The organism is Prevotella sp. 20925_1_30, assembly GCF_041433025.1.
Classification (GTDB): Bacteria; Bacteroidota; Bacteroidia; order Bacteroidales; family Bacteroidaceae; genus Prevotella; species Prevotella vespertina.
Genome location: NZ_JAPWAR010000011.1, coordinates 1 through 91,680, shown reverse-complemented (window position 1 = coordinate 91,680; position 91,680 = coordinate 1). Strand labels below are relative to the sequence as shown.

General features: G+C 42.2%; 67 protein-coding genes and 1 pseudogene. 43 read left to right on the top strand and 25 right to left on the bottom strand.

Annotated elements, in window-relative coordinates; genetic code table 11:
* Positions 1-787 precede the first annotated feature (787 nt).
* From O3603_RS06710 to O3603_RS06675, 8 genes are all read left to right on the top strand, one after another.
* On the top strand, positions 788-2,335 hold the full coding sequence (locus tag O3603_RS06710; protein ID WP_004382276.1) for a glycine--tRNA ligase: 1,548 nt from the start codon (positions 788-790) through the stop codon (positions 2,333-2,335).
* A gap of 91 nt (positions 2,336-2,426) precedes the next feature.
* The gene (locus O3603_RS06705; protein WP_371521681.1) at positions 2,427-3,098 is read left to right on the top strand and encodes an FKBP-type peptidyl-prolyl cis-trans isomerase; all 672 of its coding nucleotides are present in this window, start codon (positions 2,427-2,429) and stop codon (positions 3,096-3,098) included.
* 30 nt (positions 3,099-3,128) lie between these two features.
* Positions 3,129-3,956 (top strand): alpha-1,2-fucosyltransferase, encoded by an 828-nt coding sequence (locus tag O3603_RS06700; RefSeq protein ID WP_371521679.1) that lies wholly within the window; start codon positions 3,129-3,131, stop codon positions 3,954-3,956.
* 127 nt (positions 3,957-4,083) lie between these two features.
* Positions 4,084-5,532, top strand: coding sequence for an MATE family efflux transporter (locus O3603_RS06695; RefSeq protein ID WP_371521677.1), 1,449 nt, complete (start codon positions 4,084-4,086; stop codon positions 5,530-5,532).
* Positions 5,533-5,852: 320 nt separating this feature from the next.
* Positions 5,853-7,775: a 1-deoxy-D-xylulose-5-phosphate synthase gene (dxs, locus tag O3603_RS06690; RefSeq protein WP_287317518.1), complete on the top strand. Its 1,923-nt coding sequence runs from the start codon at positions 5,853-5,855 to the stop codon at positions 7,773-7,775.
* A gap of 69 nt (positions 7,776-7,844) precedes the next feature.
* Positions 7,845-9,185 carry a Trk system potassium transporter TrkA gene (gene trkA / locus O3603_RS06685; protein ID WP_371521675.1) on the top strand — a complete coding sequence of 447 codons (1,341 nt, stop codon included), beginning with the start codon at positions 7,845-7,847 and terminating at the stop codon, positions 9,183-9,185.
* A gap of 2 nt (positions 9,186-9,187) precedes the next feature.
* The gene (locus O3603_RS06680) at positions 9,188-10,645 is read left to right on the top strand and encodes a TrkH family potassium uptake protein (protein ID WP_009435156.1); all 1,458 of its coding nucleotides are present in this window, start codon (positions 9,188-9,190) and stop codon (positions 10,643-10,645) included.
* Between the two features lie 326 nt (positions 10,646-10,971).
* A complete protein-coding gene (locus tag O3603_RS06675) occupies positions 10,972-11,589 on the top strand; it encodes a DUF4840 domain-containing protein (RefSeq protein ID WP_155716444.1) in 618 nt (205 codons plus the stop codon).
* A gap of 67 nt (positions 11,590-11,656) precedes the next feature.
* Here O3603_RS06675 and O3603_RS06670 read toward each other — a convergent pair whose 3' ends face one another.
* Positions 11,657-12,679 (bottom strand): DUF4435 domain-containing protein, encoded by a 1,023-nt coding sequence (locus O3603_RS06670; protein WP_371521672.1) that lies wholly within the window; start codon positions 12,677-12,679, stop codon positions 11,657-11,659.
* Between the two features lie 20 nt (positions 12,680-12,699).
* Positions 12,700-13,518: an AAA family ATPase gene (locus tag O3603_RS06665; RefSeq protein WP_314573053.1), complete on the bottom strand. Its 819-nt coding sequence runs from the start codon at positions 13,516-13,518 to the stop codon at positions 12,700-12,702.
* A 244-nt stretch (positions 13,519-13,762) separates the two neighbouring features.
* On the opposite strand from O3603_RS06665, the gene cysK reads away from it, so the two are divergent.
* Positions 13,763-14,710: a cysteine synthase A gene (gene cysK / locus O3603_RS06660; RefSeq protein ID WP_371521670.1), complete on the top strand. Its 948-nt coding sequence runs from the start codon at positions 13,763-13,765 to the stop codon at positions 14,708-14,710.
* Positions 14,711-15,106: 396 nt separating this feature from the next.
* Here the strand turns inward: cysK and O3603_RS06655 are convergent, their stop codons facing one another.
* The 4 genes from O3603_RS06655 to O3603_RS06640 form a co-directional block, all read right to left on the bottom strand.
* Entirely contained in the window at positions 15,107-15,553 is a 447-nt protein-coding gene (locus O3603_RS06655; RefSeq protein ID WP_371521668.1) for a DNA-binding domain-containing protein, read from the bottom strand.
* Between the two features lie 509 nt (positions 15,554-16,062).
* On the bottom strand, positions 16,063-16,266 hold the full coding sequence (locus O3603_RS06650) for a hypothetical protein (RefSeq protein ID WP_371521666.1): 204 nt from the start codon (positions 16,264-16,266) through the stop codon (positions 16,063-16,065).
* Positions 16,267-16,285: 19 nt separating this feature from the next.
* Entirely contained in the window at positions 16,286-17,665 is a 1,380-nt protein-coding gene (locus O3603_RS06645) for a hypothetical protein (protein ID WP_371521664.1), read from the bottom strand.
* Between the two features lie 190 nt (positions 17,666-17,855).
* Complete coding sequence (locus O3603_RS06640; RefSeq protein ID WP_371521683.1) at positions 17,856-18,071, bottom strand: hypothetical protein; 216 nt, start codon at positions 18,069-18,071, stop codon at positions 17,856-17,858.
* Positions 18,072-18,469: 398 nt separating this feature from the next.
* Between O3603_RS06640 and O3603_RS06635 the strand changes: the two genes are divergently transcribed.
* The 9 genes from O3603_RS06635 to O3603_RS06595 all read left to right on the top strand — a co-directional run bounded on the left by O3603_RS06635 (position 18,470) and on the right by O3603_RS06595 (position 29,684).
* On the top strand, positions 18,470-19,552 hold the full coding sequence (locus O3603_RS06635; protein ID WP_371521662.1) for an OmpA family protein: 1,083 nt from the start codon (positions 18,470-18,472) through the stop codon (positions 19,550-19,552).
* A 226-nt stretch (positions 19,553-19,778) separates the two neighbouring features.
* The gene (locus O3603_RS06630) at positions 19,779-20,588 is read left to right on the top strand and encodes a phospholipase (RefSeq protein ID WP_371521660.1); all 810 of its coding nucleotides are present in this window, start codon (positions 19,779-19,781) and stop codon (positions 20,586-20,588) included.
* Positions 20,589-20,624: 36 nt separating this feature from the next.
* Positions 20,625-22,154, top strand: coding sequence for a dehydrogenase (locus O3603_RS06625; protein WP_371521658.1), 1,530 nt, complete (start codon positions 20,625-20,627; stop codon positions 22,152-22,154).
* Positions 22,155-22,206: 52 nt separating this feature from the next.
* Positions 22,207-23,019 (top strand): SGNH/GDSL hydrolase family protein, encoded by an 813-nt coding sequence (locus tag O3603_RS06620; RefSeq protein ID WP_371521656.1) that lies wholly within the window; start codon positions 22,207-22,209, stop codon positions 23,017-23,019.
* Between the two features lie 151 nt (positions 23,020-23,170).
* Positions 23,171-24,490, top strand: coding sequence for an MBOAT family protein (locus tag O3603_RS06615; RefSeq protein WP_371521654.1), 1,320 nt, complete (start codon positions 23,171-23,173; stop codon positions 24,488-24,490).
* 12 nt (positions 24,491-24,502) lie between these two features.
* Positions 24,503-25,519 carry a DHHW family protein gene (locus O3603_RS06610; protein ID WP_371521652.1) on the top strand — a complete coding sequence of 339 codons (1,017 nt, stop codon included), beginning with the start codon at positions 24,503-24,505 and terminating at the stop codon, positions 25,517-25,519.
* Positions 25,520-25,521: 2 nt separating this feature from the next.
* Positions 25,522-26,841, top strand: coding sequence for a DHHW family protein (locus O3603_RS06605; protein ID WP_371521650.1), 1,320 nt, complete (start codon positions 25,522-25,524; stop codon positions 26,839-26,841).
* Positions 26,842-27,315: 474 nt separating this feature from the next.
* Entirely contained in the window at positions 27,316-29,223 is a 1,908-nt protein-coding gene (dnaK, locus tag O3603_RS06600) for a molecular chaperone DnaK (protein WP_008824021.1), read from the top strand.
* A 74-nt stretch (positions 29,224-29,297) separates the two neighbouring features.
* Positions 29,298-29,684 carry a hypothetical protein gene (locus O3603_RS06595; protein ID WP_371521648.1) on the top strand — a complete coding sequence of 129 codons (387 nt, stop codon included), beginning with the start codon at positions 29,298-29,300 and terminating at the stop codon, positions 29,682-29,684.
* 693 nt (positions 29,685-30,377) lie between these two features.
* Here O3603_RS06595 and O3603_RS06590 read toward each other — a convergent pair.
* The 5 genes from O3603_RS06590 to O3603_RS06570 all read right to left on the bottom strand — a co-directional run bounded on the left by O3603_RS06590 (position 30,378) and on the right by O3603_RS06570 (position 34,893).
* Positions 30,378-30,725, bottom strand: coding sequence for a hypothetical protein (locus tag O3603_RS06590; RefSeq protein WP_371521646.1), 348 nt, complete (start codon positions 30,723-30,725; stop codon positions 30,378-30,380).
* A 944-nt stretch (positions 30,726-31,669) separates the two neighbouring features.
* Positions 31,670-32,587: a hypothetical protein gene (locus tag O3603_RS06585; protein ID WP_371521644.1), complete on the bottom strand. Its 918-nt coding sequence runs from the start codon at positions 32,585-32,587 to the stop codon at positions 31,670-31,672.
* A 7-nt stretch (positions 32,588-32,594) separates the two neighbouring features.
* A complete protein-coding gene (locus O3603_RS06580; protein ID WP_371521642.1) occupies positions 32,595-33,488 on the bottom strand; it encodes a DUF6175 family protein in 894 nt (297 codons plus the stop codon).
* Positions 33,489-33,490: 2 nt separating this feature from the next.
* The gene (locus O3603_RS06575; protein ID WP_371521640.1) at positions 33,491-34,309 is read right to left on the bottom strand and encodes a CsgG/HfaB family protein; all 819 of its coding nucleotides are present in this window, start codon (positions 34,307-34,309) and stop codon (positions 33,491-33,493) included.
* Entirely contained in the window at positions 34,309-34,893 is a 585-nt protein-coding gene (locus tag O3603_RS06570; RefSeq protein ID WP_371521638.1) for a hypothetical protein, read from the bottom strand. The genes O3603_RS06575 and O3603_RS06570 overlap by 1 nt, the downstream gene beginning before the upstream one ends.
* Positions 34,894-35,626: 733 nt before the next feature.
* Here O3603_RS06570 and O3603_RS06565 point away from each other — a divergent pair.
* From O3603_RS06565 to O3603_RS06545, 5 genes and pseudogenes are all read left to right on the top strand, one after another.
* Positions 35,627-38,500, top strand: a pseudogene (locus tag O3603_RS06565) (DEAD/DEAH box helicase family protein).
* Positions 38,501-38,714: 214 nt separating this feature from the next.
* Positions 38,715-39,545: a type II CAAX prenyl endopeptidase Rce1 family protein gene (locus tag O3603_RS06560; RefSeq protein WP_371521636.1), complete on the top strand. Its 831-nt coding sequence runs from the start codon at positions 38,715-38,717 to the stop codon at positions 39,543-39,545.
* A gap of 315 nt (positions 39,546-39,860) precedes the next feature.
* A complete protein-coding gene (locus O3603_RS06555) occupies positions 39,861-40,337 on the top strand; it encodes a phosphohydrolase (RefSeq protein ID WP_371521634.1) in 477 nt (158 codons plus the stop codon).
* 39 nt (positions 40,338-40,376) lie between these two features.
* The gene (locus O3603_RS06550; RefSeq protein ID WP_371521632.1) at positions 40,377-41,933 is read left to right on the top strand and encodes a restriction endonuclease subunit R; all 1,557 of its coding nucleotides are present in this window, start codon (positions 40,377-40,379) and stop codon (positions 41,931-41,933) included.
* A gap of 510 nt (positions 41,934-42,443) precedes the next feature.
* The gene (locus O3603_RS06545; RefSeq protein WP_371521630.1) at positions 42,444-43,331 is read left to right on the top strand and encodes a hypothetical protein; all 888 of its coding nucleotides are present in this window, start codon (positions 42,444-42,446) and stop codon (positions 43,329-43,331) included.
* A 183-nt stretch (positions 43,332-43,514) separates the two neighbouring features.
* On the opposite strand, the gene sprA is transcribed toward O3603_RS06545, so the two are convergent.
* Both sprA and ruvA read right to left on the bottom strand, forming a co-directional pair.
* Positions 43,515-51,071 carry a cell surface protein SprA gene (gene sprA, locus O3603_RS06540; protein ID WP_371521628.1) on the bottom strand — a complete coding sequence of 2,519 codons (7,557 nt, stop codon included), beginning with the start codon at positions 51,069-51,071 and terminating at the stop codon, positions 43,515-43,517.
* 131 nt (positions 51,072-51,202) lie between these two features.
* The gene (gene ruvA / locus O3603_RS06535; protein ID WP_219485371.1) at positions 51,203-51,820 is read right to left on the bottom strand and encodes a Holliday junction branch migration protein RuvA; all 618 of its coding nucleotides are present in this window, start codon (positions 51,818-51,820) and stop codon (positions 51,203-51,205) included.
* A gap of 198 nt (positions 51,821-52,018) precedes the next feature.
* Between ruvA and O3603_RS06530 the strand changes: the two genes are divergently transcribed.
* The 11 genes from O3603_RS06530 (at position 52,019) to O3603_RS06480 (ending at position 63,340) form a co-directional block, all read left to right on the top strand.
* Entirely contained in the window at positions 52,019-52,237 is a 219-nt protein-coding gene (locus O3603_RS06530; RefSeq protein ID WP_371521624.1) for a hypothetical protein, read from the top strand.
* Between the two features lie 277 nt (positions 52,238-52,514).
* Entirely contained in the window at positions 52,515-52,721 is a 207-nt protein-coding gene (locus O3603_RS06525; protein ID WP_371521622.1) for a hypothetical protein, read from the top strand.
* A 32-nt stretch (positions 52,722-52,753) separates the two neighbouring features.
* Positions 52,754-55,492, top strand: coding sequence for a hypothetical protein (locus tag O3603_RS06520; RefSeq protein ID WP_371521620.1), 2,739 nt, complete (start codon positions 52,754-52,756; stop codon positions 55,490-55,492).
* Between the two features lie 160 nt (positions 55,493-55,652).
* Positions 55,653-56,150, top strand: coding sequence for a hypothetical protein (locus O3603_RS06515; protein WP_371521618.1), 498 nt, complete (start codon positions 55,653-55,655; stop codon positions 56,148-56,150).
* Between the two features lie 30 nt (positions 56,151-56,180).
* Complete coding sequence (locus tag O3603_RS06510) at positions 56,181-56,564, top strand: four helix bundle protein (RefSeq protein WP_371521616.1); 384 nt, start codon at positions 56,181-56,183, stop codon at positions 56,562-56,564.
* 63 nt (positions 56,565-56,627) lie between these two features.
* Positions 56,628-57,236, top strand: coding sequence for a hypothetical protein (locus O3603_RS06505; RefSeq protein WP_234422953.1), 609 nt, complete (start codon positions 56,628-56,630; stop codon positions 57,234-57,236).
* Positions 57,233-58,411 (top strand): reverse transcriptase domain-containing protein, encoded by a 1,179-nt coding sequence (locus tag O3603_RS06500; protein WP_371521614.1) that lies wholly within the window; start codon positions 57,233-57,235, stop codon positions 58,409-58,411. Before O3603_RS06505 ends, O3603_RS06500 begins: the two co-directional genes overlap by 4 nt.
* 927 nt (positions 58,412-59,338) lie before the next feature.
* Complete coding sequence (locus O3603_RS06495) at positions 59,339-60,238, top strand: diaminopimelate dehydrogenase (protein ID WP_009435703.1); 900 nt, start codon at positions 59,339-59,341, stop codon at positions 60,236-60,238.
* A gap of 151 nt (positions 60,239-60,389) precedes the next feature.
* Positions 60,390-60,797 (top strand): PH domain-containing protein, encoded by a 408-nt coding sequence (locus O3603_RS06490; RefSeq protein ID WP_273539920.1) that lies wholly within the window; start codon positions 60,390-60,392, stop codon positions 60,795-60,797.
* Positions 60,794-62,110, top strand: coding sequence for a D-alanyl-D-alanine carboxypeptidase/D-alanyl-D-alanine-endopeptidase (gene dacB, locus O3603_RS06485; RefSeq protein ID WP_371521612.1), 1,317 nt, complete (start codon positions 60,794-60,796; stop codon positions 62,108-62,110). Before O3603_RS06490 ends, dacB begins: the two co-directional genes overlap by 4 nt.
* A 24-nt stretch (positions 62,111-62,134) precedes the next feature.
* Complete coding sequence (locus O3603_RS06480; protein ID WP_371521610.1) at positions 62,135-63,340, top strand: mechanosensitive ion channel family protein; 1,206 nt, start codon at positions 62,135-62,137, stop codon at positions 63,338-63,340.
* Between the two features lie 126 nt (positions 63,341-63,466).
* On the opposite strand, the gene O3603_RS06475 is transcribed toward O3603_RS06480, so the two are convergent.
* On the bottom strand, positions 63,467-64,873 hold the full coding sequence (locus tag O3603_RS06475; protein WP_371521608.1) for a hypothetical protein: 1,407 nt from the start codon (positions 64,871-64,873) through the stop codon (positions 63,467-63,469).
* Positions 64,874-65,280: 407 nt separating this feature from the next.
* Here O3603_RS06475 and O3603_RS06470 point away from each other — a divergent pair, with 407 nt between their 5' ends.
* Positions 65,281-68,067: a hypothetical protein gene (locus O3603_RS06470; RefSeq protein ID WP_371521606.1), complete on the top strand. Its 2,787-nt coding sequence runs from the start codon at positions 65,281-65,283 to the stop codon at positions 68,065-68,067.
* A 152-nt stretch (positions 68,068-68,219) separates the two neighbouring features.
* Here the strand turns inward: O3603_RS06470 and O3603_RS06465 are convergent, their stop codons facing one another.
* The 9 genes from O3603_RS06465 to O3603_RS06425 form a co-directional block, all read right to left on the bottom strand.
* A complete protein-coding gene (locus O3603_RS06465; RefSeq protein WP_371521604.1) occupies positions 68,220-68,597 on the bottom strand; it encodes a hypothetical protein in 378 nt (125 codons plus the stop codon).
* Between the two features lie 439 nt (positions 68,598-69,036).
* Complete coding sequence (locus O3603_RS06460; protein ID WP_371521602.1) at positions 69,037-70,341, bottom strand: phosphatase PAP2 family protein; 1,305 nt, start codon at positions 70,339-70,341, stop codon at positions 69,037-69,039.
* Between the two features lie 134 nt (positions 70,342-70,475).
* Positions 70,476-72,206: an acyl-CoA dehydrogenase family protein gene (locus O3603_RS06455; protein WP_371521600.1), complete on the bottom strand. Its 1,731-nt coding sequence runs from the start codon at positions 72,204-72,206 to the stop codon at positions 70,476-70,478.
* An 84-nt stretch (positions 72,207-72,290) separates the two neighbouring features.
* Positions 72,291-72,680: an endonuclease domain-containing protein gene (locus O3603_RS06450; protein WP_371521598.1), complete on the bottom strand. Its 390-nt coding sequence runs from the start codon at positions 72,678-72,680 to the stop codon at positions 72,291-72,293.
* A 93-nt stretch (positions 72,681-72,773) separates the two neighbouring features.
* On the bottom strand, positions 72,774-73,796 hold the full coding sequence (locus O3603_RS06445) for an electron transfer flavoprotein subunit alpha/FixB family protein (RefSeq protein ID WP_018910562.1): 1,023 nt from the start codon (positions 73,794-73,796) through the stop codon (positions 72,774-72,776).
* Positions 73,797-73,987: 191 nt separating this feature from the next.
* On the bottom strand, positions 73,988-74,857 hold the full coding sequence (locus tag O3603_RS06440) for an electron transfer flavoprotein beta subunit/FixA family protein (RefSeq protein WP_371521596.1): 870 nt from the start codon (positions 74,855-74,857) through the stop codon (positions 73,988-73,990).
* 470 nt (positions 74,858-75,327) lie between these two features.
* Positions 75,328-75,789, bottom strand: coding sequence for an HU family DNA-binding protein (locus O3603_RS06435; RefSeq protein ID WP_371521595.1), 462 nt, complete (start codon positions 75,787-75,789; stop codon positions 75,328-75,330).
* A 258-nt stretch (positions 75,790-76,047) separates the two neighbouring features.
* Positions 76,048-77,625, bottom strand: a complete 1,578-nt coding sequence (locus O3603_RS06430; protein WP_371521593.1) for a hypothetical protein — start codon at positions 77,623-77,625, stop codon at positions 76,048-76,050.
* A 33-nt stretch (positions 77,626-77,658) separates the two neighbouring features.
* Positions 77,659-77,871, bottom strand: a complete 213-nt coding sequence (locus tag O3603_RS06425) for a hypothetical protein (RefSeq protein WP_009433829.1) — start codon at positions 77,869-77,871, stop codon at positions 77,659-77,661.
* Between the two features lie 592 nt (positions 77,872-78,463).
* On the opposite strand from O3603_RS06425, the gene O3603_RS06420 reads away from it, so the two are divergent.
* Together O3603_RS06420 and O3603_RS06415 are read left to right on the top strand one after the other, a co-directional pair.
* Positions 78,464-79,966, top strand: coding sequence for an ATP-dependent RecD-like DNA helicase (locus tag O3603_RS06420; RefSeq protein ID WP_371521591.1), 1,503 nt, complete (start codon positions 78,464-78,466; stop codon positions 79,964-79,966).
* 106 nt (positions 79,967-80,072) lie between these two features.
* Positions 80,073-81,833: a 1-deoxy-D-xylulose-5-phosphate synthase gene (locus O3603_RS06415; RefSeq protein ID WP_371521589.1), complete on the top strand. Its 1,761-nt coding sequence runs from the start codon at positions 80,073-80,075 to the stop codon at positions 81,831-81,833.
* A gap of 404 nt (positions 81,834-82,237) precedes the next feature.
* Here the strand turns inward: O3603_RS06415 and lpxB are convergent, their stop codons facing one another.
* Both lpxB and surE read right to left on the bottom strand, forming a co-directional pair.
* The gene (lpxB, locus tag O3603_RS06410) at positions 82,238-83,416 is read right to left on the bottom strand and encodes a lipid-A-disaccharide synthase (protein ID WP_371521588.1); all 1,179 of its coding nucleotides are present in this window, start codon (positions 83,414-83,416) and stop codon (positions 82,238-82,240) included.
* 11 nt (positions 83,417-83,427) lie between these two features.
* Positions 83,428-84,201, bottom strand: a complete 774-nt coding sequence (surE, locus tag O3603_RS06405; protein WP_371521586.1) for a 5'/3'-nucleotidase SurE — start codon at positions 84,199-84,201, stop codon at positions 83,428-83,430.
* A gap of 114 nt (positions 84,202-84,315) precedes the next feature.
* Between surE and O3603_RS06400 the strand changes: the two genes are divergently transcribed.
* The 6 genes from O3603_RS06400 to O3603_RS06375 form a co-directional block, all read left to right on the top strand.
* Positions 84,316-85,083 carry an AAA family ATPase gene (locus O3603_RS06400; protein ID WP_311453777.1) on the top strand — a complete coding sequence of 256 codons (768 nt, stop codon included), beginning with the start codon at positions 84,316-84,318 and terminating at the stop codon, positions 85,081-85,083.
* A 3-nt stretch (positions 85,084-85,086) separates the two neighbouring features.
* Positions 85,087-85,992 (top strand): ParB/RepB/Spo0J family partition protein, encoded by a 906-nt coding sequence (locus O3603_RS06395; RefSeq protein ID WP_371521583.1) that lies wholly within the window; start codon positions 85,087-85,089, stop codon positions 85,990-85,992.
* A 41-nt stretch (positions 85,993-86,033) separates the two neighbouring features.
* On the top strand, positions 86,034-86,813 hold the full coding sequence (locus O3603_RS06390) for a DUF5683 domain-containing protein (RefSeq protein ID WP_273539890.1): 780 nt from the start codon (positions 86,034-86,036) through the stop codon (positions 86,811-86,813).
* Between the two features lie 40 nt (positions 86,814-86,853).
* Positions 86,854-88,020 (top strand): lytic transglycosylase domain-containing protein, encoded by a 1,167-nt coding sequence (locus tag O3603_RS06385; protein ID WP_155716480.1) that lies wholly within the window; start codon positions 86,854-86,856, stop codon positions 88,018-88,020.
* 40 nt (positions 88,021-88,060) lie between these two features.
* Complete coding sequence (locus O3603_RS06380) at positions 88,061-90,361, top strand: bifunctional (p)ppGpp synthetase/guanosine-3',5'-bis(diphosphate) 3'-pyrophosphohydrolase (RefSeq protein WP_371521581.1); 2,301 nt, start codon at positions 88,061-88,063, stop codon at positions 90,359-90,361.
* Between the two features lie 567 nt (positions 90,362-90,928).
* A partial coding sequence (locus O3603_RS06375; RefSeq protein WP_371521579.1) for a TonB-dependent receptor plug domain-containing protein occupies positions 90,929-91,680 on the top strand: 752 nt, incomplete at its 3' end.

Sequence of the window (91,680 nt, the reverse complement as noted above, 5' to 3'; positions counted from 1 at the left end):
ATTATATAAGGCGTTGTTCGTTGTGGCTTGAATATTTAATGCTTGAATCATTATTGGGTTTATTTCTTTCGGCTGCAAAAGTAATAAAAGATATTAAAACAGCAAAGGAAACCAAAGAAAAAAAGACAGATTCGACTTAATTTCTCTAGAAAGAGACAGAGTAAGGCTTTAAAGACAGAGGAATAGATTGGTTTAGTAATAGATAAATGATTCTAAGACACAATGATTCTAAGACACAATGACAGAAAGACATATTTTTTTAATGACATATCATCCGTCGTTGACGGATTTGGTTTCCCTTCCACATATAATATGTTACTATTAATATGTTACTATCGTCTTATGTTCCCCTGTTTTCTGTCTTAATATGTCATTAAAAGAATATGTCTTTCTGTCATTGTGTCTACAAAATATATTATCGTTTCTTTGCCTTAAAGAATATGTCATTAAAAGAATATGTCTCTTTGTCATTGTGTCTACAAAACATATTATCGTTTTCTTTGCCTTTAAAAATATGTCATTAAAGAATATGTCTCTCTGTCATTGTGTCTACAAAACATATTATCGTTTCTTTGCCTTTAAAAATATGTCATTAAAGAATATGTCTCTCTGTCATTGTGTCTATAAAATATATTATCGCTCCTTTGTCTTCAAGAATATGTCTCTTTGTCTGTGCAATGTAATCTGTACTCTTGTCTTGATTTATAAAGTTTCACGCTATTAATGAACTTATTCGACTAAAAAGATGTAACTTTGCGACAAATTTATAAGGAATAAAAAGATAATTATGGCACAAGAGGACGTTTTTAAGAAGATAGTAAGTCACTGTAAAGAGTATGGTTTTGTATTCCCCAGTAGTGATATCTATGATGGTTTAGCAGCCGTATATGACTATGGTCAGAATGGTGTTGAGCTTAAGAACAATATAAAACAGTACTGGTGGCAATCAATGGTATTGCTTCACAGCAATATTGTAGGTATTGATGCTTCTATCTTTATGCACCCAACTGTATGGAAAGCAAGTGGTCACGTTGATGCCTTCAACGACCCTTTGATTGATAACCGAGACTCTAAGAAGCGTTATCGTGCAGATAACCTTATTGAGGATCAGATAGCTAAATACGAAGAGAAGATAGATAAGGAAGTAGCAAAGGCAGCGAAGAAGTTCGGTGCAGACTTTGATGAAGTTAAGTTCCGCGAAACCAATCCTCGCGTCTTAGAACATCAAAAGAAACGTGACGAATTGCACGCTCGTTACACCGAAGCAATGCAAGGTCCTGATCTCGAAGCATTGAAACAAATCATCCTTGATGAGGGTATTGTTGATCCAATCAGCGGTACAAAGAACTGGACAGATGTGCGTCAGTTCAACCTTATGTTCTCAACAGAAATGGGCGCATCTGCCGATGCAACCAATAAAATCTACCTACGTCCAGAGACTGCACAGGGTATCTTTGTAAACTTCCTCAACGTTCAGAAGACGGGTCGTATGAAGCTTCCTTTCGGTATCTGTCAGATAGGTAAGGCCTTTCGTAATGAGATAGTAGCACGTCAATTCGTGTTCCGTATGCGTGAATTTGAGCAGATGGAGATGCAGTTCTTCTGCCAACCTGGAACAGAGATGAAGTGGTTTGAGTATTGGAAGAAGCACCGTTTGGCATGGCATGAGGCTTTAGGTATGGGCGACGATAACTATCGTTTCCATGATCACGAGAAGTTAGCTCACTATGCCAATGCGGCTACTGACATTGAATTCCGTATGCCATTCGGCTTCAAGGAGGTTGAAGGTATCCACTCACGTACCAACTTTGACCTTTCACAACACGAGAAGTTCTCGGGAAGACAGATAAAGTATTTCGATCCAGAGCGCAATGAGAACTATGTTCCTTACGATGTTGAGACATCTATCGGAGTAGATCGTATGTTCTTATCAGTGATGTGTCACAGTTATACAGAGGAACCATTGGAGAATGGATCAAGCCGTATTGTATTGAAACTCCCCGAGCCTTTAGCACCTGTTAAGTGTGCTGTTCTCCCATTGGTAAACAAAGATGGACTTCCAGAGAAGGCTCAAGAGATTGTTAACCAACTGAAGTTCCACTTCAATACGCACATGGAGGCGAAGGACTCAATAGGTAAGCGTTATCGTCGCCAAGACGCTATTGGTACTCCATTCTGCGTGACTGTCGATGGTGATACATTGAATGATAACACCGTTACTCTGCGTTATCGCGACTCAATGAAGCAGGAACGTGTGCCAGTTGAGAAGCTCCGTGAGATAATAGAAGATCGTGTTTCAATCACTTCTCTATTGAAGAAGATTGATATTGATTAATAAGAGATAGGTTAGTAGAACTTACTTGTTTAACATCTTATCAATGGATGTTTCAGTAAGTGCTACTAACCTTTTTTGATATAAAAAGGCTATGACTAAAACGATAAAAACATTCTTTCGCCATGTTGTAAGTATGCTTTGCTTAGGCGGATTACTGCTTACTTCAATGAGTATTGTGTCTTGTTCCGAGGATAAAGACGATGTTGAAGAGTTTGCCAATTGGAAGACTACGAACGAGAACTATTGGAATAAGCTCTATACAACTACAGAACAGAAGATAAAGGGAGGTGATACTTCTTGGAAGATTATCAAGAATTACACCTTAGCCGGGCAGCATGCTGTTGGTAATGCACAGCTGAGCTATAAGCCAGAGAATCATATCATTGTACATGTATTAGAGTCTGGCTCGGAGACAAAAAGTCCTCTTCTTACCGATTATGCATCGGTTCACTATATGGGACGTTTGATATCATCAACAACCTATACAGCTGGTTTGATCTTCGACAAATCATGGTCGTCTAACACCTTCAATGCGCTTACCTCTCGTCCAACACACTTTGAAGTAAGAGGTGTCGTAGACGGTTTCGCCACAGCCTTACAGCAGATGCATAGAGGCGACCATTGGGTTATTTACATCCCTTATCAGTTGGGGTATGGTGCCGTAAAGGCAGGTGGTGGTACGATTCCAGCCTATTCTACGCTTATATTCGATGTGCGATTAGTAGACTTCGCACATGTTGAGAAGAATCTAAAAGATCGTTAGAGTGCTCTTTCTAAAGAATATAGTGAAAGGATGAAGATTGTTAACTTCCAAGGAGGATTAGGCAATCAGATGTTTATCTACGTATTTAGTCAATATCTATCTCACCTATATCCTCAGAGTGTTTATGGCTCGTATTGGTCACATTCTTTATGCTTTCATTCTGACTTCCAGTTGGATAAGATATTCGATCTTCAGCTCCCTCCTCATACTTTTCTAACTGATACTCTTAGCAAGTTAGCCTACTTGTGTGAGCGTTTCTGTATCGTATCAAAAGAGGAAACATCAAAGAGTGTGTTTTATAATGGTTATTGGTTGGATAAAAAGTATTGGCAGGGAGTTGACTTACCAAAGATGTTCAACTTCCGAGATCCCGCCCTTTCCACAGAGTCCAGTGCTATTTTATCTATGATAGAGAGCAGTAATGCTGTTGCTGTTCACATCCGCCGTGGTGATTATCAGTCGAAAGAACATATTGACAAGTTTGGTATTTTCTGTCCGTTAGACTATTATCGTATAGCAATAGAACGTATATTTAAGCAAGAAGCTAATCCTCGTTTCTTTATCTTTTCAGATGATATTGCATGGGTGAAAGCTAACATGTGTATCCCTAATGCAGTTTATGTAGATTGTCACCATGGCAATGATAGTTGGAAGGATATGTTCCTTATGTCGAAATGTCGGCATAATATAATAGCAAATAGTACCTTTTCTTTTTGGGCAGCAATGCTAAATACAAATCCTAACAAGGTCGTTGTTTACCCACAACGTTGGTACTACTGGTCTACACCAGATATCTTTCCTGAGACGTGGTTACCAATAACAGAAATGGAATTAAAGCGGGCTTCTGATACAGAATAGCGATTGCTTCTTTGTAGATGGTGCTCTCTCTTATTTGTATAATGCAATAGAAGAAGAGGAAAATAAAGTAGATAGAGACTATTTCCTTACCAATATGCAGTACTCTTAATATATAGGTTCGTTAGTTGTGCGTATCTCCTTTAGTAAAAACATAGCCGATGCCCTTCTTTCAAAGATTCGAGAAGGAGAAGAGATGACGATGAGTGAGAAGTTTAATCTTATCATTCAGTTAAGTATTCCGTCGATTCTTGCACAGATAACAACCGTTTTGATGTTCTATATTGACGCTGGAATGGTTGGCTCATTGGGTGCAGAACCAGCAGCGGCAATAGGTCTTGTAGAACCCGCAACATGGCTTTTCTTCTCTTTAATAGGTGCTGTTACAATGGGATTCTCTGTACAGGCAGCTCACTTCATAGGTGCTAAAGACTTCTCAAAAGCACGCTCTGTAATGCGTCACGGATATACCTTTGGACTCTGTTTTGCATTATGTTTTCTGCTTGTTACAGTGCTTATTGCACCTTATCTCCCTATATGGTTAAGGGGCGGAAAGGATATTCAGCACGATGCGTCTACTTACTTTCTTATCTTCTCTTTCATCATTCCTTTCCACCTTCTGGAGGTAATGTCAGCCTCCATGCTAAAGGTTTCTGGCGATATGCGACGCCCCAGTTTAATGGCGATACTGATGTGTGTCTTGGATGTAATCTTCAATTACTTCTTCATCTTCCCAACGCATGACATCACCCTACTTGGGCTACAAGTAACAGTGCCAGGATGGGGTGTTGGCGTTGCAGGAGCAGCCTTCGGAAGTCTATTAGCATTTATTGCTGTTGCATTACCATTGGCTTATTACGCCATATTCCGTAGTCCAATCCTTGCGTGGAAGTTGGATGTTGAACGCTTTGTGTGGCGTTGGCAATACATTTGGAATGCGATGAAGATAGGTAGTCCTATGGCTTTGCAATATCTCTTGATGAATGGTGCTCAACTCGTATCAACGATGATTGTCGCTCCATTGGGCAATGTTTCGATAGCTGCCCATTCGTTTGCAATCACAGCCGAAAGTCTTTGTTATATGCCAGGCTATGGTATTAGTGAGGCTGCAACCACTCTCGTTGGACAGAGCGTAGGGGCAGGCAGGCGTGATCTGCATCGTAGTTTCGCATGGATGACCATATTCTTAGGAATGCTAGTGATGGCATTCATGGGTGTAATCATGTATATTTTCGCTCCCGAAATGATAAGTTTATTATCGCCAGTCGCCGATATACAAGCTCTGGGAACATCCGTTCTTCGGATTGAAGCATTCGCCGAACCCTTCTTTGCAGCAGCCATCGTCGCCTATAGCGTGTGCGTAGGAGCAGGCGATACATTGAAACCTTCTTTCATAAACTTGGGTTGTATGTGGCTCGTCCGATTGACTCTTGCCTATGCGTTAGCCAGTGAATACGGATTGAAAGGCGTATGGTTTGCTATGGCTGTTGAGCTTTCTTTCCGTGGAATCCTGTTCTTGCTCTATCTATTTATGCACCTTCGTGGAAAAGCGAAAATGGTTAGTACATTAAGTCGTTAGTACGTTATCATGGTTTATCCAATATTCTTTTCAAAATGAAGAGACGCCCTCTTTGAATCAAGGAGACGCCCTCTTTGAATGGAAGAAAGGCTTTCCTTATATCAAGGAAACGCCCTCTTCAAATGAAGATGGTGTTTCGCTATCAGCTTCTCATAGAATGAAAAGAGGGGGAAATAGTGTTTTTATCAACTTAAACATGGGGCTAATGGCGCGTAAATTTATCCTCTTATAGTTTCATCCAACCACTAGTTTACATCTAATTTATTTGGCTTTTTAGGCTATTTAGCGTATCTTTGCAACGCTATTCACATTATTATATAATGTTAAACGATAATAGATTCGACCTTTTAAAGACGATACAGTCACCCGCAGATTTACGTAAACTTAGCTTAGAGCAGTTGCCTAAGTTATGTCAACAACTGCGTGAAGACATCATAGAAGAAGTAGCTGTTAACCCTGGACACTTGGCTTCGAGCCTTGGTGCAACAGAGATAACTGTGGCTTGTCACTATGTCTTTAATACTCCAGAAGACCGCATTGTTTGGGACGTTGGGCATCAGGCTTATGGGCATAAGATACTGACTGGTAGGCGTGAAAACTTCTGCAATAATCGTAAACTAGGTGGGTTAATGCCTTTCCCATCGCCTTATGAGAGTGAATATGATACATTCACTTGTGGGCACGCATCCAACTCTATATCTGCAGCTTTGGGTATGGCGGTAGCCTCGAAACTGACTAAGCAGCATCGACATGTTGTAGCCATTATAGGCGACGGAGCGATGAGTGGCGGTCTAGCCTACGAGGGTTTGAATAATGTTTCGAGCCAACCTAATGACCTATTGATTATCCTCAACGATAACGACATGTCGATTGATAGGGCTGTAGGAGGTATGGAGCAATACCTATTAAACCTAGATACCAACGAGACTTATAACCGTCTTCGCTTTAAAGCATCGCAGTGGTTACATGCCAAAGGACTATTGAATGAGGATCGGAGAAAAGGCTTACTTCGATTGAACAATGCCCTTAAATCGGCTCTTGCACATCAACAGAATATATTCGAAGGGATGAATATTCGGTACTTCGGACCATTTGATGGTAATGATGTAGGAGAGCTTGTTCGCATCCTAAGACAACTGAAGGATATGAAGGGACCTAAGCTCCTTCACTTACATACGAAGAAGGGTAAAGGATACGAACCAGCCGAGAAGAGTGCCGTAGTATGGCATGCTCCGGGTAAGTTCGACCCAAAGACTGGCAAGCGAATCATACATGAGTCGCATAACGAACCACCCAAGTTTCAAGACGTATTCGGTAATACTCTCTTAGAGTTAGCACGCAAGAATCCACGCATTGTAGGCGTTACGCCAGCCATGCCAACAGGTTGTTCGATGAATATCATGATGAAGGATATGCCCGAAAGAACATTCGATGTAGGTATTGCCGAGGCGCATGCTGTAACCTTCTCTGCTGGTATGGCGAAGGATGGGTTACAACCTTTTTGCAATATTTATAGTGCTTTCTCTCAACGAGCTTACGATAGTATTATCCACGATATGGCAATCCTCAATCTGCCAGTTGTGCTCTGTTTGGATAGAGCCGGACTAGTGGGTGAGGATGGTGCGACGCATCATGGAGCCTTTGATATGGCTTTCTTGCGCCCTATCCCCAACCTAACTATTTCCTCACCAATGGATGAACACGAGTTAAGAAGGCTGATGTACACAGCCCAACTACCAGGTAAAGGCTCTTTTGTGATACGTTATCCACGAGGAAAAGGTGTGCTTACGGACTGGGAATGTCCGTTGACTGAAATTAAAGTAGGTACGGGTAGGCGTCTGCACGATGGTTGGGATGTAGCCGTGTTGAGCATTGGTCCGATTGGAAATGACGTAGAGAAGGCTATAAACATCATCGAGTCAGCCAACTCACCATCGACTCAAGAGCATTGTCCTAGTATTGCGCATTATGATATGAGATTCTTGAAACCATTGGATGAGACCATTCTTCAAGAGGTTGCCGAACGCTTTTCTCGCATTATAACTATCGAAGATGGGGTGCGTGACGGAGGCTTAGGTACTGCCGTAACAGAGTGGATGAGCGATCATGGATATACACCTCATATAACCCGAATGGGTATGCCCGACCACTTTGTAGAGCAGGGAACAGTTGAACAGTTGCGTGCTCTTTGCGGTATAGATATTGATGGAATAAAGAAACAACTGACTTCCGTTGAGGCATAGTGAACCCTTATCTATATAAGAGAAGGTGGTTAAAAGACTTACAAAGACAGACAAGTTAAAGCATAAAACATGAAGATTATCATATCAGGAGCATATACTATTGGCTCTTATCTAGCTAGACTCCTCTCACGTAACAAGCAAGACATTGTGCTCATGGATGAGTGCTCGGAGAACCTAGAGAAGATTAGTAACGAGGCTGATCTACTAACGATGGAAGGCTCAACAACCAGTATCAAGAATCTTAAAGAGGCTGGGGCTGAAGATGCCGACTTGTTTATTGCGGTTACACCAGACGAGTCGAAGAATATTGCGGCATGCGTTCTTGCACATCAATTAGGGGCTAAGAAGACCGTTGCTCGTGTAGATAATCCGGAGTATGTAGAGCCTTCTAATCAAGAACTCTTCCATCAGATGGGAGTGAGCAGCATAATTTATCCAGAGCTTCTAGCCGCTAAAGACATCATCAATGGATTGAAGATGTCATGGGTACGTCAGCGTTGGGATGTGCATGATGGAGCGTTGGTCATGTTAGGTATTAAGCTGCGGGAGAGTTGTGAAATACTTGATCGTCCATTGAAAGAGATCAGTGGTCCGGATGATCCTTACCATGTAGTTGCTATCAAGCACAACGATGAGACGATTATACCAGGTGGTAATGATACCTTACAACTATATGACCTTGCTTACTTCATGACCACTAAGCAATATATACCATACGTGCGCAAGATAGTGGGAAAGGAGCATTATGTTGACGTGCAAAACGTTATCTTCATGGGAGGAGGTAAGACGGCTGCACGTGCAGTGAGGATGTTGCCAGAGTATATGCACGCCAAGATCATAGAGCAAGACCCAATGCGTTGCGAAGAGTTAAACAATATCTTGGATGAAGACACGCTCGTTATCAATGGTGACGGACGTGATATTGGATTACTGCAAGAGGAGGGTATCCGTAACACACAAGCCTTTGTTTCATTGACATCGAACGCTGAAACGAATATTCTTGCTTGTCTAACTGCAAAGCGAATGGGCGTTCGCAAGACTGTAGCTGCCGTCGAGAACTTTGATTATGTGGGTACTGCTGAAAGCCTAGACATTGGTACTATTATTAATAAAAAGGCTGTTGCAGCCAGTCATATATACCAGATGATGTTGGATGCAAACGTTGAGAACATCAAATTCCTTATGTCTGTTAATGCTGATGTGGCTGAGTTTGTACCCAGCCCAGACGCTAAGATCACACGAAAAGTAGTCCGCGAACTCAACTTACCACGTGGAGTTACCATCGGCGGATTGGTTAGGAATGGAGAAGGAATGCTCGTTTCGGGTAACACGCAGATTGAGGCTGGTGACTCAGTAGTGGTCTTCTGTTACAATGTAGATATGAAGAAGGTAGAGAAACTATTTATGTGATTATGTTGAATCTGAAACTTATATCCAAGATTCTGGGCTCTCTCTTGTGGATAGAGGGAGTGTTGTTGCTGTGTTGCCTCTTTGTTTCTATATGGTATCAGGGCGATGATATACTACCATTTGTGTGGAGTATCTTAATCACAGTAGGCTCTGGATTCATCTTCCGAATCCTTGGGCGCAATGCAGATAACCTATTAGGACGTCGCGATGCTTACTTTGTTGTGACCATATCATGGATACTTTTCACCCTCTATGGCACGCTTCCTTCCATGATCAGTGGCTATATTCCTAGTTTTACTGACGCTTTCTTTGAGGCTATATCAGGCTTCACAACCACTGGAGCAACTATCCTCGACTTCCCCGAGAAACTACCGAAAGGCTTACTCTTCTGGCGTTCGTTGACACAATGGATAGGTGGTTTAGGTATCGTGTTCTTTACTGTTGCCATCCTTCCTTCTCTAGTGGGTGGGTCGGTAAAGGTGTTTGCTGCAGAGGCAACAGGACCTATTAAGAGTAAGTTACATCCGCGTATCAGCACCAGTGCTAAGTGGATTTGGATGGTCTATTTAGTGTTAACTGTCGCCTGCATCCTTAGTTATAAGGTTTGTGGAATGGGCTGGTTTGATGCCTTCAACTATTCTATGACGAGTACAGCAACAGGTGGTTTCGCTACGGAGAGTGGCTCAATTATGACCTTCCACTCGCCTGCGGAGGAATATGTCAGTGCATTGTTTTGTTTCCTTTCAGGCGTAAACTTCACCTTATTATATGCATCAGTTATAGGGATGGATATTAAGAAACTCTTTAAGAACAGTGAGTTCCGTTTCTATACTATCATGGTTCTTTCCTTTGCAATCTTCATCACTTTCGAACTCGTTTGGCGTAATCACTACGACATAGAACACGCTTTCCGCAGTGCCATCTTCCAAGTTGTTTCGTTCATCACAACGACTGGTCTCTTTAGTGATGACGCTGGTAAGTGGCCTCATGTGACGTGGGTTGTACTTGCAGCGTGTATGTTCTTCGGTGGATGTTCAGGTTCGACGAGTGGCGGACTGAAGAGTATTCGAGGTGTGATGTTGCTTAAAGTAGTTCGAAATGAGTTCCGTCAGATCCTCCATCCGAATGCTGTTCTACCCATGAAGATCGATGGTGTCAATATCTCGCAATCGAAACGTGTAACCTTACTAGGCTTTGTTGGGCTCTATCTCATCCTAACTCTTTTCTGTGCATTCACGATGATTGCCCTAGGAATTGACAATACTAACGCTATCACCATCACGTTAAGTTGTCTTGGAAATGTCGGTCCGACGCTAGGTATGGAGATTGGTCCTACGATGTCATGGGCGCAACTTCCCGACTTTGCAAAGTGGATTTGTTCGTTCTTAATGCTTGTTGGTCGACTGGAGTTATTCACTGTTCTCGTTCTCTTCACACCTGCTTTTTGGAAGAAGAATTAGTGCTTTTATCCTCCTCTTAGCCTCTTTTAAGAGGAGAACCTCCTAACGGGAACTAATCAGGAAACGCCCTTTTCCATTTCAAGAAGGCGTTTCTTCGATACGAAGAAAGCCTCTCTTTGATATGAAGAGAGGCTCTCTTTGTTTTTAGAACTTACGTGTGTCTATTGCCTCTGATGTTTATTTCGTGTACAGTTGAGGCTTTTTGTAGGAAAAGGAAATCATCTTTTGCATTTAATTTAACAGTATTTTGTGCTGTAATCGATAATGAATGTGTAAATTTGTCAGCGGTATTTTTGATATGAAAAAACTAATTAAAACGTAATACAATGAAGAAGAATAAACTATTACTGTTACTATTTGTGCTCCTTACGGCAGTGTCTTTAACATCTTGTCTTGGCGATGGTGAAGATAGTGTGAGACGCCAACTTCCAACACAGGCGGAGATAGATGCAGCCTTTAATGTTATGAAAGGTAACTATCAAGGAAAGCTCATTTGCTATGCTTTTGATGAACAATATGGTGGTTGGAAGAAGGATGATTCAATCGCTTCTAACTGGGAGATAACATCAGATACAACCCTACTTATAAAGCATTTCCCTACTAAGTTCCTTGCTAAGAGTGTTACGAATGTGAGCTTAAAGCAGGCTATTGAGGCCTTACCTGCACAAGACTTAAACTTTAAGATAAGTATTCGACAGGCACGACCATCAGCTACGGGATTTTACATTGTACCACTCCTTGCTGATTTAGGAAACCTTACTTATGATGGTGCAAGCCATCAGATAGGGGTGAGATTTATATGGAATGAGTCGACAATAGGTAAGTTTGATCCTTCGACAAAGCGCATGGGTATTCGCTTGATAGAGAATGGTATCTATGTTGATAAAGTACTGAAAGATGATGTTTATCGTGCTGGTAACATTTATATCTTACATACAAACTGATACGGAGAAGTATCTTTTAGGTATTAGATAAGTGTAAGGCGGTTGTGTCAAGGATGATACAACCGTCTTAATTGTTGGTTATTTCTTCTTGTGTTGATTGCTTTTCTAAGAACAATCTAACATCTTCTTGCAGTTTTCTGAAAGGTTCTGCGTTTCTGTAACCTACGTTCCTTCTCAACATGGAAACGATAGCTTCAACGCTATGACTGTAACTCGATAACTCATTCCTACGCTGCGTATCATGCACCGCATTGCGATTTATCTCCTCTTCTCGCTCTCTGATGAGTTGGTCGCAGACACGTTTAAGGATGGGAACAACAACATTGTCGAAGAGATGATGCCCTTGTATATATAAATAGGTGGTAGTAGGTGTAACGCCAAGTGTGCTTAGCTCTCTCTTTAGTTGTAGGTAATCCTCCTTTGCATAAGGGTACTCCTTTTGTAATTGGCGTATCTTCCTTTGTACCTTATAATGCAGTCTTTGTAAGGATTCAGCAGCATTATAGATAGAAAAGTGCCCTATTTCGATAACTCTATTGAAGTCGGTTATAGTGAATTGGCGGTACTTTTGGTGTCTATAAGTCCATATATTCCAAACAAAGAGAGGATAGATTATCTCGCTATATTGGCTTAGGAAGGATTCAAAGTCAAATATGGCGTGGTCGTTAAGGGCTACAGCTACGCTCACATCATGCAGACTTTGGGCGTAACACTGTAGGTTTTCGATGGCATAAGCATAGGTATGAAAGACGTAAGGGTTAGTGATGACTTGTGTAGAAGTAGCTGTTTTACCTTGTAAAAGATAGTCATAATCCGCATCAACACAGGCTATCATGTTCTCTCCCATTTGATTTGCAATAAGGTTCATAAGCACCGACTTCTTCCCTTTCGTTAGGTTCAAGCGTGACGGAAGCATAACTTCAAAGAAGCGATCATTGCTTTCGAAGCCACTTAACACCGTCCTCCAAAAGAAGATATCATCGTATGCCTCGACGTATGCAATAATCTTTCTGCGTGCATGCTTACCATTAAGTTGATTGGCAGCATTGATGTATGCCGATGATAGATTGTCGCAGAGTCGTCTGCTCATAGTGCCTCCTTCCCTTGCTATTATTTGTCAGTAATATCCGAAACTTCCGTTACTCGGTCTATCCAACCATTCATTATCACAGCCGGACTATGCGTACTTAGGATGATTTGAACATTGGGATTCAGTTCGAGAATGAGGTCAATTAGTCGTTTCTGCCAGTCTACGTGCAGGCTAACTTCAGGTTCGTCCATAAAGAGAACGTATGGTTTATTATCTTCAACGAGCACTGTCAAGAGGATAACCAATATCTGTTTCTCTCCGCTTGAGAGCTGATAAGGATAGAGCGTTTCGCCTATCTGTGAGAAACGAATCTCATTCTCCGTGCGAATGATAGTCTTTCCTGTTTCGGTGAAGAGGTCGTCTATCATATCTTGGAATCGCTTTTTGGGTAGGGAGATGCGCTGTGCCTCTTCCGCAGCATGAAGTTTTCCACTCTGTAGAGTAGCAATGATTCGGTTGCCAATGTTCACTTGGTAATCCAGATACTTGCGTTGCAACTGAAAGAGCTGCCAGTCTAATTCGGTGGAAAGATTGCCATCCATCTTACTAACACTATCCGAATTTAACAGCGGGCGATCGAACGAACGGATAATATCATAGCGTATCCATTTGGCATCGGAAGGGTTCACTTTCAACCGAACGCCCTTCAGTAGATGACTGGGGAACTCTCCGCCTTGTGAAAAAGAGCGTACCACCTTATTTATAATGGTACTCTTTCCTACGCCATTGATACCACTTAAGATATTAACTTGCCGATCTAATGTCCATCGAATGTGCTTCTTTCCACTCCAAAGGGAGTCGATTTCAATCTCTTCTATGTAATTGGCATATTTCTGCATAAGGCTTTCTTGTAGTATTATAACACTATCGCAAATATAGTGCTTTTTATCTGTTTGACGATAGAAAAGGCTCTTTTTAACGTAAATACCATAATTGTGGTATGCGAAATAACACAAAGTGAGTATTTTAAAGACCAATGTTTCTCCGTACCTTTGCACCTGTGAAAAAGAAACAAAACACTTAGAACTTGCGATGATAAGTGTTTTGATTGGTAGATGAAACAAATAATTAAAGGTAACGGATATGACAAAGATTGCAAAGAAACTCACTGAATTGATTGGGAATACACCCTTGTTGGAATTAAATAAGTTCTCTTCTTTGAAAGGACTTGAGCAGCCAATTATAGCAAAGATAGAATCGTTTAACCCTGGTGGAAGCGTCAAAGATCGTGTTGCACTGGCGATGATTGAGGATGCAGAAGATAAAGGACTTCTGAAGCCAGGAGCCACTATCATCGAGCCAACGAGTGGTAACACGGGAGTTGGTTTGGCGTTAGTAGCAGCAGTGAAGGGCTATAAACTCATCCTTACTATGCCAGAAACAATGAGCATAGAACGCCGTAACCTTGTGAAGGCTTATGGTGCTACTGTGAAGTTGACGAGCGGTAAAGAGGGTATGAAAGGGGCTATCAAAGCAGCAGAGGAATTGCGCGATTCGATTCCAGGAAGTATTATTCTTCAGCAGTTCGAGAACCAAGCTAATCCGCAGAAACACTATGCGACAACTGGTAAAGAGATATGGCGTGATACGGACGGAGCGGTCGATATCTTCGTTGCCGGTGTAGGAACTGGTGGTACAATAAGCGGTGTTGGCAAGTATTTGAAGGAGCAGAATCCGAATGTAAAGGTTGTTGCTGTGGAGCCAACAACATCCCCCGTACTAAGCGGCGGACAAAGTGGTCCGCACAAGATACAGGGCATTGGCGCTGGTTTTATACCTTCTACATACAACAGCAAGTACGTTGATGAAATCTTCCAAGTCGATAATGACGAAGCGATACTCACGGGTCGTCAGTTGGCACAGAGCGAAGGCTTATTGGTTGGTATATCATCAGGTGCAGCAGTCTTTGCGGCAAGTGAGCTTGCAAAACGCCCCGAGAATAAGGGTAAGAGAATCGTTACTTTGCTTCCAGATACGGGCGAGCGTTATCTCTCAACGGTATTATATGCTTTTGAGGAATATCCCTTGTAAGAAAGAGACAGCACAACATAAGAACACTTAGTGAGTAAAATCTTTATTTAAAAACAAGTCATCATTCAATTCTGATAAAGCTTTATCAAGCAAATAGGGACAGACACTCTTGTCTGTCCCTATTTTATTTCTACATCTTTATCCTTGCCAAAACAGCTTTTGCTGCGTTACATCTCTTCCCAATATTACCATCTTCATTACTTCCAGTTGATGGGTGATAGTTGGTTTGGAGATGGGATCGGAGGGGATACGTGACCACGGGATCGAGAGAACCAAATTAATACACTAGTTTTGAAAGACATTAATTTCACAATTAATATAATCGAGTTGTCTTATTACAGAACGATTGATACCCTGAATCAATCTAATAAATGCCCCCGTGGCACATATCCTTACTCACCCTACCTGTGGCCCAGTGTGCTCTTCACTCCCCTCTCCCTTTGGAGAGGGGTCGGGGCTTTCTTTCTTCTTCTTCGGCGTCTCGTATGAGTTATCGCGCAAGGCAGCTTTCAACTCCACACCTGGCGTAAACGTTACTCGAGGCTTGATGGTTTCAGTCTTAAAGGATTTCTCGTCCGCTGCACCAGTACTTGATAATGTCAAACGCATCGTACCAAACTCGCCCAACTGCACGCTAAAGCCATCGCGCAGGTAACTAGGTAATTGGTCTATGAAGTTGAAAAGCACGTTCTCAATATCACCACGTGTCAACGACGAACGCCCAGCAATATCCTTCGCTATATCGTGCATCGTTTTCTTACCAACATTCACTGGATTTGCGTAAAACTTACCGGCATCATCCTTTGCGCCTGGCTTACTTCTTTTTACTAGTTTAATTTTCATGACTTATTTTATTTTTAGTTATTATTAATGTGCTGCACCTTGCAGCATTCTTGTTTGTCATTATTTTAAAACCGATGGAAATAAACACTCTTCAGCCCGAACCTTCAGTCCAAACAGCCTCCAATTTCGAAGGCATTACGATTGCGTTCTATTTCCATCAGCTTTGCGATAATTTTCCAACCTGTTCCCCATAAATTTCTAACACGTTAGAAATTTTCTTCTAACACGTTCCCCGAGAATCGTAAACACGTTAGAAATTTACGGGGAACAGCATATAAATTTTCTTCCAATATCATACGAGCTTCTTTCTAACTTTTAAGTCAGAACTGTTAACATCAACGAAATGTACTTTCGTGGGGCACGGGTGTTGGACTCGTGCCCCACGAATCTGACACCCGTAGTCTACAAGTCCGACACCCGTGCTTTACGAATTCGATACCATAAATAAGAGGCATAAAAATAGTTCGCAAACAATTTTCTGCGTTTCTTATCAGTCGTTTAAATGCGTCTTAATTCCCCTTTGATTCCTCCGAATCAGATTCCGAAAAATCAGAAGCAGATTCATCTTCTTCCTCAAAGAAATAATTAGCCTTTGCTTGTCCGCCACCGCCGGGACCAGGAGTAGATCCAATAGGGATGGATAGACAAATAAAGTTCTCAACATTCATTTGCACAGCGGTGCATTGTGGGGCATTATAGGTTTTCTTTTTCATTGTTTGTAACTCCATTTGATTAAATCTTATAAAATTTCTTTCCGTTCACGATGTAAATCTGACCGCTTTCGAGCGTATTATAATCGTTACCCATCAACTTGCCGTCAACAGAATAGAAAGGATATTTTCCGCTCTTGATGTCCTCATTTGTTTTGTTTTCGAGCGATTTAATACCCGTTGTGTTGTTGTCTTCTTCGTCAAGCACCATTAAGAAACTCTTTGCTGGCACGGCACCTGTCGGACTACTGATAAAGCAACGGAAAGGAGCAATATAGTCGTTCGTTACGCCGTTTTGCACTGCCCACCATTTGTTACCGTTCAAGTAATAAGCTTTCTTAGCATACGCCTTGTCGTTCTTTATGCGCAAAGTCGTACCATAGAACTTCCAATCGCTATCGGCACTCGCCATAACGGCTGTGCTCTCAATATCAGGCGTTGCAGGAACCGTCACATTGTGCATTGTTGGCAATGTATGACTCGCACCATCGGTTATCTGCACCAAGTAAGGCTTATAGGCTTCCAATCGCGTGCCGGCTGGAACAGGAGAAAAGCAGAAAGCCTTGTCGCCGTTTTCATCAAATCCTTTTCTTATCAATGTGTAGGCGCGCATGCCATTGGGGAGATCGGTTGGATAAGGTAAATAAAGGGTGCTGACAGCTTTACCAGCAACGTTATCAAACGTGCGCTTGTAGTCAGCCTTTGTCGCCGTAAAGCTATAGGGTGATTCGAAGTCTTCGCCATCGGCTACAGTCAGCTGATCACAAACGCCACCATGAATCCAGTTATCGTTTTCATTAATGGTTTCGCGGTGGTTCACAAAAGAACTTAAAGCTTTAACAGGATTAATTGATGCAGCATTAAGGAAGAACAGCTCATTGTCTGCAGCCTGGTAAAAACCATAACTATCGGCACCTGTTATTGTTGCAGCAGTAAAGTCACAATAGAGAGGAGTTCGATAATCGTACCATTCAGCACCGTAGACATAGGCAAAACGACCGAGACTAGTCATCTGACTTCCTGTTTCTAGTACGATTCTTCGTGGAGTTATATGGTGGAGAGAACCTGTTTCTATAACAGTAGCCGGAATAATAAGTTTCTCTGCGTAAAGAAGAAAACACTCAGACAATTCTGTTACCGTATAAGTATTGGTTCCATCACTAACTGTTGATGGGATGTGAAGAACATCTCCATTATAGTTCTTAGTATAACCACCTACAATCGAAAACATAGGAGAAGCTGCTGCATCAACACCAGAAATGCCTGCTGTAGTTCCAGACAACACATTACATTCCCATACAGTGCCCTCGCTATCAGTATAGGTGAAGGATGACTGTGCAAATAGTTTTCCTGGTAGCAATCCTAAGAGAAGCAATAAAAGCGAATAAATCTTTGTTTTCATTTTGTTTGTTTTGAATTAAACTTGTTATTTTGTTTGTTATTTCTTGAATAATAGTCGTTCTTATTTTGCTCTTTTTTCCTCTCAATGATAGACATGAAAAAACAAACAAAGGAAACTCCTAGAAGTCCTTTGTTTACAGGGTTTGCGGCACGCTTCGCGCGCGCGTACGCGAGAAGAAAAAATGTGTAATTTACGTCTGCTCTACTAGAGAGAGAGAGAGAGAGAGAGAGAGAGAGAGAGAGAGAGAGAGAGAGAGTATACAAATATTTGGAACTACCAAATTATTTGCTGTCTTTTTCTCGCTTTTAGATGTTAAAGAATCCAACGCAATGGCACGTGCATTTACACCTTTATTATATAAGGCGCAAACGTTAGCTTGATTGAAATTCGTTGTTTGTAACATCATCATTAATTGGGTTAATTCTCACTCAACGGGCGCAAAGGTAAGAAGAAACTTTGGAATGACGAAAGAATAAGCGAATAAATATTAAAATAAGTGGTTTAGAAGACGGAAGCCATATATTATAAGGTATAAACTCAAGGTCTAAAACTAAAGAGTGCTGGAATTGGTAGAGAATAATCTCAAAAAATTTCGATATTGAATGATAAATTTAAAAGTAAGAATCTTTGTTAGACGTAATTATATATAATGTGACACAACCTAAAAATGTAATTAACTGCCTATATTTTAGGGAAAAACAATAATTTTTCAGAAAAAGATATGGTCTATTCAAAAAAAGTACTACCTTTGCACCCTAGAATTAAAGGTCGCTAAAAGCAATACATTTTAATATTAAGCATTTTATGAAAAAGTTTTTGATTGCACTTTCAATGCTCGCAATGGGCATTAGTAGTACGCAGGCTCAAGTAGCTTATGAGAAGGCTAAGGCATTTGATAACGTCTATCTCGGTGTTGAAGGCGGTGTAATGGGCCCAATGAGTTTCGAGCACTTTGCTCCTCTTAACGCTGCAGCAGGTTTGAAGTTAGGTAAGCAATTTAGCCCAGTTTATGGTGCTAACCTCGAAGGTCTTACTTTCTTCGGTGATAACCGTTGGCAGACAGGTTCTTTAGGTTTTGCTAATAGCCACACAATCGTTCGTGGTGTGAACCTCGGTTTGAATGGTACTATCAATTTCACAAACTTGTTCTGTGAGTACAATCCAGATCGTCGTTTCGAGGTTGGTGCAGAAGCAGGTGTAGGTTACTGGATTACTTTCGGTGACAAGAAACTTATTGGTGTTGCCAATGGTGGTGATGATACAGAGTTGACAGCAAAGACTGGTCTTACATTCGCTTACAACCTTGGTGAGAAGAGAGCTTGGCAGCTTTATGTAGAGCCAGCTGTTCTCTGGAACCTTACACATGGTCCTGGTGATGCTATCCAGTTCGGTCGTCAGGCTGCTCAGCTTGGTCTTTTCGTTGGTTTGAACTATAAGTTCAAGACTTCTAATGGTACTCACAACTTCAAGGTTTGGAATGTTGGTGAGTTGAACGATGAAATTAACTCTCTCCGTGACCAGTTGAATGCTAAGCCTAAGGAGGTTATTAAGGAGGTTGTTAAGGAAGTTGTTAAGGAGGTTCCAACTCAGGCTAATCAGACCCTTTGCATTGACAACTTGGTATTTGTAACATTCGCTCAAGGTAAGTACGATCTCACAAATGAGGCAAAGAATGCACTTGATGCTGTTAAGTCTGGTCGTCACGTACAGATCATTGGTACAGCTTCTCCAGAGGGTCCAAAGGATCTTAACGATCGTCTCTCTCAGAATCGTGCAAACGTTGTAGCTAAGTATCTCCAGGGTCGTGGCGTTGTTGTTGACGAGGCTAAGGGTCAAGGCGTACAGGGCGTAACATCTAACCGTTTGGCTGTTGTTTACGTTAAGTAATCAAGCTAATAGATTAGCTCTTTTGTAGCTAACGTTAGATAATAATATTAGGTAGGGATAAACCATATAGAGGTTTATCCCTACTTTTTTTCTATTAGTTTCCTTTTAAAAGTCATTTATAAGTTAATTTTTCTTTGTAATTTTGCTGGCAATAGACTAAATAGAGGTATTGCTGGTACTTACTAATTAATTTAAGCGTTTGTATAAGATTATAGAATGATATAGGATGAAGTACATTTTTTCTATAATAATACTATTTTTTACATTGCATATATCGGCTCAGATTCGACCAGAAGGTCAGTTTGAAACGAAATACAATGCTGTTTCTGACGGGTATAACTTTTGGATATATACGCCTGATGAATACAAGGAGAATAAACATCCTTTACCGCTTATCATCTTTCTACATGGGGCTAGTCTTTGTGGGAATGACTTAAATAAGGTAAGACGTTATGGAGTCTTGGATGCGATTGACAAGGGTAAGATTATTCCCATGTTCGTGGTAGCTCCTCAGAATCCAGGTGGTCCATGGAGTCCGAGAAAACTAAATAATATATTGGAGTGGATGAAGTCTCACTATTCCATAGATGCAAGTCGTGTGTATGTTCTTGGTATGAGTCTTGGTGGTTATGGCACAATGGATTTCGTCGGAACCTATCCCGATAAGATAGCAGCTGGTATGGCTTTGTGTGGTGGAACGACGTTAAAGAATATGAGTGGACTTGGTGAAGTGCCTCTTTGGATTATGCATGGAACGGCAGATAGAGCCATCTCTATAAACGAATCAAAGCGTGTGGTCAATTATTTACAAGCTAATCATCTTGACCAGTTATTGCGTTATGATTGGTTACAAGGTGGTAGTCACGGAGTTTTAGCACGCATTTTTTATCTTCAAAAAACCTATGATTGGCTAATAACCCACTCTCTGAATGACAAACCAAAGACTATAGATAAAGATTTCAATATTACCTGGGACGATATAAAAGCAACCTATCAAAATCTTAAGAATCTACCTCAAATGTACGATAATGATTAATCTATACCACTTAACATGACTCTAAAATAATATAAAATGAAAACCTATAATTATTGGCAGATGATATCTTCTATATCATTGTTGCTATTGATATCCTCTTGTAAAGAGGCTAAACCGATAAAGTCTGATAAATCTCTTTCAGACCCAATGGCTGTGGGAACACTCATAGAAAAGCATTATTTAGCAGATACCATGTATGTATCTGCTAAAATGTTGAGGTGGTCTATAGATGAAGAAAATAGCACTCCTAGTCCTTTGAAAGGTAAGATTTCTGATTACGAAAGCGCAGATATTCTCACATTCCGTAAGAATCCAATGCGCAATGCGGACTTTGGTGGCATGGTGAAGGGAACTCCTGATACTGTAGAAATAGCTTGGAAATTTGATACTTACTATAACCGAGAACACACACATTTTGGTGTCTGGGGTGGTGGAAGTGGCTGGACAGGACAGCCATTGTATCTTAGTAAGAGTAATGAAATCATCCTTTCCTCTCTTTGCAGTCGCACTTATTTCATAGACTTTACTACTGGTAAGGCATCAAGACCATCTGTAGATGTACATAACGCGATTAAAGGAACATCTTCTATTGACCCTTTCTTCAAGAACTTATACATAGGTCAGGGCATTCCTAACCATCTACCTATTGGACGATTAGTTATTGATTTGAATAAGACAAGAGTATCGCAATTTATTGATCATGACCCACGTGCTCTACGCCATTGGTATGCATCAGATGCATCACCAGTCGAGGTTGGTGGCTATCTTTTCTGGCCTGGTGAAGATGGTAGTTTATACAAGTATAGCCGTAAGCAAGGGCACTTGAAACTTGTCAGCGCATTGCGTTACACAATTAACGGGGCTGCTCCTGGTATTGAAAATAGCCTATGTGTATATCGTAACTATGGTTGGTTTGGTGATAATCATGGTAGTATTATCTGCGTAAACCTTAACACCATGAAGCCAGTTTGGTATTATGATAACCATGATGACATTGATGGTACAATCGTCTGTGAGGTTGATAACAATACACCTTATATATATTGTGGTTGTGAAGTAGACAAACAAGGAATGAGTGGAACTTGTTACTTTGTTAAGCTTAATGGCTTAACTGGTGAAAAGATATGGGAACAGAAGATTCCTTGTAATCGAATAAAAATAGGGGAGAAAGTACTTGATGGTGGAATGTATTGTACCCCTTTGCTTGGTAAAGGAGATGCGAATGGGTTAATATTTGCCAATATCTGCCGTAATGGAGCCGATGGGAAGGGTAAGTCATCAGGTCAGTTAGTAGCCTTTAATACCACCGATGGAAAGATTGTTTATACAACTCGTTTGAATCAATTTGCATGGTCATCGCCTATTGGATATATGAATGAAAAGGGCGAACAGTTTATCTTTACTGGTGATTCTGGTGGTACAGTCTATCTTATAAGGGCAAAGAATGGCGAACTACTCTATAAGCATCATGTAGCAAGCAACTTTGAGTCTTCACCTATAGCAATAGGTAATACTGCCGTCGTTGGGTCTCGTCAGAATGGAATCTATAAGTTTATTATCAGATAGGATATTTACTTTTTAAGGTAATCAAGCCATATTATATAAAGCTATTTATTGAATGAAGAAAGTTCTAATAAGTCTTTTGTTAGCATTTGCCAACTTATGTTTGGTTTATGCTCTAAACTCATCCTATAAAGCAAGTAATACACAAGGGCGCGTGAAGAGTGTTGTCTTTTTGGGTGATTCCAATTTATGGAGTGGGGGCGACGATTGTACTAATTCTCGTAGTTGGAGCTATTGGTTTAAGAACATTCTGCAGCCTGAGACTTGTCGTAGTTATGCCCGAAGCGGTGCTACATGGTCGAATACTGAACGTACAAAGGCAGATGTTAATAATTATAGTGAGGTACTCTCAGATGAGAATGTGATATGGAATCAAGTTTTGCGACTTATCAATGATGTTGAAAGCAAGAAGTTTGCACCACCCCAATACATCTTTATTATGGCTGGTACAAATGATGCCTGGTTTCATCAGCAACGTCCTTCTCTCTTAAAAGAAAGTGTGCAGGATGTTTTTTCAAAACCACTTATTGAAACGAAACCAATGCTATCATTGGCTGCAGCTGTGCGTTATAATTGCGAACTCCTACATACTCGATTACCCCAGAGTAAGGTCTTTCTTGTCACTCCCATGTTAACAATTCGTGCCTCAAAGGATATGGTGAGTAACATTTCTAATGTCATTGCAGATTGTGGAAAACGATTGAATGCACCAGTCATTCGCCTTGATACACCCTCACTCATCAATCCTCTACAAGAAAGAAAACAAAAGCAAAACACCATCGATGGTACTCACACCAATGTGCGTGGTGCTGAGAAAATAGGAAGGTATATAGTTTCTCAATTTAAGTTCATACTCATAAAGAAGTAAAAATCATCTCGTAATATTTATTAAAATCATATTTATGGTCTTTTCGGATTTATTCTTTTTATTTGTATTCTTACCTCTTTTCATGCTTTGTTATATGCTTTCCAATGTATGTGACAAGCAATTACGACCAAATTCTACCAACAAAACAGCTGTGAGAAATGCAACTCTTGTCGTTTTCTCATTGATATTCTATGCTTGGGGAGAGCCCATGTATGTATTCTTGATGATAATCAGTGTCTTTATAAACTACCTCACGGGAATAGGCATTGAACGTCAGGAAAAACATCGCAAGTTTGCGCTTACCATAGGATTAATATGTAATCTTCTAATCCTTGGAACCTTCAAGTATGCTGGTTTCTTTGCTGAGGTCTTATGTTCTGTTGGTCTGTCAGTTCCTATTCCAAAAATCTCTTTGCCTATTGGAATTAGCTTTTACACCTTCCAAAGCATATCTTATCTAATCGACGTCTACCGCCGGCAAGCTTCTAGTCAACGTCGTTTTGTAGATCTTCTACTCTATGTTTCCATGTTCCCACAGCTTATCGCTGGTCCAATTGTGCGTTATGACCTTGTGGCAAAGGAAATAAATGACCGCCATATCACCCGTCATGATGTTGTAGAAGGTAGTTATCGTTTCTTTATCGGATTAGGTAAAAAGGTCATCCTAGCCAATCAGTTCTCTGAAATAGCCAATCAGTTCCTTCAAGGCGAACTATCTGGTTTAACCATGCAAGGCGCTTGGGTGGGTATAATAGCCTTCACTTTGCAAATCTTCTTTGACTTTAGTGGATATAGCGATATGGCTATTGGCTTAGGACGTTGTCTTGGTTTCCACTTTGCAGAGAACTTTGATCATCCCTATTGTAGCCGTTCTATTACCGAATTCTGGCGTAAGTGGCACATGTCACTAGGTAGTTTTTTCCGTGATTATGTCTATATTCCACTTGGAGGTAATCGCCGTCATCAAGCCTTAAATATCTTTGTTGTATGGTTTCTGACGGGTATGTGGCATGGAGCTAGTTGGAACTTTATCATCTGGGGTGTGTATTTTGGCATTATAGTTACGCTAGAGAAATACACCTTATTAAAGGTGATTCGATATATTCCTCGTGTCGTTTTGCATTTATATAGTTTGTTGTTAATTATAATAGGGTGGGGCATCTTCTATTTTACAGACTTCACTCACATGCAGAGATTCTTCCTTTCTCTCTTTGGACAAAGGGCGGTTACTTCTGATTTCTCAGCCCAAACAGCCTTATTCAATAACTTCTGGTTGTGGATAGCAGGTCTTGTTTTCTGTCTACCAGTATATGATTTTCTTTCTAAACGATTTGCTTCTATAGGTTCAACCACGACCCAACATAATTTAGCAACAGCCACGCGATTGGTGATAGCATTATGTCTACTCTTCCTAAGTGTAGCTCTCTTGGTTGGTGCAACCAATAACGCATTTATTTATACACGCTTTTAATTGATTGAAAATATGAAGAGATATATTCTTTTAGTCGTTAGTTTGGTCACGCTCTCATGCTCTTTTCTGCATGCACAACAGGTTCTTAAAGGGCGCAATGGTAATATTGTTGTAAAGAAAGACTCCCTACTTCGTGCCATGACAGCCTTTACTAGTCCAGCAACTGGGGGTAGTTGGTACTCAGAGGCAGTCAACGCTTATCAAGAAGCATTGGGAGATAATGTACAAGTTTATAGCATGATAGTACCCACTTCTACGGCTTATTATTGGCCAGAAAGCTATCAAGAAGTAGCCAATTTGCCACAACGTCCAGTCATTCAAAATATGTATGACAAGATGAATAATAGGATTAAAAAGATTGATTTATGGGACTTGTTAGAACGTCATAAGGCTGAGAACATCTATGCAAGAACGGATCATCATTGGTTGCCATTGGGGGCTTATTATGCAGCAGAACTCTTTGCGCAGGTAGCCAAAGTTCCTTTCCGCCCACTATCTGCCTATGACAAGCATGTTATTCATCGTTTTGTTGGGAGTATGGCACGCTTCTCTGGGATTGCTCAGTTGCGTCAATCGCCTGAAGACTTTGTCTTCTATACTCCAACCGATTGTTCTTATACAACCACATACGTCGAACATATATTACAAAACAAGCAGGTTGTTGGTGTAAAACCAGCTTATGAAGGAAAGTTCTTCTTTGATTATGGCGATGGAAACGGCAATGCTTATTGCACTTTCATGGGGGGAGATATTCGTACAACACATGTTGCCACGGGAGTAAAGAATGGACGACGACTACTTGTTATAAAGGATAGCTTTGGTAATGCAATCCCTGGTTACCTCTTCTATTCATTTGAAGATCTATACGTTGTAGACTTTCGTTATTTCCAAGAAAACATTTTAGAGTATATTCGTGAACACAAGATAACGGACTTACTCATCGTGAATAATATTCAACATGCTTATACACGAACCACTGCGCATTCGTTAGTTGAGATGTTAGAATGCCCAACAACACATAAAGACTGATTATGAAACAAGACAATATCTATATCGTTGTAATATCTATCGCATTCTTTGTTCTGACCTATATCTTCAATTTTCTACCACGTAGCACATACTCTGCTCTGGAAAAGCGTGACCTTAAACAGTTTCCTGCTTACTCCTTGGAGGATGTGAAATCGGGTGACTTTACAAAGAATATTAATTCCTGGTTTAGCGATAGTGAGCCTTTTCGTGACTTCTTCATGCAGGTGAGTATGAAACAGAAGGATCTTCTTGGAATTACAAAGATGGGTGAAGAGAAGGTGAAGTTTCATGCTTCTGTTGCCACAGGGAAGGCTACGAATAATCCAATGGATGAGAGTGGAGATAATGGAAGAGAGATAGAAGGGTACAAGAATACGTCTACTGCCAATGAAAATGCTAAGATCGCTAACCTCGGAATCGTCATCGTTGGCAGTGGTAAAGAGGTGCGTGCACTAATGGCGTATGGTGGTGCAGAAGGAGGAGTGGCTTATGCTGAGGCTGCTAATACTTATAAGAAAGCCTTTGGATCGAAAGTGAATGTGTATAGTATGGTCATTCCAACTGCTATAGAGTTCTATTGTCCGGAACAAGCAAAGAGTTGTACACATAGTCAGAGTGCCACTATCACGAACATTTATCACCATTTAGCAAAGGATGTGCAGGCTGTTAACGTATATACTCCTATCGGGAAACATGCAAAAGAGCCAATCTATTTGCGTACAGATCACCATTGGGCACCACTTGGAGCATACTATGCTGCACAGGAGTTTGCACGTGTGGCAAAGGTGCCGTTCCGCACACTTAGCAGCTATGAAAAGCGTGTTGTGCATGGTTATGTGGGGAGTATGTATGGTTATGCACATGATATTTCGTTAAAGAATGCACCGGAAGATTTCGTCTTTTATGTGCCTAAGGATGTGAAGTATACCACCCTTTATCAAGAGTATAAACTCGATAAGGACTATAATATTCAGGGTGAAGGTCGGAGTTTCGAAGGGCAATTCTTCGTCCATTATAGGGATGGTAGCAGTGGGGCTTATTGCACGTTTATGGGTGGAGATGCGAAGATTACGACCATTACAACGTCCACGCATAATGGAAGGAGATTGTTAATTCTGAAGGATAGTTTCGGTAATGCACTCCCTGGTTATCTGTTTTATAGCTTCGAACAGATATTTGTTGTGGATAGTCGTTACTTCGCAAAAAATATGAAACAATATGTTCGTGAGAACAAGGTGACAGATATTCTTTTTGCTTATAATATCTTTAATGCTTACTCAACAAAGGTTGCGAATAAATTAGAAAGTCTACTTGTTCAATAAAGCTAATGATTATTCCCATCATGAATTGAGATATGCTCAGCATGATGGGATTCTTGTTTTTATAGGCATCCGTACTCTTTGTTAATAATAGTTTTGGGTTGGTTAGGATAAAGAAGAGGCTTCTCTGTATTTGAAGAGAGCCTCTCTTTACATAGAGGAAGGCTTTTTCTTGTATTGAAGAAAGCCTTCCGTTGAATCCACCTATTATTTACTTCAATTGGATGTCATGTTTTGTTAACTTGTCAACTAGTCTACTAGTGACTTAAATGAATCTAATTTTAAAATTACATCCAATGCTTTTCTCTTTTTCTGCCAATATGTCAGTTGTATGCCATTGGCACATCCTTTGTCTAATAGTAGGCGTATGACGCTGTGATGCTAGCTAATCTAGCCCAGCGAGATAGCTTCGGCTGTCTTGAAGAACAGCGTGTAATAGCATTTAAATAGTAAATAATAATAAAAGAATATACAATTATGGGAAAGATTATTGGAATTGACTTAGGAACAACAAACTCTTGTGTTGCTGTATTTGAAGGTAACGAGCCAGTGGTAATCGCTAACAGCGAAGGTAAGCGTACAACACCTTCTGTTGTAGGCTTTGTTGAGGGTGGCGAACGTAAGGTAGGTGACCCTGCTAAGCGTCAGGCTATCACAAACCCAGAGAAGACCATCTACTCTATTAAGCGTTTCATGGGTGAGACCTACGACCAGTGTAAGAAAGAGGCTGAGCGTGTTCCATTCAAGGTTGTTAATGAGGGTGGTTATCCACGTGTACAGATTGACGACCGTAAATATACTCCACAGGAGATTTCTGCAATGATTCTGCAGAAGATGAAGAAGACTGCTGAGGACTACCTCGGCCAAGAAGTAACTGATGCAGTTATCACTGTACCTGCTTACTTCTCTGACTCACAGCGTCAGGCTACCAAAGAAGCTGGTCAGATTGCAGGTCTTAATGTACAGCGTATCGTGAATGAGCCTACTGCCGCAGCACTTGCTTACGGTGTTGATAAGGCTAATAAGGATATGAAGATTGCCGTATTCGACCTTGGTGGTGGTACGTTCGATATCTCTATCCTTGAGTTCGGTGGCGGTGTATTCGAGGTACTCTCTACAAATGGTGATACTCACCTTGGTGGTGATGACTTCGACCAAGTAATCATCGATTGGTTGGTTAATGGCTTTAAGGCTGAAGAAGGTGTTGACCTCACAAAGGATCCAATGGCAATGCAACGTCTGAAGGAGGCTGCTGAGAAGGCTAAGATAGAGTTGTCAAGCTCTTCTTCTACTGAGATTAACTTGCCTTACATCACTGCAGAAGGTGGCGTTCCAAAGCACTTGGTAAAGACTTTGACTCGCTCACAGTTCGAGCAGTTGGCACATAGCCTTATCCAAGCTTGTCTCGTTCCATGCCAGAATGCTATCCGCGACGCTAAGTTGCAGACATCAGATATCGATGAGGTTATCCTCGTAGGTGGTTCAAGCCGTATTCCTGCAGTGCAGACATTGGTTAAGAACTATTTCGGTAAGGAACCTTCAAAGGGTGTAAACCCAGACGAGGTGGTTGCTGTTGGTGCAGCTATCCAGGGTGCTATCCTAAATAAGGAGAGCGGTGTAGGCGACATCGTATTGCTCGACGTTACTCCATTGACCCTCGGTATTGAGACAATGGGTGGTGTGATGACAAAGCTTATCGATGCTAACTCTACCATCCCTTGCAAGAAGAGCGAGGTGTTCTCAACTGCAGCTGACAACCAGACAGAGGTTACTATCCACGTTCTTCAAGGTGAGCGTCCAATGGCAGCACAGAACAAGTCTATCGGTCAGTTCAACTTGACAGGTATTGCTCCAGCTCGCCGTGGTGTTCCACAGATTGAGGTAACATTCGACATCGACGCTAACGGTATCCTTAACGTATCTGCTAAGGACAAGGCAACTGGTAAGGAGCAGAGCATCCGCATCGAGGCTTCAAGTGGTTTGAGCGAGGATGAAATTAACCGTATGAAGGCTGAAGCTGAACAGAATGCAGCAGCCGATAAGGCAGAGCGTGAGAAGATTGACAAGCTGAACCAGGCTGACTCAATGATCTTCACCACCGAGAACTTCTTGAAGGACAACGGTGATAAGATTCCAGCCGACCAGAAGTCAGGTATCGAGTCTGCTCTCCAGCAGCTCCGTGACGCTCACAAGTCAGCTGACGTTGCAGCAATCGACACAGCTATCAACAACCTCAACACCGTTATGCAGGCAGCATCACAGCAAATGTACAGCCAAGCAGGCGGTCAGCAGGCAGGTCCTCAGCCAGGCGCAGACGCTGGTCAGCAGGAGCAGCCAAAGCAGGATGACACCATCCAAGATGCAGACTTTGAGGAAGTAAAATAAAGAACATAACAAGTATATTACAATAAAAGAGGGGATTCTTATATTCTCCTCTTTTGTTTTATTCAATCTAAACAATGAAAAAAGAGAATATCTTAAAGCAAATTGTATTGCAAGAATATGGGGAAAAGAAGCACCCAAAACTAACTAAGAATCAGTTCTTACTTTCATCTGAACTGTATTTTGAAGTAGAAAGAATCTACAAAGAATTAGGGGGAACACAGGAAGAACCTCCATTAAAGTTTGGGGCATGGGATATTTCAACTCCTAAATTTATCATGGAATTAGATGAAGAGAATCATTTCAATAGATATAGATTACAGACTTTAAATTCTAGTATTTATCAGATGATAAATGGTTTCCGTTTAGATGAATATATGCGTTTCTGTACACTCTATACGAGTCTAGTTGCCGTAAGCATGGAGGATTTTGGAAAAATAATTCATCAGAGAAGTTGTTTGTAAAAAGTGATGATAATGGATACTTAGATGGGGCTGGAAGTTCACGATGGAGGCAGCGTGCTTTTTATGATTTCCTAAGAGATGTAACTGGTCTTATAAAAGGAATACCTGTTATTCGTTTATCCATTTATCAAACATTTAAGGGCAAGAATGTCCAAGATATTATAGAGTCTAAGGATAAAGTTATGATTTTAGATTTGGTAAAGACTACGGTTGAGGAATGGTCGTAGGATTTCACCTGCTACATTAATATAAGAAATTTATATTCTATGACTCTTGAACAATACAACCAATTACCCTACGACTACGCACACTGTGCTGGCACTCATTGTGAGAAGGCCTGCCAGTGCTTACGCCACACCACTAGTGAAGGTGTATATCAATAAGCATAAAACTGAATGCTCCATCGAGGGGCATCCAGTTTTGCAACACAAACCACAAGCTCTGCGTATCCAATAAAGACCAAGTGACTAGCTTTCCAGCATGGATTCTCAACTTGTGTCTAGCTTTCCTGTAGACTTACAAAAAGGCTGTCTATTTATTCAGCTAATATAACAAAAAAGTGTCTAGCCAAATCCAGAAAAGTCATTCAGAACCTTCGTTAAGCGGATAACTGCAGTTTTTACAATATGTCATAATTCTATTATTTTGAAATTAGAGGTTGCTACCCGTTAATTTGAATCCGATATCTTTATATTAATAGCATCTTGAGCAAGAACGATAGCCCTCGCTTCGTGCGGAACTTAAAGATATGCGGGAGTAGTTTCCACGCCATAATGCCGGACATGATGGTGTGGAATGGTAACAAGAACCTGTGGGGGTGATATACACGGTTTGGCCTATACTGGCTGAGCGAGTTGATCGATTCTTACGAGTTCTATTCTTACGTGTCTTCGAACGTTTGTGAGTTTTTCTTCCACTATGCTTCTTTCGTTTCTGTATGCTAGTATATTCGGCATTGGTTGTAGAAGTTGTTTCATACGTGAAGCTGCTGGTTCCAATTAGAGTTACCGCAATGAGAAGGATAGAAAGTAAATGTCTCATAACTTTGTTTATGATTGTTATTAATAAAGATTGCACCCGCAAAGGTACAATTTCCCTTTTAGTTTTCCATCGTATGAGTAATACTTTTTGAAATCGAATCTTGTATAGAACGTCTTATCCAACCCCTGCCGAATGCGTATTGCGTCTCTGCTGAATGCGCATCTAACTGCTGGCGAATACGTATTCCCTTGCCGACAGATGCGGTGAGCGTTGCTGACAGATGCGTATCTAGCGGCGGCGCAATACGTATCTACGGGCAGTTAGATACGCATCCGCCAGCGCGTAGATACGGTGAGCGCAGCGACGGAATACGCATTCGCCGGCGAGCCTCCACAGGGCAACACCTCATGCTATAAGACAAGCAAAAAATTGTTCGCGAACAAAATCAAAATTGTTCGCGAACTCTTTGCGAATTGTTCGCGAACAATTTTATGTCTGTCTTAGCAGAAACGATAGACCGACTGATAAAATGGTTTTTACGCGCACAAGAAGTACGATTGTATTGCATGGAATGTACCTTTGCTAAAGGGCATTTGAGCCGGGATATAGTTCGCCAAAAACCTAGATGCGGTTTGCGGGGAATTTATATGCTGTTTGCCATAAATTTCTAACCTGTTCCCCGTAAATTTCTAACCTGTTTGCCATAAATTTCCAACCTGTTTGCGATAAATTTATATGCGGTTAGAAATTTACGGGGAACAGGTTAGAAATAAATTTATATCAAATAAAAATTTTCTGCTAACTGTATAGGCTTGAAACTTTGACCTTTCACCTTAGAATATTAACCTTTGAACTTTAAATTAATCTTTGAACTTTAAAAGTAAGTAATATCCCCGCATTTGACGAAATGTACTTTCGTGCTCGACAATATATACTTTCGTGCCCCACGAAATGTACTCCCGTGCCCCACGATATATACTTTCGTCAAAAGCGAGATATGACGATTAGAAGATCAGAATTAAGTTAGTGTGTTGTTTGTAATACGCAACCGCAATATTTCTAGCTGCTTTTATTCTTTGTTTCTCTAAGTCTGCTTCCCTTTTTGCCTGATTCTCTATTAATGTAATAATTTGTTTCGCTTCTGTATTTCGCGATTGCTTAATACGCTGACATAAAGCCTTTGCCTCTGTAGCACAGGGACTTGTTGTATCTATTTGTTTGAGCATTTCAGCGCACGCTTCGTAATTGCCATTAGAATATTCAGTTTGTGCTTGTAGTAAAAGGTTGCCACACTCATTTCTTTGGTATTGTTTGTAGATGTTGCTGATAGCAGCATTTACACTATTGTAATTGGCTAATGTAGATGGACAAGAGAAGAGCAGAGATAATGCTTCTCCGTACTGGTGAAGCTGGGCATAGGTTTGTGCCCTATCAAGTACTGCTCGCAGATTCCTTGAATAGTAACTTAATATCTGCCTCTTTGCCGTATGTAGGAATAATCTTACATTCTCGTCGTCCAGCTTTATTTGTGAGAACGCACTTTTAACGAGATCATCAGCAGAGTAACCCTGCCCTTGTAGGCAGAATGTTCGACTGGCAAACACTGTTCCTGTAATCAGATTCTGACAGATAAGGTTTATTTGTACCTCTGAGGTATGAATATTCCTCATTCCTCCTTCGGCCTCTTGGTAGTTTGTGAAACTAAGCTCGGGCTTAATAGCGATGGAACTAACTTCTGATGTCTCAATACCTTCTGCTGTAAATGCAGGAAGTATTCTACTGCGAAGTATCCTTGCCGTATTCACGCTTATTTCATCTTGATTTGTTGGTATGACAAAACCAATCTCAATTCCTTGCGCGTGAGCACTGCTAATAACGGCAATAAATAGTGCTGTGATGACATATAATTTACGGATACTCATGGAGTTTTTATTTTATAGTGATTACAATCATGTTGTTGCTAATGGATCTTTCAATCTTAATATTCCTTGAGCGGAAGTATTGTAGGAGTTTTAATCCGAATTTATTAGAGTTATAAGTCCTGCCTTCAGCGTCAGTTAGTGGGATACGTATGTCATCAAAAATCATTTGTTTGTCACTTGTACCCTGTATGTGATAGTTCTCCTTATAACTGTTTTCTGCAATGAACATTTCGATATCGTCAGATAATGGAAGTCCATCATTCCCAACTTCTGTAGACATGGACAGCGTTGAGGCTTGGTCGAATCCGATTGTGAGACTGATTGATTGTCCGTTCTCTGTCATATCCATAAGTTTGCTCTGCATAGCGTTAAGAAAACCATTGATACCCGTCTCGGTTGCCCTTGAAGCCAGTTTGCCGTAATCATCAGTGTAGAATTTTCCACTTTCGCACACGGTATTTGCTAGTGAGTTTCCTGTTGATACATCGTATCCCGATATGATAATCTTCACGGAGTTACCCGTTGGCGAGTCGAGAATATTGATTTCGGCCTCAACGTATATATCAGCTCCAGATTGTTGTATGATAAGCGACTTTGCGTCTTGTTGTTGATTACTTCCTAATGTGTTAGCTTTAGATAGAGCCTTAACGCGTCCGAAGAAATCAACGGTTGTATATCCTCGCTGGTCAAATGCCTCTTTTATCTTCGTTAGAGCAATGCGTTTGTTGACATCACTTTCCAGCACCATGAGTATATCTTCCCCTTGATGTGTGTAGGGAATTACCATTATTTTTGGTTTTGCGGTTGCGATGTTCTCTACTTTTGATGTCAATTCTTGCGCATACGTATATGGAAGACAAAGAGACAAGATAGTCAGTAAGAGTATAAGTCTTTTTTCCATAGCTACTTCTTTATGATTAAACTACATTGAATAACCGCACCTTGCTGTGCAGAATTGATTGCTGATATTATTTTGGATGTAGCGTCACATTCGGAGAAAGAGGCTCCAGATTGTTTCTTTACAGTTATCGTTCCTATATCAGACGGGTATGGTTTGCCGTCAAGTAGTTCTATTATTTGGACCATGAATTTATCCCCAACTTTCACGCCAGTCTCTTTACCAGCATTAATGACAAGCGTCTTCTTGTCTAGAACCTTAACAATCTTTGCTGTGAGGGGGAAGTTGATTCGAAAATACTCATAAATGCCATCTTTAATTGATTGCATTGCAGCAGTGACAGCACTTTCTGGAGAAAGCATTTCTTTGCTAGCCTTTCCTTGGAAGCCCTGTGCTTCATTGCTGATGCCAGTAGAAACGTCTACAACTTTTAGCTGAAAAGCAACACTTGCCTTGTAGCCTCTTATACTTCCATCGCCATTAAGAATACGATAAACAGGTATCTTGACGATATGCCCTGTTACTAGCATGCTAGCACCAAGCGATGCGTCCTGTCGTGCCAGATTCTTGCTATCCAAAAAAGCCTCACTTTTCTGTAGCTCAAGTTCTTCTTCTACTTTATCACGACTGGTTCTGTCAACAACAATAAATCGATGAGTATTGGTTAGCATTTCCACGACCTTTTCGGTTACTAACCTCGTATAAGGACTTTCTTCGTCGCAAGTGAACTCCGCTACGCCAACGACAGGTCTGCTTTCTGCCTGTGCATGACAACTTGTGCCATACACGAGCAGAAACAGGACTGAGAGAATAAAACACCTCATTATAGATTCTTACCAGACTTTAGCGTTTCTATGATTTTCTGAACAGCTTTTACTTGCTCTGCACTTTCTTCTAAAAGAATAGGGGTTGCTGCATTGCCAAATTCCATAACGATACCAGCTCCTTTAGCAATCTTTGCAAGCTTAGCAATCTTCATTGGGTTTTTGTTGTTCTTTGCATTTTCTGCTATTTGCTTCATCTGCTCACCTGCAGCTTTTGCATTATCTACAGCATTTTTAATAGATGCAGCTTCACCTGTAACTGTTGTCAGTAGCTCTGTCCAATCTTCCAATTTTGGCTTTACGATAGTAACGTCTGTTACTCCATCCTTTGTCTGCCCAATCTGGCGATAATAAAGACCCTCTAGCTTCACACTGTTTGCAATTGCCAATACCGCTGCATCGCGAACGGAATTACCAAAACCATCAATGATTCCGTCTCCACAATTTGTGTCAGAATACTTGTCTAGTAAGGTTTGTAAGTTCTTGGCGCGTTCTTCGCTTTTCTGGATTTGTTCTTTTGTCTCTTGTGCAAATGTAGTCATAGCACACAAAGTCATCACAATGAAAAATAAAATTCGCTTCATATATGTAAGTTTTTATTAGCCTTACCACTCCCAAGTATAGGCAGGTTGTTTAAAGGACACGAGAATATGGAAGTGAAATATTCTTATGCCTCTCTCCTGCAGCAAGGTCCGAAATTTAGGTGAATTAAAAAAAGACGTGGGAGTCTTCACTTACCTATCCCAGTCCTCAGGCCTTCGCATTGCCTAACCCAAAGGATAGGCAACGCAAGAAGCCCACGTCAATGCGATATTATAATCAATGCCATAAACGGACATAGAAATAATACAACTAACGTGAACGTTTCCGTTGCCGTATCTCTTTTGGGTTTTGGTCAAATTTGCGAAGTTTGAGGACCAAAAGATAACGTCTGTAAACGTCCTTTTCGAGCTGTGGACTATTTACTATACATAGTATAAAGTCTTATGCTCAATTCCAATATGTCTGAACAAGTTGATAATTGCTTGTCGTTGCAAAAGTACTAATTCTATTTAAAAGTGCCAAATATCCAGTTAATAAGTTTTATAGGCATTATCTCTTGTCTTACATAATATTATCTGTTTGTATGGCTTCGAGATAAAGTAGTGTGAATGGTTTTCCAATATATTACCGTCTTTTTATGCCTCATACCAGGAAGTTTATTATATTTGCAGTGGCATATATCATCATTTACATTTGTTTCTTTTAGGAAATTCATAATATAGTTTGATGATGGAATAAGGCTAGTAAGATCTATGTCTAATTTTGAATAAGTCTATGGAGAATAACGAACGTTATCAGCAACTTCTTCAGCATTGCGAGGAATTGCAGAAAGAGAACGATAGGCTGAAAGTTTTGCTGCAAAGGCATGGGATAAAGTATGAAATTGTGGCAAGTAAAAGCCTTGAGGCATCCCCTAATCCTTTGACGTCCCAGCTTTCACTTGATGAAAAGGTACAACTATTTCGTAGTCTGTTCAGAGGACGGGAGGACGTTTATGCAAGGCGATGGCAAAGCAAAACTACTGGCAAAGGAGGTTATCAGCCTGTTTGCATTAATGAGTGGAGCCAGGGGGGCTGTGATAAGAAGCGATATAAATGTGCAGACTGTCCTAATCGGAATTTTGAAGCGTTGAATGATAGGGCTGTTTACTGGCATTTGGAAGGCAAGAGAGAGGACTGTACCGATGTGATCGGGTTATATGCTATTATGCCAGACAATAATTGTGCTTTCTTGTGTGCGGACTTCGATGACAAGAACTGTGAGCACGGTTATAAGGAAGATGTCACGGCTTTTGTCGGCATTTGTAGGGATTGGGATATTCCATACGTCATTGAGCGTTCGCGTTCGGGTAATGGTGCGCATGTATGGATCTTCTTTGAAGATGTTATATCTGCTTATAAAGCACGACGACTGGGAAGCTCAATTCTAACAGAAGCAATGAATCAAAACGGGCGAATGTCATTCAAATCATACGACAGATTCTTTCCCAATCAAGACTCTCTTCCAGAAGGCGGACTAGGTAATCTTGTGGCTCTTCCACTACAAGGACAAGCTCGAAGAAGGTCGAATACCGTTTTCGTTGATGATAACTTCCTTGCTTATCGAAACCAGTGGGCTTTTCTTTCCCAAGTAAAGAAGATGACGACAGAGGAGATTGATAAGCTCTTGATAGAACATACACAGGAAGAATTGGGCTTGCTTTCTACATCAGATGAGCGAAAACCATGGATACCACCAGCTGTGCAAACAATTAGCAGTAAGGACATTTATACAAAAGTAGATATTACCAGATCGGATAAACTCTATATCCCTATTAAAGCTGTTTCGGCGAAAGTATTGAATCATCTGAAACGTATAGCAGCTTTTAAGAATCCAGAGTTTTATCGTAAACAAGCAATGCGCTTGTCCACCTATTCCATCCCGCGTATTATTTCTTGTTTTGAATTTACCGATAATTATCTGCTGATGCCTCGTGGTTGCGAGGATGCTATTATTTCTTTCTTTAAAGCTAATTATGTAGATTATACGCTAACTGATAAAACCAATCATGGGCAGATGATTTCTGTTACGTTTCAAGGTAAATTGCACACAGAACAACAGCAGGCAGTTGATAGTTTATCACAATATAATAATGGTGTCCTCTATGCTACAACAGCTTTCGGAAAGACTGTTACAGCTGCGGCACTTATTGCAGATAAGAAAGTAAACACACTGATTCTTGTCCATTCAAGGGCTTTGCTCACTCAATGGAAAGAACGTCTATCAGAGTTTCTTGAAATAGATTATCAAGAACCTGAAAAGCCTAAGAGGAGGGGACGACGCAAGGTGTTTTCGCCTGTTGGGTGTTTAGATTCTACAGGTAATACGCTGCACGGGATTATAGATATAGCCTTAATTCAATCGTGTGTAGATGGAGACGATGTGAAACCATTTGTGCGCAATTATGGAATGGTGATTGTTGACGAATGCCATCATGTTTCGTCTGTTACCTTTGAACGTGTTTTAAAAGGCGTAACTGCACACTATGTATATGGATTGACAGCAACACCGATTAGAAAAGACGGACACCAACCCATTATCTTTATGCAATGTGGACCAATCCGCTTTTCGGCAGATGCTGCAAGTCAAAGGGCACAATAAGGTTTTCATCGCTACCTTATTCCTCGGTTTACATCATTCCGCCCCCTTACAGACGAGACGCAGAACATTAGTTCTTTATATCAGTCATTGGTGGAAGACGAAGTACGCAATAAGCTGATAGTGGATGATGTGTGTAAAGCTGTAGATGCTGGGCGTATTCCTATGATACTTACCAGTAGGAAAGCGCATGTAGAAGTGCTCTCGCAAAAGTTGCGCGACAAAGTGAAGAATGTAATTCAGCTTACAGGAACAGGCACTGCCAAGGAGAAAGAATCTGCACTTCAGCAATTAAGAGCAATGCCTGCAGAGGAACCGCTGGTGATAGTAGCCACGGGGAAATATGTTGGTGAGGGTTTTGATTATCCTCGGTTAGACACATTATTCCTTGCATTGCCCATCTCGTGGCGTGGACTTTTGGCGCAATATGCTGGTCGACTTCATAGAGAATACGCGGGAAAGAGAGATGTACGCATCTATGACTACATCGATCTTCACCACCCAGTTTGCGACAGTATGTATAAACGACGCCTGAAGGGTTATGCCTCTATTGGCTACACGGTTGTCAATCTTTCTTCGCCAACATTGTTTGATTCTTTACCCGACCTTGACCTATCAAGCAGCGAAGGACAAATCTTCAATGGTAGAACCTTCTTCTCCTCCTTTTGTAAAGACCTGCTCAAAGCCCAACACTCTATTATTATCTCCTCTCCTAAATTGTATCGTGTTCAGCAGAATAAACTTACCCATCTCTTTAAAGACCTGCTTGCAAATGGAATCAATATTATAGTCTTATCCAAACCATCAGATGAGCAAACTAACTTCCTAAAATCTCTTGGTATCACAATAAAAACAAATAAAATTCTCTCCCATTGCTGTGCCATCATTGACAAAACCATCGTTTGGTACGGCAGCGTCCATTTTCTCGGCTTCTCAACAGAAGAAGACAACATTATAAAACTAACAGACACCTCATTAGCTACCGAGTTGGTTGGAGTGCTAATGCAATAAAATTAACTGTTTCTTACCCTAAAATATATTTAATTCTATCCCCTTATCTTTCATCACTCAACCCACGTCTACTTATTATATAATTTTTTGTATTACCTTTGCACTCATTATCTCGTATTATAAGTCATTGCAGGTGAAATAAAAGGATTGTAGCAATTACAGCGATCTCAGACAGATTGTCAGGATTATTACATATATATAAAAATAAAACAGCATGAAAGAAAACATCGTCATCAAGTATCGCCATACGGTACTTTTCTATCTCTTGGCAACCCTAATCCCATGGATATTCTGGTTTGCTGCCAGTTATGTAAGTCATCATGTAGTTTATTCGGAAAGTACATGGACAGCCCCATTGTTGGGATTGGCAGGACTTTTCTTCCCAATGTTTCTGACCATTATTTTGGTTATTCAGCGTCAGGAACTGCGGAAAGACTTTCTTGGGAGATTCCTAAACTTGTCTTCTGATAAGTGGCAATATTATCTCACAGCCTGCCTACTGATGCCAGCAAGTATCTTGTGTGCTATGGCAGTATCTCTGTTGTTCGGTTACAGTCCATCGCAATTCATTATTACAGGTCATTACACCTTTACTTCGGGTGTCTTCCCTGTATGGTTCCTCCTTATACTTGCACCTATGCTTGAGGAACTTGCATGGCATGGTTATGGAACAGACTGTCTCCGTTCTCGAATGAGTCTCTTCAAAACATCTATGCTGTTTGCAGCTTATTGGGCAGTTTGGCATTTTCCCCTTGCAGGTATTAAGGGTTATTATCACGCTAATGTGGTGAGTGAGGGCTGGCTTTATAGTCTGAACTTCATCGTGAGTATCTTTCCTTTTGTTATCTTGATGAACTGGCTCTATTATAAAACCAACCGAAATATCCTCGTAGCTATTATCTTTCACATTACGGCAGGTTATTTCAATGAAATATTTGCGACTCACCCCGATAGCAAGTGTATACAGACGGTATTACTGCTTATCGTGTCTGTTATCATTGTGGTTAAAGAACGTCGACTGTTCTTTAACCGAGCGTTGGAGTAGAGTGTACTCACCATTTAATTGTTTGTTCCAAGAAAAATACGATTATTTAGGTATTAACTGCACTGGCTGGCAATCACCACGAAAGAACCAGCCAGTGTCTGTATTATACAACCAATATAATGCTTGATATGAACTTAATTAACGTGAATTCGTCGACCTCACGTTAAATTATAGATGATGTTAAAGGCTTATAGATAAAGATGAAATCTTAAAGAAATGCTCAATAAGATTGGTATGTTCACAAAAAGATGTACCTTTGTATTGTGAATAGTAGATAGTAAAGAGATTCTATTACATATAACTTAAAGTCTAGCTATGTTAGTCAACAAGGAGAAAGATATCGTACAATGTGCTGCCGAGTTAGCTTGTGAGTTACACAAAGGGCAGGTGGACAAGGCTGGGGTTGATTACTTCAGTGGTCACCTTACATCTGTTGCCAAAATGGGGAGCACTTGGCAAGAGCAGGTTGTTGGTTATCTACACGATGCAAGTGAAGATACACCCTATTCCGTTGAGGAAGTGCTTAACTTGTTAGATGATAAATTAGGAACTCCCTTGTCAGATCCCGATAGGCTTGAACTTGCCGATGCTTTACATTTACTCAATCATCATCTTGCACCTAACAGAGAAACATATATTCATCGTATAAAAGAGAATGCCCTTGCAACTGCCGTAAAGATGCACGACCTTACTCACAATATGGACCTTTCTCGAATTCCTAATCCTGCAAAGATGGATTATGAACGTATTGAACGATACAAGAAAGAGTATGATTATCTAAGCAAAGCTTAATAAGATAAACCTTAAACTTTAAGAAAGAATTAAAAGATTATGAACAAGACCCTATGGAACTATTATAAGCAATCAGCCGATGGACAGAAAGCGATAGAAATGTTTGACCCTAATCCCGATGATGTATATAAGAATATAGAAGCTATCGCAACATTTGCAAATGGATTGGATAGTGATTTTAATCCTCAGCAATTTGTGGAGTTAGTGTATATACATGAGATTAATTTCGTTGAACGGAATCTCATAGAGGAAGAGACTTTTACTCGGGAAAGTTTTGAGCATTTCATTGACTCATACGACCTAATGGACTTTGAAGTTAAGGATGATGAAATCGTATGGTTAGGGAACAAATACATCATATCGGCAAATAAGTTTCGACTAAAAGCAGCAGCGGTAGATGCCTTATCTATGTATTTGTATTATTATGATTATTACTTTAAGCCTATCCTTCTTTCACATCGATTTGATATTATACAAAAGAGTTGTGATGCGCTTGGCATAGACTTACCACCAATACCTCGTTCTAAAGACTACAAGCAGTACCTTATGTATTACTATGATATATGCGGTATACTTAATGAATTCCAAAAAGACAATGAGCTAACAGATGCTGAACTCTGTGCATGCCTATATGATTACGGAGCAAGGGTACTCTTAGATACAGAGGAATTAACAACTGGAAAATTACCACAACCCACAAATGTATGGTTAACAGGAGCATCTGGTAATATTGATTTTAAGTTTCTTGATTCATTAGAAGAGTCGCAGCCGTCTACTACTTCTATTTGGGCTTGTAACGAAAGAACTCGTAGAGGAGACTTAGTTATTGTATATTGCACATCCCCACGAAGTTATATACATTCAATTTGGCGTGCAGATTCGATCGGTATATTCAATCCTTTTGATTATTACCATTGCAGAACTATTGTACGTAATGGTATTAAACTTCCAAAAATTACTTTTTCAGACTTAAAAGGAGATTCTTATTTCTCTCAGTTACCAATCGTACGAAAGAATTTGCAAGGTATAAATGGTATAAGATTTTCTGCAAAAGACTACACAGAATTATTGCGATTAGTAAAGGAAAAAGGAGTAGAGAATACAGATTATCCGCAACTCTATGCAGTGACTTTTATTGACTTTGGAGATATTATACATGAGAAGGACGTAGAAGAAAACATTCTCATCCCTATATTGAAACGAATTGGTTACAATAATTCTGATTGGACGAGACAGCTACAATTAAAGGCTGGAATAAAGGAAAAGGCTATTCCGGACTTTGTATTTTTCCCACGTGGGACTACTCATTTTGAAAGTTCACCCTTAGTAATTGAAGTTAAGTTGGACATGTCTTCAATGATAGAAGAACAAAAAGCCTTCCGCCAAGCCTTGTCGTATGCCCATATGTTACGCTCTAAACTAATGGGGATTTGTGATAAAGAACGACTTATTATATATGTATTAGACAATTCTGGACAATGTAATATAGATAAACCGATCTTCGATAACTATTGGCAGTCAATCTATTCTGATGAACTTATAGGGTCTACATTAAATCAGCTAATTGGGGCGGAAGTTATTAAAGGCTATATTTAAAAGAATTTACATCGAGCAATAAACTCGGGATTATAAAGTTTAAAAAAGATCATAACACATACTGTATAAGCCCCTAATTTATTTTTTAATTCATTTGCTGTCATATTTAATACTTCATGTAGATAGTTGGATATTAGATGTTAGCAAGTAAAAAGGTCGTGATAGGAGTGACTGGAAAGTGAAATGTACTCGTTCAGACTCTGTTATATAGCGAGGGATAAGAGATTGACTTTGAGAAGATAGAACTCTCTTTTGGGAATGTTTAAGTAGCATGATGAACGTGGGAAAGGATGGTCGTGAGGTTGGAAGGAAGGGACTTAGTAATTTTTAACAAGTAATGAGGGGTAAATTGAAAAAAGTATATTTACTTTTGTTGCTGTTAATATATAATTGTCTTTTAAATGGTTATAATTGTCTTTTGAATGGTTATATTGGTACAGAAAAGCTGGCAATTATGGGATTTGAAAGGGTGAGTTTGTTAGGGAATAAATAATTTTAAATACAAAAGAAATGAGACATTCAAAGTTTTTAGTAGTGAGTTTATTGGCGTTGATGACGTTGAGTTTCACGGCATGCAGTAGTTCTGATGATGATGGAGGAAAGGGTAAGATAGAACGACCGAAGTATTTGTCTGATGCTGCAAGATACAAGATTACAACGCAGGGATCTACTTGGAAGAGTCTTGAACTAACTGAAGATGGACGCTACTTTATCGTGTATGATGGTAGTGTTTCTGGATCTTCTTCACAAGATAATGATGATGTTATCGTCTCTGGAAGTTATGAGAAGAAAGGTAATCGATATGTATTGAATACTGTTGGCGAGCTGACTATCACTGCTAACAACAACTCATACGAATTGCTGTTGACCAATAAAGGGAAGTCTCTCAAGTTCTCTGCCCAGAAGTCTGGAACGTTACCTTCTAATAAGGTCAACGATGAGTTGTGTCGTACATGGGTGTTCTCTAAGTGTTATATCGTTGTGAAGTATGATGGAAAGAAGGTCTATAATGCTTCATCTACCTCTGCCAATGAGCTTTACGATGGATTTAGATCAGCAATAAACACACCTGAGTATAAGGACAAGTTAAAGCTTTCTCAAGACAAGGAGGATGATATTGATGGCTTAAGGCTATTGAGAACGGTTACGTTTACGCATGCAGGTTCATATTATGTAACCACTACGGACGGTCGTGAAGACCTAATGAATTACTGGAAATGGATTAACGCTAACGAGTTGATCATAGGCTTTTCAGAAAATGAGGATCAGACCTCTGTACATGATCAAGCTGCTCTCAAGTTTTATAATGGACAGTTGATCATGGTAGATAGCCAATCTAAAGGTCGTGAAGAAGTTACTATTACAATGGAATTTCAACCTGTTCATACAGATCGTTAACAGATTCCAATTATAAAGAAAAGTCCGAATCCCGTGCAAGGATTCGGACTTTTTCGTATCTGTTAAAGCCATTTTAAAGTGCAACTGATAATTTACAGGATTATTACAAGTGCTTTGGAGAACCATTACAAGTACCTTGGAGAAGTATTACAGAAGCCTTGGAGAGATGCTGTAAACCTCTTTCTACCTCGTTAAACTTAGTCTTAAACTAACTCCAAAGTCGTGAGTTGTGGTCGGATAACTACCCGATGATAACAGAGGAGAGTTTATTTGCATATCGTAATAGATGCTGGCTGTGACAAAGCGACTTAGTGTGTAATCACCAAGGAAGGAGAATTTAAAGGCGGTATTACCACTAGAAGCGGTAGAGGTGAGCGATGCGATGTCACGTGTAAGTGCAGCTTGACGACGATAGCTCATATCTAATCTGAGGTTAAGATCTTGGTTAAATCCGTTGTTCCTGTTCGATGAATTATTATCGTTTTGTTGCGTGTTTGCGGTCGATTTCTTCTTCTTCTTTGCCACACGATGTGTTCCATTGCCAAAGAGATTGAAGTCGTTAATGCGATAGCCAATACCAATTACCCAATCTTTCGATGTAGCCTCATTGAGCTGAACACTCGTCATTGAGAGTGCTAACACACGTGTTTGACGATATTCCATGCGTGCTGTTAGATTGTTCTGAAGCGTCACATCCACACCCAGTAAAGGCGAGAATGCCTCGTTGATACTAACTTGTGAGATGTTATACATCGAACTTGGGATAGGGTTCCCAGTGGTTGCATCGGTGATGAAACCTAATCCATTCATGTATTCCTGCCATGTGCTGTAACTCTGATAAGAGCCGATTGCGAAGATACTTCTATATGCGTGATTGATGTTCACACTCTTGAATAGATCTTGGAAGAGTGGTAATCTCGATAGTCCACTGTACCTAATACTCCAGTTCGGGAGCAGACTTCGTAGGGTAGGGAATAGCTTTAAACCATTGCCTCCCATACTTGTGTAGGCATTGAGGAAGGCTGGAATCATCACATCTGCACTATATTTATTGACCGCTCCAACCGTTGGACTGAAGTGCCCTCCACCCATTGATGCTGGATAAGTAGCGCCATTGTATTGTGCTTCCACACGATTACGATAGCTGTTGAGCGAATTGACAAAGCGATCGAAAGTGGCACTATGATAACCATTGTTAGCGTTCCCCATGCTTTCAAAAGCAGTGCCCAAAGAGAGCGTAGTCATGGTGAATGAGCCTGTTTGAGTGGTTGGAACGCCAGCATACATATACTGAATGCTCCTTGAAGTGGTTGTCATTCTACTAGCCGTGAGATCGATTCTGAAGTCTCTGAAAGGTTCCAGTGTGGCACGTAATTGTACGTCTTCTACCTGGTTTGTTATCGCTGGTGTAGCAATACTATCATTGATGAGTAACCAGTTATTGTCACGTGCTTTACCAATGTAATCATCGTCTATGAGACCAAAAGCAAAGTCCAACCCAGGAGTCAATGCACCGGTACCACGGCGTTGTCCAAAGGCATCTCCAATGGTTGGCATGAAGCCTGGTAAGGTCATAGAATACTGGTTGCGATACGATATTCCGACGTTGCGCACCATCATTAAAGCACGTGCAACACATTGTGCAGTCTTATACCATTTCTTGTTATCGAGTGGCTCTTTTGGTGTGATCGTGAGCTTTGCCCGTATAGCAGAGTCCGTCCGATTGAAGATTTTTACTTGGTTATCTCCCACCTTCTTCCACTTCATCTTTAAGGCTTTTCCATGCTCATCTTTAGCCGAGAAGATCAATCGTTTCGTATTCTTACCATGCGATACAACGATAGAAGTATCGGCTTTGAGGGTTATTTCCTGCTCAAAACTCTTCTTGTTCTTAGGTAGTGCTTTCTTCTTTTCATCGTCCTTCTCTTTCGCTTTCTGCTCCTTCTCTTTCTTCTTCTGTTCGGCTGTCATTGTTGGACGAGAGGGCTTCCTTGGTTGTGTCCGATTGAACCGCTCATTCGTTTTCTTTAGGAAGGGAACATGGTTGTAAAGGCGTTCCATGTTGAAAGTCCCATTAATGTTTAAGGTCCTGTTACTTGTGATTGTGTTACCGAGCGAGGTACCATTATCAAGGTTAGCACCCCTTACCCATGTGTAAGTTGCATTATAACTAGCATCCGTAGTCACCCAATCGAAGACAGGTAAAAGGTTAAGAGGTAACTGATAAGAGAGCGAGAAGTTCTGTTGGTAATCAAGTGGAGTACCAAAGTGCTTAATGCTTGTCCACACCGAATCCTTCCATGCTTGATAACGATCCGCATAGAGGTCTTTATTGATAGGAGTGTATGGCTCTTCTATTTCCGCATGTGTTGCACTTTGGAAGTTCATGTGTAGGTTGCGCGTTAAGTCCCATCTCAACGCAAAGTCTCTGTTCCATAGGAACTGCTCATTAAACGTCAGTGGGAGCCGGTCATGACCTATTGACTCCATGTCACGTTCTTGTAGTTCGTAATAGTTGCGAACCATCTCTGTATTGAAGGTAAGGTTCTGTGGCAACCAATTCAAGCCAAAGCGACGTAGGATCTCAAACCATTTTGAACGACTCTTGATCAGTCGTTTGAATGGCTCCCAAGTCTTGTAAACAGGTGTCCAGTTATAGTTTAATGCCCCACGCCAGTTGTCTTCATTCTCATAGACAGTCGTTTCGCCCGATGTGTGAGAGTGTGAATGGCTATACGAGAAAGAGAAGTTTGCGGGGTCGTATGGCATAGGGTGATTCTTTGTCTGTATGTCAACACGCACATTCGATAGCGATAAGTTCGTTGTCAATCGTTTGGTAATTGCAATCGACTTAATCGAGTCTTTCTCCTGCTTGTTACTAGCTCCTTCGAGTGCATCCCCCAGTTCCATATCGGTGTCGAGTGGGTTATATTTAGGTCTACTTTCGCTCTTTGTGATACTATAATATAATGGTGCAGAGACCTTCGCCTTGTCTGGGAACAGCTTACCTAACTCCAGACTCGTAGTGACAGACACGTCAGTCTTCGTTTCTTGTTGCCGTTCATTTACACCTTGTTCTAAGCCTCCAAAGCCGTCAGTACTATGGCTTGCGTTGATATCAACACTACCGAAGTCGGACAACTGGACGTTCAACTGCCCTCTTGCAGCCCATCCACCCTCGTTGTTAAACTCCTTTAGACGCAACTCATTGACCCACACTTCACCACTCTTCTGGCTGCTGGAAAGGTTGCGCACACCGATAATCATAGTCTTAACCTCACCCAGTGTTGGGTTACCCATGATACTTACTTTGTTGGCAGGGTGGTCAGTGTCATAGACAGAGAAGACGCGATTGAAACTAGCTCCACCAGTTCCACGTGCCTTGTTACGCTGCTTCTTGACAGAAGTGAGTAGGTGCAAAGGAATATCTAACATGTTCTCTATAGGCCAAACCAGCCGTTGATCCTGTGGGAGATACATGTCGTAATCGCTTTTTGGAGCGGTTAGCTTCAATGGAATTTCATATTCGTAATAATTGTTCTTATAGTCTGATCCCAATCGAATGAACACTGCCAACTGATCATCACCGAGGTTGGTTGTGTTCTGTTCGAAGGCATTTGCGTGTACAAACATCTGTAGACGCTTGTATTGGCGCAGGTCAAGTGTTGTGTTCTTATACACAGCTTTCGATTCACCCGAGCTTAGATTATTAACGACCAAAGATAATGCTTGCTCGTTTTCTTCTACTAGTTGAGGCTGACTCGGATCCTGTCCTCGAATGATACCAGGCGGTAAGACATAGTTGACGGGAGTCTTATCTCCATTCTCTTCAAGGCTCACCGTACTCACATTCATCGTACCCGTATTGGGCGCACCAGTGGTTAAGTTCTGCTGATACTGACGCCATTTGCCACTGACAAGGTCGAAAGTGGCAAAGCGGAGAACGATTGGTTTACTGAAACCAGTGAGGAACATGCGCATGAAGCGGATACTTGTAAAGTCGTTGATACCGCCCACTCGTTTCTGAAACTCCTCTAGTGGAATGCGGAAAAGATACCATGTAACAGGCTCCGAACCACCTTTTCGCAAGGATGCTGATGCCACTCGCTTATCCACAATGAAGTTTTGTCCGACGTTGAGATCCTGTGGTCGAATGCTAACATGGTATTGATAATACTTCTCGTATTCGTTCAGTGTATAGTCTTGGTTGATATCCTCTACATCAGGAGTGGTCTTGTAAGACGTGTCATAACGCTCGTTATTGTTCTCATTGTCAGGTGAGTTACCTTGCGGGTTATTGATTCTTTTATAGCGTTCAAGTATCGATGCACGTTTACGATCCCAATCCGAACCACGGAAATAGTGGTAGTCATCATTGGCAGGGTCTGCCCATATCGAGTCAAACACAGCCTGATTGGTGTTGGCACGGGCTGCAGTAAGGAAGTTCTGATAGGCTGCGAACTGTCTTTCTTCTTCATCCGTTAAGCCATTGTAACCCACATCTTGCTTGGCACGACTGCCTGCTGATGTCGCAAAAGCATACGTGATGGTAGATTGTGTAGGGATTCGTCCCCACTGAGTAGTTGTCCATGAGTTGCTACCATCTACTGGCATACCACTCTCATAGAACTTCTTTCCATCCTTCAATATATCTTCAGACACTTCGCCGAGATCGATATAGAAGTCGCCACCATACTGGTTGGCATTAGCTTGTCGATTGGTATAGATGAACGGATCAAGCATCCAAAACTCCACATACTCGATGTTGGCTGTCTGGAAGTCGTTCGTGTCCAACTTACGCATCATACCGCCCCATGTTCTGTTAGGGTTGGTGAGGTGACCATTAATGTCAATATTAGGATTGAAGTTATAAGGGCCTCGTTCTGATGGATAGAAAGCCAGATTCAGTATTTGCAAGGTTGAGATTGAACCGCTATAGTTACGATCCCTGTTAGGGAAGACTTCGGTAATTGGAATCTCACGAACATAGTGATTCGATAATTGTTCGAGGTCGCTTTTGATGTGACCGGGCGTTAGTGAACTACTACGACGTGTGAAGAGCGGGTCAATATTGTACCAAGCTAAGAGACTTCTGTTGTATCCGCTTCTTAGAGTAGTCTTATCCGTTGACTCGGAGAAGTCGGATGGTACACTTGAAATAACCCATGATGTAGGTTGGCTAACATCGATTGCATTCTTCGTACCTTCAAAGTCATCAAGGTAAGACGCATGGTCTTGTGTGCCCTTACTCTGCCCTGCCAACAACTGTGCGAACTCGGCAGAGAAGGTGATATATGATGGTTGAGTGACATGCAAGAAAGGTATCTTATTGAGCATGTTGGTCAACCACTGGCTCTCTTTCTTCCAGCTTAGATTAAGTCCCCAAATGGTGTTATTGAGTGGTTCCGAACCCATATTCACCTTTGTGGTGAGTGGTTGTTCGGATAAGTGCATGAATGTTCCACCTATTTGGAAGTCCTTTGAGAAGTCATACTCCCAGTTTACTCCTATCATAGTCTTGCGCTCCTGTTGGTAAGCACTTTGACTTTCGAGGGAGACATTGACGGCAGTTCCTGCATCAATAATACTCTGGTTGAGGATAGTTACCTCTCCCGCACTGTAATCAACGCTGTAATCAGAACCTTCATTAAGCGTTACTCCACCAGCAGTAACCACCACGGAACCTTGCGGAACATTGTAGGCACCAAGCGAAATAACGTTTGCTGCCGTACCACGATATTGTCCCACGAGCATGAATTTATCTTTCTCTGCAATCTGCTTAGCGGTTGTCTTAGTCGAATTATATAGTTCCGAGAAGGTGTACTTATCGGCTATTGCAGCCGTAACACCTTTATCAATAAGTTTCTTACGAAGCCCTGCGCCGAATGGTTCCGCTAGTGGGAAAAAGACGCGCCCATTGCTTATTGTGTATCCTTCTACATAATCGAAATAACCATTCGGATGCGGGTTGTTATTGTTATCTAATCGGTCGGCACCAAGCAACTTAATGATGGGTAAGCTCTTAACTTGTGGTTCGGGTATATAAGAAAGGTACACACCTGTCGTATCACTTTGATATTTAACATCAAGGCGAAACTTATCCTTCTCAATGTTAGTCGACAGGTAATAAACATTCTTCATCATCAATCCCCAGTTACCTTGACTAGGGCTGTTATTGGTGTTCTTCAGCGACTTTACGAATAGAGCCTCATTGATATCGGTCCGGTCACTGGCAAATTCTCCCACTTGATAGGTCACTCCACCGAATGTATATTCGTATGCAACGGCAAGCACTTGGTCGGTTTGTAGACCACTGCGAAGCGATATGTAACCCAAAGCAGGGTTCACTGTGTACTCCGAACTATTGAGTAGTCGGGCATTAGCAATCTTCTCGTAATCATTACCACCCACAAGTCCTGCGCCATCCAAGATGCCTGTCACTTGATCAATATTGCGTGCGGCAGGGTAGCCTTGAGCGATAGTGTTGTATTCAGTGTTTGCGTTGTTCGTTGGTACTTGACCAATTCCTGTACCCCAAAGATCCGTTCGGCTCACTCGTTCATTCTCTCCTAAATCGGTGAGAGCAACGATATTACGAGTGTTACTTGTCGTTCCGCTCTTGTTTGTTACCCACACTTCAACACGATTGATAGTGATACCTGTCTTCAGGTTAGGCAATGATTTCATTGCTTCATCATAGTGATCTCGGAAGTATTGAGATAAGAAGAAGTGACGGTTCTCTTCGTATTCTGCGGCATCAATCTCAAATGGTGTCAACTGCTTTCCTCCCCTAGAACTAACGCTCTTATTCGAACTCTTCTTTTGAGATAACACCGTTTGTAACTTCAATTTACCGAATTGCATGTCGGTGCGAATGCCGAATAAGGCCGAAGCCCCTTGCACAAGAGAGTTGTTAGAAGGGAATGTTACGTTACCACCCTCAACCAGTTTGATGATCTCATCCTCCTTTCCTTCATACTTCAACTTGAAGTTCTGCGTGTCAAAGTCAAATGTCGCATCAGTGTTGTAATTGAGGTTCATGTTCACTTTATCGCCCACTTTGCCATTCACGTTGACGTTAATTTTCTCGTCAAAGTTCATTGCTGTGGTCTTACGATTGCGTATTGGCAATGACGGGTTATCAATGCTTTTGAGCGTCGCACCGAACTTCAGCTCTGCAGTTCCTTGTGTTTTAATACGTACACCACCTGGTCCAAAGATCTTCTCAGCCGGTCCTAACGAGAAGTGCATATCGGTGAAGTCGAACTTCTCCTTGCCCTTTTCGCGTAGTATCTCTTGGTTCTTTGAGCGATAGTAATCCGTGAAGCTGCGTTTCTCTGTCCACTTCCGATACTCTTCAGGTGTCATCATTATTGGTGCCATCACGTATGTATCACCAATCTTGTTACCTATGATATACCGATCAAGCGAGTCGTTATATTCCACCGTTTGTCGCATGTTCTCGGGGCGGATGAGATCGGTAGAGTTCTCCCTTAGATCATCGTATGTAATAGGTGAAGTGCGCTGCACTTTCCACCTTGGATGCAATAGAGAGTCAGGGATCTTCTCCTCATCTATCTCCACCTCAATCGGTTTCTTCTTCTTGATCGTATCGTTTTGTGTTACAGAGAAGAGGCTCTTTATCGGTGCAAAAGATAGAGCCATACGTCCCCAGCTTAGTAGTGTGACACTACCAAGAAGCATGATAATAATGAGGAATATGTAATGTTTTCTTTTCAAGAAGACGAGTGATTGAAAGCCTCCCTAAGCTCCTTTACGGAGAAACGTGTAGGCTGCTATGTGTGATGAAAGGCGTTTGTAAGCGGTAATTACGCCCCTCTCCCTTCGGAGAGGGACGAGGGTGAGGCTTTTTACTTAATCATCTTCAACGCCAACTTAACAACCTGTTCCACTGGTAGGTCTGGTTGTTCAGCGAGAATACTCACAACAACCTTTGCAGATGGGGCAGGAGAGAAGCCCAACATCGTCAATGCGCTGACGGCTTCGTCCTTGATAGCAGCGTTGACAGCTGGTGTGTTAGGCTGACTGCTAACATGTAGTTCGTCAGCAATACCACTTTGCATAATCTTGTCCTTCAAGTCAACGATGATACGTTGTGCTGTACGGAGTCCGATTCCTTTCACCGTCTTCAACATCTTCTCATCGCCATTGGCAATGACATTACAAAGTTCTGCAGGTGTCAGCGATGAGAGAATCATACGAGCGGTATTAGCACCGACCCCCGAAACGGTAATCAATAATCGATAGAGTGAACGTTCCTGCTTATTGGCAAAGCCATAGAGCGTATAGTTGTCGTCACGCCCACCTGTCATAATAGCCTCGTGCACATAGAGTTTTATATCTTTTTTACCCTGTATGGCACTATAAGTATTAAGCGAAATGTTCAGTGCATAGCCCACACCGTGTGCCTCGACAACAGCCAAAGCAGGTGTCAGGTCAGCTAATTCGCCCCTGATGTATTCAATCATAATCTAAAATAAATATGCCTTATCTAAAATAAATATGCCTTTTTCGGGCATGGAAATTCTGTATATACGTTCTTACTAACGCATTCCTCCTTTGTTTATTGTGATTTCAATATTTTATTCCTGCATTCTTTCATTATTCCAATAATTCTTCTTACCTTTGCGCCCAGTTAAACGAAGATTAACTTGCGATAACGTATAATGAGAGTAACAAAGCAGCTTATTTCAACCACTAATGCTTGCGCCTTATATAATAAAGGTGTAAGTCGTGTTGTTGTGCCTGTTGCTTGCAATGCGAACAAGGCTAGAGAGGTGCTGAAGAAAGAAAATAAAGAAAAGATGTTAAATTATTTGGATATTCCAAATAATTGTGTACTCTCTCTCTCTCTCTCTCTCTCTCTCTCTCTCTCTCTCTCATAGTACTATAACTCTCTATTTCTTAACGGTTTACGTGCTTACGCAATGCGTGGCACGTGATAGCGTATCGACAAAGGGCTTACTGATAGTTCCCTTTGTCGTTTGTTGTTTTTGTCTAATTAATAGTTTTTTCTCATATACTCTGATTGGAACCATGTTGACAAGCATGGGCAATGTGCCGTTTGCGTCCTTGCCTTTGCAAGTCAATGTGGTTTCCTAATTCCCCATTACGTAATTTGAGTGAACTGACATATTTATAAATTAACTAGTTATTAAGCTTATGAAAAAAATTAGAAAGACGCTGCGACAACTTTATGTTCGTCCTACAATCGATGTCGTCAGAGTGGCCTCCGAGGGCAGTCTCCTTGCTGGTAGTCCTCTCGTTCGTCCTGGTGGCGGTGGTACTGGTAGCCAGATACCTGGAAGTATTCAGGTCGTCCCACAGGATCCAGACGATAATAACCCAGATGACGAGATTGAAGGATGATGTATAAAAATCACTAATAAATTAATTTAAAAATGAAGAAAAATATTCTCAATTATATGCTGTTTGCTTCTATTGTTGGCGGTATGACATTGTCGGTTGCTTCTTGCTCTGACGATGATTTATCGTCTAATCAGGGTGGAAGCAATGAAGCATTGGTACGCTTTAGTGTAAAAGATGTCCAGTCAGAGACGATTGCCCGTGGTGCTGCAATGACCCGTGGCGCGATCACACCTGGACTTGCTAATAAAGATCTTGCTGGTCAGAAACTTACTGCACACAGCAATCGTAACCTTGACGTATGTCTTATTGAAACAACCGTTGAGGGTATAAACCCAGTAAAGGCTGATGCACGCACTCGTGCTAACATAGAAACCACGATTGGCGGTGACTTCTCGTCAACTGGTATCCGTGGTGTTGCAGCAACAAGCATATTGACAACACCAGAATGGTTCAAAGCTGCGAAAACTAAGAGCAACGGCGAACTCTATACTCCTATTCGCTGGTCGTTTGCACAGCCTTGGGCACGCTTCTTTGCTGTTTACCCTTCTAAGGATAGTTATTCTAAGCTGACGATTAACGATATGACTTCTACCGACAATGCCCCCAGTGTTGACTTCACGGTAGATCCTAACGTCAGAGATCAGAAGGACTTTATGACGGCATGTACAGGCGAGGTGCATTATGCAACACAGTTTGAGCAGCCTACAACCAACCTCGACTTCCGCCACGCCCTCACTGCTATTCGCTTTGCAGTTGGTCAAAACCTTTCCTGGAACAAGACCATTGATAAGGTTGAGATTCGTAATGCCATTATGAAGAGCAAGTACAAGCTCTCAAATGCGTTTAACGGTGCAGGTGCAACCTGGGATAACACGGGTGCAACTCGTGGTACAGCCACTCTTTCGGGCTTAAGCGTAAACACCAGCTCCAACCCTAACGTTACCATCATGGGCAACACGGGTGATAACTTCACCTTCTATATGATTCCACAGGTGCTTACGGGTAATAGCGTAACTGCATACGTACACTTCACTGATAACACTGAAATCACGGCAACATTGAAAGGCGAATGGAAAGCTGGCACAACACGTACACTAAAGTTAAGTGAGACCAACTCTACTTGGACTTACACGCTCACGCCAACCGACCCAAGCCGTGCAGCCAAATACGATGAAACCACATCACAACCTTACGGCATTACAAGTTATCGCCAGGCTCCTGACGGAACACAACAGGCTGTCGCATGGAAGGTCGTTGGTTACGATGCCGATGGCGATGGTACTTTCTCTATGGCAGAGAAGCCAGCATGGCTGACCAGCCTTAGCAAGACCGAGGGCGATGGTGGCACTGCTGCTGACCAAGGTACAGCAACTCTCAAAAAAGACATAACCGATCATCTTGCTATACGTAACAAAGCTCTCAAGGAGGCAACCGCCTTAGGTTCTGCATCTGCTCCTTACGACCTTTCTACCAAGGGCGGTAGCGTAAGTCGCAGCACAGCCAACTCTTATGTTATCTCTGCTCCTGGTCATTATCGCATCCCACTCGTTTATGGTAATGCCATTGAGAATGGGGCAACCAATGCGAACTCTTACATTAGTCATGCCGCTGCTGGTAATTCAAAGGTTTTGTATAATTTTAAGGACCATGCAGGTGCTAATATCACTGACCCTTGGATCGAGAAGACCCACGGCGGTGCTAATAGTGGTGTCGATGGTGCTGAAGTAGTCTGGGCAGATGCTGCCGACCTCGTTCATCTCTCTTCTACACCAATCTCACATGATGCAAGTGGTAATGCCTTCCTCGACTTCGAGGTAACAGCAGCCGACATCCAAAGTGGTAATGCCGTTGTTGCAGTTACCAAAGGTAGTGGTGCTTCAAAGACAGTTCTTTGGTCATGGCATTTGTGGTTTGCTCCTAAGGATGCGCTCGATAAGATTCCTGTTACTAACCATCAAGGTAAGGTCTATAACTTCACCAAGGAGACTTTAGGTTGGAAGCCAACCCAATGGAGTGGTTCTACTTATTCAAGTGCTCGTACAGTGAAGGTAAAGGTTGAACAGACCGTTGCAAACAACGGTACAAAACAAGAGACTGTCATCAATATTACTCAGAATCCTGGTAATGTAAAGAAGGGTGCTACCACACTTTACCAGTTCGGTCGTAAGGATGCTTTCCCTGGTGTGGCTACAAGTGATCTAAAAGCTGGTGGTATCACCGAGAATGCTGGTGACAACATGACTATTGTGAACAATATTCAGAATCCAGATAAGTTCTATATCTATGGTTCATCGTTGTGGACAAATTATGGTTATTACAATCTTTGGTCAGCCGACAACACTGTTACTGGTGGTTATAATCAGGGTAATGACAATCCTGTCGTTAAGACTGTTTACGATCCTTGTCCTGTTGGTTTCAAGATGCCAGCTAATAATGCGTTTACAGGTTTTACCACAACGGGTCTGAATTCAACGTCTCAATCAGAGATGAATGTTGACGGTACAGACGACTGGCAGCAGTGGACAAATAATTTTGGTCATAACTTCTGGACCAACAGCAGCAAGACAGCCACTATCAACTTCCCTGCTTCGGGCTTGCGCACCAACTATGATGGTACGCTCATCATCGTCGGCAACAACGGTTATTATTGGTTGGCGGTTCCGAACGACACGAGCTCTGGTTGCAGCCTGTTCTTCGGCTCGGGCTTCGTGTACCCGCTGTTCAGCAACTCTCGTACCTTTGGGTTCTCGGTTCGGGCTGTCTCAGAATAATTCGATTGATTTGATTCATTTGATTTATTGCCGGCGGGCTCGCCCCGCCCGCCGGCAAAAGAAACCGGCGAAGCCGGTCGATTAAAATTTCTGTTTTTTATCCTTGCCTCCCTCGTGAGGAGGCGAGGATAAACATAAAAAAAGATTTTAAAATAAAAAGATGGTAACGACAATGAGTATAAAAGAGATTGTTGAAGCAGAGAAAAGCAATACGAGCAAGATTTATCTTTATCGTGAGGGTTTGTTTTTTTGTGCTTATGAGGTTTCGGCATTTGCCCTGTGCAGTTTTGTGCATCCTTTTAAGGTTATTAAGCGTCAGCTGAAGGTGCTAAATGGTGAGGAGGTTGCTTACGTTGGTTTTCCTGCTTCGTCAGAAGAAAAATATTTGAGTGGTCGGAATATCATAGAGTCGGATGACGCTCACAAAGTGATAGGTTTAGTAGAGCCCATTGATTTGAATGCTTTTGCAGAGTGGAAGCAGGGGGTGGAGCTAAAGGAGTCGGCACCAGCGAACTGCTCGGTGCCTGAAGTTATGGGGCACTGTGAAGGGAATGGTGTTTTGGAGAAGCTGCGAGCGTTTAATCTTGCTAACAGTACGCCTATGCAGTGCATGATGTTTATAGCGCAGCTGCAAGAGATTTTAAAAGGATTGAAGTAAGGACCGATTTTTGAAGAAAAGGAGAAGCCCATGGCACAGTACGATAATTTGCCAGTGTTTAAGGCTATCTATGACTTACTGTTGGAGGTTTATCAGCGTACGCGCAATGTCCCTCGTGATTTGCGTTATACACTGGTTCAGGACTTGAAGAATGAACTTCTGGACTTGATGGTTCTTGTTTATCAAGCGAATGGTCAACGTGAGAAAGAGCCTCTTTTACGGAAGAGCCTTGAGGTGTTTATGTCTGTACGGCTACGCATACGCCTGTTGAAAGACATGCATCACTTGAGCATACCGCAGTTTGCACAACTCTGCCTAAAGACGGAGAGCATCTCAAAACAACTGACGGCATGGCATAAGTACAGTCAAAAGGTTGCAAACGAAGAGGGCAAAGACACTGAAACGAAGGTGTGAACAGAGAGGAAGGAGAATGAACTACGAATATCGCTAATTATACGAATAAGCAAGATGAAAGCAATGAAACAAACTATAATCACAACCTACAAAAAGATATACGCAGGGCACACAGACTTGATCATGTGCTTTGTGCTGATAATACTTGTCTTATTCTCGTCTGCTCTCCCTGCTCAGGCTACGCCAGAATGTCAGCGATTACGGTCGCAGGCAGCGTGCATTAGTAAATTCAGTAACCCACCAGTACACGTAAATGGTGCGCAAATGCCCCGTGGCAATGCGTCGTGGCTGGTTATGGTATTCCAATCTGTTGGGTGGTTATCAGTCTTTGCTTCGCATTTCCTTTATGGGCTTGCAAACAGGGGCTGTTCCCATGCTTCATTTAATGAGTGGTTACTACACTTCCCTGCTTCGGGCTTACGCAACAACAATGATGGTTCGCTCAACAACGTCGGCAACAACGGTTATTATTGGTCGGCGGTTCCGAACAACACGAACAATGGTTGCAACCTGAACTTCAACTCGGGCAACGTGAACCCGCTGAACAACAACACTCGTACCTATGGGTTCGCGGTTCGGGCTGTCTCAGAATTTACCGCCTGGCATGTGGACGAGTTGACGAGAAAGTCAGCTATCATCATTTATTATCATCCATTACTCCTCAATCAATGAATCTATTGAACGATATATTTGCAGCCTACTATGATGCTCGGCGGAATAAGCGGAACACAGAGAGCCAAATGAAGTTTGAGATGAATCTTGAACATAACCTCATGCAACTCTACGACGAACTGCGTTTACGTTCTTATCGTCCCTCACCTTGCATCTGCTTTATCACGTTTGATCCTGTACAACGAGAGATATTTGCCTCGTCGTTTAAGGATCGTGTGGTGCATCATTTATTGTTCAACTACATTGCACCACTGTTTGAAACAACGTTTATACACGATAGTTACTCGTGCCGTGTGGGGAAAGGGACTTTGATGGGTGTGGAACGGTTTGAACACCACCTGCGTAGCTGCACGCAGAACTATACTCGATCAGCTTACGTGCTGAAACTTGACATACAAGGGTATTTTATGAGTATTCCGAAACGTGAACTGCGGGAGTTGTTGCGCAAAGAGATGGATAAGAAGCCGCAATGGAACAAGATGATTGACCGTGGGCTGGTTGATTTCCTAATTGACTGCATTCTGCTGCGCGACCCTACGAGTGATGTGCGCATTGTTGGGGGCGAGGAGGATTGGGAGGGATTGCCATCCTCAAAGAGTCTCTTCCGTTCGACAAAAGGTACAGGGCTACCCATTGGCGACCTCACGTCACAGCTATTTAGTAACATTTATCTGAATCAGCTTGACCAGTTTGCTAAACGTCAGCTACACTTAAAGCATTATGGACGATATGTTGACGATTTTTATGTTATAGATACTGACCATCGTAAGCTGGCGAGATTGATAGGGCTGTTTCGTGATTATCTGCATGATGAGTTGCACCTTACATTGCACCCAAAGAAGATTAGCTTGCAACACTGCTCAAAGGGTATGACATTCCTTGGTGCTTACGTTATGCCTTACAGACGTTATCCACGGTGGCGCACGATACGAAAGTTTCGTTTTCGGATGCGCCAGATAGAACAGCTCTGCAGCCGTGAGGAGGCTCTGAATCGGCGGCAGGTGTTGTTCTTACGGAGCGTGATAAACTCTTATTGTGGTTATCTAGGGCACTTTAAATCATTTCTGCTTCGGAAAGTAGCTGTTGACCGCCACCCGTTTTATCGGTACTTCTTTTTCTTTGGAGGGTTTTATGTGGCAGGGTTGAAATCTGTAGGAGTTTTAATTACTAAGTAAAACCCACCCCCTCCCCCTCCCGAGGGGAGGGGTGATTAATTACTACATAGCCCTTGTGGTTGGTTTGGGAGATAAAGAAAAATGTAAAGAAAAATCCGCAAGTTTTGCGGAAGTAATAAATCTAATTATTAATAGGCTGCAAGCTGTGAAAATCGGCAGTTTGACGAAAGTACATATTGTGGGGCACAAAAGTACATTTCGTGGGGCACGAAAGTATATATTGTCAGCCACGAAAGTATATGGCGTAAAACACGGGTGTGCGACTCGTTATGATGACTGATAAAAACAGTGTTGCAGCGTAAAAATCTTTTATTATGGCGTTTTATAAAAAAGCTCAAATGGGAAGCCTCCCCAAGCCCCTCCAAGGGAGGGGATGTGCCTACGGGGGCTAGTTAGGAGATGTGCTACGGGAAGCCTCACCAAGCCAAAGCCTCACCCCAAGCCCCTCTCCCGAAGGAGAGGGTTGTTTTAGGAGGGGATGTGCCTAAGTCCGCTCACATATATTTGGTTATTTCGAACTGTATGCAATAAGGACATCCCCTCCTTCGGAGGGGCTTGGGGAGGCTGTTTGAGGGTCGGCTTTCTTTTTTATACCACGGGGGCATTTATAAAGACTGATTTAGGGTAACAATCGTTCTGTAATAATTCGATCGATTTATATTAATTGTGAAATTAATGTCTTTCAAAACTAGTGTATTAATTTGGTTCTCTCGCCCCCGTGGTCACTTTTTAGATGAAATGATACAAGAACCAATTTCTTCATGACAAGTTCGTCCTGTCTTTGAATGGCTGCACAAAGGTTGGAGTGTCTAATAAGTAAGAAGATATAGAATAGTGTTAAAAAGGGGTCGAAGACGATACTTATTAGCAAATAAAACGCTATTTTTGCAGAGAAAAGTAGTTCAATAACATAAAAGGTAAGAAATTATGAAGAAGATTAGAGCAGCTGTGATTGGTTATGGAAACATTGGTCAGTATAGTGTTCAGGCCTTAGAAGCAGCAAAGGATTTCGAGATTGCGGGTGTTGTAAGGCGTCAAGGTGATAAGGACAAACCCCTAGAATTGACTCCATACGAGGTTGTTGACGACATCACAAAGCTGAAGGATGTTGATGTTGCCATCCTTGCTACTCCAACAAGAAGTTGTCCAGAGTATGCCGAGAAGATTACGGCTTTGGGCATTAATACCGTCGACTCTTTCGATATTCATGGTTCCATCTTGGACTATCGCACGAAGCAAATGGAGAATAACAAGCGTACTAACACAGTGAGTGTTATCTCTGCTGGATGGGATCCGGGCTCTGACTCTATCGTAAGAGTACTAATGGAGAGCCTCGCACCAGAGGGTCTTTCTTATACAAACTTCGGTCCTGGTCGTTCTATGGGACACTCTGTTGTGGCTCGTAGTAAGCAGGGCGTTAAGGACGCATTATCAATGACTATACCTTTGGGAGAGGGTATTCACCGCCGCATGGTATATGTTGAACTAGAAGAAGGAGCCAACCTTGAGGATGTAACAAAGGAACTTAAGGCCGACGATTACTTTGCTCATGACGAGTTGCATGTGTTTGCTGTACCTAGTGTTGACGCCTTGAATGATGTTGGTCATGGCGTTCACATGACCCGTAAAGGCGTTAGTGGGAAGACACATAACCAGCATTTCTCATTCGATATGAATATCAATAACCCTGCACTTACAGCTCAGGTGCTTGTCAATGTGGCACGAGCTAGTTTCCGTTTAGCCCCTGGTTGCTATACAATGCCTGAGATTCCGGTCATCGATATGCTACCCGGTAGTCGTGAAGAGATTATTGCGACTTTGGTTTAAGGGTATTAGTCTTATTAGCCTTATTAGCCCCATTAGGCTAATAAGCCCAATACCTTCCCCTCTAATAATGGCAACCAATGTTGGTTGCCATTATCTTTTTATGTAATATATTGACGTACAAAGGCTTTTATTTTGTACTTTTGCACTCTGTATGAGAACATTCCAACATAAGGTAACAATAAATGATATAGGAGCGATACTAGTGTTTGGTCTTGGTGCATTCTTCTGCTTGTGGCATCGAACCAGTAGTGTGATGGTAGTCTTAGGGTTCGTTCTTATCGTGGTAACTCTTCGTGCTGTCGACCGTGCTATACATACTAGTTATGTTCTTACTGACGATGATCAATTACGCATTAAGACGGGACGTATCGGACAAACAAAGTGTTTCTCTATCAGTGATATTCGATCATTAGAGAAGCATCCCTTTGCTTTTCACATTGGACATTATATATTAATTGAATTGGTAAATGGCAATACCATTAGCGTACAACCTGATAATGTCGACTCGTTTCAGGCTGTACTTACCAAGCGAATGATAAAGAGTGAGGACGAAGAATGAAGTTAAGATATTTATCGGCATTGGTTCTTTGCGTTGTATTGAGCCTACAGGTTCATGCGCAAGTATATCTTGATAGTACGGAGGTAGCCAATATTCTGCATCCAAAGGCGGTTGTTGTTCAACCGAAAAGTGATGATGTTGATGAGGAAGAAGACGAAGATACAGATAGCATTATACCGGCTTTCTCCACTGATAGCCACCTCTCTTGGAAGGAGAATATCACGAATCGTTTGGATGGAATCATGCGCAGTCAGCTCCTTGAAACGGTGCAGGCTTCGGTCATGGTATGGGACTTAACCGATGATGTTCCTGTCTATCAGTTCCGTGAGAAACTCCATCTTCGCCCCGCCTCTACGATGAAGTGCGTCACAGCTATTGCTGCTTTGGATAAGTTAGGAGCTGATTATGATTTCAAAACACGCATTTACTATACAGGAACAATCAATGACTCTACGAAGGTTCTACACGGCGATCTCTATTGCTTGGGAGGTATGGATCCGATGCTGTCATCCAGTGATCTGTCGGCGATAGCAGACTCTATTCGACAGTTGGGGTTCACTCGCATTGAGGGTAATGTTTATGCTGATCTGTCGTTCAAAGATAAAGACAGACTTGGAGAAGGGTGGTGTTGGGATGATAAGAATCCTGTTCTTACGCCCTTATTGATTGATAGGAAGGATGAGTTCTTAGATGTTCTTCTTCGCAAACTACGTACTGTTGGCGTATCAGTCGATGGTTTCACCGATGAACGACAAGTTCCCTCTAATGCGTCATTGATCGTTACCTATACTCATTCTATACGTGAGGTCTTACACAGAATGTTAAAGGTCAGCGATAATCTCTATGCAGAGTCTATGTTCTACCAGTTGGCTGCGAGTGGTGGAGTTCGTTGGTGTTCTGCTAAGCAAGGGAGGAACTATGAGAATGCACTCTTCAGTCGTCTCGGCTTGAATCCACGTGATTATAATGTGGCAGATGGCTCTGGTTTGTCCCTTTACAATTATGTAAGTGCAGAGTTAGAGATCCAACTCTTGCGTCATGCCTATCGCAATCAAGAGGTTTACAATGCGCTCTATGAAGCCTTACCAATCGCTGGTGTTGATGGCACACTGCGTAAACGTATGCGGGGAACAAGTGCCCAAAACAATGTGAGAGCCAAGACTGGTACAGTGCGTGGAGTTAGTTCACTGGCTGGTTATCTCACTGCTTCAAACGGGCATTTGATATGTTTCTCTATTATTAATAATGGTGGAATGACCCATTCGCCAATGCGTCGTTTCCAAAACAAGATATGTGTGGCATTGTGCCAATAACCCTTCATTTAAATGCAAATAACTATGTTGCCGAAACTTCCTCATCACTTATTAAATGACGTACTAGAGCAGATTCGCATCTTTGTAGAGAATGTTATCCTATCATTGGGAGTGCATGGTCATGCTGTCCCAGTACTGCGTCATATATTGTTAACGGTGGTAGCTCTGTTGCTGGCACTCGTTGCTGAGCTTATTTGTAAGTATGTCTTTGTACCTTTAATACTGAAGATTGTAAAGCGAACAGAGGCTAAATGGGATGATGTTATATTTGACTATAAGGTCTTGAAAGTGGCTTGTCGCATTGTTCCAGCCCTCGTTATCTGGAAGTTAATGCCCCTTGTTTTCTATCAAATACCCGTTGTTCAAGAGTCTTTGGCACGTCTGACAGCGGTCTATCTCACCATTGCTACCACACAGCTTGCCGTTGGTATCATTGATAGATTGCGTTATTTGAATACGAAACCAGGTAATTCTACGAGCCAATACCTCAAGTCTTTCTGTGGAGTATTGAAGATATTGACCATCTTTATAGCTGCTATTGTGGTTGTGGGAATACTCATTAATCGCAGTCCAATGACCCTTCTTGCTGGTTTAGGAGCCACATCTGCTATCTTGATGTTGGTATTTAAGGACACAATTGATGGTCTTGTCGCTGGAGTTAGGCTCACCAGCAACGAGATGATACACATTGGAGACTGGATAACATTGACCGATGGGAGTATAGATGGTACTGTTCAAGACATCACCCTTACCACGGTTAAGGTGAAGCAAGGCGATAACTCTATTGCAACGGTATCTCCGCAGACACTCGTCAACGGCTCTTTCTTAAATTGGAAGGATATGTTAGAGGGTGGAGGACGTCGTGTGAAGAAGGTCGTCTACTTTGATGTTCGCAGTATAAGAATTGCTGATGATGATCTCAAGAAGAACCTTCTTGCAAAGGAATATGTCAAGGGGGAGGATTTGAAGGGAGATGTAATTAACATCGGACTCTTCCGTCATTACATGGAACATTACCTATCCAAACGAGAAGATGTAAACCCTAAGATGACTTTACTCCTGCGTCAATTAGATGCGACGCAAGCAGGAGTTCCTATCGAGTTTTACTTCTTCTTATCTAATAAGGATTGGGTTCCTTATGAGCATTCAACGTCAGATATTCTCGAACACGTTTATGCCTATGCGCATGAATTTGGCTTGAAGATCTATCAGCAGAACCCTGTTCAATAATGGAGAAGGCTTCTAGCAGGAAACTTCCGAAAGCCCTTCTAAAGGTGGATATACACCTACTTGAGTTACTGGAGGTATAAGATAAGGAACAGACAAGTGCGTCTGTTCCTATTTTGTTTGTAATGTTTAATAACTCACCTCTACGGCTGTTGGGTACACACGATAGGGGTCGTAATATTCCACACAACTATTGATCATGTCTTTTAGATTAGCCTTTACAACACCCTGAAAAGCCTTCTTTCCGTTGATGATTACTGTCACCTCTTTGTTAAGATTTACCAGTTTATCATTGAGATAGATACGTAGTTTCCCTCCTTGAGCCGCCGAGTAAGAACGATTAAACTTCATTTCTATGCCCCATTGTGGCTCTTTCTCCGTTGTTGTATAGCGTACATCTTGTATGCTAAGAGTAATCACATTCCCTTGAATAGACATATCATAATAGGTGCGAAGGGCTGATGGACGCTTCAAAACCTGTAAGTTGTAAAAGCCTGAACGATGCCTTCCATCCATCTCAAAGTCCTCCCATAGCACCGTCTTGGGGTATGGATTCCTAACGAATTGGCGCAACCATGGTGTGGTGAGACTATAGTCTATGTGGTGTTGCATACCGGGTAGGAGCTGTACACGATGGCGGAAGAGGGGCTGTTGGTCAGCAGAGAGTGGACGAGAGAGTTGCGCTGAATCGAAAGCAACCTGCGTGTAATGGGTTAAGATGTTACGATAGAATCCAGTGTCATCAGCACCTGTTAAGAATGAAAACCCTATATTAGCACAATTCTCAACTGGCGCATTCTTCAATGGTTCTCCACCAGCCATTGGACCTGCAGCTGCCCAATAGTCGGCATAAAAAGAGGCTAGTCGCTGACTTCCGTAACCACCTTCTGATATGCCAAAGACATATAGTCTGTTAGCATCGACAGCCTCTTCTGCGAGCGACTGGCGGATGAGTTTCTCCCAAGCAAACTGCTTGGCAAGTTGCCACCAACGATAGTATTCGCCCTCATTGGGTATCTGTGGGATGAAATAAGACGATGGCGAATCATGGAACGACTTGGCAAGTAAGATACCATTCTGCCATTCCTGCGCCTTCGGTCCAGAGCCATGTAGATAAAGAAAGAGCGGTAGTGGCTTATCACTTGTGCCTTTCGTTCCATAGTAATAAGGCATTTTTGCGTTAGGCTCTAAGCCTTGTGGCAAGTCCCATGATGCCTGATTGGCATTTTGTAAAGGCTCTGCAGGAATGAGTTTCTGCTCCTTCAGTGCCCGATTAGCTGCTTGCCAAGCCTTCCAAACCATCTCTTGATAGTGAGGAATATCCTTGTTCTTGATGCTTTGTTGTAGGTGGGTTACACAGGTAGGGGCATTGGTGAAAGCCTTTCGGTCAGCCACTTCCGTGGTCAGTTGGGTATTTAATGTTTGCAAGAAATAACTCTCCACGTCCTTTTCCAAGTTCGTTGATTGTGCATGCACACCGACAGATAAGGTGAGAGCTAAGGTGATTGTGGATGCGAAACGATTGAATGGTATCATAGTTAATAACGTTGTTTGTTCAGATTAATAAGTATTGTTTTGACGGCAACAAATATACACATTAAATCTTATATAGCGTGTTTCTCCGTGTAGTTTTTTGTTTTGTGCAGTGTAGCGAGGCAGTGCTTCGTTAGCACCGGATAGGAGACAGTAAAGAAGGAGAGGCTTTCTTCAATATGAAGAAGGCGTTTCCTTGATACGAAGGAGGCGTCTCTTTCAATGCAAGAGAGGCTTTCTTTGATTGCTGATATAAGTTTTGTCTTATTTAACGGAAGCCTACTTGTAATATAAAAGATTTGTCCTATCTTTGCAATCAAGTCATGTGTCTATGCCAATAATAGGTTTATACCTATGGGATAGATATTCGATAAATCCTTAACAAACATCTAATAATCAACCTAAAGTTTATGACTAAGAACCGAGTTCGAAGCTTATTTTTTATGATTTGTGCGCTGTTTATATGCTTATCAGCCCATGCACAGAAGTATCGTTATCAAGTGAATGGATTGGTGCAAGACGCTATTACGGGAGAAGGAATGCCTGTGAAGTTATACTTGATGACGGCGGATAGCATTGTGATAGATTCTGTTTCGACCGAAGCAGAGCAGAATCCAGAGAGCGGCGAGACGCTTTATTCTGGCGAATATTCCTTTCCTGGTGTTATAGAAAAGGGTCATTACATTGTTCATGCGGTGTCAGAAGGGTATCAAGATGCCTACATGAATTGCGAACTGAAGAGCAAACGCGAGTTCTATATACCTGTGAGAACCATCTATATGTATAAGGTGCACAAGTTAAAAGAGGTCACGGTGAAGGCGACAAAGCTGAAGATGGTCATCAAGAAAGATACTATCGTCTATAATGCCGATGCGTTTAATCTGCCTGAAGGGAGTATGCTGGAGACCTTAGTGGCACGCTTGCCGGGGGCGAAACTGACGAAGGATGGACAGATATATGTCAATGGCAAGTATGTAGAGAGCCTATTGGTCAATGGCAATAACTTCTTCTCTGGTAACCCAATGATGGCTTTGGAGAACCTGCCAGCCTACACGGTAAGTAAGATAAAGGTGTTCAATAAGGCTGGACAGAAGTCGCAGATGATGGGACAAGACATGGGCGACAAGGTATATACAATGGATGTACGACTGAAGAAGGAGTATGCTACGGGCTACATGGGCAACTTTGAGGCTGGAGCAGGTACTCAACATCGTTATATGACACGTGCTTTTCTCATGAAGTTCTCCGATAAGGAGCGTATCGGGACATACTTTAGTATGAACAACCTAAACGATAATCAGCGGGCAAGACTTGATGGGGAATGGTCGCCGCAGGATGTTTCTGACGGACTAACAACGACGAAGACGGCTGGACTCTCTTATATGCGCCCCTTGGGTTCACCGATCTCTTGGTTTCAAAGTGATGTCACTTGGGAGCATACGAACGATAATTTAGTAACGAAGACGAACACACAGACCTTCTTACCTGATGGTGACTCCTATCGCAAGGCGGTGTCGAATATGAGGAATAGTAGTACGTCGTGGCAAACAACCAACCTGTTAATATTGCAGGAAGATGCCTATTATGTGACATCGAATCTGGCTGCATCTTATAAGAAGAAAACGGGTTGGGGACTGGAAAACCAGCGTGACTCGGTACATAATTCATTGTTGAGTCGACTGATGGAAAGCCAGAGTAACGATGTAAAGCACTATGGTTTCACATTCGATAATAGTGTGGGATGGAAGGTGTTAATGAGTGATATGTTCGGAGTAACAGGTCAGGTGTATTACACTAGAGACCTGAATCGCTCATTATTATCGTCCGACTTGCAATACCCAACGGCTGCCTTACCTGCAGATAAGCGTGTGCGCTATCTCAATACACCGAATCAGAACCTCAAGCTAACGGCTGGCTTGCATTATATATGGAACTATCGTGGCCGCAGCGTGATACCTGAATACAAGTACATCTATAACTTTAACAAGACAAATAACCTCCTTTACCGACTCGATCGGATAGGTGCTGGACCTTACTCACTCGATAATCTCCCACCATCAACAGCCTTGATGATAGCGGGCGCATTGGATGGTAACAACACTTATGAGTATCGGGAGCGTCGACATGAGCACCTCTTCAATCTTTCTTATTCGTCATTAAAGAGCCTACTCTTCGGTGCCGAGTTCCGTGTGGGAGTACCCGTTCGCCTCTTGCATGCCAGTCTGAACTATGAACGAATGGGGATGCAGCACATCAGTCGACAGCGGACATTCTTCGAACCTATGCTCTCTTTGGAGAAACAAGGTCAATGGTCAGTGCGCATGGGGGTGAGTTCGGACTTCCCCGAGATGACGCTTCTTACCACTTACCGAGACGACAGCAATCCGCTATATGTGCGTGAGGGCAATAGCAAGTTGCGTGATATTCATAAGTACTATGTGACGGGTAATGTGACATTCCGTGGTCAGCACCAACAGAATATCAGCCTAAGTGCGAGCTATAATCAGACGGATAACGCTGTGGCATACGGTCTGCAATATGATAAAACGACCTCCGTTTCGCACATCCTACCCGTTAGTGTGAATGGTAACTGGCATATTAATAGTAGTTTCAACTTCACACGTGCATTGGATAAGAACAATCGGTTGACGATTGATAACAACTTCGCAGCAGAATATAGGCACTCGGTGGATATGGCACAGACGCTGGGTAGCACGGGAAACGAGCGTAGCATAGTGGGGAATGTGATACTTGATAACTCATTGAAGTTGAATTATCGAGCCAATGACAATGCAGAGGTTGCCTTGCACGGAGGCGTGAAGTATTACTCAATCACTAGCAAGCGCACAGGCTTCGAGGCTATTCATGCAGGTGACTATAACGTGGGACTGAATACGACCTTAGCACTTCCTTGCCATTTCCAGTTGGTCACTGACATGACAGTCTTTATGCGTCGAGGCTATCAGCAAGCAGAGATGAACACGTCAGACTGGCTCTGGAATGCACAACTCACACGTTCCTTCTTCAACAATCATTTGTTAGCTAAGTTGCAGGCGTTCGATATTCTCCACCAGTTGAGGAGTACAAGCTATGCCGTTAATGAGCAAGGGCGCATGGAGACTTGGCACAACAGTATTCCCCGATATGTGATGTTCTCGCTCGCATGGAAGTTCAATGTCAATCCAAAGAAGAAGTGATCATGCTCTCTCTTACGATCTAATCACGTGTCCTCTTACCATCTAATCACGTGCTATCTATCATCTAATCGCGTGCTATCTACCATCTAACAAAGAAAGGTCAGGCTATGTTTTTAGCCTGACCTTATTGTTTGTTGGAACGTTACAGATGCCTATTCGGGCTGCATGATACCATTCACGCCTATACTTAGAACGCCCTTCACGCCTTTGAAGTAGGCTATGGCTTTGTTCATATCCCATCCTTCACGCACCTTAATCGCTACTCCGTTAGATTCCTTGTATTTGTAGAGCACCGTACATGCGCTCGTCTTGATCGCCTTCATGAGCGGTTTGCTGCCCTTCTTCTTATCGAAGAAAATAACCAACGTGTAGCTTGCCAGTGCAGGAGCAGATCTTACTTGCGATGTCGAATCAGCCTCTCCCTCACCATTCATAATCCGTTCCTTGATAGGGCATTGCGCCATTGCTGCGGTTGATTGAACCAACAGGAAGCCCATCAATAATAGGCTTGCTTGCATATACCTCTTCATATTCTTTCCTTTTAATTACGTGCTGCAAAGATAGAGATAATTTCGCATATCACCATAAAGGTGTATGTTTTATTTCGCTCTTGAGGTTGTTATAGACTATTGGTTCTAATAACTTCTTTTGAGGGAAGAGCTGTGAAAGGCGGTTCAAAACAGCTAATGAAGGCAACCTAATAGACAATTTTGTTAGAAGAAAAGCAACTAATCTGTTGTTATGGATTCCTATTAATGAGAGTTCTTATATATGTTTTTCAATGAGGTAGATAATGTTATTCAACTAATTTGACAGCACTATCTAGTTAATTGGACGACATCATCCAACTAATTGGACGAATGCATCCAACTAATTGGACAACATCATCCAACTAATTGGATGACACCATCCAGCTAATTGGATGATACCATCCAACTAATTGGATGTAGCTGTTTTATAGTGTAAACCTTAGAATCTCATGGCAGCTTTGGTACCAATAGTCAGTGTGTGAATGTACTCTTTGTTCTTCATGCTGTATGGTGGCTGTATATTGTGATCGGCAAATAAGCCAAAGGCGAAATGCTTTCTTATATGATAGTTAATACCTAAACCTGTTCCAATGCCCCATCCAGTATTTTTCGGAATATTTATATTATTGATTATTGTATTGTAATAATAGGTAAACGTTGCTAGCAGCTTTGTATCAAGCGTCCATCTAAGCGTTAGTGGAAGCGAGAAATAAGGTCCAATGCTGAAGTTATCGAAGTTGAACGTGTTGTCTTGTGTTTCAGTGTCGTTAATGATAAGCTGTATGTTTGAGAAAGTTGAACGCCCACCAATACCTATATACTTATTGAAGAAGTAGGCTCCTTCAACACCAAGGACGGTTCCCACTGATGTTTGGATGGTTGTGTTATTATTGATATCAAACTTACTTAGAGGGATATTAAAGCCCATATAGAGGTTGAAGAATGAAGGGTTGCTACGTCCTAGTTGTTCCTCCTCTTGTAACTTTTGGAAGTTTAATCCCCTACCTCTCATGAAAGTATCAGTTATCCAATATCCGAACTCTGTTGACAGAATACCAAAGCCAGCTCCAACCATGACATCACTGAGCCAATGCTTGTTATTCGCCATACGCATTAGTCCTGTTGCAGTTGCTATGGTATATGCCCCAACACTCACCCATGGAGAGATGTGCCCATACTCCTTGGATAGCATAGTGGCAGTCATAAAGGCGGTCGCAGTATGTCCTGAGGGAAAGCTCTGTTTATTGCTTCCATCAGGTCGGGTTACATTGGTTGTATATTTGAGTCCTTGTACCACCCCTGTCATCAAAGTAATGGTGATAGCATCGCTCATAATCATCCTTCCCCATGAGGACCTGCTTGGCACTCCTGCTGCCTTCAAGCCGAGCATGACAGCCGCTGGTGCTATCTGTGTGTAATTGTCGAGTTTATAGTCGAACTTAGGCATGAAGTCATTCCTTAGTACTCGGAACTTATCGTCGAAATGTTTTTCGAGTAACCCCATAGCTATCAGTGGGACGCCTAGATAGGTAGCTTGAAACCAACGTCGCTGTCTGAAGTTATCCATCTTAGTCTGAAGCGATGGTTGGATAATTGTATTTTGTTCGGTTTGTAAGCTATCGTTGCTGATAACAGATAGTGTGTCTGCTGTTTCGGAATACCCACACATTGAAACAAAGAAAAGAAGATATAACAGTAGAACTGATTTAACTCTATTTGTTGGGTGTTTGGATAGTTCTTTCATTATCTTAGAGCTTGTTTGCTGGCAATGTTATTATGCTGTTATAGAAATTAATTAGTTATATAATAAAGGTAAGGAGGATGTGTCGAAAATGTAATGACACATCCTCCCGTTAGACGTTTCTTGTGTGTTAATCGTTATGCTTCAGCAGGTTCATCGTCCGTAGCCTTGAAGTTAGCAAGGTCTGCTGGGTCGAATGACTTGATGTAAGAAGCGTGACCAATCACCTCTTCCTCTGCCATGCGAACGAATACATTAGCCGACTTCTTGAATAACTCTGGTGCCTTAGAAGCATCTTCAATCAAGAGTAGCGAACCAATGATATCGGCTGTCATATTGTATAGACGGCGAGCAAGGAAGTCGTGGATATCTTGGTTATCGTAAGCATTTACCCTCTCGATTGACTCCTCGTAAAGCTCAACGAGACGAGCAACACGATCGCGCAAAGCCTTCATGCAGTCGCAAGCGAGTTCGCCCTCAAGCATCTCCTTCATGATAGAAAGGTAGGTGCCGTTGGTGATGTAACGAATAGCAGCTACTACCTGGAGTTGCGTTGTACCCTCATAGATAGAGAAGATACGCGCATCACGATACAAGCGTTGGCACTTGTACTCCATGATGAAGCCAGAGCCTCCATGGATAGAGATAGCATCGTAAGCAGTCTGGTTAGCGTATTCAGAGTTGATACCCTTGGCGAGCGGAGTGAAAGCGTCAGCCAGTCTTATGTACTTCTTCATCTCTTGACGCTCCTCAGGAGTGAGCTTCTGGTCACGAGCAATATCCTCCAATGCCTTGTAGATATCAACGTAACGAGCCGTCTGATACAATAGCGAACGACCAGCGTCGAGCTTCGCTTTCATACGAGAGAGCATATCGTAAACCGCAGGGAAAGTTATGATCTTCTTGCCGAATTGCGCACGTTCCTTTGCGTATGCCAATCCCTCGTTGTAAGCCTCTTGCTCAAGACCCACCGACTGAGCGGCTATGCCGAGTCGAGCACCATTCATCAATGCCATAACGTATTTGATGAGTCCCATGCGTGTGTTGCCACATAGTTCTGCTTTTGCATTCTTGTAAACAAGCTCGCAAGTAGGCGAACCATGTATACCGAGCTTGTTCTCGATGTGACGCACGTCAACGCCTCCATTGCGCTTATCGTATATGAACATAGACAAGCCACGTCCGTCTCGTGTGCCCTCTTCTGATCTGGCGAGGACGAGGTGGATATCAGAATCACCATTGGTAATGAATCGCTTCACACCATTCAGTCGCCAGCAATTCTCCTTCTCATCGAAGGTAGCCTTGAGCATAACGCGCTGGAGGTCGGAGCCAGCATCTGGTTCGGTGAGGTCCATTGACATGGTTTCGCCTGCACAAATGCGTGGGATATAGCGTTGGCGTTGGTCGTCATTACCGAACTCGTAGAGCGTGTCGATACATGACTGCAATGACCAAATGTTTTGGAAGCCAGCATCAGCAGCTGCAATAAGCTCTGATAACATAGAGAATACGACGTTAGGAAGGTTCAAGCCACCATATTGGCGTGGCATTGATACGCCCCATAAACCAGCTTGACGAGTGGCTTGTATGTTCTCAAGCGTCTTACTTGCATAGTGCATGCGGTTATCAATGAGGTGTGGACCTTCTTGGTCGACAGCTTCAGAGTTAGGTGCGATGATGTTCGCTGTGATGTCTCCCGTAATATCAAGGATACGCTTGTAATTCTCAATAGCGTCCTCGTAGTTTACTGGTGCTTCAGCGTGTGTAGCGGCATCAGCGTAGTTACGCTCCTTCAATTCTACAATGCGTTTCATCAATGGATGATTCAAGTGAAACGCTATCTCTGGGTGGTCAGTATAATAATTCATAAGTCCCAATAGCCTCACCCCCGCCCCCTCTCCGAATGGAGAGGGGAGTGATATGCTTTATAGGAGGTGTTTAATGGCTTTTATTTATTTGTTATTTATTTCTTCTTTAATCATGTTTAATACAGTATGTGGGCTGGATAGCACTTCGTCATTAGTAAAGCGAAGTATCTTGTACCCCATATCTGAGAGGATATCCGTACGGATTTGGTCATCTTCTTGTTGCTGAGGTTCGCAATGGTAAGCCCCATCAACCTCTATTATAAGTCTCTTCTCTAAGCAAATGAAGTCAGCGATATAATCATATATGGGATGTTGCCGTCTGAATTTGAAGCTACATTTTGATTGGCGTAGAACTTTCCAAAGGACTTTCTCTGCATCCGTCATGTGCCGTCTGTTCTCCTTTGCAAATTCTTTTAATAGCTTATATCTATCAACAGAAGCAGTCTCAAACCATTGCGCTCCATCCTTTCCCATACCTTATAGTCTAACTATCTACCTTTTCCCTAACAACATCTAATAGTAGTGTCTACTCCCCTCTCCACTCGGAGAGGGGGCGGGGGTGAGGCTTTATTTACTATTCTGCTTATAATACTTTATCAACTTAGGCACTACCTCCTCAACTGTTCCATTGATGACATAGTCGGCAATGGCATTGATGGGGGCGTCTGGGTCGTTGTTAATAGATATGATGATACCGCTGTCCTGCATTCCAGCAATGTGTTGAATCTGCCCAGAGATACCACAAGCGATGTACACTTTAGGGTGAACGGTGACACCTGTCTGTCCAATTTGGCGATCGTGGTCTACCCAACCAGCATCAACAGCAGCACGACTAGCACCGACCTCACCATGAAGTTCCTTTGCGAGCTTGAATAGCAAGTCGAAACCTTCCTTTGAACCAACACCATATCCACCAGCAACAACGATAGGAGAACCCTTCAAGTTGTTCTGTGCTGGTTCGACATGGCGGTCGATAACCTTTACAACATAGTCTACTTCAGGCACATATTTAGCAACATCTGGATAGACAACCTCATTCTTTGCCTTACCCTCATAGAGTGCTTTCTGCATTACACCAGAACGAACCGTTGCCATCTGTGGACGGTGGTCTGGGTTGACAATCGTTGCTACGATGTTACCACCAAAGGCAGGGCGAATCTGATAAAGCAGATTCTCATAATGCTTGCCAGCTTTCTTGTCATCGTAGTCACCAATCTCTAGTTGTGTACAATCGGCAGTCAGACCACTTGTCAATGATGATGATACACGAGGACCGAGGTCACGACCAATCACCGTTGCACCCATCAAACAAATCTGTGGCTTCTCCTCTTTGAAGAGATTAACAAGGATATCTGTGTGGGGTGCAGATGTGTAAGGGAATAGTCCCTCACCATCAAAGACAAAGAGCTTGTCTACTCCGTAAGGCAGAATCTGGTCTTCCACCTTCCCCTTAATACCACTACCAGCAACAATAGCATGTAACTCAACACCCAATTCATTAGCGAGCTTACGACCCTTAGTCAATAGCTCCTGCGAAACCTCCTGTACGGTGGTCTCTTCTATTTCGCAATATACAAATACGTTATTCATAAGCCTCACCCCCGCCCCCTCTCCGAACCAACGGTCACTGACCGAAGGGAAGTAATGGAGAGGGGAGTGAAATGTTTCACTTGCTGGGGGATTTAAATATTTATATGATGCCTCACCTTTATGTATGTTAATAGCAAACAGTACATTCCACTCCCCTCTCCACTCGGAGAGGGGCTGGGGGTGAGGCTTTTTTACCCAATTATCTTCTCTCCTAATAGTTCCTTAACAAGTCCTTCAATATCCTCATCAGAGCCTGTTAGCGTCTGACTCTCCTTAGCTTGAAAGACAATGTTCTGCACTGCTTTCACCTTTGTTGGCGAACCGCTAAGACCGCATTGAGCTTCGTCTCCATCAACGTCAGCAACTGACCATTGGTTCAAAGTGAGGTAAGGACGCTCTTCGTAGAGGTTAGCCCAAGGCTCATTACCCTTGCGCTCCATAGGACATGTAGCGTATTTGTACTTCATAACGAGCTTAGCATTACATGGGCGAGCAGGTGCTGCAGAACCATTAACAGTAATCAGCACTGGCAATGGGGCTACGACCGTCTCAACACCACCATCAATATGACGGCGAATAGTTGCCTTTCCGCCTTCCACCTTTAGAATCTCTTCAGCGTAAGTAACCTGATTAAGACCTAACTTTTGTGCAACCTGTGGACCCACCTGTGCCGTATCGCCATCAATAGCTTGACGACCACCAATGATAATGTCTACATCCCCAATCTTCTTTACGGCAGTAGCCAAGGCGTAAGAAGTAGCCAAGGTGTCGGCACCAGCAAACTTGCGATCGGTAAGTAACCAACCGGTATCTGCACCACGATAAAGTCCTTGTCGGATAATTTCTCCAGCACGTGGAGGACCCATAGTCAAAATACCAACAGAGGCATCTGGGTCTTGATCTTTCAGTCGTAAGGCCTGCTCTAAAGCGTTTAGGTCTTCTGGGTTGAAGATAGCTGGCAGTGCTGCACGATTCACCGTGCCCTCAGCTGTCATCGCATCTTTACCCACGTTTCTTGTGTCTGGTACCTGCTTAGCAAGTACAACGATTTTCAAACTCATAGATATAAATGTGTGATTTAGAATTTCTTATTACGTGAGTGGTGGCAAAAGTACGTTTTTTTTAGAATATAAGCAAATTCTATGCATTCAATTCCTATGTCATTGAAAAATATGTTTCTTCTGTTTTCTATATCCTTCTGTCTAAAACTATGTTACTATACCCCTATGTTCGTATGTTACTATGTCTCCAAAGCCTGTGTCATTGAAAATATGTTCTTCTGTCCTTCTGTCTAAAACTATGTTACTATGTCTTTATCTGTGTTCTTCTGTCTTATACAAAAGCCCCACCCTCTTTTTGGGGGTGAGGCTGTGTACCACAGGAGCGAGAGAACCAAATTAATACACTAGTTTTGAAAGACATTAATTTCACAATTAATATAATCGATTGTCTTATTACAGAACGATTGATACCCTGAATCAACCTTAAATGCTCCCGTGGTAAAAACCTCCCCAAGCCCCTCTTCGGCTTTTTACCCCGCTTGTGGTCCAACCGCTTCCTTTTCTTTTTCTTCCCCTTTCTTCTCAGGCTCTTTCTCTTTCTTCCTAGCAGGATTATCCACTGACACCTCCACAGCATTTGCAGCCTCACGCATCCTATTCTTAGGAGTAAAGACAATCTTTGGTTTCTTCAGTGTGGCAGCTGTCACGTCCTTCATGTCGTCCATCATCTTTGGAGGGAAGTAAATGCGAAGCGAACCGAGGTCGCCAAGGTCAATACTGGCACCCATCTTCAGCGAGCGGCACGCCATCTTACCCAATGTGATAAGCGTGTTCATCACATCACCACGCGAGAGCGATGTCTCGTCCATAATCATGTCGCAAAGCGAGTCAAGCGTCATGTGTTGATTACTCTTGGGCACAGCGTAGTACACCGTCTGCCCCTTCTTCTTCCCGATTGTTTGTTTCTTTGATTTTACTTCAAACTCTACCATAGTATTTACTTTTAAATGGTTGATAATTATATTGTTAAAACTCTTTTTCTATTGGTATTCAATACTTCGTTTCAAGGGTGTTTAAGACTCTTCTTCAAGGGTGTTTAACACTGTTGATCAAGGGTGTTAAACACCCTTGACCGTAGGTGTTAAACACCCTTGAAGCCCATTGTTTATGTCCTATCTCAATCACCGTACGGCGGTGTCTTAGGTGCCGCCTTTTTGAGGCCGACACCTGTAAAGGAGCAATCGCGAGGACTACTGAAGTGCCTCCGCCCTGAACCCGCTGGCGCGGTGGTAGTAGCCCACGTTGGCGTGACCACTGCTGATGTACAGGCAGTACGCATAGATACTGCTCCATGAGAGAGCACTTGACGACCAATAGAAGCCTACGTTGCCAACATTGCTCAGCTGACCAGAGCCGTAGTAAGCCAAGGCGGGCAGGTAGAAGTAATTATTTGCGTCAGCTGCGGAAGGAAGAGTGTAAGATGCGGACCAGCTTCTTTGGTAGCCATTTGTTCGCCAATCGGTTCCGTCTACGGCTTTGTTAGCGTCAAATCCGCTTATATTCGCCTTCTTCTTAAACCACATACCACCTTTATATAAGTGACCCATTGTTGTCCAAAGTTCGTCTGCGTCCCAACGTGGTTCGCCCTTTGCGGCGTACCATGTCATCTCGTTCACGTTGGGAAGACCTGCGCAACTTTGGGTAGCGTCGAAGCGACCTGAACCACCGCCCTCGTGGTACCAACGATTGTTAGTATCGCTACTATTCCGTGGATAGTCGCTGCTGGCAGACTGGCTTGTCAGTGTTGGCTGGCTGCCACCAAGGTTCCATTCTTGCCCCTTCCAGTACTGTTCCTGTGCGTCCCACATGTAGTATTTGTCACCGTCGTAATTCTTTATTTGCAGATCAGCTTCCATGTTGACGTATTCGTTCTTTGCAAAGGTATGGGAAGGAATAATCTTGGTAATTGTTCCCTCTATGTTCGTTGCAACATCCTTTACCCAGTAACGGATTCTTAAAGTGTGTGTGCCAGGCTTGATAACCATGTAAGCACCATTGGTTGTTAGACTGGCAGAAGTGTTTGTCAAGGGAAAACCATTTTGAAATGTACTACCATAGTCGCCCTTTGTTGTAAGTACAATCTGCTTTCCGTTACCTGTACCTGTTAATGCGCCTGCACCAGTATCTGCGGTTGGATCAAGTGTATAGGTAGATGTGGATGCAATGTCATTATCTGATGTCACTTCTATCTTCGTGAGATAGCAATACTTTAGTACATCATTGCTTGTATAAGGCTTAAAAACAAGGTAAGCTGCCTTGTGGTCGAGTGCAAACTCGAACTCGTGGCTTGTAGCGTTGCGTGTTGCCTTGGCTATACCGCAATCGCCTGATGCACCAAAGTGAGCGGTGGTGTTAGGCTCTGTTTGCGTTTGACTCGCAGAGATGGTTACTTGGTTTTGATTACCATTCTTACCAGGGTAATAAACTTCGTATGAAGATTTGGCGGTGTATTTACCAGGCATTAAAAACTTAAAAGAGGCTTTCTTGCCTGTTGGCGAGTTGCTACTTTGCTTCCAATTGCCACTATCGTCCTTTACCCAAATCTTATCGCCTGCTTCCCAATAGAATTTGCCATCTGCCTCCATGGTTGTGCGTGTTGCTGGTTCGCCTGTGCAGAATGCAGTTAAGCCTTTATCGTCAGTGGAGGTTTTGCCGTTCTGCGCTAAATCATCATTCGCACAAGAGGCAAAGGCTAATGTTAAACCAAACACGACAGCCAAAGACGCTAGTCGTGCGATGAATGAATGTCGTTTCATTGTTTTCTTCATTTTTACTTAGTTCTCTTTGTTAATAACTCTCTGTTAGTCTTCCCAAGCGGAAAAATCGTCTTCGTTCTCATTGTCAGCTCCCTGCCATGCTGGTGCTTGCTTAGCACTGCTGATGGTTCCGCCAGGAGTTGCTGGGTTATGCTGACCATTAAAAGGAGACCCCGCCATTAAATTAGTGGTTTCGTTTACCTGAACTATTACGCAATTAGGTGCAGAATAATTCTTCTTTTCTTTCTTTTTCTCCATTGTTTTATTGATTAAAAATAGTTGTTATTTCGTGCTTAATTTTTCTATATTTCGGTTTAGGTACGGACACAAAAAAAGAACAAAGGAAACTCCTAGAAGTCCTTTGTTTACAGGGTTTGCGACACGCTTCGCGCGCGCGTACGCGAGAAGAAAAAAATGTGTAATTTACGTCTGCTCTACTAGAGAGAGAGAGAGAGAGAGAGTATACAAATATTTGGAACTACCAAATTATTTGCTATCTTTTTCTCGTTTTTAGATGTTAAAGAATCCAACGCAATAGCACATGCATTTACACCTTTATTATATAAGGCGCAAACGTTAGCTTGATTGAAATTCGTTGTTTGTAACATCATTATTAATAAGTTAATTCTCACTCAACGGGCGCAAAGGTAATAAGATAAAATGGAATGGGCAAGGAAAAGAAGGAAAAATAAAGCCTCACCCCCAACCCCTCTCCTCCAGAGAGGAGGGGAGTAGAGAGTATTATTCAAGATGTATTCTTTTAAAAAAGGAGTGTGATGTAATAAGAATATTGTATCTTTGTCGTTCTAATAGATGATTATAACATAAGGAAACGATAAAGGTAAGACACATGTCCAACGAACTAATGTATCAAATACTTCGTAACTTCCCGTTCGCTCCGACCACCGACCAGATGCATGCCCTTGATGTCTTCGAACGCTTCATAACCGATAGCGATGAGCGTTGTGTGATGATACTCCGAGGTAGTGCTGGTACGGGCAAAACCTCCTTAGCAAGTGTTATTGTGCGCACGCTCTTAGACTTGCAATACAAGATAAGCCTTCTCGCACCTACTGGTCGTGCAGCAAAAGTATTCTCTTTAAACTCTGGTCAGCCTGCTGCTACCATTCATCGAAGTATCTATCGAGAGCGAACATTCGCTGGATTGGATGGAAAGTTCAACCTTAATGCGAATCTCTATCGTAATCGTTTGTTCATGATAGACGAAGCCTCGATGATAAGTCTAACCTCCGTGAACTCCACCTTTGGGAGTGGTTGCTTGTTAGACGACCTCATTCAGTTTGTTTATAACGAACGCAACTGCCGAATGTTGCTGATTGGTGATAAGGCGCAGTTGCCCCCTGTGGGTGAAGCCGAGAGTCCCGCCTTGCGTACTGACGTGTTAGCTGCTTATGGCTTGAAGGTCTATGAGTGTGATTTGAATGAAGTTCTCCGTCAAAGCCAAGACTCTGGTATTCTCTATAATGCTACCATCATTCGGCAAATGATTACCCACGACCAAGCAACAGCACTACCCAAGATTCGCTTCAAAGGCTTTGCCGACATCTCAATCGTACCTGGCGATGAACTCATAGAGAGCCTTTCAACGAGTTATGCAGAAGTAGGAATAGATGAAACCATGGTTATCACACGGTCGAATAAGCGTGCCAATATCTTCAATCAGGGTATTCGTAATATGGTATTAGGGCGTGAAGAGGAATTGACAACGGGCGATATGTTGATGGTGGTGAAGAATAAGTATAAAGCCCCCCACAATCCCCCCGAAAGGGGGGAAGCCCAAGCAGCAGGGGAGGGAATGCAAGGTAAGGCGACCTCCAACAAAGGACTCTCTTCTTTCAGGGGGATTGAAGGGGGCTTCATAGCCAATGGCGACCGTGCTATTGTGCGTAGTGTGCGCAATGTGCGGGAGCTTTATGGATTCCGTTTTGCCGATGTTACCTTATCATTCCCCGATTACGACAATACCGAGGAGGATATGATCGTCATTCTTGATACGCTCACAACGGAAGCACCAGCACTAACGCACGAACAGAACGAACAACTCTTTCAACAAGTACTGGCAGATTATGCCGACGTACCACTGAAGTCTGATCGTATGAAGAAGATACGTGAGGATGATTATTACAATGCTTTGCAAGTGAAGTTCGGATATGCTATTACCTGTCATAAAGCACAAGGTGGGCAGTGGGCGCACATCTATCTTGATCAAGGCTATATGACAGATGAGATGCTAACTCCCGACTATATCCACTGGCTCTATACAGCATTCACCCGTGCCACGGAGCACCTTTATCTTGTTAATTGGCCGAAGACACAGGTGGAGGAAGCGTAAGAAAGAGGAGGTGGATAGGATTATTTAAGATATCGGTAGGCTGATGCTTAGATAGTATTAGTACCTTTGTGCGCACAAGATAACAACCATTTATAAAGCAAATAACATGTACATTGAGAAGATCAAGTCGCCAGCCGACTTAAAACCACTAAGTATCGAAGCATTAAAGATTGTAGCGGATGAAACTCGCCAAGCAGTATTGAATCGTGTTAGTAAGCATGGTGGGCACATTGGTCCGAACCTCGGTTTCGTAGAGGCAACGGTTGCTTTACATTATGTATTCGATGCACCGAAGGATAAATTAGTCTTTGATGTGAGCCACCAGAGCTATCCGCATAAGGTTCTAACAGGTCGTGCGTCTGGTTTCTTAGGTGATTTGGAGGCGATGGATGCCATCAGTGGATACTCATCACCTACTGAATGTCCTGAATATGACAACTTTGAAGTGGGACACACATCCACCTCTGTGAGTCTTGCAACAGGTCTTCAGAAGGCACGTGACCTAAAGGGTACGAACGAGAATATCATTACTGTCATAGGAGATGGCTCCCTTTCAGGTGGTGAAGCATTTGAGGGATTGGATGAAGCATCCGAACTTGGCACTGGAATCATCATCGTTGTCAATGATAATGAGATGTCTATTGCAGAGAATCATGGCGGTATCTACAAGAACTTACGTGCCTTGCGTGAGAGCCACGGAACCTGTGAGCATAACTGGTTCAAGGCGTGGGGATTTGAATATAAGTACCTTGAGGAAGGCAATGATGTTGCGAAGTTAATAGAGTTATTCCGCAGTGTGAAGGGGACAGATAAGCCTACTGTCGTTCATATCCACACAGAGAAAGGACATGGTTTCGCACCTGCTGTAGCCAATAAAGAGGCATGGCATTATGGTATGCCTTTCAATATCGAGGATGGTAGTCGACCAGCGTCTCCAGCGTATGAGTCCTATGAGCAACTCCTTAGCGATTGGATGTTAGAGGAGATGAAGACGGATAAGACGCTCGTTGCTGTTACCTCTGGCACCCCATCTGTAGCTGGGTTTACACCAGAGAAACGTATGAAAGCAGGCAAGCAACATGTTGATGTAGGTATTGCCGAAGAGCAAGCTGTAGCAATGATATCTGGTATGGCAAAGGGCGGACTACATCCAGTATGGACAGTCTTTAGTACGTTTATCCAACGCAGCTACGACCAGATTGCACAGGATCTCTGCATTAACTCTAACCCAGCAGTTATTAATGTAGCATGGGGTGGCACGGCATCTATGAATGATATTACGCATATCTGCCTTTTCGATATACCAATGCTTTGTAGCATACCAAATCTTATTTATCTTGCTCCAACTACCTGTGAGGAATATTTCGCAATGCTTCGTTGGGCTATCCAACAGGATAAGAAGCCTATCGCCTTACGTATTCCGACCAACGGAGTTAACCATACTTCAGAGGCTGTTGATACCATGTATGACTACGAACCAAAGTATAAGATCATGCACAAAGGCTCAAAGGTTGCTATCATTGCAGCAGGTTCTTTCTATCAAAAAGGTGAGAATGTAGCTCGCTTATTGGCTGATAAAGGGATTGATGCAACCCTCATCAATCCTCGTTATCTGAATGCTGTTGATGCGAATACATTGAATGCTTTGAAGGATGACCACGAGTTGGTTGTGACATTGGAAGATGGTTGTAAGGATGGAGGATTCGGTGAGCGCATTGCATCTTACTATGGCCCTACTGATATGAAGGTACTTGTTGGCGGCGTAAAGAAGGATCTCTACGATCGTTTCGACCTTCAACAGCTATTGTCTGATAACCATTTACAGGATGAGCAGATAGTAGAAGATGTGCTAAATATCCTGTCGTAAGTGCGTTGTCAGTATGTTTTTACTCTCCAATCAATAGGTGTCTTTGCCTATTATACATAAGAGAAAGGGAATTAAAACTAGGTTTCTACTTGTATTGTAAGCGTACTATCATCTTGCTAATAGATATAGCTTGCGTGATTATACACGCCCTGTATAATCCGTTATCACGTAGATGATACTCAATTATACACCGCTGTATAATCCATTATCACGTACGTGATACTCAATTATACAAGGCTGTATAATTTGCTGAGGCATATCCCTTCTGATTGACGGGACGCCCTTCTCGATACAAGGAGAGCCTCTCCTTACATCAAAGAGACGCCCTCTTCCATTGGAAGAAGGCGTCTCTTATCTTATTCTTTATAGTCCTTTGTTAGTGAGGTTATGTCTTGTTATATCTGTTACTCACTGTTGTTTGTCACAGAAAAGCCTACTTGTGCAATGCTGCTGGTTAACTTCCCAACCATTATCTTCGCTGCATTATCAGGCGCAACAGCATCTCCAAGGCGTTCGCGGACGATTTGATAATCGGCAAGCATGCGCTCACGAGCGGGCTGACCGGGTAAGATTCGATATAACTCGTTGGCTATATTGTAAATTGAAAAGCGGTCGGCGAGTAATTCCTGTACGATTTCTTTATCGGCAATGAGGTTGACAAGGGAGATGAAACGCACCTTAATTATATGCTTGAAAGCGAAACGAATGAGCTTCGGAACGGGCGTCTCATAGCAAACCACTTGCGGAACGTTGAGTAAAGCGGTCTCAAGTGTTGCGGTTCCACTTGTTACTAACGCCGCTGTGGAGTGGGTGAGTAACTCGTAAGTCTGCAACTCCACCATCTTAGCTTCACTATCTCCGAGATATTTCTTATAGTATGATTTCTCGATAGAAGGGGCTGCTGCAATCACCATTTGATAATCTTCAAAGTGGCGTGCAGCCTCAAGCATTGACGGAAGATTATCCTTTATCTCTTGTTTCCTACTGCCTGCAAGGATCGCAATAATCGGTTTCGACGATAAGTTATTACGCTGACAGAACTCGTCTTTCGACTCTGTGTAAACATGTTGGAAGTTATCTACTTCCTCCTTAGTGGGGTTGCCAACGTAATGTATTTTGTAGTGATGTTTCTTCTCATAGAAAGCTATTTCAAACGGAAGAATAGAGAACATCTCCTTCACATCACGCTTAATAGCTTTGATTCTCCATTCTTTCCATGCCCATATCTTCGGTGAGATGTAATAGAAGACAGGTATGTTTGTATTCTTCTTTACATATTTGGCAATACTAAGATTGAAGCCTGGATAGTCGATGAGGATTACTACGTCGGGTTGCCAACGTACGATATCTTCCTTGCACATCTTCATGTTCTTGAAGATAGTAGGTAGGTGGAGTAGAACTGGCACAAAGCCCATGTAGGCAAGTTCCCGATAATGTTTAACCCGTGTTCCACCCACTCTCTGCATTAGATCTCCACCCAAGAAGCGGAACTCGGCAGCAGGGTCATACTGCATCAAAGACTGCATCAGACGTGAAGCATGTAGATCACCAGAGGCCTCACCAACAATCAAGTAATACTTCATATATCAAGTGTTTAGAGGGTATTCCACGTGTTCATCTTCTCAATCATATCGTAGTCCGTGACGTCAATACGTGTTGGCGTAACCGATACATAGCCATGATTTAAAGCCCATTGATCCGTGTCGGTGGCATCGGGTTCATCGTTTCGATAATGCCCAGTTAGCCAATAGTAATCGAAGCCACGAGGGTGTTTGCAACGTTCAACCTCCCGTGTCCAACTACCGAATCCCATACGGCAAACCTTCAAGCCAGCGAACTTCTCCACCTTAGGGAAGTTCACATTCAAGCATACGCCCTTAGGGAGTCCATCGGTAAGAACCTTCTTTACAATCTTTCTTACGTAATCCCTGAGGTAAGAGAGGTCGGCTTCAGTGTTATAGTCACAGCTTGAGAAGGCAATAGAAGGAATATATTTCATACAGCCTTCATAGGCTACTCCCATCGTACCACTGTAGTGATTATTCACAGAAGAGTTGTCGCCATGGTTGATGCCACTAAGGATTAAATCTGGTTTACGCTCTTTGAGCAACTGATCTAATGCAAGTTTAACGCAATCGACAGGTGTTCCAGTACATGACCATACCTCACAATTAGGAATGTTATGACGTTGTTTCAATAACAAATAATCAGTTACCGAGAAGGCACATGAGAATCCCGAACGTCCAGACTCGGGTGCACAAACAACCACATCAGCAAAGTCTGTGAGGAAAGAAACCAACGTGCGAATACCATTCGAGTGGTATCCATCATCGTTAGAGACGAGTATAAGTGGTTTAGTAAAATCCATTGTTTTCGCTTTTGATTGGATGCAAAAGTACGAAAAAAGGTTTATAAAGCTCCCTGTCTCACATAATTTGTGTATCTTTGTAGCCTAATAAACGTATTTGGAATATATAGAGAAATGGGAAAGATTATCGCTCTCGCCAATCAAAAAGGCGGTGTCGGAAAGACAACAACCACCATCAATTTAGCGGCTTCTCTTGCTACTTTAGAGAAGAGCGTGTTGGTTATCGATGCCGATCCACAGGCTAATGCGTCAAGTGGTTTGGGTGTAGATATAAAGGAAGTGGACTGTTCTCTTTATGAATGTATCATTGACCATGCCGATATAAGAGACGCTATCTACACAACTGATATTGATGGGCTTGATATTGTGCCCAGCCATATTGACCTTGTCGGAGCCGAGATTGAGATGTTGAAACTCAGCGGTCGTGAGAAGGTAATGAGCAATCTGCTTGCTGAGATACGTGATGATTATGATTACATTCTGATAGACTGTAGTCCGTCATTAGGGCTTATTACGGTCAATGCCTTGACAGCAGCTGATTCCGTAATCATACCTGTTCAGTGTGAATACTTTGCTTTGGAAGGTATTAGCAAACTGCTGAATACAATCAAGATTATTAAGAGTAAGCTTAATCCGAAGCTCGAGATAGAAGGATTCTTGTTGACGATGTATGATAGTCGTCTTCGGTTAGCTCGACAGATATATGATGAAGTTAAGCGTCATTTCCAGGAACTGGTGTTCCGCTCAGTCATACAACGTAACGTGAAGTTATCCGAGAGTCCGAGTCATGGATTACCTGTTATCCTCTATGATGCAGACTCTACTGGAGCAAAGAATCACCTTAATCTGGCAAAAGAAATCATCGAAAAGAATAAGAAATAAGGAATGGCTGTACATAAGAAATACAATCGAAATGCAAAGACAAATGCGTTGGGTCGTGGGCTTGACGCATTGATTTCTACTGATACTGTTAGTACACAAGGCAGCTCAACGATTAATGAGATAGCCTTAGATCAGATCGAAGCGAATCCTAATCAACCACGTCGTGAGTTTGATCCAGTCGCTTTGGAGGAGTTGGCAAATAGTATTCGTGAGCTTGGATTAGTACAACCAATCACCTTGAGACAGATAGCTGATAACCGCTTCCAGATTATCGCTGGTGAGCGACGTTGGCGTGCAAGCCAGTTAGCTGGATTAACAGCTATCCCTGCTTATATTCGAACGATTAAGGACGAAAGTGTGATGGAATTGGCGTTGGTAGAGAATATCCAACGTGAAGACTTGAATGCTATTGAAATCGCACTTGCCTATGAACACTTGTTGGAGAAGAGTGGTATGACACAAGAGAGAGTGGCAGAGCGTGTAGGAAAGAGCCGTGCCGCTATAGCTAACTATCTTCGTCTTTTAAAACTTCCAGCGCAAGTGCAGATGGCATTACAGAAGAAGGAAGTTGACATGGGGCATGCTCGTGCATTGTTATCATTAGATAATCCGGCATTACAACTGAAGCTTTATCGTGAGATTCTAAAGAATGGTTATAGTGTTAGAAAGGTAGAGGAACTATGTCAACAGCTTAATAGTGGGGAAGACATACAGTCTGCCAAGAAGAAAATAGCAGCTCGTAAGCGTCTTCCTGAAGAGTTTAATATCCTCAAGCAACGCCTTTCCTCTTTCTTTAACACAAAGGTTCAGATGAGTTGCAATGCGAGTGGGAAGGGGAAGATAAGTATTCCGTTTGCTTCAGAAGAAGAATTGGAGCATATTATGGAAGTGATGGATAAAATGAAGTAAAGTACTTCTTTACAGGTATTAGTTAATAAAGACGGATAGTGATGATGGTTAAGAATATAATTCGTAGGGGGATATTAGCAGTAGGGATGCTCGTTTGTTCAATGGGTATGCAGGCTCAGAATGTCTCTGATGATACGATAAAAGTAATCTATCCAGGCGATTCCTCCGTTGTTAAAGTTCCTAATTCACAGGATAAGTATGTGGAAGAAAGAGCGATATTAACACCAGATGATGAAGGACGTCTTACTTCCGTTGTGCGTAAGGATAGCCTTAGTCTTGTGAAGCGACAAGGTCGTGATTGGGCAAAGTGGCGTCCTAATCCTAAGAGAGCACTGTGGTTAGCATTGGTATTACCTGGTGCTGGGCAGGTTTATAATCGTAAGTATTGGAAGCTCCCAATATTCTATGGCGGTATTGTTGGGTGTATTTACGCAATGACATGGAATAATCAGATGTATCATGACTATGCACAGGCATACGTCGATCTTGTTGATAATGACCCTACGACCCAGAGCTATAATAGCTTCTTGCATTTGGGTACAACGATTACATCTGCTAATGAAGAACGCTATAAAAACATATTCAAACAACGTAAAGATCGCTATCGTCGTTGGCGCGATTTGAGCATCTTTGCAACCGTGGCAGTCTATGCTTTATCTGTTATTGATGCTTATGTAGATGCCTCCCTGTCGGATTTTAATATTTCAGATGACCTGTCATTACACATTGCACCGACAGTCATTCAAGATAAGAGTATCGCTACGCCAAATCATCCCTTCCGTTCTTCGGCAATAGGACTAGGCTGTAGTTTGACATTCTAAGCAGTGACGCACTGTATTTGCGTTAACTAAATAAGACGTAATGAAGCATAAGAGATATTTCGTTGCACTATTAATTACACTGGTGACAACTGCTAGTTTACACGCGCAGAGTCAAACTGTTATAGACAATCATGGTAAGAGTCTAAATGTTGTAATACCAACTGCTGATGGCTCATTGACTGGTTATGTTGATGTTGACTACTCAGATGATAAGTTCTATGAAAGTGGTAAACTTCAGGGCGTGAATAGTGAGGAAACAACAGAAAAAGGCACTATCGGGGATTTGGAAGAAGGTTTGGAAGGTATTAAACGTAAGATGCGTAGCCTTTCAGAAGTGATGACATTGACTTGTAATGACGAAGTGAAACGATATATTGATAGGTACACAAAGGCTGGACGGAAGTCTACGAGTTACTTACTTGGGCGTGCAAGCTATTACAACCCATTCTTTGAAAAGGCCTTGCGTAGCTATGGTCTACCACAAGAACTGAAGTATCTTCCTATTATAGAATCAGGTCTTAACCCTAATGCAACATCGCGAGTTGGAGCCGCAGGACTATGGCAGTTCATGACAACCACTGGTAAACAATATAACCTTCAGATTGATAATTATATTGATGAAAGGCGTGATCCAGAGAAATCCTCTTATGCTGCAGCACGCTTGCTAAGCGATCTTTACAATCGCTTTGGAGATTGGACTCTAGCTTTGGCAGCCTATAATTGTGGTCCAGGACGTGTGAGTAGTGCTATTGCTAAGGCTGGTGGTGGATCCGATTTTTGGGCAGTTTATCGTTATCTCCCTAAAGAGACACGAGGGTATGTGCCAGCTTTTATAGCCGTAAACTACGTGATGAATTATTATGGCGATTATAATATAACACCGCTTCCAACCAATCTTCCAGCTCAATGTGATACTGTTGTGATAGAGAAAGACGTCACATTAGCGAAGGTGGCAGACGTTTTGGGGATTGAATTAGATAAGATTAAAACACTTAATCCACAATACAAGTTGGGTGTAGTGAAAGCCTTTTCTACTTACGGAATGGCTAAGTTAAGATTGCCAGCAGATATGATTGAGAAGTTTAACTATAGCAAAGAACTTATATATCAAGATGAGGCATCATTCGAGAAAACCGGCCCTAATGTCGTTGCTACTAACACGAACCAAACAACCGCACTACATAGACAGGGCGTGATGATGCACTAAACAAGTCTTTCACCTTATTATATATAGGAAAGGATGCACTATGGATAAAGACAAGGAACGAACAGAAGAAAAAGTGATTGATTATGAGAAGATGGTTGATGAAGCCTTTCAACATCTTCTAGATACCTATCTTGCCTCTCGTCATCGTAAGAAGGTTGACATCATAACTAAGGCTTTCAACTTCGCACGACAGGCTCATAAAGGTGTTCGCCGATTGTCAGGTGAACCATATATCTTGCACCCAATCGCTGTTGCTCAGATAGCTTGTGAAGAGATGGGACTTGGTGCAACGAGCATTAGTGCAGCCTTATTACATGATGTTGTAGAGGATACGGACTACACAGTAGAGGATATTGAAAACATCTTCGGATCGAAGATTGCGCAGATAGTTGATGGTCTGACAAAGATTTCTGGAGGCATTTTTGGAGAGCAAGCCTCCGCTCAAGCAGAGAATTTCAAGAAGCTCTTATTGACGATGAGTGACGACATTCGAGTCATACTCATTAAGATTTGTGACCGCTTACACAATATGCGCACCCTTGCTTCACAGCCTGCTAACAAACAATACAAGATTGCTGGTGAAACGCTCTATATCTATGCGCCGCTTGCGAATCGACTAGGTCTTAATAAGATAAAGACCGAATTAGAGGATTTAAGTTTCCATTACGAGCATCCCGATGCATACGCTTCTATTGAGAAGAAATTGGCTTCTACGCAAGCACAACGCGACACTCTCTTTGACGAGTTTACTGCTCCTATCCGCAAAGAACTCGATAAGATGGGCTTTGAATATGAGTTGAAAGCACGTGTGAAGAGCCCTTACTCCATTTGGTGTAAGATGCAGAACAAACATGTAACATTCGAAGAGATTTATGATATCCTTGCTGTTCGAATCATCTATAAGCCTAAGTCTAAGGAAGAGGAAATCAATAACTGCTTCCAAATCTACGTTGCAATCAGTCAGATATACAAGAGTCATCCCGATCGACTTCGTGACTGGGTGAACCATCCAAAGGCTAATGGTTACCAGGCATTACACGTCACTTTGATGTCAGCAAAGGGTCGATGGATAGAGGTGCAGATTCGTTCTGAACACATGAACGAGCTTGCTGAACAAGGATTTGCAGCCCACTGGAAGTATAAGGATGGTGGAGAAATAACTGAAGATGAGGGTGAATTGAATGAATGGCTTAGTACAATCAAGGAGATTCTGGATGATCCTCAGCCTGATGCAATGGACTTCTTAGATGCTATTAAGCTCAATCTCTTTGCCTCAGAAATATTTGTCTTTACTCCAAAAGGGGAGATTAAAACAATGCCAGCAGGCTGTACTGCACTCGACTTTGCCTTTCAGATACACACATTCCTTGGTAGTCACTGCATTGGAGCAAAGGTTAATCACAAGCTAGTACCGCTTAGTCATAAGTTACAAAGTGGTGATCAGGTTGAGATACTCACGTCTATGTCACAGCATGTTGATCCCTCTTGGATTAACTTCGTATCGACTGCTAAGGCAAAAGCAAAGATACAAGCAATCCTTCGTAGGGAGAGTCGTGAGGTGCAGAAGAATGGTGAAGAGCGACTGTTGCAATGGTTGAGAGCAAACGACTTAGAGATGACAACGGCCGTATTAGATAGGCTTTGTGAGTTGCACGACCTTAAGAAGCACGATAGTCTCTTCCTATCTATTGGAGATAAAACAGTCATACTTGGAGATACAGATCTTAATGAACTTCGAGGGAAGAATAAGTCTGAGAAGCCTACGGAAGGGCGTGGTTGGCGTCGTTATGTGCCATTCTTGAAGACAAGTGGAAAGAAGGAGATGCAAGCCGTGAACACGGATGACTCGGAGCGTTCTGAAGGTTTGATAGTTGTAACAAAGGACTTAAATAAGAAGAAGCCAATCTTCATCAATGAGGATAATGTCTATCGTTATGTGTTCCCACATTGCTGTCATGCCATACCAGGGGACGATATCTTGGGGTATATCGATAATAAGAATCACATTGAGATACACAAACGTTCATGTCCAGTAGCAGCTAAATTGAAAGCCAGTTATGGTACTCGTATATTGGATGCAAAGTGGGATATGCACCGCAGTCTATTCTTTGGAGCAGCCATACAGATACGTGGTATTGACAGAAGTGGTATGTTACACGATATTTCCGATGTGCTTTCTGATCAGCTAGGAATCAATATTCGTAAGATCACAATCACGAGTGATAATGGCATATTTGATGGTACAATAGAGATGCAAGTACATGATCGCAATGATGTAGAAGTGATTGTTGAGAGTATGAAGAATATAAAAGGTGTACAAGAAGTACAATCTGTTTTATAGGTAAGAAGGTTTCCAGAAGTCACCATATAGCTTCCTTGTAGGGAAGAAGTGACTAATGGATACAAGTAAAGGGGAGGCTTTCTTCGTTTTGAAGAAAGCCTCTCTTCGTTGCAAAGAAACGCCTTCCTTCTATGAAGAAGGGCGTTTCTTTCTTTTCTCCTCATTGTCATGTCTCACGTAACTCAATATGTTAGAATACGAAAGACACGAACTTCTCCACCCTAAAATCCTATATCTAACATACCATAAAATAGTGTTTGGTAGTTGAAATAACCATGTTCTTACCCAAAAATAAGTAATATGTAAATCGCTAAAAGTAAGTATTGCAGTAATAAATAAATATCTATACCTTTGCAAACGATTAAGGTGTTGTATAGAATAAAGTACTGAATAGGACTTCATCTACAAACAAACATCTACGAATCTGCGGACCTGTAGGCAATAGCCAATAGATCTCTAAGCTTAATTTATGAACTGAGTAGCACCCTAAATAATACTTATTTCCATCAGAAAGAATGGGGATATAGCATAAACTTAAGTGATAAACTACTCACAATCTGATAATATATGATTAAATTAAAGATGAACTTTGGAAGGCATGTTAGATTATTGTCATCTACAATCCTAATGTCTTCTTTGTTACTTTTCTCGCCTCCACTCTTAGCCTCGATAACGGCGCATGGGAGGGAACATGTTGGTGATGATGATAAGAATGAAGGTTCTTCAATCACCTTTTCCGTAGTTGCTGAACAATCTCAAGAGCCCCTCGTTGGTGCTGTGATACATTGCGAAGGTTTGGCAACTCCTGTTGTCACGGATATTAATGGTCGTTGTGTGGCTAAGTTCAAACATCCTGTAACTCGCATAAAGGTTTCGGTCTCTTATTTAGGTTACAAGAACTTGTCACGCTTGATAGTTGTTCCAGCAGACGGACAAGTGGTCTTGACGATGAAAGACGACTCTAAGCAGTTGGATAATGTGACGATTACAGCCTTGAAAGGACATACCACTGTCTTGCAACAATCGGCATCAATTAGTCAAGAGGCATTAGAGAAAGGCGGTGCAACCTCACTAGCCAAACTACTTGAGACAGTGCCTGGCGTGAGTTCAATTAGCACGGGAAACACGATTGCCAAACCTGTTATTCAAGGTATGCACAGTAGTCGAATCCTATTGATGAACAATGGAGTTCGCCTCGAAAGTCAGAGCTGGGGAGCCGATCATGCGCCCGAGTTAGACTATACGGGATCGAGTATGGTTGAGGTAGTCAAGGGTGCTGAGTGCATTCGTTATGGCTTTGGTGCAATGGGCGGAGTTGT

Bases quoted from the DNA above. Each gene is read 5' to 3' on its own strand.
- O3603_RS06710 (WP_004382276.1), top strand. From the start codon at position 788: ATGGCACAAGAGGACGTTTTTAAGAAGATAGTAAGTCACTGTAAAGAG.
- O3603_RS06705 (WP_371521681.1), top strand. From the start codon at position 2,427: ATGACTAAAACGATAAAAACATTCTTTCGCCATGTTGTAAGTATGCTT.
- O3603_RS06700 (WP_371521679.1), top strand. From the start codon at position 3,129: ATGAAGATTGTTAACTTCCAAGGAGGATTAGGCAATCAGATGTTTATC.
- dxs (WP_287317518.1), top strand. From the start codon at position 5,853: ATGTTAAACGATAATAGATTCGACCTTTTAAAGACGATACAGTCACCC.
- trkA (WP_371521675.1), top strand. From the start codon at position 7,845: ATGAAGATTATCATATCAGGAGCATATACTATTGGCTCTTATCTAGCT.
- O3603_RS06680 (WP_009435156.1), top strand. From the start codon at position 9,188: ATGTTGAATCTGAAACTTATATCCAAGATTCTGGGCTCTCTCTTGTGG.
- O3603_RS06675 (WP_155716444.1), top strand. From the start codon at position 10,972: ATGAAGAAGAATAAACTATTACTGTTACTATTTGTGCTCCTTACGGCA.
- O3603_RS06670 (WP_371521672.1), bottom strand. From the start codon at position 12,679: ATGAGCAGACGACTCTGCGACAATCTATCATCGGCATACATCAATGCT.
- O3603_RS06665 (WP_314573053.1), bottom strand. From the start codon at position 13,518: ATGCAGAAATATGCCAATTACATAGAAGAGATTGAAATCGACTCCCTT.
- cysK (WP_371521670.1), top strand. From the start codon at position 13,763: ATGACAAAGATTGCAAAGAAACTCACTGAATTGATTGGGAATACACCC.
- O3603_RS06655 (WP_371521668.1), bottom strand. From the start codon at position 15,553: ATGAAAATTAAACTAGTAAAAAGAAGTAAGCCAGGCGCAAAGGATGAT.
- O3603_RS06650 (WP_371521666.1), bottom strand. From the start codon at position 16,266: ATGAAAAAGAAAACCTATAATGCCCCACAATGCACCGCTGTGCAAATG.
- O3603_RS06645 (WP_371521664.1), bottom strand. From the start codon at position 17,665: ATGAAAACAAAGATTTATTCGCTTTTATTGCTTCTCTTAGGATTGCTA.
- O3603_RS06640 (WP_371521683.1), bottom strand. From the start codon at position 18,071: ATGATGTTACAAACAACGAATTTCAATCAAGCTAACGTTTGCGCCTTA.
- O3603_RS06635 (WP_371521662.1), top strand. From the start codon at position 18,470: ATGAAAAAGTTTTTGATTGCACTTTCAATGCTCGCAATGGGCATTAGT.
- O3603_RS06630 (WP_371521660.1), top strand. From the start codon at position 19,779: ATGAAGTACATTTTTTCTATAATAATACTATTTTTTACATTGCATATA.
- O3603_RS06625 (WP_371521658.1), top strand. From the start codon at position 20,625: ATGAAAACCTATAATTATTGGCAGATGATATCTTCTATATCATTGTTG.
- O3603_RS06620 (WP_371521656.1), top strand. From the start codon at position 22,207: ATGAAGAAAGTTCTAATAAGTCTTTTGTTAGCATTTGCCAACTTATGT.
- O3603_RS06610 (WP_371521652.1), top strand. From the start codon at position 24,503: ATGAAGAGATATATTCTTTTAGTCGTTAGTTTGGTCACGCTCTCATGC.
- O3603_RS06605 (WP_371521650.1), top strand. From the start codon at position 25,522: ATGAAACAAGACAATATCTATATCGTTGTAATATCTATCGCATTCTTT.
- dnaK (WP_008824021.1), top strand. From the start codon at position 27,316: ATGGGAAAGATTATTGGAATTGACTTAGGAACAACAAACTCTTGTGTT.
- O3603_RS06595 (WP_371521648.1), top strand. From the start codon at position 29,298: ATGAAAAAAGAGAATATCTTAAAGCAAATTGTATTGCAAGAATATGGG.
- O3603_RS06590 (WP_371521646.1), bottom strand. From the start codon at position 30,725: ATGAGACATTTACTTTCTATCCTTCTCATTGCGGTAACTCTAATTGGA.
- O3603_RS06585 (WP_371521644.1), bottom strand. From the start codon at position 32,587: ATGAGTATCCGTAAATTATATGTCATCACAGCACTATTTATTGCCGTT.
- O3603_RS06580 (WP_371521642.1), bottom strand. From the start codon at position 33,488: ATGGAAAAAAGACTTATACTCTTACTGACTATCTTGTCTCTTTGTCTT.
- O3603_RS06575 (WP_371521640.1), bottom strand. From the start codon at position 34,309: ATGAGGTGTTTTATTCTCTCAGTCCTGTTTCTGCTCGTGTATGGCACA.
- O3603_RS06570 (WP_371521638.1), bottom strand. From the start codon at position 34,893: ATGAAGCGAATTTTATTTTTCATTGTGATGACTTTGTGTGCTATGACT.
- O3603_RS06560 (WP_371521636.1), top strand. From the start codon at position 38,715: ATGAAAGAAAACATCGTCATCAAGTATCGCCATACGGTACTTTTCTAT.
- O3603_RS06555 (WP_371521634.1), top strand. From the start codon at position 39,861: ATGTTAGTCAACAAGGAGAAAGATATCGTACAATGTGCTGCCGAGTTA.
- O3603_RS06550 (WP_371521632.1), top strand. From the start codon at position 40,377: ATGAACAAGACCCTATGGAACTATTATAAGCAATCAGCCGATGGACAG.
- O3603_RS06545 (WP_371521630.1), top strand. From the start codon at position 42,444: ATGAGACATTCAAAGTTTTTAGTAGTGAGTTTATTGGCGTTGATGACG.
- ruvA (WP_219485371.1), bottom strand. From the start codon at position 51,820: ATGATTGAATACATCAGGGGCGAATTAGCTGACCTGACACCTGCTTTG.
- O3603_RS06530 (WP_371521624.1), top strand. From the start codon at position 52,019: ATGAGAGTAACAAAGCAGCTTATTTCAACCACTAATGCTTGCGCCTTA.
- O3603_RS06525 (WP_371521622.1), top strand. From the start codon at position 52,515: ATGAAAAAAATTAGAAAGACGCTGCGACAACTTTATGTTCGTCCTACA.
- O3603_RS06520 (WP_371521620.1), top strand. From the start codon at position 52,754: ATGAAGAAAAATATTCTCAATTATATGCTGTTTGCTTCTATTGTTGGC.
- O3603_RS06515 (WP_371521618.1), top strand. From the start codon at position 55,653: ATGGTAACGACAATGAGTATAAAAGAGATTGTTGAAGCAGAGAAAAGC.
- O3603_RS06510 (WP_371521616.1), top strand. From the start codon at position 56,181: ATGGCACAGTACGATAATTTGCCAGTGTTTAAGGCTATCTATGACTTA.
- O3603_RS06505 (WP_234422953.1), top strand. From the start codon at position 56,628: ATGAAACAAACTATAATCACAACCTACAAAAAGATATACGCAGGGCAC.
- O3603_RS06500 (WP_371521614.1), top strand. From the start codon at position 57,233: ATGAATCTATTGAACGATATATTTGCAGCCTACTATGATGCTCGGCGG.
- O3603_RS06495 (WP_009435703.1), top strand. From the start codon at position 59,339: ATGAAGAAGATTAGAGCAGCTGTGATTGGTTATGGAAACATTGGTCAG.
- O3603_RS06490 (WP_273539920.1), top strand. From the start codon at position 60,390: ATGAGAACATTCCAACATAAGGTAACAATAAATGATATAGGAGCGATA.
- dacB (WP_371521612.1), top strand. From the start codon at position 60,794: ATGAAGTTAAGATATTTATCGGCATTGGTTCTTTGCGTTGTATTGAGC.
- O3603_RS06480 (WP_371521610.1), top strand. From the start codon at position 62,135: ATGTTGCCGAAACTTCCTCATCACTTATTAAATGACGTACTAGAGCAG.
- O3603_RS06475 (WP_371521608.1), bottom strand. From the start codon at position 64,873: ATGATACCATTCAATCGTTTCGCATCCACAATCACCTTAGCTCTCACC.
- O3603_RS06470 (WP_371521606.1), top strand. From the start codon at position 65,281: ATGACTAAGAACCGAGTTCGAAGCTTATTTTTTATGATTTGTGCGCTG.
- O3603_RS06465 (WP_371521604.1), bottom strand. From the start codon at position 68,597: ATGAAGAGGTATATGCAAGCAAGCCTATTATTGATGGGCTTCCTGTTG.
- O3603_RS06460 (WP_371521602.1), bottom strand. From the start codon at position 70,341: ATGAAAGAACTATCCAAACACCCAACAAATAGAGTTAAATCAGTTCTA.
- O3603_RS06455 (WP_371521600.1), bottom strand. From the start codon at position 72,206: ATGAATTATTATACTGACCACCCAGAGATAGCGTTTCACTTGAATCAT.
- O3603_RS06450 (WP_371521598.1), bottom strand. From the start codon at position 72,680: ATGGGAAAGGATGGAGCGCAATGGTTTGAGACTGCTTCTGTTGATAGA.
- O3603_RS06445 (WP_018910562.1), bottom strand. From the start codon at position 73,796: ATGAATAACGTATTTGTATATTGCGAAATAGAAGAGACCACCGTACAG.
- O3603_RS06440 (WP_371521596.1), bottom strand. From the start codon at position 74,857: ATGAGTTTGAAAATCGTTGTACTTGCTAAGCAGGTACCAGACACAAGA.
- O3603_RS06435 (WP_371521595.1), bottom strand. From the start codon at position 75,789: ATGGTAGAGTTTGAAGTAAAATCAAAGAAACAAACAATCGGGAAGAAG.
- O3603_RS06430 (WP_371521593.1), bottom strand. From the start codon at position 77,625: ATGAAGAAAACAATGAAACGACATTCATTCATCGCACGACTAGCGTCT.
- O3603_RS06425 (WP_009433829.1), bottom strand. From the start codon at position 77,871: ATGGAGAAAAAGAAAGAAAAGAAGAATTATTCTGCACCTAATTGCGTA.
- O3603_RS06420 (WP_371521591.1), top strand. From the start codon at position 78,464: ATGTCCAACGAACTAATGTATCAAATACTTCGTAACTTCCCGTTCGCT.
- O3603_RS06415 (WP_371521589.1), top strand. From the start codon at position 80,073: ATGTACATTGAGAAGATCAAGTCGCCAGCCGACTTAAAACCACTAAGT.
- lpxB (WP_371521588.1), bottom strand. From the start codon at position 83,416: ATGAAGTATTACTTGATTGTTGGTGAGGCCTCTGGTGATCTACATGCT.
- surE (WP_371521586.1), bottom strand. From the start codon at position 84,201: ATGGATTTTACTAAACCACTTATACTCGTCTCTAACGATGATGGATAC.
- O3603_RS06400 (WP_311453777.1), top strand. From the start codon at position 84,316: ATGGGAAAGATTATCGCTCTCGCCAATCAAAAAGGCGGTGTCGGAAAG.
- O3603_RS06395 (WP_371521583.1), top strand. From the start codon at position 85,087: ATGGCTGTACATAAGAAATACAATCGAAATGCAAAGACAAATGCGTTG.
- O3603_RS06390 (WP_273539890.1), top strand. From the start codon at position 86,034: ATGATGGTTAAGAATATAATTCGTAGGGGGATATTAGCAGTAGGGATG.
- O3603_RS06385 (WP_155716480.1), top strand. From the start codon at position 86,854: ATGAAGCATAAGAGATATTTCGTTGCACTATTAATTACACTGGTGACA.
- O3603_RS06380 (WP_371521581.1), top strand. From the start codon at position 88,061: ATGGATAAAGACAAGGAACGAACAGAAGAAAAAGTGATTGATTATGAG.